The sequence below is a fragment of the Gordonia otitidis genome, assembly GCF_020735545.1.
Lineage (GTDB): Bacteria > Actinomycetota > Actinomycetes > Mycobacteriales > Mycobacteriaceae > Gordonia > Gordonia otitidis.
Genome location: NZ_CP085974.1, coordinates 288,357 through 403,699, shown reverse-complemented (window position 1 = coordinate 403,699; position 115,343 = coordinate 288,357). Strand labels below are relative to the sequence as shown.

102 protein-coding genes, 1 pseudogene and 2 riboswitches (1 of these 105 only partly in view) are annotated in these 115,343 nt (G+C 66.4%); of the genes and pseudogenes, 50 read left to right on the top strand and 53 right to left on the bottom strand.

What is annotated here, in order from left to right; genetic code table 11:
• Nucleotides 1-37 precede the first annotated feature (37 nt).
• A complete protein-coding gene (upp, locus tag LK459_RS01765; RefSeq protein ID WP_227921413.1) occupies nucleotides 38-661 on the top strand; it encodes a uracil phosphoribosyltransferase in 624 nt (207 codons plus the stop codon).
• A gap of 72 nt (nucleotides 662-733) precedes the next feature.
• Here the strand turns inward: upp and LK459_RS01760 are convergent, their stop codons facing one another.
• The 4 genes from LK459_RS01760 to LK459_RS01745 form a co-directional block, all read right to left on the bottom strand.
• Complete coding sequence (locus LK459_RS01760) at nucleotides 734-1,513, bottom strand: ABC transporter ATP-binding protein (protein WP_039994555.1); 780 nt, start codon at nucleotides 1,511-1,513, stop codon at nucleotides 734-736.
• Nucleotides 1,514-1,607: 94 nt separating this feature from the next.
• A complete protein-coding gene (locus tag LK459_RS01755; protein ID WP_227921412.1) occupies nucleotides 1,608-2,255 on the bottom strand; it encodes a hypothetical protein in 648 nt (215 codons plus the stop codon).
• A gap of 35 nt (nucleotides 2,256-2,290) precedes the next feature.
• The gene (locus LK459_RS01750) at nucleotides 2,291-4,036 is read right to left on the bottom strand and encodes a phospho-sugar mutase (RefSeq protein WP_227921411.1); all 1,746 of its coding nucleotides are present in this window, start codon (nucleotides 4,034-4,036) and stop codon (nucleotides 2,291-2,293) included.
• Nucleotides 4,033-4,857, bottom strand: coding sequence for a purine-nucleoside phosphorylase (locus LK459_RS01745; protein WP_227921410.1), 825 nt, complete (start codon nucleotides 4,855-4,857; stop codon nucleotides 4,033-4,035). The genes LK459_RS01750 and LK459_RS01745 overlap by 4 nt, the downstream gene beginning before the upstream one ends.
• Before the next feature lie 58 nt (nucleotides 4,858-4,915).
• Here LK459_RS01745 and LK459_RS01740 point away from each other — a divergent pair, with 58 nt between their 5' ends.
• Nucleotides 4,916-5,629, top strand: a complete 714-nt coding sequence (locus LK459_RS01740; protein WP_227921409.1) for an enoyl-CoA hydratase/isomerase family protein — start codon at nucleotides 4,916-4,918, stop codon at nucleotides 5,627-5,629.
• Nucleotides 5,630-5,642: 13 nt separating this feature from the next.
• Nucleotides 5,643-6,812: an amidohydrolase gene (locus tag LK459_RS01735; protein ID WP_227921408.1), complete on the top strand. Its 1,170-nt coding sequence runs from the start codon at nucleotides 5,643-5,645 to the stop codon at nucleotides 6,810-6,812.
• An 11-nt stretch (nucleotides 6,813-6,823) separates the two neighbouring features.
• Here the strand turns inward: LK459_RS01735 and LK459_RS01730 are convergent, their stop codons facing one another.
• On the bottom strand, nucleotides 6,824-7,306 hold the full coding sequence (locus tag LK459_RS01730) for a gamma-glutamylcyclotransferase (RefSeq protein ID WP_007240768.1): 483 nt from the start codon (nucleotides 7,304-7,306) through the stop codon (nucleotides 6,824-6,826).
• A 166-nt stretch (nucleotides 7,307-7,472) separates the two neighbouring features.
• On the opposite strand from LK459_RS01730, the gene LK459_RS01725 reads away from it, so the two are divergent.
• The 5 genes from LK459_RS01725 to LK459_RS01705 all read left to right on the top strand — a co-directional run bounded on the left by LK459_RS01725 (nucleotide 7,473) and on the right by LK459_RS01705 (nucleotide 13,199).
• Complete coding sequence (locus tag LK459_RS01725; protein WP_227921402.1) at nucleotides 7,473-8,876, top strand: NAD(P)H-quinone dehydrogenase; 1,404 nt, start codon at nucleotides 7,473-7,475, stop codon at nucleotides 8,874-8,876.
• Between the two features lie 126 nt (nucleotides 8,877-9,002).
• A complete protein-coding gene (locus LK459_RS01720) occupies nucleotides 9,003-10,442 on the top strand; it encodes a hypothetical protein (RefSeq protein WP_227921400.1) in 1,440 nt (479 codons plus the stop codon).
• A complete protein-coding gene (locus LK459_RS01715; protein ID WP_227921398.1) occupies nucleotides 10,439-10,879 on the top strand; it encodes a hypothetical protein in 441 nt (146 codons plus the stop codon). The genes LK459_RS01720 and LK459_RS01715 overlap by 4 nt, the downstream gene beginning before the upstream one ends.
• 73 nt (nucleotides 10,880-10,952) lie before the next feature.
• Nucleotides 10,953-12,695, top strand: coding sequence for a glycerol-3-phosphate dehydrogenase (glpD, locus tag LK459_RS01710; protein ID WP_227921396.1), 1,743 nt, complete (start codon nucleotides 10,953-10,955; stop codon nucleotides 12,693-12,695).
• An 81-nt stretch (nucleotides 12,696-12,776) separates the two neighbouring features.
• The gene (locus tag LK459_RS01705; protein WP_007240773.1) at nucleotides 12,777-13,199 is read left to right on the top strand and encodes a pyridoxamine 5'-phosphate oxidase family protein; all 423 of its coding nucleotides are present in this window, start codon (nucleotides 12,777-12,779) and stop codon (nucleotides 13,197-13,199) included.
• Between the two features lie 88 nt (nucleotides 13,200-13,287).
• Here the strand turns inward: LK459_RS01705 and LK459_RS01700 are convergent, their stop codons facing one another.
• Together LK459_RS01700 and LK459_RS01695 are read right to left on the bottom strand one after the other, a co-directional pair.
• Entirely contained in the window at nucleotides 13,288-14,100 is an 813-nt protein-coding gene (locus tag LK459_RS01700) for a DNA-formamidopyrimidine glycosylase family protein (RefSeq protein ID WP_227921394.1), read from the bottom strand.
• A complete protein-coding gene (locus LK459_RS01695; protein WP_227921392.1) occupies nucleotides 14,093-18,745 on the bottom strand; it encodes an ATP-dependent helicase in 4,653 nt (1,550 codons plus the stop codon). The genes LK459_RS01700 and LK459_RS01695 overlap by 8 nt, the downstream gene beginning before the upstream one ends.
• An 81-nt stretch (nucleotides 18,746-18,826) precedes the next feature.
• Nucleotides 18,827-18,902: riboswitch (cobalamin riboswitch) on the top strand.
• A 62-nt stretch (nucleotides 18,903-18,964) separates the two neighbouring features.
• On the opposite strand from LK459_RS01695, the gene LK459_RS01690 reads away from it, so the two are divergent.
• Both LK459_RS01690 and LK459_RS01685 read left to right on the top strand, forming a co-directional pair.
• Nucleotides 18,965-19,189, top strand: coding sequence for a CbtB domain-containing protein (locus LK459_RS01690; RefSeq protein ID WP_005174000.1), 225 nt, complete (start codon nucleotides 18,965-18,967; stop codon nucleotides 19,187-19,189).
• A gap of 24 nt (nucleotides 19,190-19,213) precedes the next feature.
• Nucleotides 19,214-20,029, top strand: a complete 816-nt coding sequence (locus tag LK459_RS01685) for a CbtA family protein (RefSeq protein WP_227921390.1) — start codon at nucleotides 19,214-19,216, stop codon at nucleotides 20,027-20,029.
• Nucleotides 20,030-20,116: 87 nt separating this feature from the next.
• On the opposite strand, the gene LK459_RS01680 is transcribed toward LK459_RS01685, so the two are convergent.
• Entirely contained in the window at nucleotides 20,117-20,794 is a 678-nt protein-coding gene (locus LK459_RS01680; protein WP_227921388.1) for a (2Fe-2S)-binding protein, read from the bottom strand.
• 212 nt (nucleotides 20,795-21,006) lie between these two features.
• Here LK459_RS01680 and LK459_RS01675 point away from each other — a divergent pair, with 212 nt between their 5' ends.
• Nucleotides 21,007-22,227, top strand: coding sequence for an acyl-CoA dehydrogenase family protein (locus LK459_RS01675; protein WP_227921387.1), 1,221 nt, complete (start codon nucleotides 21,007-21,009; stop codon nucleotides 22,225-22,227).
• Nucleotides 22,228-22,233: 6 nt separating this feature from the next.
• Here LK459_RS01675 and madC read toward each other — a convergent pair whose 3' ends face one another.
• The 9 genes from madC to LK459_RS01630 all read right to left on the bottom strand — a co-directional run bounded on the left by madC (nucleotide 22,234) and on the right by LK459_RS01630 (nucleotide 35,260).
• On the bottom strand, nucleotides 22,234-23,769 hold the full coding sequence (gene madC, locus LK459_RS01670; protein ID WP_227921385.1) for a MadC family VWA domain-containing protein: 1,536 nt from the start codon (nucleotides 23,767-23,769) through the stop codon (nucleotides 22,234-22,236).
• Between the two features lie 4 nt (nucleotides 23,770-23,773).
• On the bottom strand, nucleotides 23,774-24,901 hold the full coding sequence (locus LK459_RS01665) for a MadB family AAA-type ATPase (RefSeq protein ID WP_227921383.1): 1,128 nt from the start codon (nucleotides 24,899-24,901) through the stop codon (nucleotides 23,774-23,776).
• A 162-nt stretch (nucleotides 24,902-25,063) separates the two neighbouring features.
• The gene (mdo, locus tag LK459_RS01660) at nucleotides 25,064-26,335 is read right to left on the bottom strand and encodes an NDMA-dependent methanol dehydrogenase (protein WP_005173993.1); all 1,272 of its coding nucleotides are present in this window, start codon (nucleotides 26,333-26,335) and stop codon (nucleotides 25,064-25,066) included.
• 215 nt (nucleotides 26,336-26,550) lie between these two features.
• Complete coding sequence (locus tag LK459_RS01655; RefSeq protein WP_227921381.1) at nucleotides 26,551-27,828, bottom strand: Nramp family divalent metal transporter; 1,278 nt, start codon at nucleotides 27,826-27,828, stop codon at nucleotides 26,551-26,553.
• Nucleotides 27,829-27,995: 167 nt separating this feature from the next.
• Nucleotides 27,996-30,779, bottom strand: a complete 2,784-nt coding sequence (locus tag LK459_RS01650) for a molybdopterin-dependent oxidoreductase (RefSeq protein ID WP_227921379.1) — start codon at nucleotides 30,777-30,779, stop codon at nucleotides 27,996-27,998.
• Nucleotides 30,776-31,606: an FAD binding domain-containing protein gene (locus tag LK459_RS01645; protein WP_039994557.1), complete on the bottom strand. Its 831-nt coding sequence runs from the start codon at nucleotides 31,604-31,606 to the stop codon at nucleotides 30,776-30,778. The genes LK459_RS01650 and LK459_RS01645 overlap by 4 nt, the downstream gene beginning before the upstream one ends.
• Nucleotides 31,607-31,637: 31 nt before the next feature.
• Nucleotides 31,638-33,017: an 8-oxoguanine deaminase gene (locus LK459_RS01640; protein WP_227921377.1), complete on the bottom strand. Its 1,380-nt coding sequence runs from the start codon at nucleotides 33,015-33,017 to the stop codon at nucleotides 31,638-31,640.
• Nucleotides 33,018-33,114: 97 nt separating this feature from the next.
• Nucleotides 33,115-33,720, bottom strand: coding sequence for a L,D-transpeptidase (locus LK459_RS01635; protein WP_227921375.1), 606 nt, complete (start codon nucleotides 33,718-33,720; stop codon nucleotides 33,115-33,117).
• Nucleotides 33,721-33,814: 94 nt separating this feature from the next.
• Complete coding sequence (locus LK459_RS01630; RefSeq protein ID WP_227921374.1) at nucleotides 33,815-35,260, bottom strand: short-chain fatty acyl-CoA regulator family protein; 1,446 nt, start codon at nucleotides 35,258-35,260, stop codon at nucleotides 33,815-33,817.
• Between the two features lie 118 nt (nucleotides 35,261-35,378).
• Between LK459_RS01630 and prpD the strand changes: the two genes are divergently transcribed.
• The 4 genes from prpD to LK459_RS01610 all read left to right on the top strand — a co-directional run bounded on the left by prpD (nucleotide 35,379) and on the right by LK459_RS01610 (nucleotide 42,484).
• Nucleotides 35,379-36,890 carry a 2-methylcitrate dehydratase PrpD gene (gene prpD, locus LK459_RS01625; RefSeq protein WP_227921372.1) on the top strand — a complete coding sequence of 504 codons (1,512 nt, stop codon included), beginning with the start codon at nucleotides 35,379-35,381 and terminating at the stop codon, nucleotides 36,888-36,890.
• On the top strand, nucleotides 36,890-37,840 hold the full coding sequence (gene prpB / locus LK459_RS01620) for a methylisocitrate lyase (RefSeq protein ID WP_227921370.1): 951 nt from the start codon (nucleotides 36,890-36,892) through the stop codon (nucleotides 37,838-37,840). Before prpD ends, prpB begins: the two co-directional genes overlap by 1 nt.
• Nucleotides 37,837-38,964 (top strand): bifunctional 2-methylcitrate synthase/citrate synthase, encoded by a 1,128-nt coding sequence (locus LK459_RS01615; RefSeq protein WP_227921368.1) that lies wholly within the window; start codon nucleotides 37,837-37,839, stop codon nucleotides 38,962-38,964. Before prpB ends, LK459_RS01615 begins: the two co-directional genes overlap by 4 nt.
• 130 nt (nucleotides 38,965-39,094) lie before the next feature.
• The gene (locus LK459_RS01610; protein ID WP_227921366.1) at nucleotides 39,095-42,484 is read left to right on the top strand and encodes a pyruvate carboxylase; all 3,390 of its coding nucleotides are present in this window, start codon (nucleotides 39,095-39,097) and stop codon (nucleotides 42,482-42,484) included.
• 105 nt (nucleotides 42,485-42,589) lie between these two features.
• Here the strand turns inward: LK459_RS01610 and LK459_RS01605 are convergent, their stop codons facing one another.
• On the bottom strand, nucleotides 42,590-43,222 hold the full coding sequence (locus LK459_RS01605) for a nucleoside/nucleotide kinase family protein (RefSeq protein ID WP_227921365.1): 633 nt from the start codon (nucleotides 43,220-43,222) through the stop codon (nucleotides 42,590-42,592).
• A 173-nt stretch (nucleotides 43,223-43,395) separates the two neighbouring features.
• The gene (metE, locus tag LK459_RS01600; protein ID WP_227921363.1) at nucleotides 43,396-45,720 is read right to left on the bottom strand and encodes a 5-methyltetrahydropteroyltriglutamate--homocysteine S-methyltransferase; all 2,325 of its coding nucleotides are present in this window, start codon (nucleotides 45,718-45,720) and stop codon (nucleotides 43,396-43,398) included.
• Between the two features lie 139 nt (nucleotides 45,721-45,859).
• Nucleotides 45,860-46,058: riboswitch (cobalamin riboswitch) on the bottom strand.
• A 222-nt stretch (nucleotides 46,059-46,280) separates the two neighbouring features.
• Between metE and LK459_RS01595 the strand changes: the two genes are divergently transcribed.
• From LK459_RS01595 to LK459_RS01580, 4 genes are all read left to right on the top strand, one after another.
• A complete protein-coding gene (locus tag LK459_RS01595; protein ID WP_082933520.1) occupies nucleotides 46,281-46,691 on the top strand; it encodes a GlcG/HbpS family heme-binding protein in 411 nt (136 codons plus the stop codon).
• Nucleotides 46,692-46,758: 67 nt separating this feature from the next.
• Complete coding sequence (locus LK459_RS01590; RefSeq protein ID WP_227921361.1) at nucleotides 46,759-47,610, top strand: SDR family oxidoreductase; 852 nt, start codon at nucleotides 46,759-46,761, stop codon at nucleotides 47,608-47,610.
• Nucleotides 47,611-47,622: 12 nt separating this feature from the next.
• Complete coding sequence (locus tag LK459_RS01585; protein WP_227921357.1) at nucleotides 47,623-48,171, top strand: DJ-1/PfpI/YhbO family deglycase/protease; 549 nt, start codon at nucleotides 47,623-47,625, stop codon at nucleotides 48,169-48,171.
• A complete protein-coding gene (locus LK459_RS01580; RefSeq protein WP_227921356.1) occupies nucleotides 48,168-49,037 on the top strand; it encodes a helix-turn-helix transcriptional regulator in 870 nt (289 codons plus the stop codon). Before LK459_RS01585 ends, LK459_RS01580 begins: the two co-directional genes overlap by 4 nt.
• Nucleotides 49,038-49,041: 4 nt before the next feature.
• On the opposite strand, the gene uraH is transcribed toward LK459_RS01580, so the two are convergent.
• The 3 genes from uraH to LK459_RS01565 form a co-directional block, all read right to left on the bottom strand.
• On the bottom strand, nucleotides 49,042-49,368 hold the full coding sequence (gene uraH / locus LK459_RS01575) for a hydroxyisourate hydrolase (protein WP_005173961.1): 327 nt from the start codon (nucleotides 49,366-49,368) through the stop codon (nucleotides 49,042-49,044).
• Between the two features lie 132 nt (nucleotides 49,369-49,500).
• Complete coding sequence (uraD, locus tag LK459_RS01570) at nucleotides 49,501-50,022, bottom strand: 2-oxo-4-hydroxy-4-carboxy-5-ureidoimidazoline decarboxylase (RefSeq protein WP_227921354.1); 522 nt, start codon at nucleotides 50,020-50,022, stop codon at nucleotides 49,501-49,503.
• Between the two features lie 9 nt (nucleotides 50,023-50,031).
• Entirely contained in the window at nucleotides 50,032-52,017 is a 1,986-nt protein-coding gene (locus LK459_RS01565) for a solute carrier family 23 protein (RefSeq protein ID WP_227923530.1), read from the bottom strand.
• Nucleotides 52,018-52,256: 239 nt separating this feature from the next.
• On the opposite strand from LK459_RS01565, the gene LK459_RS01560 reads away from it, so the two are divergent.
• Nucleotides 52,257-52,784, top strand: a complete 528-nt coding sequence (locus LK459_RS01560; protein WP_227923528.1) for a nucleotidyltransferase family protein — start codon at nucleotides 52,257-52,259, stop codon at nucleotides 52,782-52,784.
• Nucleotides 52,785-52,791: 7 nt separating this feature from the next.
• On the opposite strand, the gene LK459_RS01555 is transcribed toward LK459_RS01560, so the two are convergent.
• The 9 genes from LK459_RS01555 to LK459_RS01515 all read right to left on the bottom strand — a co-directional run bounded on the left by LK459_RS01555 (nucleotide 52,792) and on the right by LK459_RS01515 (nucleotide 61,787).
• The gene (locus LK459_RS01555) at nucleotides 52,792-53,661 is read right to left on the bottom strand and encodes a 3-hydroxyacyl-CoA dehydrogenase (RefSeq protein WP_227921353.1); all 870 of its coding nucleotides are present in this window, start codon (nucleotides 53,659-53,661) and stop codon (nucleotides 52,792-52,794) included.
• 77 nt (nucleotides 53,662-53,738) lie between these two features.
• The gene (locus LK459_RS01550; protein WP_227921351.1) at nucleotides 53,739-54,107 is read right to left on the bottom strand and encodes a GNAT family N-acetyltransferase; all 369 of its coding nucleotides are present in this window, start codon (nucleotides 54,105-54,107) and stop codon (nucleotides 53,739-53,741) included.
• A gap of 72 nt (nucleotides 54,108-54,179) precedes the next feature.
• Nucleotides 54,180-55,991 carry an acetyl/propionyl/methylcrotonyl-CoA carboxylase subunit alpha gene (locus tag LK459_RS01545; RefSeq protein ID WP_227921349.1) on the bottom strand — a complete coding sequence of 604 codons (1,812 nt, stop codon included), beginning with the start codon at nucleotides 55,989-55,991 and terminating at the stop codon, nucleotides 54,180-54,182.
• Between the two features lie 233 nt (nucleotides 55,992-56,224).
• Complete coding sequence (locus LK459_RS01540; RefSeq protein WP_227923526.1) at nucleotides 56,225-57,730, bottom strand: condensation domain-containing protein; 1,506 nt, start codon at nucleotides 57,728-57,730, stop codon at nucleotides 56,225-56,227.
• 37 nt (nucleotides 57,731-57,767) lie between these two features.
• Nucleotides 57,768-58,199: a SufE family protein gene (locus tag LK459_RS01535; protein WP_007240871.1), complete on the bottom strand. Its 432-nt coding sequence runs from the start codon at nucleotides 58,197-58,199 to the stop codon at nucleotides 57,768-57,770.
• A gap of 9 nt (nucleotides 58,200-58,208) precedes the next feature.
• Complete coding sequence (locus tag LK459_RS01530; RefSeq protein ID WP_227921348.1) at nucleotides 58,209-59,099, bottom strand: sulfurtransferase; 891 nt, start codon at nucleotides 59,097-59,099, stop codon at nucleotides 58,209-58,211.
• Between the two features lie 103 nt (nucleotides 59,100-59,202).
• A complete protein-coding gene (locus tag LK459_RS01525; RefSeq protein WP_227921346.1) occupies nucleotides 59,203-59,916 on the bottom strand; it encodes a Maf family protein in 714 nt (237 codons plus the stop codon).
• Between the two features lie 12 nt (nucleotides 59,917-59,928).
• Nucleotides 59,929-60,162 carry an acyl-CoA carboxylase subunit epsilon gene (locus tag LK459_RS01520; protein ID WP_227921345.1) on the bottom strand — a complete coding sequence of 78 codons (234 nt, stop codon included), beginning with the start codon at nucleotides 60,160-60,162 and terminating at the stop codon, nucleotides 59,929-59,931.
• Nucleotides 60,159-61,787 (bottom strand): acyl-CoA carboxylase subunit beta, encoded by a 1,629-nt coding sequence (locus tag LK459_RS01515; protein ID WP_007240875.1) that lies wholly within the window; start codon nucleotides 61,785-61,787, stop codon nucleotides 60,159-60,161. The genes LK459_RS01520 and LK459_RS01515 overlap by 4 nt, the downstream gene beginning before the upstream one ends.
• 285 nt (nucleotides 61,788-62,072) lie before the next feature.
• On the opposite strand from LK459_RS01515, the gene LK459_RS01510 reads away from it, so the two are divergent.
• Nucleotides 62,073-62,840 (top strand): biotin--[acetyl-CoA-carboxylase] ligase, encoded by a 768-nt coding sequence (locus LK459_RS01510; RefSeq protein WP_227923525.1) that lies wholly within the window; start codon nucleotides 62,073-62,075, stop codon nucleotides 62,838-62,840.
• A gap of 22 nt (nucleotides 62,841-62,862) precedes the next feature.
• Here the strand turns inward: LK459_RS01510 and LK459_RS01505 are convergent, their stop codons facing one another.
• Nucleotides 62,863-63,486 carry a DUF6069 family protein gene (locus LK459_RS01505; protein ID WP_007240877.1) on the bottom strand — a complete coding sequence of 208 codons (624 nt, stop codon included), beginning with the start codon at nucleotides 63,484-63,486 and terminating at the stop codon, nucleotides 62,863-62,865.
• Between the two features lie 107 nt (nucleotides 63,487-63,593).
• Here LK459_RS01505 and LK459_RS01500 point away from each other — a divergent pair, with 107 nt between their 5' ends.
• The 5 genes from LK459_RS01500 (at nucleotide 63,594) to purE (ending at nucleotide 68,424) form a co-directional block, all read left to right on the top strand.
• On the top strand, nucleotides 63,594-64,229 hold the full coding sequence (locus tag LK459_RS01500) for a PH domain-containing protein (RefSeq protein ID WP_227921344.1): 636 nt from the start codon (nucleotides 63,594-63,596) through the stop codon (nucleotides 64,227-64,229).
• Nucleotides 64,226-64,900, top strand: coding sequence for a response regulator transcription factor (locus tag LK459_RS01495; protein WP_007240879.1), 675 nt, complete (start codon nucleotides 64,226-64,228; stop codon nucleotides 64,898-64,900). The genes LK459_RS01500 and LK459_RS01495 overlap by 4 nt, the downstream gene beginning before the upstream one ends.
• A gap of 47 nt (nucleotides 64,901-64,947) precedes the next feature.
• Complete coding sequence (locus LK459_RS01490; RefSeq protein WP_227921343.1) at nucleotides 64,948-66,306, top strand: sensor histidine kinase; 1,359 nt, start codon at nucleotides 64,948-64,950, stop codon at nucleotides 66,304-66,306.
• Nucleotides 66,307-66,397: 91 nt separating this feature from the next.
• Nucleotides 66,398-67,717 (top strand): 5-(carboxyamino)imidazole ribonucleotide synthase, encoded by a 1,320-nt coding sequence (locus LK459_RS01485; protein ID WP_227921342.1) that lies wholly within the window; start codon nucleotides 66,398-66,400, stop codon nucleotides 67,715-67,717.
• 227 nt (nucleotides 67,718-67,944) lie between these two features.
• Nucleotides 67,945-68,424 (top strand): 5-(carboxyamino)imidazole ribonucleotide mutase, encoded by a 480-nt coding sequence (gene purE, locus LK459_RS01480; protein WP_227923524.1) that lies wholly within the window; start codon nucleotides 67,945-67,947, stop codon nucleotides 68,422-68,424.
• Nucleotides 68,425-68,431: 7 nt separating this feature from the next.
• Here the strand turns inward: purE and LK459_RS01475 are convergent, their stop codons facing one another.
• From LK459_RS01475 to LK459_RS01460, 4 genes are all read right to left on the bottom strand, one after another.
• Nucleotides 68,432-69,277 carry a dienelactone hydrolase family protein gene (locus LK459_RS01475; protein WP_227921341.1) on the bottom strand — a complete coding sequence of 282 codons (846 nt, stop codon included), beginning with the start codon at nucleotides 69,275-69,277 and terminating at the stop codon, nucleotides 68,432-68,434.
• Nucleotides 69,274-69,699: a nitroreductase family deazaflavin-dependent oxidoreductase gene (locus tag LK459_RS01470; RefSeq protein ID WP_227921339.1), complete on the bottom strand. Its 426-nt coding sequence runs from the start codon at nucleotides 69,697-69,699 to the stop codon at nucleotides 69,274-69,276. Before LK459_RS01470 ends, LK459_RS01475 begins: the two co-directional genes overlap by 4 nt.
• An 81-nt stretch (nucleotides 69,700-69,780) precedes the next feature.
• Complete coding sequence (locus tag LK459_RS01465) at nucleotides 69,781-70,491, bottom strand: TIGR03089 family protein (RefSeq protein WP_227921338.1); 711 nt, start codon at nucleotides 70,489-70,491, stop codon at nucleotides 69,781-69,783.
• Nucleotides 70,491-72,068, bottom strand: a complete 1,578-nt coding sequence (locus LK459_RS01460; protein ID WP_227923522.1) for an LCP family protein — start codon at nucleotides 72,066-72,068, stop codon at nucleotides 70,491-70,493. The genes LK459_RS01465 and LK459_RS01460 overlap by 1 nt, the downstream gene beginning before the upstream one ends.
• On the opposite strand from LK459_RS01460, the gene LK459_RS01455 reads away from it, so the two are divergent.
• The 4 genes from LK459_RS01455 (at nucleotide 72,009) to manB (ending at nucleotide 75,808) form a co-directional block, all read left to right on the top strand.
• Nucleotides 72,009-72,404: a hypothetical protein gene (locus LK459_RS01455; RefSeq protein WP_227924030.1), complete on the top strand. Its 396-nt coding sequence runs from the start codon at nucleotides 72,009-72,011 to the stop codon at nucleotides 72,402-72,404. The two genes, LK459_RS01460 and LK459_RS01455, sit on opposite strands and share 60 nt — an antisense overlap.
• A 287-nt stretch (nucleotides 72,405-72,691) precedes the next feature.
• Nucleotides 72,692-73,756, top strand: a complete 1,065-nt coding sequence (rfbD, locus tag LK459_RS01450) for a dTDP-4-dehydrorhamnose reductase (protein ID WP_227923520.1) — start codon at nucleotides 72,692-72,694, stop codon at nucleotides 73,754-73,756.
• Complete coding sequence (locus LK459_RS01445; protein ID WP_407648694.1) at nucleotides 73,734-74,678, top strand: glycosyltransferase family 2 protein; 945 nt, start codon at nucleotides 73,734-73,736, stop codon at nucleotides 74,676-74,678. Before rfbD ends, LK459_RS01445 begins: the two co-directional genes overlap by 23 nt.
• Nucleotides 74,675-75,808 carry a mannose-1-phosphate guanylyltransferase gene (manB, locus tag LK459_RS01440; RefSeq protein ID WP_007238098.1) on the top strand — a complete coding sequence of 378 codons (1,134 nt, stop codon included), beginning with the start codon at nucleotides 74,675-74,677 and terminating at the stop codon, nucleotides 75,806-75,808. Before LK459_RS01445 ends, manB begins: the two co-directional genes overlap by 4 nt.
• Nucleotides 75,809-75,845: 37 nt before the next feature.
• Here manB and LK459_RS01435 read toward each other — a convergent pair whose 3' ends face one another.
• Nucleotides 75,846-76,496: an O-methyltransferase gene (locus LK459_RS01435; RefSeq protein ID WP_227921336.1), complete on the bottom strand. Its 651-nt coding sequence runs from the start codon at nucleotides 76,494-76,496 to the stop codon at nucleotides 75,846-75,848.
• 526 nt (nucleotides 76,497-77,022) lie between these two features.
• Here LK459_RS01435 and sigE point away from each other — a divergent pair.
• The 4 genes from sigE (at nucleotide 77,023) to tatB (ending at nucleotide 80,609) form a co-directional block, all read left to right on the top strand.
• Nucleotides 77,023-77,607, top strand: a complete 585-nt coding sequence (gene sigE / locus LK459_RS01430; RefSeq protein WP_039993767.1) for an RNA polymerase sigma factor SigE — start codon at nucleotides 77,023-77,025, stop codon at nucleotides 77,605-77,607.
• Between the two features lie 157 nt (nucleotides 77,608-77,764).
• On the top strand, nucleotides 77,765-78,484 hold the full coding sequence (locus tag LK459_RS01425) for a hypothetical protein (protein ID WP_407648693.1): 720 nt from the start codon (nucleotides 77,765-77,767) through the stop codon (nucleotides 78,482-78,484).
• Between the two features lie 17 nt (nucleotides 78,485-78,501).
• Complete coding sequence (locus LK459_RS01420) at nucleotides 78,502-80,079, top strand: S1C family serine protease (protein ID WP_227921334.1); 1,578 nt, start codon at nucleotides 78,502-78,504, stop codon at nucleotides 80,077-80,079.
• 89 nt (nucleotides 80,080-80,168) lie between these two features.
• Complete coding sequence (gene tatB / locus LK459_RS01415; RefSeq protein WP_007238103.1) at nucleotides 80,169-80,609, top strand: Sec-independent protein translocase protein TatB; 441 nt, start codon at nucleotides 80,169-80,171, stop codon at nucleotides 80,607-80,609.
• A gap of 35 nt (nucleotides 80,610-80,644) precedes the next feature.
• On the opposite strand, the gene LK459_RS01410 is transcribed toward tatB, so the two are convergent.
• The 4 genes and pseudogenes from LK459_RS01410 to LK459_RS01395 form a co-directional block, all read right to left on the bottom strand.
• Nucleotides 80,645-81,790 (bottom strand): Mrp/NBP35 family ATP-binding protein, encoded by a 1,146-nt coding sequence (locus LK459_RS01410; protein ID WP_007238104.1) that lies wholly within the window; start codon nucleotides 81,788-81,790, stop codon nucleotides 80,645-80,647.
• A gap of 78 nt (nucleotides 81,791-81,868) precedes the next feature.
• The gene (locus tag LK459_RS01405; protein WP_227921333.1) at nucleotides 81,869-82,969 is read right to left on the bottom strand and encodes a lytic transglycosylase domain-containing protein; all 1,101 of its coding nucleotides are present in this window, start codon (nucleotides 82,967-82,969) and stop codon (nucleotides 81,869-81,871) included.
• A gap of 329 nt (nucleotides 82,970-83,298) precedes the next feature.
• Entirely contained in the window at nucleotides 83,299-83,859 is a 561-nt protein-coding gene (locus LK459_RS01400) for a DUF1003 domain-containing protein (protein WP_227921331.1), read from the bottom strand.
• Nucleotides 83,856-85,197, bottom strand: a pseudogene (locus tag LK459_RS01395) (magnesium transporter MgtE N-terminal domain-containing protein). Before LK459_RS01395 ends, LK459_RS01400 begins: the two are co-directional and overlap by 4 nt.
• A gap of 35 nt (nucleotides 85,198-85,232) precedes the next feature.
• Here LK459_RS01395 and LK459_RS01390 point away from each other — a divergent pair.
• From LK459_RS01390 to LK459_RS01370, 5 genes are all read left to right on the top strand, one after another.
• Complete coding sequence (locus LK459_RS01390) at nucleotides 85,233-85,721, top strand: general stress protein (protein ID WP_007238314.1); 489 nt, start codon at nucleotides 85,233-85,235, stop codon at nucleotides 85,719-85,721.
• Nucleotides 85,722-86,000: 279 nt separating this feature from the next.
• Nucleotides 86,001-87,413: an extracellular solute-binding protein gene (locus tag LK459_RS01385; protein ID WP_039993829.1), complete on the top strand. Its 1,413-nt coding sequence runs from the start codon at nucleotides 86,001-86,003 to the stop codon at nucleotides 87,411-87,413.
• A complete protein-coding gene (locus LK459_RS01380) occupies nucleotides 87,410-88,675 on the top strand; it encodes a carbohydrate ABC transporter permease (protein WP_322590804.1) in 1,266 nt (421 codons plus the stop codon). The genes LK459_RS01385 and LK459_RS01380 overlap by 4 nt, the downstream gene beginning before the upstream one ends.
• A 6-nt stretch (nucleotides 88,676-88,681) precedes the next feature.
• A complete protein-coding gene (locus LK459_RS01375; protein ID WP_007238317.1) occupies nucleotides 88,682-89,512 on the top strand; it encodes a carbohydrate ABC transporter permease in 831 nt (276 codons plus the stop codon).
• Nucleotides 89,513-89,517: 5 nt separating this feature from the next.
• A complete protein-coding gene (locus LK459_RS01370; protein WP_007238318.1) occupies nucleotides 89,518-90,693 on the top strand; it encodes an ABC transporter ATP-binding protein in 1,176 nt (391 codons plus the stop codon).
• A gap of 32 nt (nucleotides 90,694-90,725) precedes the next feature.
• On the opposite strand, the gene LK459_RS01365 is transcribed toward LK459_RS01370, so the two are convergent.
• The 3 genes from LK459_RS01365 to fmdA are packed head-to-tail and all read right to left on the bottom strand — an operon-like array spanning nucleotide 90,726 to nucleotide 93,543.
• The gene (locus LK459_RS01365; RefSeq protein WP_227921329.1) at nucleotides 90,726-91,583 is read right to left on the bottom strand and encodes a ParB N-terminal domain-containing protein; all 858 of its coding nucleotides are present in this window, start codon (nucleotides 91,581-91,583) and stop codon (nucleotides 90,726-90,728) included.
• Nucleotides 91,573-92,259: a metallophosphoesterase family protein gene (locus LK459_RS01360; RefSeq protein ID WP_007238320.1), complete on the bottom strand. Its 687-nt coding sequence runs from the start codon at nucleotides 92,257-92,259 to the stop codon at nucleotides 91,573-91,575. The genes LK459_RS01365 and LK459_RS01360 overlap by 11 nt, the downstream gene beginning before the upstream one ends.
• 30 nt (nucleotides 92,260-92,289) lie before the next feature.
• Entirely contained in the window at nucleotides 92,290-93,543 is a 1,254-nt protein-coding gene (gene fmdA / locus LK459_RS01355) for a formamidase (protein ID WP_227921327.1), read from the bottom strand.
• Between the two features lie 242 nt (nucleotides 93,544-93,785).
• Here fmdA and LK459_RS01350 point away from each other — a divergent pair, with 242 nt between their 5' ends.
• Entirely contained in the window at nucleotides 93,786-94,073 is a 288-nt protein-coding gene (locus tag LK459_RS01350; RefSeq protein ID WP_227921326.1) for an FmdB family zinc ribbon protein, read from the top strand.
• A 78-nt stretch (nucleotides 94,074-94,151) separates the two neighbouring features.
• Nucleotides 94,152-94,727, top strand: coding sequence for a suppressor of fused domain protein (locus LK459_RS01345; protein WP_227921324.1), 576 nt, complete (start codon nucleotides 94,152-94,154; stop codon nucleotides 94,725-94,727).
• A gap of 54 nt (nucleotides 94,728-94,781) precedes the next feature.
• Here LK459_RS01345 and LK459_RS01340 read toward each other — a convergent pair whose 3' ends face one another.
• Nucleotides 94,782-95,852, bottom strand: coding sequence for a magnesium and cobalt transport protein CorA (locus LK459_RS01340; protein ID WP_039993839.1), 1,071 nt, complete (start codon nucleotides 95,850-95,852; stop codon nucleotides 94,782-94,784).
• 22 nt (nucleotides 95,853-95,874) lie between these two features.
• On the opposite strand from LK459_RS01340, the gene LK459_RS01335 reads away from it, so the two are divergent.
• A complete protein-coding gene (locus LK459_RS01335) occupies nucleotides 95,875-97,023 on the top strand; it encodes a glycine betaine ABC transporter substrate-binding protein (protein WP_227921323.1) in 1,149 nt (382 codons plus the stop codon).
• Nucleotides 97,024-97,034: 11 nt separating this feature from the next.
• Here the strand turns inward: LK459_RS01335 and LK459_RS01330 are convergent, their stop codons facing one another.
• Together LK459_RS01330 and LK459_RS01325 are read right to left on the bottom strand one after the other, a co-directional pair.
• Nucleotides 97,035-97,865 (bottom strand): SDR family NAD(P)-dependent oxidoreductase, encoded by an 831-nt coding sequence (locus tag LK459_RS01330; protein WP_007238326.1) that lies wholly within the window; start codon nucleotides 97,863-97,865, stop codon nucleotides 97,035-97,037.
• Nucleotides 97,866-97,950: 85 nt separating this feature from the next.
• The gene (locus LK459_RS01325) at nucleotides 97,951-99,492 is read right to left on the bottom strand and encodes a flavin-containing monooxygenase (RefSeq protein ID WP_227921321.1); all 1,542 of its coding nucleotides are present in this window, start codon (nucleotides 99,490-99,492) and stop codon (nucleotides 97,951-97,953) included.
• A 103-nt stretch (nucleotides 99,493-99,595) separates the two neighbouring features.
• Here LK459_RS01325 and LK459_RS01320 point away from each other — a divergent pair, with 103 nt between their 5' ends.
• The gene (locus tag LK459_RS01320; RefSeq protein WP_007238328.1) at nucleotides 99,596-100,165 is read left to right on the top strand and encodes a TetR/AcrR family transcriptional regulator; all 570 of its coding nucleotides are present in this window, start codon (nucleotides 99,596-99,598) and stop codon (nucleotides 100,163-100,165) included.
• Here the strand turns inward: LK459_RS01320 and LK459_RS01315 are convergent.
• On the bottom strand, nucleotides 100,109-101,104 hold the full coding sequence (locus tag LK459_RS01315; RefSeq protein WP_227921319.1) for a LysR family transcriptional regulator: 996 nt from the start codon (nucleotides 101,102-101,104) through the stop codon (nucleotides 100,109-100,111). The two genes, LK459_RS01320 and LK459_RS01315, sit on opposite strands and share 57 nt — an antisense overlap.
• Nucleotides 101,105-101,208: 104 nt before the next feature.
• Between LK459_RS01315 and LK459_RS01310 the strand changes: the two genes are divergently transcribed.
• A complete protein-coding gene (locus tag LK459_RS01310) occupies nucleotides 101,209-101,583 on the top strand; it encodes a nuclear transport factor 2 family protein (RefSeq protein ID WP_227921318.1) in 375 nt (124 codons plus the stop codon).
• On the opposite strand, the gene LK459_RS01305 is transcribed toward LK459_RS01310, so the two are convergent.
• Genes LK459_RS01305 through LK459_RS01295 form a run of 3 tightly spaced genes read right to left on the bottom strand, consistent with a single transcriptional unit; the run spans nucleotide 101,534 to nucleotide 105,911 of the window.
• Nucleotides 101,534-102,946: a condensation domain-containing protein gene (locus tag LK459_RS01305; RefSeq protein ID WP_227921315.1), complete on the bottom strand. Its 1,413-nt coding sequence runs from the start codon at nucleotides 102,944-102,946 to the stop codon at nucleotides 101,534-101,536. The two genes, LK459_RS01310 and LK459_RS01305, sit on opposite strands and share 50 nt — an antisense overlap.
• A 1-nt stretch (nucleotide 102,947) precedes the next feature.
• Entirely contained in the window at nucleotides 102,948-104,414 is a 1,467-nt protein-coding gene (locus LK459_RS01300) for a peptide synthase (protein ID WP_227921314.1), read from the bottom strand.
• A gap of 33 nt (nucleotides 104,415-104,447) precedes the next feature.
• Complete coding sequence (locus LK459_RS01295) at nucleotides 104,448-105,911, bottom strand: condensation domain-containing protein (RefSeq protein ID WP_227921313.1); 1,464 nt, start codon at nucleotides 105,909-105,911, stop codon at nucleotides 104,448-104,450.
• Between the two features lie 706 nt (nucleotides 105,912-106,617).
• Between LK459_RS01295 and LK459_RS01290 the strand changes: the two genes are divergently transcribed.
• Genes LK459_RS01290 through LK459_RS01280 form a run of 3 tightly spaced genes read left to right on the top strand, consistent with a single transcriptional unit; the run spans nucleotide 106,618 to nucleotide 109,356 of the window.
• Nucleotides 106,618-107,607, top strand: coding sequence for an ATP-binding cassette domain-containing protein (locus LK459_RS01290; protein ID WP_227921312.1), 990 nt, complete (start codon nucleotides 106,618-106,620; stop codon nucleotides 107,605-107,607).
• Nucleotides 107,604-108,434, top strand: coding sequence for an ABC transporter permease (locus tag LK459_RS01285; protein ID WP_227921310.1), 831 nt, complete (start codon nucleotides 107,604-107,606; stop codon nucleotides 108,432-108,434). Before LK459_RS01290 ends, LK459_RS01285 begins: the two co-directional genes overlap by 4 nt.
• A 1-nt stretch (nucleotide 108,435) precedes the next feature.
• Nucleotides 108,436-109,356 (top strand): glycosyltransferase family 2 protein, encoded by a 921-nt coding sequence (locus LK459_RS01280; RefSeq protein WP_007238335.1) that lies wholly within the window; start codon nucleotides 108,436-108,438, stop codon nucleotides 109,354-109,356.
• Here LK459_RS01280 and LK459_RS01275 read toward each other — a convergent pair.
• Entirely contained in the window at nucleotides 109,345-110,622 is a 1,278-nt protein-coding gene (locus LK459_RS01275; protein ID WP_227921309.1) for a glycosyltransferase, read from the bottom strand. The genes LK459_RS01280 and LK459_RS01275 overlap by 12 nt on opposite strands.
• Before the next feature lie 110 nt (nucleotides 110,623-110,732).
• Between LK459_RS01275 and LK459_RS01270 the strand changes: the two genes are divergently transcribed.
• The 3 genes from LK459_RS01270 to LK459_RS01260 are packed head-to-tail and all read left to right on the top strand — an operon-like array spanning nucleotide 110,733 to nucleotide 114,924.
• Nucleotides 110,733-112,151 (top strand): non-ribosomal peptide synthetase family protein, encoded by a 1,419-nt coding sequence (locus LK459_RS01270; protein WP_227921308.1) that lies wholly within the window; start codon nucleotides 110,733-110,735, stop codon nucleotides 112,149-112,151.
• Between the two features lie 8 nt (nucleotides 112,152-112,159).
• A complete protein-coding gene (locus LK459_RS01265) occupies nucleotides 112,160-113,614 on the top strand; it encodes a hypothetical protein (protein ID WP_227921307.1) in 1,455 nt (484 codons plus the stop codon).
• Nucleotides 113,587-114,924 (top strand): glycosyltransferase, encoded by a 1,338-nt coding sequence (locus tag LK459_RS01260; protein WP_227921305.1) that lies wholly within the window; start codon nucleotides 113,587-113,589, stop codon nucleotides 114,922-114,924. Before LK459_RS01265 ends, LK459_RS01260 begins: the two co-directional genes overlap by 28 nt.
• A 107-nt stretch (nucleotides 114,925-115,031) precedes the next feature.
• Here the strand turns inward: LK459_RS01260 and LK459_RS01255 are convergent, their stop codons facing one another.
• A protein-coding gene (locus LK459_RS01255; RefSeq protein ID WP_265416853.1) for a multifunctional oxoglutarate decarboxylase/oxoglutarate dehydrogenase thiamine pyrophosphate-binding subunit/dihydrolipoyllysine-residue succinyltransferase subunit crosses the window boundary here: on the bottom strand, nucleotides 115,032-115,343 show its 3' end. 3,549 nt of this gene lie beyond the right edge of the window; only the last 312 of its 3,861 coding nucleotides appear in the window; its start codon lies beyond the right edge, outside the window — the gene reads right to left on this strand; its stop codon occupies nucleotides 115,032-115,034.

Below are 115,343 nucleotides of genomic sequence, written 5' to 3'. Positions count from 1 at the left end.
CGCGCGGCGCTGTCGGAGGCACCATACAGTTGTCCGCATGCAGGTACAGATCGTCGACCATCCGCTCGCCGCGGCCCGCCTGACCACGTTGCGCGACAAGACGACCGGCAACGCGGGATTCCGTGCAGCACTCTCGAGTCTCACTCAGATGCTGGTGTACGAGGCCCTCGGCTCCGCGAAGTCTGCGGCGGTCGAGATCGAGACCCCGTTGAAGCCCTACACGGGGTCGAGGCTGGAGTGCGCACCGCTGCTCGTCCCGGTCCTGCGCGCGGGGCTCGGCATGATCGAGCAGGCGCTCGAGATGGTGCCGGAAGCACATGTCGGCTTCGTGGGGATCGCGCGTGACGAGGAGACCGCGCAACCGGTGCCGTACCTCGAATCGTTACCGGACGATCTCTCCGGCTTTCCGGTGTTCGTGCTCGATCCCATGCTCGCCACCGGCGGGTCGATGCTCCACACCATCGAGCTGCTCGTCGCGCGCAACGCCACCGACATCACTGCCGTCTGTGTCGTAGCGGCCCCGGAAGGTGTTACAGCGCTGGAGAATTCAGGCCATCCGGTGCGGCTGGTCGTTGCGTCGGTCGATGAGGGGCTCGATGACGCCGCCTACATCGTGCCGGGACTCGGTGATGCGGGTGACCGGCAGTTCGGTCCGCGCTGACGACGCCTCCCGAAGGTCTCGCGGCCGAAGGTGAGCGGATGTCTACCGACGGCGCGCGGGCGTCGAGCGTGCTCAGGCGGCTGTGGCCGACCAGCGTCCCTCGTGACGCCGCACCGCCACGGGATGGTCGAAGCAGTCGCTGATCTCCTGTGACGTCAGTGTCTGTTCGACCGGGCCCGATGCGGTCACCTCGCCGTCACGAAGCAACATCGCGTGCGTCGTGGAACTGGGAAGGTCTTCGAGGTGGTGGGTGACCAGCACGCTGGCGAGGTCGTCGACTTCTGAGCGCAGGCGGTCGATCGCGGACAACAACCTCTCACGCGCGGCGAGGTCGAGGCCTGTTGCGGGCTCGTCGAGGAGTAGGAGAGCCGGCCGCGGCATGAGCGCACGCGCGATGAGCGTCCGACCTCGCTCACCCTGACTCATGAACGGCCACGCGGAGTCGCGGCGCGCACTCATCCCCAGCATCTCGAGGAGTTCGTCGGCATGGCGGTGCTCGTCCTCGGTGTAGACGTGGCGACGATCGAGTTCCGGGGTGTTGGTCAGGCCCGTCAACACCACGTCGTGCGCGGTGATCGGGACGTCGATGCGCCAGCGCGGGTCGACGTGCCCGATATGGGTTCGCAGTTCGCGCATGTCGACCCGACCGAGGCGTCGGCCGAGCACATCGACGGTCCCGGTGGTGGGGTGACTGCGTGCGCCCAGAATGGCCATCAGCGTCGACTTGCCGGCGCCGTTGGGTCCGAGCAGCGCCCAGTGCTCACCCGGCGACACCGTCAGGTTCACGTCGTGTAGGAGCTTACGTCCGCTGCGCACGACGTCGACGGAGGAAGCGTTCAGAACCGGGGTCACCACTCAGTTCTAAACCAGTGACGCCGCCGGTCGGTCACCCGGGGTAGGCGCCAGTGATACTCAGGACACGGTGATACTCAGGACCTGGTGATACTCAGGACCTGGTCCAGTACGCCGACATCGGCTCGGTGCTGATGGTCTCGCCGTTCTTCTCGATCTCCAGTTGACCCGGACCGACGACGTAGGTCACGTTCCCGTTGGTGGCGCTGTAGGTGTTGCCGCTGCGGGTGGGATAGCCGACCTCGACAGAGCTTCCGTCAGCGAACCCCTTGTAATACCAGCGCCCTGTCTGCGACCCCACCTGACAGATGACGACCTGTGAGCGATTGGTTTGCGCGATCACCACGGCGGGGTCGTCGGAGGCGTTACATCGGGGACCTGCGGTGAATCCCTGCCAGTCGGTCCCCACAATGTCCGGCGTGGTATGGGGGGTGTCCGCGGCGTCTGTTTGATCGGCTCCGGTGTCCCGGGGCGCGGAATTGCCGTTGCCGCCCTGAGCTCCTGCGGAGCCGCCGGGAGTGGTCGTCACCACGACGGTGCTCGGTGCAGGCGGACCGGCGCTGCTCGCCGGAGCGCTCGAATCGGCTGCCGCGGAGTCGGAGTCGCTGCCGTCGAGACGCGGCAGCAGCAGTAGCGCCGCCAGCACGCCGAGGACGACGAGCAGCACGCCCGTCGCGATTGCGACAAGCACTGCGGGTGACGACCACGGCGAACGCTGCGGGGGCGGCGGGGGATAGGTCATGCGGCGTGTCCTTGTCCTTTGCGTATGCGCTCCGCTCAGTCGGCCTGCGGTGCCACGGTCTCACCGAACGTGGCGAGTTCGGTGACGACGCGCATCGTCAGGTCGTCGAGCATGCCAACCAATTCACGTGTGTCTGCACGGTATGTCGTCATCGGCGACGAATGTGTTGCCGACGATCCGAAATCGGGCGGTGTCGTCATTTCGATGTAGTACTTGAGCTTGGGTTCGGTGCCCGAGGGACGCGCCATGACCCGCACCGACATCCCGAGGTCATCGACACCCCGCAGTGCGACTGCATCGGTACTCAGACGGTCTGCGCGTCGGGCATAGTCTTCTGCAGTCACCGCGATACCCGCAAGTGTCGTCGGAGGTGACGTGCGCAGTCGGTGCATCAGTGTGGCGATGCGTCCGAGATCGTCGACGCGCACCGAGTGCTGGCGGGTCACATGCACGCCATACCTCTCGTACAGCGAGAGCAGCACGTCATCGAGACCGATGTTGTCGCGATGACGCCGTTCGGCCAACACCGCGAGCGCCACCGCAGCGCTGATCCCGTCCTTGTCGCGTACCGCGTCGGGATCCACGCAGTGCCCGATGGCCTCCTCGTAGGCGTAGCGAAGCGGTTCGCCCGCGCGCACAAGCCATTTGAAACCGGTGAGGGTTGTGACGTGTCGGGCGCCGCGATCTCGCGCGATCTTCTCCAGCAGACTGCCCGACACGAGGGTGCTCGCCACGACCGGCGGCCGGGCGTCGGATATGGCGGACGCCGCGACGGTCACGGGTGTGCCGGGGGCGCCGTCGATCTCCGCGAGCACGAACGAGCCGAGCAATGCGCCGGTCTCGTCACCCGTGAGCATCCGCCAGGTGCCGTCGACCCGTGTGCCGACCGCGCATCGGTCGGCGTCGGGGTCGAGAGCGATCGCGATGTCGGCGCCGACGGCGGACGCGCGCGCGAGGAGCAGGTCACTCGCCGCGGGCTCCTCGGGGTTCGGAAAGGCGACCGTGGGGAACTCGGGGTCTGGTGCGAACTGTTCGTCGACGACGTGGACATCGGTGAACCCGGCCTGTGCGAGCGCGTCGAGCGCGAGCGCGCCGCCCACACCGTGCATCGGGGTGAGCGCGATCCGCAGTGTGGTGTCGGCGACCCTGCCGAATCGTATGCGGAGCCGATCGAGATAGCGGGGAAGGATTTCGTCCGCTCGCGGATCGTGCTCGACGGGTGCTCGGGCAATGTCGGCCGCCCGGCCGGACGCGGCGATGAACTCCTCGATCTCCCCGTCGGCCGGTGGCACGATCTGTGCGCCCCCTGCCAGATAGACCTTGTAGCCGTTGTCGCGGGGCGGATTGTGGGACGCCGTGATCTGCACACCCGCGACGGCGTCGAGGTCGCGGCACGCGAACGCCACCAGCGGCGTCGGACCCGCGGACCCCATCGCGATCACGTGGAAGCCCGCCGCGGTGAGGACCTCGGCCGCTGCGATCGCGAACTTCTCGGAGCCGTGGCGTGCGTCGCGCCCCACGACGACCGTCCCGCCGCCGTGTCCGTGCGCACGCAGCCACGCGGCCAGCCCGGCGGTTGCGCGGGTCACCACGGCGACGTTCATCCCGTTGGGGCCCGCGCGCACGGGGCCGCGCAATCCGGCGGTGCCGAAACGCAGCTCCGCTGCGAACCGTTCGGCGAGTTCGACGTCGGATGCCGCGGCGAGTTCGGCGCGCGTTGCCGGGTCGGGGTCGGCGGCGATCCACTCGGCCACGCGCTCGGCGTCGACCTCAGCACTCACGCCGGACCGTTCGACGTGCCGAGCTCTTCGATGATGGCCGCCAGCAGGGTGCCCATCCGACGAGCCGACGAACGTCCCACTTCGAGCACCTCTGCGTGGCTCAGGGGCTCTCCGGTGATTCCCGCTGCCAGATTGGTGACCAGCGACACGCCCAGTACGTCCATGGCTGCCGCGCGGGCGGCGATCGTCTCGTGCACTGTCGACATGCCGACCAGATCGGCGCCGACGGTGCGCAGCATGCGGATCTCGGCGGGCGTCTCGTAGTGCGGCCCCGGCAAACCCGCGTACACACCGTCGGCCAGCGACGGCTCGATCCCGCGCGCGACGTCGCGCAACCGTGGCGAGTACGCGTCGACGAGATCGACGAACTGTGCGCCGACCAGCGGCGACCGGCCGGTCAGATTGAGATGATCGGAGATGAGTACCGGTTGACCCACCGACATGTCCTCACGCAGGCCGCCCGCGGCGTTGGTCAAGACGATTGTGCGTGCTCCCGCCGCCGCGGCGGTACGAACCGGATGTACCACGCGCGCCAGATCATGGCCTTCATATGCGTGAATCCTGCCCAGCATCAACAGGACCCGGTGATCTCCGATGCGGATCGAATGCACGACGCCGCCGTGCCCAGCCGCTGTCGGCGGCGAGAAGCCCGGGATCTCCGACATCGGTACCGAGGCGATCGGAGCGCCGAAGGCGTCCGCGGCCGGTGCCCAACCGGAGCCGAGGACGACCGCGACGTCATGCGTGGAGGCGTCGGTCTCTGCAGCGATTGTCGCGGCAGCGGCGGTGGCAGCGGCGTCGGCGTCGACAGTGGGATCCATGGGCATCACCCTAAGGGCATCGTGCGAGGTCGGTGCGCCCAGGCGATAAGGTCGATCCATGCCCTATCTTTCTGACACGGCCGACGCCGACGCCGCCGAGATCGCGCACCTCTATCTCGGCTCGCCGGGCGTCGAACTCGACGAAGCCAACCCCGAGAACCGCTTCGGTCCGGCATGGCTGGACGCGACGGAGAAGCTGCTCGACGACGTTGCCGCGAGCTCCGCGAAAGCGCTGGTGATCACCGCCACCGGTAAGTTCTTCACCAACGGCCTCGACACCGACTTCGTGTTCGCCAACGCGTCCGAACTGCCTGCGTATCTCGATCGTGTGCATGCCCTGTATGCCAAGGTGTTGACGCTTCCGGTGCCCACCGTCGCCGCGATCAACGGACACGCCTTCGGTGCCGGCGCGATGCTGGCATTGTGTGCCGACTACCGGTTGATGCGCACCGAGCGCGGCTTCTGGTCGCTGCCGGAGGCCGCCCTGAACATGCCGTTCCCGCGTGGGATGGCCGGGTTGCTCACCACGCGGCTGCCCGACCACACCGCAACGGAGGCCATGCTGACCAGCCGCCGCTACGGTGCCGACGACGCGGTATCGGCCGGAATCGTCGACGAGGCAGTGCCCGTCGACGACCTCCTCGCGCGTGCACGGGCGGTCGCCACCGAACGCTCGGGACTCGCCGGGGCGAACCTCGCCACCATCAAGCGGGCGCTGCGCTTTCACCTCCTCGACGACCTGGCCGCGCAAACCCCGGCATCGTTGTTGTGATGACGGAGTCGGCGTGAGTCAGGACGGTTCGTCGGTGATCGGCGAGTGGTGGGCCGACAACGGCGCCGACGTCGTCGGGTGGCGGCGCGCCATCCACCAGCTGCCGGAACTGTCCCGGCAGGAGGTCAAGACCACCGAGATGGTGATGGCGTTACTGATCGAGGCGGGGTTGACCCCGAAACGGCTGCCCCTGGGAACGGGCGTCGTGTGCGATCTCGGGCCGGATACGGGCCAGCGGATCGCACTGCGTGCCGACATGGACGCCCTACCCATCACCGAGCACACCGGACTGCCGTTCTCGTCGACCGTCGAGGGCGTCTCGCACTCGTGTGGCCACGACGCGCACACCGCGATCCTGCTCGGGGTCGCCCGCTTGCTCGCCTCGGTGCCCGTGCTGCCGGTCGGCGTCAGATTGGTCTTCCAACCGGCGGAGGAGGTCATGCCGGGCGGAGCGCTCGACGCCGTCGCCGCCGGTGTGACGGAGGGGGTGAGTCGGATATTCGCGCTGCACTGTGATCCGCGGCTGCCGGTCGGCTCGGTCGGCCTGCGTGCGGGTGCTCTCACCTCTGCCGCCGATCACATTGAGCTGCAACTGCATTCGCCCGGAGGGCACACATCGCGGCCCCATCTCACCGGCGACATCGTGTACGCGATGGGCACGGTGATCACCGGACTGCCCGGCGTGTTGTCTCGTCGCGTCGATCCACGCTCCGGCACTGTGATGGCGTGGGGTGCGGCTCATGCGGGCAACGCTCCCAACGCGATTCCGCAGGAGGGCATGCTCCGCGGCACCGTCCGCACAGGCGACCACGCCACATGGGGCGAGCTCGAACCGCTCGTGCGCAGCGTCGTCGGCCAGCTACTCGGGCCGCTCGGCGTCTCCTACGACCTGTCCTATTTCCGCGGTGTGCCGCCGGTCGTCAACGACGAGACCGCGATCGCCATGTTGGCGCAATCGGTCGAAGCGCTCGGCCCGCAGGCCATCGCAGATACTCCGCAATCGCCTGGTGGAGAAGACTTCTCGTGGTACCTCGAGCACGTTCCGGGTGCGATGGGCAGGCTCGGCGTGTGGGATGGCATCGGTCCGCAGATGGATCTGCACCAGCCCAATTTCGACCTCGACGAACGCGCTCTCGAGGTCGGGGTGCGCACGCTCGCGGGCGTCGTACTCGGCGTGGCCTGACCGTCGACGGGTCAGGAATCGACCGGTCCGGGACCCGGCCCGACGTTGCGCGCCTCGCGCAGCCTGATGTCCTGAACGTATTCGGCTGGGGCGCCTGCGCTTTCGGCCGCGTCGGCCATCACGCCGAGATAGCGCGCCGACGGCAGACCGCCTTCGTAGGCGTCCATCACGTACAGCCATGCCAGGACCGGGCCGTCGGTGGTGTCGACGCGGGCACGGATCTTGCGGTGGATTCCTAGTTCCGACCCCTCCCAGCGGTCGAGGGTCGCCTCGTCCTCGTCGGGGACGTCGTAGAGCACGACGAAGACCTTGGCCTCGGGATCGTCGCGGTCTTCGGTGACAGTCGCAAGGGAGCCCTCCCAGCCGATGTCGGCGCCGGCGAACGTGAGTCGCCACCCGCGCAGCCAGCCGGTTCCCGACATCGGGGAGTGGGGCGCGCGCTCGGTCATCTGATCCGGACTCATGTTGGACCCGTACGCGGCATATATCGGCACGTCGGAAAACTCTAGATGGTCGCGGCTCGTCACGAAAGCGGACGGTGAGGTACGTGACGTGCCCGGTCGCGGCGCAGGCACCGCGGTGGGACTACGTTGGAGGTGTTGATCGGCACCCTGATGTGTCGTGCCCGATGGCCCCGCTCGTCGAACAGGAGTGTGCTCTGTGACCAGGATCGTGATCATCGGCGGTGGCCCCGCCGGATACGAGGCTGCGCTGGTCGCGGCAGCCTACGGAGCCGACGTCACGTTGATCGACTCCGATGGGGTCGGCGGTGCATGTGTCCTGTGGGACTGCGTCCCGTCGAAGACCTTCATCGCGTCGACCGGTATCCGCACCGAGGTTCGACGCGCCGTCGACCTCGGCATCAACCTGCGTACCGACGACGCCCTGGTGACCCTGCCGCAGATCCACCAGCGCGTGCGCGATCTCGCGTTCGCGCAGTCGGCCGACATCCGCGACCGGCTACTCAGCGAGGGCGTGACCCTGGTGTCGGGCTACGCCTCGCTGGAGGAGACCCATCCCGGGATCGCGTCGCATCGGGTCGTGGCCACGCTCGCCGACGGCAGCACCGAGCACTATGACGGCGATGTCGTCCTCATCGCCACCGGCGCGTCGCCGCGCATCCTGCCCGACGCGGTTCCCGACGGCGAGCGCATCCTGACCTGGCGGCAGCTCTACGACCTCGAGAAGCTTCCCGAACATCTCGTCGTCGTCGGTTCGGGTGTGACGGGCGCCGAATTCGTGCACGCATACACCGAGCTCGGTGTGAAGGTGACGCTCGTGTCGAGCCGTGATCGGGTGTTGCCCGGCGAGGACGAGGACGCCGCCCTCGTGCTCGAGGACGCCCTCGCCGAACGCGGCGTCGAATTGGTCAAGCATGCGCGCGCCGACAAGGTCGAACGCACCGGGGACTCTGTCACCGTCCACCTCGCCGACGGCCGCACGGTCACCGGATCGCACGTCCTGATGACCGTCGGTTCGGTGCCCAACACCTCGAAGATCGGTCTCGATCGTGCAGGCGTCGCAACCGACAAGGGGGGCTACATCACGGTCGATCGTGTATCGCGAACGTCGGTACCGGGCATCTACGCCGCGGGCGACTGCACGGGTCTGTTCCCGCTGGCCTCCGTCGCTGCGATGCAGGGCCGTATCGCGATGTACCACTCCCTCGGTGAGGGTGTGAGTCCGATCAAGCTGAAAACCGTTGCGTCTGCGATCTTCACGCGTCCCGAGATCGCCACCGTCGGTGTCTCCCAGCAGGCGATCGACGCCGGTGAGTATCCGGCGCGCACGGTGATGCTGCCGCTGTCGACCAACCCGCGCGCGAAGATGAGCGGTCTGCGGCGCGGGTTCGTCAAGATCTTTTGTCGTCCCGCGACCGGCGTGGTGATCGGCGGTGTGGTCGTCGCGCCGACGGCGTCGGAGCTGATCCTGCCCATCGCGCTGGCCGTCCAGAACAAGCTCACCGTGAGTGATCTCGCGCAGACTCTGTCCGTGTATCCCTCCCTGTCGGGGTCGATCACCGAGGCCGCGCGCCAGCTGGTCCGCCACGACGACCTGGACTGATCAGCCCCGGCGGCGGCGCGCTCACTTCGAGTTAGTGCACAGCCGCGTTCGACGGACGCCGATCGTCGTGACGCCACGGTAGGGTTTCGGCCAGATCGAGGCGATGGGTGAACGGGGAGGGGCCGCGTGAGCAGTCCACTGTACGAGGGACCCCACGTGCGTCCCGAAGCGGAGGACACCACGTGGAAAGCCCAAGCGCTCATGCCCTCGGGTGCCAACGCGACGAGCGGCGGACGAACCGATTGGTCGTCGATGAGCATCGCCGACATCCTCGCGAAGATCTCGGGCATGACCGACAGTTCGGCCAGTGGTGACGCGAACGCCATCAAGGCTGCGCTCGCCGCCGTCGAGAAAGTCGTGCAGAGCCTGACCGCGACCTTTGGTGACGACCCGATGCGCGGGCTCGCTGCTGACGGCAGTCGTACCGCAGGCGCCGGCGTCGGGCGAGACATCGCAGCTGCAGCCGAATCCGTACGGCCGGCGATCGACGCACTCGAACAGGCCCAGGCCGTGCTCACCAACACCTCGCAGCAGCGGGGTGTCGTCAGCGGGATCGCGGTGCAGATGCGTGCGCGACCGGAGGACGCCGCACAGCTACGCTCACGGGTCGCTTCGTTGATGGAGAGCGTGTACACGACCCCGATGGTCGACGTCCAGACGTGGCTTCCCGAACTGCCGGGTGCTGCCTCGGATTCGCCCGGTGCCGGTGATGCAGGTCAGAGTGTGATCCCGAGCATGGGTGGTCGGTCGGGTCGCACCCAGGCGGGAGGGATCAGCGAATCCGACCAGGGTGGATGGCCATCGGGTCCGAGTTCCGCCGAGAGCGCGACCCCGGTGTCGACGCCTACGACTTCCACTCGCGGCACCGCCGGTCAGGCACCGGTCGGCTCGCGCGGCGGTTCAGCGCCGACGAGCGGTGATGCCGCGGGTTCCGGCGCAGAGGGGCTGACCCGGGGTGGGCTCGGCACGGCCGACGCCACCGGGCTGCGGCGCACCGCGGGCTCCGACCGCGACGGGACGAGCAGCCGTCACGCCGCCGACGGCACGGAGTCGGGGAGGTCGGGTTCGGTGGTCGCGGGCGAGGCCGTCGATTACGGAAGTTCGGCAGGAGCCGAGGACGGCAGCGGTGGCGGCGGGAATCCGGTGAACTCGGCGACGCCACCCTGGGGTGCGACTGTGCTCCCTGGAGCGGGTACTGGCCCGTCGGCACCGGGAACGTCGGCGACTCCGGCGTCCGCTCCTGCCGTGAGACCGGGTCCGCACACGGGGATTCCGCCGACGACCGGTGCCGGCGCGCGCGACCGGGGCGACAACAAGCATCAGTCGGCTCGTTATCTGAACACCCGCGAGCACGGCGAGGAGATCGTCGGCGACCTGCCGCTCGTCGGCCCACCGGTGATCGGCGACTGGAGTCCGCAATCGATGCCCCCGCGCGACCCCGGGTCCGACACCAGCGCTGCAGAGCCGAACGTCGGCGCGGTACGTGCCGACGGACGCTCCGATGCGGACCGGTCACACGCCGAGAGATCAGATCCGAAAGACAAGACCAGGGGCGACGGGCGATGACCACCGCATCGGGTCGGATCGGCCGGTTGTCGGCGGACGTCCGAAGTCTCACCGACCGCATCCCCGACGACGATGTCGGCGAGTGTCTGGGACGTCTCGCCCTCGTCGTCATCGACGTCAGCGACATCGGTGCGTGCGACCCGGTGCGCGACGCGCTGGCGCAATGGCAGACCTCACGGCGGGTGTCGGTGGACACGCGCAGACGGCTCGAGGCACTGATGGTGCAGCGCGATGTCGACGGATTCGCCGCTCACCGGTCCTCCGATGTGACCACACAGCGTGCGCACTTTCGTGCTGCACGCGGATTGACTTGTCTGGCAATCATATTCGATTCCGACGCCGCAGCCCGCTATCGCCTGAGAGAAGCGGTGTACGAGGCGTCGGCCGCTCTGGGTGGCGGCGCGGGTGTCGTCGCGGTACTGACCGAGTTCGCGTGACCTGACACCCCTGACCGCTCGCACCGCAGGAATGCCCGGTGCGTGTCGGATGTCTCGATTACGCTCGGCTGTCATGGAGACGGAGTTCGATCCGGACCGACCCGCCGACCTGGGGCCGCTCTACCGCGAGCAGGCGTGGCGTCGGATGGGTGCCGAACAGTTCGACATCGTGGTGATCGGCGGTGGTGTCGTGGGCGTCGGTGCTGCGCTCGACGCCGCCACGCGGGGTCTGCGGGTGGCTCTCGTCGAGGCGCGCGACATCGCGTCCGGCACGTCGAGCAGATCGTCGAAGATGTTCCACGGCGGACTGCGCTACCTCGAACAGCTTGAATTCGGCCTGGTCAGAGAGGCACTCCACGAGCGGGAACTCTCGCTGAGTCTGCTCGCACCTCATCTGGTCAAACCACTACCGTTTCTCTATCCGCTGACACACCGTGTGTGGGAGCGCCCATACGTCGCCGCTGGAATCTTCCTCTACGACACGATGGGCGGCGCCAAGTCGGTGCCCGGACAGCAGCACGTGACCCGCTCCGGTGCACTCCGCGTCGCCCCCGCACTCAAGCGTGACTCGCTCATCGGGGGTATCCGCTACTACGACACCGTCGTCGACGATGCGCGGCACAGTTTGACCGTCGCACGGACCGCAGCCAATTACGGGGCCGTCGTCCGCACGTCGACGCAGGTCGTCGGTCTTCTCCGCGACGCCGACCGCATCATGGGTGTGCGTGTGCGCGACACCGAGAACGGCGAGACCACCGAGATCAGAGCGCATTGCGTCATCAACGCGGCAGGCGTGTGGACCGACGAGGTCCGGGCACTGTCCAAGCAGCGGGGACGCTTCTCGGTGCGTGCGTCGAAGGGTGTCCACATCGTGGTGCCCCGCGACCGCATAGTCAGCGAGACCGCCATCATCCTGCGCACCGCCACATCGGTCCTGTTCGTGATCCCGTGGGAGACGCATTGGATCATCGGGACCACCGACACCGACTGGCACCTCGACCTCGCGCACCCGGCCGCCACCCGTAAGGACATCGACTATCTCCTCGAGCGGGTCAACGAGGTGCTCGTGACGCCGCTGAGTCACGACGACATCGAGGGTGTGTATGCGGGGCTGCGTCCGCTGCTGGCGGGCGAGGACGAGGCGACGTCGAAACTCTCCCGGGAACATGCCGTGGCCGTGGTCGCGCCGGGACTCGTGTCGATCGCAGGCGGCAAGTACACGACGTACCGGGTGATGGCTGCCGACGCGGTCGACGCCTGTGTCGACTTCATCCCGACCAGGGTCGCGCCATCGATCACCGAGCGGGTCCCGCTGATCGGTGCGGACGGCTACTTCGCGCTGATCAACCAGTGTGAGTCGCTCGGCGAGAAGTACGGGTTACACCCCTACCGCGTCCGCCGACTGCTCAACCGGTACGGCTCGCTGATCGACGAGGTCTTGTCCTACGCCGCCGACGATCCTTCGCTGTTGCGGCCGCTGGCCGCCGCTCCGCAGTATCTGCGGGTCGAGGTCGTCTATGCGGCCATCGACGAGGCCGCGCTGCATCTCGAGGACGTCCTGGCCCGCCGAACGCGGATCTCGATCGAATACGCGCACCGCGGCGTCGACTGCGCACAGGAGGTCGCCGACCTGATCGCGCCGATACTCGGGTGGGACCGCGACAAGGTCGACTTCGAGGTCAGCACCTACCGGGCGCGCGTCGAGGCCGAGGTCGCCTCGCAACAGCAGCCAGACGACGAATCGGCCGACGCCCTGCGCGCGGCGGCCCCGGAGTCGCGCGTCGACATCCTGGAACCCGTCCCGGTGCCAGAGTGATTGCGCCTTCGACAGGACCAAATGCTCCTAGCGGCGTAACGTCGGCGGCGCGACAATGGACTCATGAGCAGAGGAGAAGTCATGGTGGACAATCCCATTCAGGAGCTTTCCGCGGACGAGGCATGGGCACTGCTCGCAACCTCCGATGTCGGTCGGATCGCATTGAGCGTCGGCGGACAGCCCGACATCTTCCCCATCAACTACTACGCGGGTGACGGACGTGTGCTCATGCGCACCGCGGAGGGCACCAAGCTCGCCGAACTCGCCGTCAACGGCAAGGTTGCCTTCGAGGCCGATGCGTACGACGCCGACGGCGGCTGGAGCGTCGTGGTGAAGGGGAGCGCCCGTGTGTTGAGCACGGGTGCCGAGATCGCGAAGGCCGACGAAGCCCCGCTGCGACCGCTGATTCCGACGCTGAAGTACAACTACATCGAGATCGTGCCGGACGAGATCAGCGCGCGTCGCTTCGAGTTCGGTCCTGAGCCGGAGCGCTACCCGGTCTGAGCGGCTCCGGAGAGTCGGCTCCGGCAACGCTGCTGACTCAGCGCTGGTTAGTCACCGCGCAGACTCCTCGCTGCGGGTCGCCCATCCCTCAACGCTGGCAGTTGGGGCAGTAGTAGACGACGCGATCCTCACTCGTCGATTCGCGGCGGTCGGACCAGAATTCGCGGGCGATCAGTGTCCCGCATCGGCGACAGGGCGCTCCGATCCTGCCGTACACCCAGGTGCGGGCGTTGTGCGCGGTCCGTCCGGTTGTTGTTCTGGCTGTTCGTAACCGATTGGCCCACAACATCTTCCGACAGAGTTCGACGAGTGGCGGCACGTCCACGTCTGCGACGGTCCGGTCCGGTCGGACGCCCCGCAGAAAGCACGCTTCGCAGCGGTAGACGTTGCCGACCCCCGCCAGGAGGCGTTGATCGAGGAGCGCTTCTCCGATCGCGGTCGTCGGCTGTGCTTCGATGTTCGCCACGGCCAGCGAGGCGTCGAAGTCGTCGGCGAGCAGATCGGGGCCGAGGTAGTCGAGGTCGGCGCGGGCGCGGGGAAGCAGTTCGAGCACCCCGAGGTCGAATCCGACAGCTTCGTAACCGTTCGCCCGCAGAATGATTCGCGCCTGATGTGCCGGCCGTCGCCACCTGGTGCCGATGCGGTGTACATGCCACGCGCCCTCCATTTTGAGATGGCTGTGGATACTCACCCCCTCAGATGTCGGCGTCGCGCTTCCGGCGACAGGAGCCACATCGATCAGCAGGTGCTTGCCGCGTGAACGGACGCCGGTCACGACTCCGCCGGTGAGATCGGTGGTGGCCAGCGACGGGATGCGGAAGTCTGTGCGCTCGAGCGTGTTGCCTTCGAGTGCACGGCGCAATCGGTCAGCGGCCTGATAGACCGTGTCGCCTTCAGGCATGGTGTCCGTAGCGGATTCGTAGTCCGCGCGGTGTGGTCGCGAAGCCCGCACCGACGAGAACCGGCTGCAGTTCGGAGCGCAGCGCGTTGACGCCGTCGATCGAATCGATGGTCAGCCGTGCGACGCGTCCGGCCCGCACCACCCCGGTGAGGGAGGCTGCCATGGCCTCGAGCGATGCGGTGTCGTCACTGAAGGTCAGGACCGTCTTCCCGCCGCGCTCGACGAAAGCCACGAGTGCCCCCTCGACCAGGCACACCAGGGCTCCCGGCTTGCGGCCCGGTCGGTGGCCTCCGGCACCTGCTGCGGTATCCGGCCAGGGCAGCGCTGCTCCGTAGGGATTGGCCGGGTCGGTCGCCGCCAGCACGACAGCGGTGTCGGGCGCACGGTGACTGCCCGGAACGTCGTCGGTGAGAGCGTGTCGCCGCAGTTGGTCGATCGTGGAGGTTCCGGCGAACTGCGCCCCGCCGAGGCCGTCGACGAAGTAGCCGCGGCGCACCTGGCCGGTGTCTTCGAAGACGTTGAGCGCCTTGTAGATCCGGGCGAACCCGCCCACGACGTCCTCGGCCATCACGCTGCCGCGGGTGACCACTCCGTACCGTGCCAGCAGCAATTCGCACAACGCCTGCGTGGCGACGGTCGTTTCGAGCAGCGAACCCGGCGTCGCGAACCAACGACCCGTCGCCGTCGACGGGGTCGTCGACGCACCGGTCTGCGACAACAGATGCCGGGTACTGAGTCGTCCGGGGCGGAGCCGGGGTGCTTGCCCGCGGGAACGGTGCGCGGGTGTCGCCCGGCTCGACGACGAGGTCCGACGCGGGGCGAGAACCGCCCGAACGGGCGCGAACGAATCGTTGCTGACGTGCCCGGCCCAGACGAGATCCCACAGCGCATCCTCGATCTGCTGCCGCGTGACGGTCGCGGATTCCGTCGACGTCGCGTCGAGCAACTGCGCGAACCGTAGGCCACCTCCCGATGAGAATGCCTCGAGCAGGCCGGTGTGCACAGCGGTGGTATCGATCTCGACGTCGGCGGGTAGGAACAGGGGAGCGAGGTCGGCGGGAAAGAAACTGATCCAGCCGTCCGACGATCCGATGCGGCCGTGTCCGGTCCACATGAAGTCGCCGCTGGAGAGCAATTCGTCGAGCATCGCCGGCTGATAGTCGCTGATCCGGGCAGGCAGGATCAACGACTCTGCCGCCGACGCGGGGATGAGGTGGCCCGCCAACTGATCGAGGACGATTGCCAGGCCGTCGACTCCCGTGAGTCGCTCTCCATCGGTCACGTGTTGCCACGCGCCGAGGAATCGGGAGAGGGTGGGGCCGTCGACAGGCGCGATCTCGGCGCGGCTGGCCGCCAGTGACCCGCGTCGGATCGCGGAGAGGACCTCGCTGTGGCACCACTGCGTCGTCCACCCCGGTGAGCCGTCGGGGTTGTCGGCTGTCGCGGGCAGGAAGTCACCCTCCACGACCTTGCGGTCGGCGGCGAGCCGGATCAGAGTGTCGCGCACCACCGCCGGGGCCATGCCGATCGACTCGGCGGCCTCGTCGACGGTGAACGGGCCGTGTGTGCGGGCGTAGCGGTGGACGAGGTCGCCGACCGGATCGGCGACCGACTCGGTGAAAGCGGCCGGAACCCCGAGCGGCGCGGGGACGCCCAGTCCGTCGCGCAGGCGCGCGGTGTCTTCGATGGCGGCCCAGAGAGGCACCCCGCGGATGGCGACCGAGATGATCGAGCCCTGGCGGTGCAGCGAGTTGAGCACATCGAGCGCGGGCGGGCCGTCGTCGCCGCGCCGATAGCGCAGCGCCACCTCGTCGGTGGTGAGCGGGCCGAGCCAGCGCAGCAGGTCGACGACATCGTCGGCATCGCGTGCCTTGCGGTGGTCGTCGAGTCGTTGGAGACGCGCGGTGACCTCGGCGATGACTCCGGGGTCGAGCAGTTCGCGGAGGTCCACTCTGCCCAGAAGCTGGGCGAGAAGCGCGGTGTCGAGTGAGAGCGCCGCGGCACGGCGTTCGGCGAGCGGGGCGTCGTCGTTGTACATGAACGCGCCGACGTAGCCGAACAGCAGCGACGCCGCGAACGGCGACGGGCTCGGCGTCTCCACCTCTGTCAGTCGCACCCGACGCGAGCGTATGCGCGTGAGGAGATCGGTGAGCGAGGGGAGGTCGTAGACGTCCTGCAGGCATTCGCGGACGGTCTCGAGAATGATCGGGAAATCGGGAAACTGCGACGCGACGGAGAGTAGTTGGGCGCTGCGCTGACGTTGCTGCCACAGCGGGGCACGTCTGCCGGGATCACGTCGGGGCAGAAGCAGCGCCCGTGCCGCGCATTCGCGAAAACGTGACGCGAACATCGAGGAATCGGCGAGGGCATCGGTGACCATCTGCTCGATCTCGTCGGGATCGATGACGAACACGTCGGCGCCGGGCGGGTTGTCGTCGGTGTCGGGAAGGCGCACGATGATGCCGTCGTCGGACGCGGTGACCGCTCCGTCGAGTCCGAGCGTTGCCTGCAGGCGCGCCGAGATAGCCGACGCCCAGGGTGCGTGCACACGTAAGCCGTACGGGGAGTGCAGGATCAGCCGCCAGTCGCCGAGTTCGTCGCGGAACCGCTCGACGACGAGCGTTCGATCGGTGGGCACGTGGCCGGTGGCCTCGCGCTGCTCGGAGATGATCGATGCCAGGTTGTCGCGGGCGTAACCGCTGAGGCCGAGTTCGGTCGCCCGGCGGTCGAGTTCGGCTTCGTCGGTGAGAGAGCCGACGAATTTGCCGATGGCGGCACCGAGTTCGGCAGGACGTCCCTGGGCGTCGCCGATCCAGAACGGGAGTCTGCCCGGCTGGCCGAAGGCGGGCGACACGAGGACGCGGTCGTGCGTGATGTCCTCGATCCGCCAGCTCGTCGCGCCGAGCGCGAAGACGTCGCCGACGCGGGATTCGTACACCATCTCCTCGTCGAGTTCGCCGACCCGGGTGGACTTCTCGCCCACCATGAAGACACCGAACAGCCCGCGGTCGGGAATGGTGCCGCCGGAGGTGACCGCCAGGCGCTGTGCGCCGCGGCGACCGGTGAGTGTTCCCGCCTCACGGTCCCAGGTGACCCGTGGGCGCAGTTCTGCGAACTCATCCGACGGGAACCGGCCGGAGATCAGATCCAACGTCGCCTCGTAGACCGACCGCCCGAGTTCGCGGTACGGCGCGGCGCGACGGATGACGTCGTACCACTCGTCGACATCGAGGACGTCGACGGCGGCGGCCGCAATCGTCTGCTGCGCAAGCACATCCAGCGGATTGCGCGGCACCTGTAGTTCCTCGATCGCGCCCTCGCGCATCCGCGAGACCGCGACCGTGCAGCCGATCAGGTCGGTGCGATGCTTGGGGAACAGCACGCCCTGGCTGATCTCGCCCACCTGGTGTCCGGCGCGGCCGATCCGCTGTAGTCCGCTGGCCACCGACGGCGGCGTCTCCACCTGGATCACCAGATCCACCGCCCCCATGTCGATACCGAGTTCGAGGGAGCTGGTCGCGACCACGCAGCGCAGCCGGCCGCTCTTGAGATCGTCCTCGATCTCGGCGCGTTGTTCCTTGCTCACCGATCCGTGGTGGGCGCGGGCCAGCACGGTTGCGGCGCCGGTGCTCGCTCCCGACGCCATCACCAGTGCCGGTGCACCGCCGCCCACCCGCTCATTGCGGGGAGGTTCGCGGCCGGGTGCCGTGCGCTGTTCGTGAATCTCGTTGAGCCGTGCGGTGAGACGCTCGGCGAGGCGTCGGGAGTTGGCGAAGACGATCGTCGTGCGGTTGGTCTCGATGAGGTCGACGATCGAGGCCTCGACATAGGGCCACAGCGAACCCGCGGTGGGCGAGAACGCGTCGTCGAGGTCGTCGCCGTCGGGAGCATCCGGCGGGGGTGGGATGTTCGCCATGTCGGGGACCGGGACGTCGACGCGCAGATCGAATGTCTTCGCCGCCTTCGGTCGTACGACGGTGCACGGGCGCGATCCGGAGAGGAACTGCGCGACGAGTTCGGGCGGACGGACCGTCGCGGACAGTCCGATGCGCTGCGCGGGGGAGTCGAGCAGTTCGTCGAGTCGCTCGAGCGAGAGCGCCAGATGGGTGCCGCGTTTGGTGCCTGCGACGGCGTGTACCTCGTCGACGATGACGGTCTCGACCGTGGTCAACGATTCCCGCACCGACGACGTCAGCATCAGGTACAGCGATTCGGGTGTGGTGATCAGGATGTCGGGTGGCGTCTTGGCGAGAAGTCGACGCTGCGCCGCCGGGGTGTCGCCTGAGCGGACGCCCACGGTGATCGCGGGCTCGGGCACGCCGAGTTCCTGCGACGCCCGTGTGATTCCCGCCAGAGGTGCGCGGAGGTTGCGTTCGACGTCGACCGCGAGCGCCTTGAGCGGCGAGATGTAGAGGACCCGGGTGCCGTTGGACCTCTCGGGACGAGCGGCGAGCGTATCGAGTGCCCACAGAAACGCCGACAACGTTTTCCCCGAGCCGGTAGGAGCGATGACCAGCGTGTTCTCGCCGTCGGCGATCGCCTTCCATGCGCCCTCCTGGGCGGGAGTCGGCGCGGGGAAGGCGCCGCTGAACCACCGACGTGTCGGGTCGGTGAAGCGGTTCAGGATGGGAGTCGAACGAGCCACCCCTCCATTGTTCCGTACGGGTCCGACACGCTGGTTCGTCGACGACGATCTGGTATAGGGTCAGATCCACGCTGATTGTCAGGAATCCGGTGAGAGTCCGGAACGGTCGCGCCACTGTGAGTCCGACGGACATGTGCCCGTCGTGACGAGTCAGGACGTGACGGTCAGCCTGCTTCCGGAACACGTCAGGGACGCGTCATCCCCGAAAGGAATTGCCCCATGGTTGCCTCGACACGAGCAGCACGAAAGCCTGCGGCCCTCGCCGTACCGAACCTCTCCGCGGCGTCGGCCGCGCTGTGGCTCACCGCGACGGTGCTCGTCGCCGCTCTCGCCTACTACTTCATCGGATACGACCAGGGCGCCTGGTCGGTGTTCGGCAGCGACACGCACATCCACGAGTTCGTCCACGACTCCCGTCACTTCCTCGGCTTCCCCTGCCACTGATCTGACCCGGGAGACAACAGAACAATGGAAAAGAAGTTCATCGGCGCAGGCCTGCTCTCCGGCCTGATCGCTGGTATTTTCGCGTACGTTTTCGCCAGGATCTTCATCGAGCCGGAGGTCGCCAAGGCGATCGACTACGAAGAAGGCCGTGGCCACGCCGAGGAGATGTTGACCGGCGAGCACGGACACGAGCACGAGGTGTTCACGCGCTCGGTGCAGGAGAACATCGGAGCGGGCGTCGGCACCGTGGTCTTCGCGGTGGCGATGGGTGCGTTCTTCGCCGTCGCGTTCACCATCCTCTGGACCTACCTCGGTCGTCGCTATCCCGCTACCGATCCCCGCTGGGCAGCGGCAGGCGTCGGCGCGCTGGGATTCGTCACCTTCTTCGGCGTGCCCTTCTTCGCGTACCCGGCAAACCCGCCCGCTGTCGGCAACGACGACACGATCGCCGACCGGTCGAGCGCGTATCTGACGATGACGGTGCTGTCGCTGGTGTTCATGATCGCTGCCGTGGTGTTCGCGCTCTGGCTGCGGCCGCGCATCGGCGGACTGCTCGGTGCCATCGCCGGCGCGGTGGGGTATCTCGTCGCGGTCACTGTCGCGATCGCCCTGCTGCCGAGCTTCGACGAGGTGCCGACCCCGGTCACCAACGACGCGGGCCAGATCGTCTACCCGGGCTTCCCGGCCGACGTCATCGGCGACTTCCGGGTCTACGCGATCGCGAACCAGGTGATCTTGTGGACGGTGCTGACCGTCGTCTTCGCGCTCGTGCTGGGCTTGCTGTCACGCTCGCGAGCGAACCAGGGCGTCGACGAAACGGAGACGCAGACCGTCGCCTGACCTTCCTCCGTTCCCACACGCGGCTCGAGTTGGCAGACGCGGCTGGTGTACCAGCCGCGTTCACCAGCTCGGGCCGCGTTTGGATTATTAGGCCAGCACGCAGTCGCCGCACACGGCAGTGCGATCGCCCGACACCCGGTAGATCAGGCAGCAGCTTCGACGCTTGAAAGTCGGACCGGACCGCAACAGTCCGTCCTCGATGTCGGGGTGTGCGAGAAACCGATCCGCGTGCAGTAGTGCGGCGTCCGCGAGGTCCGGGACCGCCATCCCGATCATCCGTGCCGCGGAGTTGATCGCCGAGGCGACGTTTCCTCCGAGCACTCGCGTGCTGAGCGGATACCGCCGGGCGAACCATTCGCTCAGTTCGCCGACGGCACCAGGTTTCGCGTCGGCGGCACCGGGATTGGCGTCGACGGCACCGAGCAACACGACGGAGAGTGGAAACGGTCCGCCGAGTTCGTCGCGCCACCAGACGTGCTCGGGCTGCAGCGAGATGCTTGCTCCGGTGACCGCGGCGCCCAGCGCGGGCGCCACCAGTCGCGCGGTGAGGCCGAGGTGCGTCACCGATGCCGCGACGCGTGCTTCGACCTCCGCGGGAGCGCTGGCGGTGAGTGCTCGACGTACTCGTCGTACCCGGTCGACGAGGACGTCGTCGTCGACCAGCGCGGCTGCCATGGTCAACCAGCTCGCGCCGACCGGCGCGTCCGCCTCGTGGACCTCGACCTCGAAGAAGGGGCCGAAAGCGGCGTGAACTGACTCGGTCATGCACTCTGCGTAGCGCACGACGGTGAACGGTGTCCACACACGCGGCGGGTCGGCGGCCGGCACGGGTGCCCGAAGCCGCCCGCGGTCGATTGCGTGAGTGCAGTTCACGCGGGTACCGGTGGGCAGTATCCGGGTACATGTGGATCGAGGGAAGCCGACGTGCAAAGCTGTATTGAAACGTGTTCTAGTTATCGCTGATGGGTAGGGTGGCTATGTTCGAGTGGTCCGAAGAAGACCTCATGGTGCGTGACGCGGTGCGGTCGTTCGTCGACAAGGAGATCCGGCCGCACTCCGACGAACTCGAGAGCGGGCAGTTGCCGCCATACGACATCCTGCGGAAGCTGATGACCTCCTTCGGCGTCGACGCAATGGCGCGCGAGGGCCTCGAGAAGGAACTCGATGCCGAGGCCGCGGGTGAGTCCAAGCCCAAGGGGTCCGGCGGCGGAATGATGAACTCGATGGCGCTGATCCTCAACATGGAGCTGGCCGCGGCGAGTCTCGGCATGGTGGTCTCGATGGGGGTCAGCGTCGGACTCACGGTGTCGACGATCCGCTCGAAAGGCACGCTCGCGCAGAAGAAGCGGTGGCTGCCGGAGCTGGTGACCCTGGAGAAGGTCGGTGCCTGGGCGATCACCGAGCCGGACTCGGGCTCGGACGCGCTCGGCGGTATGAAGACGACGGTCCGTCGCGACGGCGACGGCTACGTGCTCAACGGGCAGAAGACGTTCATCACCAACGGTCCGTATGCCGACACCATTGTCGTGTTCGCGAAACTCGACGAGGGCGACGGCACACCGATGCGCGACCGCAAGGTGCTGACCTTCGTGCTCGACAAGGGCATGGAGGGGCTCACGCAGGGCAAGCCGTTCAAGAAGATGGGCATCATGAGCAGCCCGACCGGTGAACTCTTCTTCGACAACGTGCGTCTCGGGCGCGACAGGCTGCTGGGTGAGACCGAGGACACCGGGTCGAGCAGCCGGGGCGACGACGGAGTGAAGGCGGGGTTCACCGCCGAACGCATCGGGATCGCGGCGCTGTCGATGGGCATCATCAACGAGGCTCAGCGGCTGTCGATCGAATATGCCAAGTCACGGACACTCTGGGGCCAGGAGATCGGTCGTTTCCAGCTCATCCAGCTCAAGCTCGCCGAGATGGAGATCGCGCGGATCAACGTGCAGAACATGCTGTTCAACGCGCTCGAACGCGCGAAGGCGGGCAAGCCGTTGTCGCTGGCCGAGGCGTCGGCGATGAAGCTCTACTCGTCGCGGGCGGCGACCGAGGTCGCGATGGAGGCGGTGCAGTTGTTCGGCGGAAACGGCTATATGGCCGAGTACCGCGTGGAACAGCTTGCGCGCGATGCCAAGTCGCTGATGATCTACGCGGGTAGCAACGAGATCCAGGTGACACATGTGGCAAAGGGGCTGCTTGCCTGAGGGTTGTCAGGCCAGCGCACTTCCGAGTTCGTCGGCCTTCTCGATGAGTTCTGTTCCGTCGCGGGCGCTCACCGCGCCGGTGCAGTGCTGCGCGTAATCACTGAGAGCGCAGCCCGTTTGGGACCAGTATCGGCGCGGCTCCGGGGTGACCCATGCCATCCGGTGGACCCGCCGAGCCAATTCGGCGAACAGGTCGACGCGGGGATCGAAGCCGTTGCTGCGCGCGTCGCCGACGACGAGGACCGACGTGCGCGCGGTGATGAGACCGCTATGGCTCTCGAGCAACTCGGCGAGCATGCGGCCGTAATCACTCGTCGCCGACAGGTCGAGGTCGTCGGTGGCCAGGACGGCCGCGAGTGCGTCGTCGGCGGCGGCTGTTCTCAGCGCGGACGTGACGAGCACCGGTCTGTCCACGAAAGCCACGACCTCACACCGGTCACCGAACGCGTACAGCGTCTGTGCGAGTCGCAGTATGAAACCCGCGACAGGTCGCACCGACAACGAGACGTCGACGAGGATGAGCAGTCGCACCGGGCCCGGCGAGCGAACACTGCGCCACAGCGTGAGGGGGACCCCGTCCGTGCGGACGGCGGAACGCATCGTTCGACGCATGTTGAGCGCCCCACGATCAGCTGTGCGCGCCACCGTGCGTGGCGCACCCCGAATACGTTGGATGAGTCGGTGACACGCTCGGTCGATCTGTGCCTGATCGCTCCCGTGTAGGGGTGCGGAATCGAGTACGGCGTCTGCAGCTACGCCGACGAGGCGTTCGGAGAGTGCTGAGATGAACTTAGACAGTGCATGTTCGAGTTCCGCACGCTGTTCGTCGCTGAGGTCCTTCGCGCCGTCGTCGCCGTAGACGCTGCGTGCGTCGGCGGAGTCGAGAGCGGCGAGAATCGCAGCCGCGTCGGCCATCGTGATCGACGTTCCGCTCACGCGCGCCGTCGACCCCACCAGTTCACCGGCTTGGGCAGCTGCCGCTCCGTCGATCTCGACCGTGTAGGTGATTCCGCCTGCGACGCTGTTGCTTTCGGAGTCGACGGCCAACTGTTCTGTCCCCGCCGACACCGAGAAATCGTTCTCTTCGCGATGTGCGCTCTCCCCGTGGCGTTCACGCGCATCGGGGTCGTCGGCCATCAGATCGCCGATCTCGTCGGTGTGCTCGTCGGCGCCGATGCGCCGTGCCGCGCCGTCGAAGTCATCGTCCCAGGCCACGTCCTCGGGTAGCTCTGCCGCCGCGCCGCGGGGACGCGGGAGGTCGGCGGCGCAATCTGCTTTCTGTGCGCCGACGAACACGAGGTCGAAGGCGGTGTCGAAGCCGTCGACCTCGTGCGCATACTTCACGCTCACCGCGCGGAGTGCTGCCCGCAGCCGGTCGAGGTGGCCGGCCCCCACAAGCGCCAGCGTGCGTCTGATCTCGATGACCTCGGCGGGGGAGACGGTGACGTGGTGGCGGCGGAGCGCGTGTCCGAACACCACCGCGATCGCGTCCAGTACGTGATCGCGGGTCGCAGTGGCACTTCGCGCTCGAGAGGTCGCCATGCGCTCAGCGTCGACCGGCGCTACGTGCGCGACCTGATCCGAACGCGGTCGCGGTCACAGATCCTCGCGGACTCGAGCCGTCGGCTGCGATCGGGGTCGGTGCATCGAGGGCGGATGCGGACGACCCCGGGGTGCCCATCGCGGCTCGCGCGGTGTCGAGATCACTACCGAACTTCACCAGCAGCGAGAGCAGGGCGCGATCGGTGGACGCCTGATCGTGTGCCGTGTCCGCAGCGTGCGTGGCAGTCGTCGCGCGTAGATACGACGCCGCCCGTGCGGCGTCGATGACCTCGGCGATGGAGGGACTCTTGCGCAGCGGCAACTCTCGCAGGCGACGCGCGAGGTCGACGACGTCGGCGATCACCGCGGGCTCGACCTCCGGTGCGCGGACCGCGACGATGCGTCGTTCGCGCTCGACATCGGGATAATCGACCTGGAAGTGCAGACAGCGACGCTTGAGTGCGGGGGAGAGCTCGCGAGTGTCGTTGGAGGTGAGGATCACCCACGGCGACGACCGCGCGGTGAAGGTTCCCAGTTCCGGCACGGTCACCTGACGCTCTGCGAGCACCTCGAGCATGACCGCTTCCATCGCCTCGTCGGTGCGGTCGACCTCGTCGACCAGCAACACCGTCGGTGAGGCCGCGGTGATCGCGGCGAGCAGCGGCCTGGCGACGAGGAAGTCCTCGGTGTATACGCCGACGTCGGCGCGGGTCAGCGCCGCTGATGCGGCAGACAGTGTCGGCTGGGCGGCGAGTTCGGTGCCGATCCGGTCGCGCAACATCTGCACGTGCAGGAGTTGGCGGGCGTAATCCCATTCGTAGAGTGCGCGTGACTCGTCGAGTCCTTCGTAGCACTGCAGGCGGATCAATTCCCGACCCGACGCCGCAGCAAGGGATTTGGCCAACTCGGTCTTTCCGACGCCTGCGGGTCCCTCCAGTAGAAGTGGTCGGTCGAGCAGTGTGGCGAGGTGGACGACCACCGCGAGGTCGTCATCCATGACATAGCCCTGGGCGTCGAGACTCTCGATCAGCTCCTCCACGGTGTCGAATCCGTGTGAGAAGGGCGATGATTCGGCTTCCGACAGTCGGGTGTTCGACAGTGGGGCGTTGGACAGTTCGGACACGTCCGGCATGGCTCCTCGTGACATCAGTGCTCGCGGGTGTGGTGTGAACTCGGGGGTGCGGATCGGTCCAGGTGAAGGGTCAGGTCGCGACCTCACCCGGACCGATCCGCGTGCTCGGGAGGTGCTCAGTCTCCCGAGGGTCTCCTGGCAGCGCCCATCAGTACGTGCCCATCAGTACGTGCCGGTCATGGCGTGGCTCACCATCGGGATGAGTGATTCGACGGAGCATTCGCGCGGATTCGCCGGTGTGCACCAGTCATCCATCATGTGCTCGGCGATCGCCCGGATCTGCTTGTCCGAGGTGTCCATGGTCTCTCCGCGACCCTCGTACTTACCCGTGTTCATCCGGTTCTTCTCGTAACTGTTGACGGTGACCTGGCCGAAGTTGTCCGGGATGCCGAGATCCTTGGAAAGTCGGATGGCTTCTTCGACAGCGGCATCGGCGGCCTGGACGGTCGACATGTTGGTGGTGTCGATACCCAACAGGGCGGCCATGTCGGCATAGCGCTCGTACCGGCTGGGCAGGTTGTACTCCCAGACGCGCGGTAGGGCGATCGCGTTGTTCAGGCCGTGGTGGCTGTCGTAGAACGCGCTGACGGCGTGCGACAACGAGTGGATGAGACCGAGGCCGCCGGAGTTGAATGCTTGTGCCGCAATGTATTGCGCGTTCATCATGCCGGTGCGGGCTTCGAGATTGCGCGGCTCGTACACGGCGGTGCGCAGGTGATCGCGGATCAGTTCGATCGCGTACTTGGCATTGCCCAATGACGGCGCGAAGTCCAGCCGCGACACGTACGGCTCGGATGCGTGCGCGAGCACATCGAAGCCGCAGAACGCGGTGAAGTGCTCGGGGCAGCTGTAGTAGAGCAGCGGATCGTCCATGGCGAGGTCGACGAGGCAGGTGTCGTCGAAGGCCACCCACTTGTGCGGCTTGTTCATGTCCGACGTGTCGGTGATGACGTAGGCCCACGACGTCTCCGAACCGGTTCCCGCGGTGGTGGATACGGCGATGTGCTTGGGATTCTCCTTGTTGGTCGCCTTGGAGAAGCCCTCGAACTCGTTGATGTTGCGGCCGTCGTGCGCGATCACCATGCGGGCGCCCTTGGCCGCGTCGTGGCTCGAGCCGCCGCCGACCGAGATGATGCCGTCGCACTTCTCCGACTGATAGAGCGCGGCCGCGTCCATACAGTTGTAATCCTTGGGGTTCGACTCGACCTTGTCGTAGAGCACGACGTCGACACCCTGGTACTCGATCTTTCCCTTGAGTTCCTCGATGATGCCCGACCCGCGCAGGCCCGTCGTCATGAGCAGCACGCGTGTCATGCCGAGGTCCTTGGCTTCGACGCCGAGCATGTCGTGCGCGCCGACGCCCAGCTTGGCGTTCGGGAACGGGTGGAAGTCCTTGATCGGGAAGTCCCAGATCTGGTTCAGCTCGATGGCCATGTGGCGATCTCCTAATGACGTGACGGTGTGTCCTGTTCCACTGTGTGGTCGACGTCACGCACATACAAGATCACCTGCTCAGATGAAAAGATGATCAGACTGTCGGTCGAGGGGTGACCCTGTCCATCCGGACAGGGACGAGGTGGCGTCGGGATCGTGGAAAATGAACGCCCCTCGCCATGAACAGTGGTGCACCCAACGCGGGTTCCGAGATGTCAGGCCCCGGTGAATATCAGCACGATCAGAGCCAGATTGAGCACGACGATGAGGATCGACGAAGCCGTTGCGGCAATGCGGAGCGGCCACCCGTCGGCGTAGTCGCCCATGAGTCGACGGTCGGCGGTGAGGCGGCCCAACGGGATGATCGCGAACGGGATTCCGAAGCTCAACACCACCTGACTGATGACCAGTGCCCAGGTCGGATCGACCCCGACTCCGAGGACCACCAGCGCCGGGACGAGTGTGACGAGTCTGCGGAGCACGAGAGGTATCCGGATGTGCAGCAGCCCATCCATGATCGCCGAACCCGCCGACGACCCGACCGACGTCGCGGCGAGGCCGCTCGCCAACAGCCCGATGGCGAATATCGTTGCGACCGAGGGGCCGAGCGAGTCGCGCACCGCATCGTAGGCCCCTTCGATGGTGTCGGTGCCCTCTTTGCCGCGAAGGTTGGTGGCCGCGAGCAGCAGTAGCGCGATGTTGACCGCTCCCGCGACGATCAGGGCGATCACGACATCCCACCGTGTCACCCTGATGAGGCGTCGGGTCCGCGAGGGGCTGGTACTGATTCCGTGTCGATCGACGACCAGCGAGGAGTGCACGTAGATCGCGTGTGGCATGACGGTGGCGCCGAGCATGGACGCGGCGAGCAGGACCGTCTCGGGCCCCTGTAACCGTGGCACGAGTCCGCCGAGAACCTCTCCCGGAGGCGGGGGTTCCACAACGAGCCCGGCCAGGAACCCGACCACGATGATCGCGAGCATCCCCAGGATGACCCGCTCGAAGACATGCTGCTGACGCGGGTTCTGCAGCAGCAGTATCAGCAGCGATACCACGCCGACGATCACTCCGCCGAGAACGAGTGGGAGTCCGAACAGGAGGTTCAACGCGATCGCCCCGCCGAGAACCTCCGCGAGATCTGTGGCGACCGCGACGGCCTCGGCCTGTATCCAGAAGGCCAACCGGGATCGGCGGCCCATGCGCTCACCGATGAGCGCGGGGAGTCCCTTGCCGGTGACGATTCCGAGTTTCGCTGACTGGTATTGGATCAGCATTGCGATCACGTTGGCCAGGACCAGGACCCAGACCAGCAGGAACCCGTAGCGGGAACCCGCTGTGATGTTGGCGGCGACATTGCCGGGATCGACGTAGGCGATGGCGGCCACGAATGCGGGGCCCAGTAGAGCGACGTTCCGCAGCAGTGTGCGCGGACGACGTACGCGGCCACGGGTTGTCGGCGACCCGGGTTGCTCACGTTCTTCGACCGTGCTCACCTGACCAATCTCGCACAGCTCGGCGTCGAGTTCAACCGACGCGAATCAAAAAGTTCGGGTCACCGAAACCCGGTACCAGTGCCATCCCAGACGCGGCTTGAGTTGGCAGACGCGGCTGGTGCACCAGCCGCGTTCACATGCTCGGGCCGCGTGTGGGGCGCCGATGGTCACTGGAGGAGGCGCCACACCCGATCCCTCGACATCGGCAGCTCGTAGGGCCGACAGCCGACGGCCCGTCTGATCGCGTTGGCCAGAGCCGGTGCCACTGGGTTGTAGGGCGACTCACTCATCGACTTCGCGCCGTAGGGACCGAGGTCGTCGGACGTATCGGCGAAGTAGACCTCGGTCTCGGGGACATCGGCCATCTGCGGCACCCGGTAGGTGCGGAACACCGGGATGAGCGGCACGCCCTTGCCGTCGAGCATGATCTCTTCGTACAGCGACGATCCGATCGCCTGGGCCACACCGCCCTCCACCTGTCCGCGGCACTGTTGCGGATTCATGACCGTGCCGGCGTCGGCGGCCTGGACCGACTGCAGTATGCGGACTGTGCCGGTGGCGGTGTCCACTGCAACGCGAAATGCGTGCACGTTGAACGCGATCGACCGCAGTGCACCGCTCTCCGACCCGCTGGCGGCGATACGGTCCCCGACACGATGAGCGGGATCGACGGCTGCGATGAGTTCGCCGAAACCGACGAGTCTTTCGCCGACCAGTGCACCGTCGGGTACCAGCCGGACGGCGTCGGGAGAGGTTGCGGTGATCGAGGACGCGGCGTCGAGCAGCAGAGTGCGTAGCGCAAGAGCGGCACCGTGGGTCGCCTTGCCCGCCACTGTGATTCCTGCAGAAGCGAACGCGCCGGTGTCGTACACCGCCGCGTCGGTGTCGCCGTGGTGCAACACGATGCGCGACGGATCGGTGCCCACCGCCTCTGCGACGATCTGCGTGAGGACCGTCGTCGTGCCGTTGCCGAACTCCGCCGTGCCGACCCCGACGTGATATCGGCCGTCGACGCCGACACTCACCTCGACCGTGGAGAAATGTCCACGCGGTGCCATGGTCGCGATGGCGGCGATGGCCATGCCCTCGCCCACACGCCACGAATCCCCTTGCGGCACAGCCGCTCCGTTCCCCTTCGCCAGCGCATTCTGGGCGAGGTCGAGACACTGGTCGAGGCCGTAACTGCCGTAGACGAGGTCGTCCTCCGGTTCCGGGTGTGCGATCAGGAGCGGGTCGCCGTCGCGGACCGCGTTGATCCGGCGTAGTTCGAAGGGGTCGATGTCGAGCGCGAGGGCCAGTTCGTCCATCGCGGACTCGACCGCCAGGATCACCTGCCCGAGCCCGTAACCGCGGAACGCGCCGGACGGCGGGTTGTTGGTGTAGACGACCTCGGCGTCGATGCGCTTGACCGGGCAGTTGTACACCGACACCGATTCGGCGCAGGCGTGGAACATCACCCCCATCGAGTGATTGCCGTAGGCGCCGGTGTCGGAGAGGACGTCGACCTTCATCGCACGGAGCCGGCCGTCGTCATCGGCGCCGAGGTCGACCGCGACGCGGAAGGGATGACGGTACGTGGTGCGGGTCATCTCGTCGGTGCGGGTCATCTCGTAACCGACCGGCGCGCCGGTGCGTAGAACCGCGATCGCGACGAGGTCTTCGGTGAGCAGTTCCTGCTTGCCGCCGAAGCCGCCGCCGACGCGCGCACTGAACACCCGGATCTGTTCCGGCGGTAGTTCGAGCAGCAACGCCAGTTCGTCGCGAACAAGGAACGGAACCTGGGTGCTGGTGCGGATCACCAGGCGACCGTCGTCGTCGAGCCAGCCGATGGAGCCATGTGTTTCCAACTGCGCATGCGATATCCGCGCGGTGCGCCACGTTCCGCCGACGGTCACCGGGGAGTCGGCGAGTGCGGAATCCACATCACCGCCGAAGCCCTCGTGGAACGAGGAGATGACGTTGCGGCCGGCCTCGAACACCCGGTCCTCGGGAGTGCGGTCTGGATGGACGAGCGGCGCGCCGGAACTCCTGGCCTCCTCCGGATCGAAGACGCCCGGCATGATCTCGTACTCGACGTCGATGAGTCGGCACGCCTCCTCGGCGATTCCGGCGGTGTCGGCGACGACCGCGGCAACCCGCTGACCGACGAACCGCACCACGGAGTCGAGGACCAGCGTGTCGTCGGGGTCGTCGGCGCGGGATTCGTGTCGCGCGGTGGAGAACCGTCGCGTGCTGACGTTCTCATGGGTGAGGACCAGCGCGACGCCGGGCAGGGCCTCGGCCGCCGAGGTGTCGATCGAGAGGATCTTGGCATGCGGGTGCGGAGAGGTCAGGACGCGCAGGTAACGCATGCCGGGGACCGCGACGTCGAAGGTGTACGGCTCGTTGCCGGTGACCACACGACGTGCCGCCGGCGGGGCGAGTGAGCTGCCGACCGCGGGGATGGTCTGGCCACCGCACCCGTCAGCGGTGTCCGCTCGACCAGCAGGCGTCGAGGACGGCGAGATCGCAGGGGAGGCTCCCTGCCGAATGGCCTGGCGTATCGCGCGATATCCGGTGCAGCGGCAGAGGTTTCCCTTCATGGTGCGCTGCAGTTCGTCGGTGTCGGCGACTGTCTGCGGGTCGAGGGTCGACGCGGTGACGATCATCCCCGCGGTGCAGAAACCACACTGGAACCCGAAGTTGTCGACGAACGCCTGTTGCATGGGATGGAGGTCGTCGACGGTTCCGAGACCGGATACCGTCGTGACGGAGCGACCGTCGACACGCTGTGCCGGGAAGATGCACGAGTGCACCGGCTTACCGTCGACCAAGACCGAACACGCACCGCAGTCACCCGCGTCGCACCCCTTCTTGACCTCGAAATGTGCCTGCTCGCGCAGGAACGTCCGCAGGCACTGTCCCGCGGCGGGCTGGGCTTCCACGGCATCGCCGTTGATCTCGAATTTCACCGCGCACCATTGTCTTTCGTCGAGCGTGAGAGCTCGACACGGATCTGTTCTGCCAGAGTTGCCGACACGCTGCGTCGCCAGTCGGCGGCACCGAGCGGGTCGGTGTAGTAGCCGTCGGCCGCCCAGATGTCGGCCCGCAGGCGGTCGGCGTCGGGTAATCCCTCGTAGCGCAGTACCGTCGGCCAGAGGGTTGCGGCGGTGATACCGAAGACAGCTGTGTCGTCCTCGTCGTGCCGGCCGGTGATCACCGCTCCGGACCGGCCGAGCTCCGCGAGTGCGATCTTGCGGAAACCCGTTCGGGCGCGCAGTGCGTAGCCGGGGATGTCGATCGCGCGTAACACGTCTCCGTCGCCCAATGTGTTGGTGCCGTTGCCGGTCACCAGTTCGGCGACGGGGACGGTGTAGTCGGTGCCGTCGGCACGCCAGACGAGTGCCCGTCCGTCGAGGCCCGACGCGAGTGACACCATCGAGGCGGCCGCGAACGATCGGCAGATGTTACCGCCGACTGTTGCCACGTTCCAGATCTTGAAGGAAGCGAGAAGCGCTGTGGCGCATTGGAACAGCAGCGGGTGGGCATGCCAGCCACGTTGTGCGGGCAATTCGGCGAGCTGGGCCACCGTCGCCGTCGCCGCAATCCGCAGACCGCCGTCGGGAAGGTCCTCGAACGGTTTCCAACCGATCCTGCTGATGTCCACGACGCCGGTCGAGGCCACCTGGGGCTCGGAGAAGAACCAGGTGCCACCCGCGACGATGCGTTCGCCGTCGGCGAGTCGGAGGTCGTCGCGATCGTGTGCGTAACGGTAGGTCGAGATGGTGTGTAGATCCATCAGATCCACCAAGCTGTACTGCTCGCAGTGATCATGAGTGCACTCCGGTCGCCTTGTCGAGGAGCCGACGGTGCTCATGAGCGCAGTCGGCGGCGACTGCGTCTGTGTCGACGGTCAGCATCTCGGCATCGGCGACGACTTGGGCCCCGTTGACCCAGGATGCCCTGATCGGTGGAATGGCGCCGAGTACCAGGGCCGCGATCGGGTCATCGATGTCGGCGTGTGCGAGCCTGCTCAGATCCCAGAGGACCAGATCGGCGAGTTTGCCGACCTCGATCGAGCCGATCTCCTTGTCGCGTCCCAATATTCGTGCCCCGCCGATGGTGGCCAGCTCGATCGCCGTACGCGTGGTCAATGCGGTGGGGCCACCCCTGGCGCGGGCCATCAGCACAGCCTGGTGTGCTTCCTCGAGCAGTCGAGCGGATTCGTTCGACGCCGCGCCGTCGACGCCGAGACCGACGGGTACCCCGGCGTCGACAAGATCACGGGTGCGGCAGATGCGATTGCCCAGTCGGGCGTTGGAGGTGGGGCAGTGGGCCACACCGGTTGACGTCGCGGCGAGTCGGACGATCTCGTCGTCGGCGAACTCGATGCCGTGGGCGAACCATACGTCGTCGCCGATCCAGCCGACCGATTCCATGTATTGCAGTGGGGTGCAGCCGAAATGCTCGTCACAGTAGATGTTCTCGTCGACTGACTCGGCGAGGTGTGTGTGCAGGCGCACGCCGAGTTCCCGCGCGAGAGCCGCGGATTCGCGCAGCAGGTCGGTGGTGACCGAGAAGGGTGAGCACGGTGCGAGTGCGATGCGCAGCATCGACTCCGGTGCCGGATCGTGCCAGCGGGTAACGGCATCGGAACTCGCGGCGAGGATCTCGTCGATACCCTGCACCACCGTGTCCGGGGGGAGTCCGCCGTCCTTCTCGGACAGATCCATCGAGCCGCGTGTGGGGTGGAAGCGCAGACCGGTGGTGCGGGCCGCCTCGATCTCCGCGCCGAGGAGGTCGCCTCCTTCGCGGGGGAACACATAGTGGTGGTCGGTTGTCGTCGTGCATCCCGACAGTGCCAGCTGCGAGAGGCCACCGAGAGCTGCGGTGTGCACGGCGTTCTCGTCGATACCCGCCCAGATCGGGTACAGCGTGGTGAGCCATTCGAACAGTGTGTGATCGGCGGCGAGCCCGCGGGTGATCCACTGATAGAGGTGGTGGTGGGTGTTGATCAGGCCGGGTGTCAGGACGCAGCCCGAGCCGTCGATTCGGGCGACGTCGGCCGGAAGTGGTGGTGCAGCGACCTCGTCGTCGATGATCGCGGTGATCGTAGTGCCCTCGAACAGTACCGATGCCCGCAACAGTTCCCGCCGCCGCGGGTCGACGGTCACGACGGCGGCGTTCTCGATGAGTGTTGCTGAGGGCACAGCGACACGCTACGACGAATGGGCCTGCGCGGCATGTCGGGGTGCCCGGCCGCGCACCCCTGTGGTGTCGGTTACGTGCGCCGGGTGGCCGCCGGGATCAGGCGGTGATGGTGACCGGTGTGCCGTCGCCCGCCCAGTCGTAGAGGTGCTTGATCTGGTCGCCGGGCACATGGATGCAGCCCTCGGAACCCTGCGTCCTGTACTTCGTGGTGTCGCCGTAGGGGAACTTCTGCCAGGGCGAGTCGTGGAAGCCGATGTCGCCGAAGAGATGCAGCCAGTAGTGCACGAAGACCGTGTATCCCGGTCCACTCAGCGTGCGGTCGACGTCGTGACTCTCGATCTGCCAGGTTCCGAGCGGGGTACCTGCACCGCGGTCGACGCTTCCGGTGGTGACGGGCACGTCGGAAATCTGACGTCCGTCCTCGCAGAGGGCCATGTGTTGCGACGCGAGGCCGACGACGATCGCCTTACCCGTCGCGTTCGCGGGACATGACGGCAGGGGAGGAGCAGGTGCGGCGACGACCGGCAAGGGTTTCGGATGCTGTGCCGACTCGGCCGACGCGGACGAACGCTGCGTGAGGCCGGTGATCGTGGCGATCGTGACGGCCAGCACCGCTACCGCCGCGAGAGCGGGCCACGCGTATCCGAGCACGAGCGACCTCGTCGTGTGACCACGACCCTGCTTCTTGGCAACCGATATCATTTCGTCCGACGTTACCGCAGACCGGACGAGAGGCAGTTCCTACCCGTGTCGGTGCAGACACCGGGTGCGTGGGTAGCGGGCGTGCTCGGGGAGGTCACCGGCCGCGCGCAGGACGGTACGGAATGGAATCGCTCACGGTCACATCGACGTCGATCGGTCGGCCGATCTGGGGAAACGCCCGCTGTGGACACGCGGATCTCGGGCACACCTTGCATCCGGCGCCGATCGGCACGGTTCGACGGTCGTCGGCGAGGTCGACACCTGTGGAGTAGATCAGGCGGTCGGCGTGTGCGAGGTCACAGCCGAGTCCGATCGCGAAGGACTTGTGCTGCGTGAGATAACCCTGTCCCTCGTCGGTGCTGCGTGCCAGCCAGAAGTACGACCTGCCGTCGGGCATCTGCGAGACCTGGGTGACTATGCGGCCGGGAGACGCGAAGGCGTCGTGAACGACCCACAGCGGGCAACTCCCGCCAGCCCTCGAGAAGTGAAACGCTGTGGCGGACTGCCGTTTCGAGATGTTCCCGGCTCGGTCGGTCCGCACGAAGATGAACGGTATGCCCCGGTGTCCCTGGCGCTGCAGCGTCGACAACCGATGGCACACGGTCTCGAAACCGACGTCGAACCCGACACAGAGCAATTCGATGTCGTACCGCGCATCCTCCGCAGCTGCGCGGAAACGCCCGTACGGCAGCAACAATGCGCCGGCGAAGTAGTTGGCCAGGCCGATCCGGGCGACAGACTGCGACTCCTTGCTGAGTTCCGTCGCCTCGGCGATGACCGCGTCGACCACGTCGCCTTGCGTGATCAGTGCCAGTTGCGTCGCGAGCTGGAAGGCACGCTGCCCCGACGTGAGTCGACCGGCGAGATGGACGACACGCTGCGCGGGGTCGTAGACGCGTTTGGGTTGACGCGCGGCCCCGGCGGGATCGTCGTCGTGCGCGATCGACACCGAGATGCCGTGTTCGCGCGATAGGAGTGTCGCCAATTGGAGGTCGAGGCCCCCGATGTGTAGGTGGTGCCGATCGAACATGTCCTCGGCGGCACGGTCGAGGACGTCGATGTAGTTCTTGCGGTCATAGAAGAAGTCGCGAACCTCCTCGAACGGCATCGGGATCGACGACGCGCCGTCGGAGTGCGAGGCGCTGCCCCGGTAGGTCTCGAGCTCGGATTCGGCCGCGGCGAGGCGGCGGTGCAGCGTCGAGATCGTGCGGCCGACCGCGGGCATCCTGGAGACGAGCTCGGTGATCTCCGCGCGCGTGACGTCGCCGGCATCAGGATGCGTGTACAGCGCTTCGGCGAGGTCGGCGACGAGTCGCGCGTCGGTGTCCGCGGCGAAGTAGTCGGCGTCGAGATCGAACTCGTGGGTGAGCGCGAGCAGGACCGAGACCGTGATGGGGCGTTGGTCGTTCTCGAGTTGGTTGACGTAGCTGGTGGACTTGTCGATCCGGCGTGCCAGCGCTGCCTGCGACAGCCCGTGCTCGTCGCGGAGACGTCGCAGGCGAGCGCCGACCAGCAGTCGTCTCGATGTCGAAGCAGCCATCTCGGGAGTGTAGCGCCATCGCCATCCGCAACCTTTGCAAAATTCGGACCAAGAGTCCGCAAAAATACGCACTGTCCAGCACTTTCGAGGGTGAACCCCTTCTGCGTACGGTGCGAACATGATCATTCACAACGTGCGTACCCATCGCAGCGCGGAGACTTTTCCGCAGTCTGAGCACCTCGCTCAGAAGATCGCCGAGGTCGCCGCCGACCCGGTCGAGGTACCGGTCGACACGACGGACATGGTGATCAACCGCATCATCGACAACGCTGCGGTCAGCGCGGCGTCGGTGATCCGACGGCCTGTGACAACCGCGCGTGCGCAAGCACTCGCTCACCCACAGGCAGCCCGAAAGAACGGTGCCGGGGTGTTCGGGGTCGGGGGTTCGTACTCGCCCGAGTGGGCCGCGTGGGCCAATGGAGTCGCCGTTCGTGAGCTCGACTTCCACGACACGTTCCTGGCAGCGGAGTACTCACATCCCGGCGACAACATCCCACCGCTGGTCGCTGTCGCCCAGCATGTGGGCGCGACCGGCGCCGATCTGATCCGCGGCCTGGCCACCGCATACGAGATCCAGATCGACCTCGTCCGCGGAATGTCGTTGCACGAGCACAAGATCGACCACGTCGCCCATCTCGGACCTTCGGTCGCCGCGGGACTGGGTACCATGCTGCACCTCGACGCCGAGACCATCTACCAGGCGGTCGGTCAGGCGCTGCACCTCACCACCGCCACCCGACAGTCCCGAAAGGGACTGATCTCGAGTTGGAAGGCGTACGCGCCGGCCCACGCGGGGAAGATCGCCATCGAGGCCGTGGACCGGGCGATGCGCGGGGAGGGCTCGCCCGCACCGATATGGGAGGGCGAGGACGGTGTGATCGCGTGGATGCTCGGTGGAGCCGACAAGGTCTACGAGATCCCGCTACCCGGTCCCGGCGAGGCCAAGCGCGCGATCCTCGACAGCTACACCAAGGAGCACTCGGCCGAATACCAGAGTCAGGCGCCGATCGACCTCGCGCGCCGAATGCGCGAGCGGATCGCGAATATCGACGACATCGAATCGATCGTGTTGCACACCAGTCACCACACCCACGTGGTGATCGGCACCGGCTCGAACGACCCGCAGAAATTCGATCCCTCCGCGAGCCGGGAAACGCTCGACCACTCGGTCATGTACATCTTCGCCGTGGCGCTGCAGGACGGCACCTGGCACCACGAGTCCTCGTATGCGCCGGAGCGCGCCAACCGTCCCGACACCATCGAACTGTGGCGCAAGATCTCCACCGTCGAAGACCCGGAGTGGACGCGGCGCTACCACTCGACCGACCCTGCCGAGAAGGCGTTCGGCGCCAAGGCGGTCGTCACGCTGCGCAGCGGCGAGGTGATCACCGACGAACTCGCCGTCGCCGACGCCCATCCGCTCGGTGCGCGTCCCTTCGCGCGTGCGCAGTACGAAGCGAAGTTCGCCACCATGGCCGACGGCGTCATCGACGTAGCCGACCAGCAGCGCTTCCTGACCGCAGCCCGGGGGCTCGCCGAGCTCGGCTCGGATGGCCTCGACGCCCTGGTTCCCAGAGTGCTGCCCGTGGTTCTCGACAAGGCGCCCACCATCGGGTCGGGGATCTTCTGATGTCCGCGACCAACACGACAGCAGGATTGTTCTCCTCGGCGGTGTCGGCATCCGACAAACGTCGCGCACTGCGAACCGGTCTCGCCTGCGGCGAACTGCAGCGGTGGCCGGGCGCGTTCTCACCGCTGGCGGCCAAGCTCATTGCCGATGTGGGTTTCGAGGGTGTCTACGTCTCGGGTGCCGTCCTGTCGGCAGATATCGGACTGCCCGACATCGGACTGACCACCCTCAGCGAGGTGGCTGGCCGGGGCGGGCAGATCGCACGTGCGACGGATCTGCCCACTCTCGTCGACGCCGACACCGGCTTCGGTGAACCGATGAGCGCGGCGCGGACGGTCGCAGCGCTCGAGGACGCGGGGTTGTCCGGATGCCACCTCGAGGATCAGGTCAACCCGAAGCGGTGCGGCCACCTCGACGGCAAGGACGTTGTGCCCACGGCGGATATGCTCAAGCGCCTCGCCGCGGCCGTGTCTGCGCGCCGTGACGAGAACTTCGTGATCTGTGCGCGCACCGACGCACGGGCGATCGAGGGACTCGACGCCGCGATCGACCGCGCCAGGGCCTACGCCGACGCGGGTGCCGATCTCATCTTCACCGAGGCGCTGCGTGATCTGTCGGAGTTCGAGGCGTTTCGCGCCGCGGTGGACGTTCCGTTGCTCGCCAACATGACCGAGTTCGGCAAGTCCGAACTCCTCACCGCCCGACAGCTCTCCGACGTCGGATACAACGCCGTCATCTATCCCGTCACCACGTTGCGAATCGCGATGGGCGCGGTGGAAGTGGGATTGCGCGAATTGGCAACGGCGGGAACGCAAGTCGGTCTTCTCGACGGCATGCAGCATCGCAGCCGCCTGTATGAGCTGCTCCGCTACGCCGACTACAACGACTTCGATTCCGAACTCTTCACCTTCCGACTGCCCGGCGAGACAATTACGGAGACAATGTCATGAGCGCACCATCGGTTGACCAGACCATTCACAAAGGGCTCGCAGGCGTCGTCGTCGACACCACCGCGATCTCCAAGGTGGTCCCCGAGACCAACTCGTTGACCTACCGTGGATACGCGGTGCAGGATTTGGCTGCGCACTGCAGTTTCGAACAGGTCGCCTACCTCCTGTGGCACGGTGAGCTGCCGACCGACAACGAGTTGGCGGCGTTCACCCAGCGGGAGCGCGCGAGCCGTCGGCTCGACCGTTCGGCCCAGGCCGTTCTCGCCCGAATCCCGGAGAACTGCCACCCGATGGACGTCGTACGGACGGCGATCAGCTACCTCGGCACCGAAGACCCGGACGAGGACGACGCCAATCCGACTGCAAACTTCGACAAATCGCTGCGGATGTTCGCCGTACTGCCGACGATCGTCGCCGCGGACATGCGTCGACGACGTGGCCTCGACCCGATCGGACCACATCACGCGCTCGGCTACGCCGAGAACTTTCTGACGATGTGCTTCGGCGAGCTTCCCGATCCGGTCATCGTTCGGGCATTCGAGAAGTCGATGGTGCTCTACGCCGAGCACAGCTTCAATGCCTCGACCTTCGCGGCCCGCGTGGTGACCTCGACGCAGTCGGACATCTACAGCGCGGTCACCGCGGCCATCGGCGCACTGAAGGGGTCACTGCACGGCGGCGCCAATGAGGCCGTCATGTACGACATGATCGAGATCGATCGCCCTGAGCGTGCACGAGGCTGGCTCGAGGGCAAGCTCGCGAACAAGGACAAGGTGATGGGGTTCGGTCACCGCGTGTACAAGAATGGGGACTCGCGGGTCCCGACGATGCGCGACGCGCTCGTGGAGGTGTCCGAGCATCTCGGCGATGACCGGTGGGTGCGGATCTACGGCGAACTCGAGCACCTCATGGCCGACCGAACCGGAATCCTGCCCAACCTCGACTTTCCGACCGGACCCGCCTACCACCTGATGGGATTCGACATCGGGTCGTTCACCCCGATATTCGTGATGAGCCGCATCACGGGGTGGACTGCGCACATCATGGAACAAGCTGCGTCGAACGCGTTGATTCGCCCGCTGAGCGGATACACCGGTCCAGAGCAGCGCGAGCTCACATCGTGAGACAAAAGTGATACAACGACCTCACTTTAGGATATGTTGGACCGCGACGATTGTTACCGGACCCGTTGCGGGTCACGGCCACACACGGCCTTGACGGTGTGACCTCGACGAATGGAAGTTGTGACCCGAGATGTTTGAGAAAGTCCTGGTTGCCAATCGCGGTGAGATCGCGATCCGAGCGTTTCGCGCTGCATACGAACTCGGTGCGGGCACCGTCGCGGTCTTCCCGTATGAGGATCGCAATTCACTGCACCGCTTGAAGGCCGACGAGTCGTATCAGATCGGGGTACCCGGGCATCCGGTACGGGCGTACCTATCGGTCGACGAGATCATCGGAGCCGCGCTGCATTCGGGCGCCGACGCTGTCTATCCGGGTTACGGGTTCCTGTCCGAGAATGCCGAGTTGGCCGCGGCGTGTGCCGAACACGACATCACATTCGTCGGACCACCTGCTCATGTTCTGGAGCTGACGGGCAACAAGGCGCAAGCCGTCGCGGCGGCGAAGGCTGCGGGCCTGCCGGTGTTGGCATCGTCGGAGCCCTCGGCCGATGTCGACGAGTTGGTCGCGGCCAGCGCGGACATGACGTTCCCGCTGTTCGTCAAGGCGGTCGCCGGTGGTGGCGGCCGCGGCATGCGCCGCGTGGCCAGGCGTGAGGATCTAGCCGAAGCGATCTCAGCGGCATCGCGGGAGGCCGTCACGGCGTTCGGTGATCCGACGGTCTTCCTCGAACAGGCGGTGATCAATCCGCGGCACATCGAGGTGCAGATCCTCGCCGACACCCGGGGCAACGTCATCCATCTGTTCGAGCGTGACTGCAGTGTGCAGCGACGGCATCAGAAGGTCGTCGAGTTGGCGCCGGCGCCGAATCTGGATCCGCAACTGCGCGAACGTATCTGCGCAGATGCCGTGGCGTTCGCCCGGCAGATCGGCTACTCCTGTGCGGGAACCGTCGAGTTCCTTGTCGATGAGCAGGGCAACCACGTCTTTATCGAGATGAATCCGCGCATCCAGGTGGAGCACACGGTGACCGAGGAGATCACCGACGTCGATCTCGTCGGCGCCCAGATGCGGGTCGCGTCGGGACAGTCACTGCAGGAGTTGGGCCTCGACCAGGAATCGATCTCGATTCGGGGCGCTGCCCTGCAGTGTCGCATCACGACCGAGGACCCCGCCGACGGATTCCGGCCCGACGTAGGACGGATCACGGCGTATCGCACACCGGGCGGTGCCGGTATCCGTCTGGACGGCAGCGCGGTGCTCGGCGGCGAGATCAGCGGGCATTTCGATTCCATGTTGGTCAAGCTCAGTTGTCGGGGGCGTGACTTCGACACCGCGGTACGACGCGCTCGTCGTGCGTTGGCGGAGTTCCGCATCCGCGGGGTCGCCACCAACATCCCGTTCCTGCAGGCGGTTCTCGACGATCCGGACTTCGCCGCAGGACACGTGACGACGTCGTTCATCGAGGATCGTCCGTGGCTGTTGACCTCGCGTGGATCAGCCGACCGGGGTACGCGAATCCTGTCGTATCTCGCCGACGTCACGGTGAACAAGCCGCATGGAGAGCGTCCGAGTACCGTGTATCCGCGCGACAAGCTCCCCGTCGTCGACCGCTCCCGCCTGCTTTCCCCGCCGGACGGGTCTCGTCAACGTCTGCTGACATTGGGCCCCACCGGTTTCGCTCGTGATCTGCGTCAGCGGTCGGCCGTCGGGGTCACCGACACCACGTTCCGTGACGCTCACCAGTCGCTGTTGGCGACACGGGTACGGACCAGCGGAATGCTCGCGGTCGCACCGTACGTGGCGGCCATGACGCCGGAGCTGTTGTCGGTCGAGTGCTGGGGTGGTGCCACCTACGACGTCGCACTGCGGTTCCTCAAGGAAGATCCGTGGGATCGGTTGGCGCAGTTGCGTGAGGCGATGCCCAACATCTGCCTGCAGATGTTGCTACGTGGCGCCAACACCGTCGGTTACACACCGTATCCGCAGAAGGTCACGACGGCATTCGTGGCCGAGGCCACCGACGTCGGCATCGACATCTTCCGTATCTTCGACGCGCTCAACAACATTGACGCGATGCGGCCTGCGATCGACGCCGTGCTGGAGACCGATCGCGCCGTCGCGGAGGTGGCGATGAGCTACACCGGCGATCTCGCGAACCCCGACGAGAAGCTCTACACCCTCGACTACTACCTGCGGCTGGCGGCGCAGATCGTCGACGCGGGCGCACATGTGTTGGCCATCAAGGACATGGCAGGCCTGCTGCGCGCACCGGCGGCGGAACTGCTGGTGTCGGCGTTGCGGCGTGAGTTCGACCTACCGATCCACGTCCACACCCACGACACGGCGGGCGGCCAGTTGGCCACCTACCTCGCTGCGGTCGACGCCGGTGCCGACGCCGTGGACGGCGCGTCGGCGCCGCTGGCAGGTACCACCAGCCAGCCGCCGCTGTCGGCGATCGTCGCCGCTTTCGCACACACCGAGCGCGACACCGGCCTCGACCTCGGCGCGGTCTGCGATCTGGAACCGTACTGGGAGGCCGTGCGAAAGGTTTACGCCCCCTTCGAATCCGGTGTTCCCGCACCGACCGGCCGGGTGTACTCGCACGAGATCCCGGGCGGGCAGCTGTCGAATCTGCGTCAGCAGGCCATCGCGCTCGGGCTCGGTAACCGCTTCGAAGCCGTCGAGGAGGCGTACGCCGCCGCAGACGCGATGCTCGGACGGCTCATCAAGGTGACGCCGTCGTCGAAGGTCGTCGGTGACCTGGCACTCGCGTTGGTCGGTCAGGGCATCGCACCTGCAGACTTCGCGGCCAACCCCGGTTCCTACGACATCCCCGACTCGGTGATCGGTTTCCTCCGCGGCGAATTGGGCGAACCCGCCGGTGGCTGGCCCGAACCGCTGCGAACACGAGCGCTCGCCGGTCGCACGGCACCGCGACCGGTCGAAGAGTTGTCCAGCGCCGACTCCGCGGCTCTCGACATTGCGGGGCGCGGCCGCCAGGAAACGCTCAACAGGCTGTTGTTCCCCGGCCCGACAAGAGAATTCGAGGAGCATCAGGAGACCTACGGCGACACCTCGCGGTTGTCGGCGAACCAGTTCTTCTACGGGCTGCGCTACGGCGACGAGCACCGCGTCGAACTCGAACCGGGCGTCGAGCTGCTCATCGGACTCGAGGCGATCAGCGAAGCCGACGAGAAGGGCATGCGTACGGTGATGTGCGTGCTCAACGGGCAGTTGCGTCCGGTTGCGGTGCGTGATCGCTCCGTCGACTCCAAGGTCGCTGCCGCTGAGCGGGCCGATCGGGCCAACCCGAATCACGTGGGCGCACCCTTCGCGGGCGTGGTCTCGCTGTCGGTGGGTGTCGGCGACGAGGTCGCGGCGGGCGCGGCGATCGGCACGATCGAGGCGATGAAGATGGAAGCGACCATCACCGCGCCGGTCGGCGGCAAGGTCGCGCGCGTCGCGGTCTCGCAGGTGCAGCAGGTCGCGCCGGGGGATCTGCTCATCGAGATCGGTTGACGCGCAACGGCCTGTCGATCCGGACGAGATGTCGGCCGGGCGTAGATCCGTATGACGCTGAGCCCGGTTGTGCGGGCGAGTGGTCATACGGATCGCACCGGCAGGTCACTCGATCACTGTGGAGTCCAGTGTGCCGTCGCAGCGGTCACGGGTCGTTCGGATCAGGGCGGCGTTCGGGTCGTCGACTGTTCTGATCCATTCGAGTGCATCGTCGACGCTCCGTCCCGTCGCCACATGCCGGGCGAGGAGTCGTTGCTGTCTGATCGCATCGGGAAGGTCTACGAACCAGAGCTGGTCGAGCATGCCGCGAACAGGCGCCCACGCGCCACCGAACCCGAGGTAGTTGCCCTCGACCACAACGATTGTCGCTGTGGTGGCGATGAGCGACGACGCTGCGATCGGTTCGCCGAGAATGTGGTCGAAATCGGGTGTGTACACCTCGGCTCCAGGCGTGGCTGCTCGACGAAGCGTCGCGACGAAGCCGTCGACGTCGAAGGTGTCCGGAGCGCCGCGACGCTCGACGCGGTGCAGGAGACGCAGCATCGGAGTCGCGAGGTGGAAGCCGTCCATCGGTAGATAACCCACGTGAGCATCGCCGACCCGCTCCGCGAGTTCGCGCGTAGCTCGTCGGGCAACGGTGGTCTTACCCGCTCCCGGTGGGCCGGTGAAGCCGACGACCACTCGAGAGCGGCTGGTCGCGAGGTCGAGGATCTCGCGGACCAGCGCGTCGATGACCATGGGTTCGACGATACGGGTGGCGTCGTCGGGAAGTGGGCGGTTTTGCCGCCAGTACGAATCGACGATGTGGACGTTGCAGTTCGACGTCCGGGGTGACCGGCGAATCGTGGTGACGTTCCGTATCGGCGCGCAGAATCCGCCCCCGACGGATCGGGGGCGGATTCAGCGCATTATCAGTCCTCGACGTCGCCGCGCACCGTCGCGGCGGCGGTGACCAGGTTGGTCAGCGACGCGATGACCTCGGGCGTTGCTCGCGTCTTGAGTCCACAGTCGGGGTTCACCCAGAGACGTTGTGGCCCAACGGCAGTGAGTGCTGCGCGGAGCGACTTCTCGATCTCCGCCGTACCCGGGACGCGCGGTGAATGGATGTCGTAGACACCCGGGCCGACCCCGTTCGAGAAGCCGACTTCGTTGAGGTCATCGAGCACTTCCATCGCCGAGCGGGCGGCTTCGATGGATGTGACGTCGGCGTCGAGGTCTGCGATCGCACCGATGACCTCGCCGAACTCCGAGTAGCAGAGGTGCGTGTGGATCTGCGACGTGTCGGACACGCCCGACGTGGCCAACCGGAACGCCCGCACGGCCCAGTCGAGGTATGCCCTCTTGTCGGCGTCACGCAGTGGCAGCAGTTCCCGCAGTGCAGGCTCATCGACCTGGATGATGTGGATCCCGGCATTCTCCAGATCTACCGTTTCGTCACGGATGGCGAGTGCGATCTGGTCGGCGGACACCGACAACGGCTGGTCGTCGCGAACGAACGACCACGCCAGAATCGTCACCGGTCCCGTCAGCATGCCCTTGACCGGCTTGTTCGTCAGCGACTGTGCATAGGTGATCCAGTCGACGGTCATCGGGTGTGTGCGCACCACGTCGCCGTACAGGATCGGCGGGCGAACGCAGCGGGTGCCGTAGGACTGCACCCAGCCGTTCGCGGTGGCGACGAAGCCGTCGAGTTGTTCGGCGAAGTACTGCACCATGTCGTTGCGCTCGGGTTCGCCGTGCACGAGCACGTCCAGCCCGATCTTCTCCTGCAACGCGATGACGTCGTCGATCTCGGCGCGCATCCGCCGCTCGTACTCGGCGGTGTCGATCTCGCCGGACCGCAGTGCTGCCCGCGCGAGACGGATCGCCGAGGTCTGCGGATAGGAGCCGATAGTGGTCGTCGGTAACGTCGGGAGGCCCAGGCGCGCATTCTGTGTGGCGATCCGCTCGGTCGCGTCACCGCGTGTCACGTCGTCGTCGGTGATGGCTGCCAAACGTTCCTGCACGGCGGCGACGTGGACGCGGGGATCCGACTCGCGTGTCGCCAGTGCTGCCGACGACGCGTCGAAGGCGGCGGCCTCGGACTCACGGCCGCTGCGTAGCGCGCGGGAGAGCACCCCGACCTCGTCGTACTTCTGTGCCGCGAACGCCAACCAGCCGCGCAGATCGTCGTCGATTCCGGTCTCGGCGTCGAGGGTGTAGGGGACGTGCAGAGTGGAGCATGACGTCGAGACCGCAAGCGCCCGTGCCGATCCCAGCAATGTCCCGAGTGTGGCGAGCGCCTTGTCGAGATCTGTCCGCCAGATGTTGCGTCCGTTCACCACACCGGCGACGAGTAGTTTGTCGGCGAGTTCGGGTACCGAGACGACGGTGTCGACAGAACCCTCCACCAGGTCGACACCGATCGCCTCGACCGGTGTACGTGCCAGTGCCGCAAGAGAATCCCCGGGATCGCCGAAGTAGGTGTTGACGAAGATCGCGGGACGGCTCGTGGCGTCGGCGAGCGTCGAGTACACAGCGCCGGCGAGGGCGGGGAGGTCGTCGGCGTAATCGGTGACGAGGACAGGCTCGTCGATCTGGACCCAGCCCACACCGGCCTGCGCGAGCCTGCGGAGCAACTCGACATACACGGCGACAGCGTCGTCGATCCGCGACAGCGGTGCCGCAGCGCCGTCGACGGGCTTCGACAGGGCGAGGAAGGTGATCGGTCCGATGACGACGGGACGGGCGTCGACCCCTTGCGCGTGCGCCTCGGAGACCTCGGCGAGCACCTTGTCGGGGTGGCACGTGAACGTCGTGTCGGGTCCGATCTCGGGGACGAGGTAGTGGTAATTGGTGTCGAACCACTTCGTCATCTCCAGCGGTGCGATCTCGCCGGTGCCCCGAGCCGCGGCGAAGTAGCGGTCGAGCGGATCGGCGATGCCGTCGTACCGGGCGGGTAGGGCACCCACGAGCACAGCGGTGTCGAGGATCTGGTCGTAGTAGGAGAAGGTGTTGATCGGGATCGAGTCGAAACCGGCGGCGACCAACTGTGCTGAGGTATCCCGTCGCAGGTCGGCGGCCGTCTGCTCCAGATCGGTGGCGCTGACGCGCCCGGCCCAGTAGCCCTCGATCGCCCGCTTGAGCTCGCGTCGCGGGCCGATACGGGGTGTACCGGGAACGGTGGTGGTGAACGGGGCGGCCACGGGCCCCGAGGTGTGGCCGGCGGGTGAGGTGCCGGGAGTGCTGATGGACATGAGTTCGTGAACTCCTGCATTCGATACGGACGGTTCACCGCCATGCAGGGAGAGTCGACAAGCCCCGAGTGATGCGTGGGCATCACAAAACGCTGATCGACCTGCGCCCGGTCCACGAGGCGGTGAGCCACCGGTCGCGGCGCGACCGGTACAGGAGGCAGGTCTTCGGGCTTGTCGGCACTCTCGCCATCGGCGATGTTCCTACTGGCCGTCGCTTCCCGGGCATGCGCCCAGTGCGTGTGACGGCGGTCGTTCCGACATACCGCTGCGGGACAGCTCCGGATTCTCACCGGATTCCCTCTCACCCGAGGTCGCGCAGCTGCGCGACGAACGGATTCGACGCCGCGCGCGGGACGGAGGGGCTCCATCGCGACTCCCGGCGGGCGAACCAGCTGCGGGTGCAGCATAGCGCAGGGCGACGTCGAGGCGATTCCCCGTCGCCGACGCCGTGCCTGGTTCCGACAGAACCAGGCACGGCGTCAAGGGTCTGCCTAGCGTGGGTGATACGCGCTCGAACAGTGACAGCGGCGCACTCCGATCAATCAGTTGAGGAGGCAGCAGTGCGAAGTATGACAACGGTCGGACTTTCCGACGCACGACGCATGATCGACGCGGGGATCGCCGCGGCCGAACGGATCGGCTCGCCGAGCAACATCGCCGTCGTCGACAACGGCGGGAACCTGGTCGCTCACGTTCGGATGGACGACGCCCAGCTCGGAAGTATCGAGCACTCGATCGACAAGGCGCACACCGCAGTGTTCTTCCAGTCGCCAACAGGCGATCTCGCCGCCGATTCGCTTCCAGGAGAACAGTTCTGGGGCATGGCGTTGAGTGGTCACGGCCGCGTCCTGGTTTTTGCGGGCGGCATCCCACTGATCGTCGACGGCATGGTGGTGGGAGCTGTCGGTGTCAGCGGCGGCTCCCGTGAACAGGACACGACGGTCGCCCGTGAGGCGTCGGCCGCACTGTGAGCCGCAATCCAGCGGCGTGTGACATGACGACCGGTCCGCCGGTCATCGACGATGAAGGAGAGAAGTGATGAGTACGACGTATCTGATCACCGGTGCCGGAAGCGGCTTCGGAAAAGAGGTCGCGCTACGCATGGCGGAGCAGGGACACGACGTGATCGCCGGTGTCGAGATCATCGCGCAGGTGAACGTGCTGCGCGCCGAGGCGAAGAAGCGCGGCGTCGAACTGCGTGTCGAGAAGCTCGACGTCACCGATGAGGGCGATCGCCGGAAGGCTGCACAGTGGGACGTCGACGTGCTGTTGAACAACGCGGGCATCTCCGAGGGCGGTTCGTCGGTCGACATTCCCGCCGAGAATCTCCGCAGGCAGTTCGAGGTGAACGTCTTCGGCCCGATCCTGCTGACGCAGCCGATCGCCAAGCGGATGGTGGCCAAGGGTGGCGGCAAGATCGTATTCATGTCGTCGGTCGCAGGACTCACCGTCGACCCGTTCACCGGTGCGTACGCGGGCTCGAAGCACGCCGTCGAAGCGTTTGCCGATGCGTTGGATCAGGAACTCGCCGAGTACGGAGTCACGGTTGCCACCATCAATCCCGGACCGTTCCTCACCGGATTCAACGACACGATGTTCGAGGAGTGGAAGTCGTGGGTCGACGACCCGTCGACGCGACTCTACGACTACAGCAAGCTGGCCTTCCCGCACGAGCAGTTCGACCCGGAGGAGGTCATCACCGTGACGATCGACGTCCTCACCGGTACCGACACCAACTACCGACACGTGTTGCCCGCGCACACGGTCGACGACATCAAGGCACAGACACAGGCGCAGTGGGATCGCACGCTCAACGACGGCAAACGTCCCGAACTGGTCCAGACCGCCTACGACATCTCCCCGTACACGCCGGTCGACGGCAATTCCTGAAAGGATCGAATCATGGCTCTCTCCGACAAGAAGGCACTGATCATCGCGACGTCGTATGGCGTCGAACGCGACGAACTCCTCGTCCCGCGTGATCATCTGCGGGACGAAGGTGTCGCCGTCACAGTCGCGACCGTCGACGGCGACGACGTACAGACCCTGGTAGGCGACAAGGATCCGGGCTCGACCGTTGCCGCCGATGCGGCGATCGCCGACGTCGATCCCGCTGACTTCGATGTGCTCGTCGTACCCGGTGGCACACTCAACGCCGACACACTGCGCACCGATGCGACGGCGCAGAGCGTGGTGCGCGGATTTGCCGAGGCGGGTAAGCCCGTAGCGGCGATCTGTCACGGACCGTGGCTGATCGTCGAGACCGGATTGCTCGTCGGCAAAACCCTGACGTCGTACCCGTCGTTGCGGACCGATGTGAACAACGCAGGTGGCAACTGGGTGGACGAGGCGGTGGTGAGTGACGACACCAACGGATTCACGCTGATCACCTCGCGGACGCCGGACGACCTGCCGGACTTCACCGGCGCGATCGACGCGCAACTGGCATGAGCGGGGGCCGGGGGACCGACGACGCGCAGGGTGCGTCGTCGCCCTCTGTCACCGCCGACTACCGTGCGACCGCGACGTCCGGGTTCCTTCGGAATCGACGTGCACAGTTGGCGCCCGATCCCTCCTGGCCTGTCTACAACGCCACCACCGACCGCCGGGTTGCGGGGCTGCGACGCGAGGAGATCGCCTGGGCCGCAGGCGTGAGCATGGACTACTACACCAAGTTCGAGCAGGGCAAGGTGGCACACCCCTCCCGCGCGGTCGTCGGTTCCATCGCCGACGCTCTGCGTCTGAGCGACCTCGACCGCAGGTATCTGTTGGCACTCACCGCGGAACCATCGGGTGAGCCGATGGCGACGAGCGAGGCGCTCGCCGATGCCGAGGCGGATCTGCTGGCCATCGGCACCCGACTCTTCGACACCGTGATGCTGCACCTTCTCACCGACGAGTTGATGCTCACCGCCGTCGACAAGGCGACCGCGGCCGTCCTGTTCCCCGACCGGGACTCGTCCGAGTGGCCGCTTCAACCGGTCTCGTTGCTGGAGTACATCTTCGACGACCCGATCAGCAGATCGGTGTATGTGGACTGGACGGCCAAGGCCTACGAGGTGGTCGGCTTGGCTCATCTGAATCTCGCGACGCGACCTGCGTCGGCGGAACATCGAGCGTTGATCGACCAGTTGTGGCGGTCCAGCAAGGCATTTCGCTACATCTGGAACCGCTATGAGCCGCACGACAAGAGGTCGGGGCGGTGGCGACTGCGCGTGCCGGGAGAAGGCGTCGTGGGCTGCCACTTCACGACGCTGCAGGTACGCGGTTGTGACGAACTGTCGCTCGTGGTCTACCGGCGCGACGACGAGCGGTGAGTACTCAGCTACCGCGGTATGTGGAGTACGAGTACGGACTCAACAGCACCGGTACGTGATAGTGCCGATTCGGATCGTCGATGGTGAAACAGATGTCGATCTGCGGGAAGAAGCCGACGATCCCGTTCGCGCCGAACCAGTCTGCGGTCGCGAAGACCAGATGGTAGGTGCCCGGCGCGAGTGGGTCGGTGTTGACCTGCGGGATGCGGCCGTCGCTGTTGGTGGTGCCCGAGGCGAGTTGTTCGCCGTCGACGTCGCGCAGGATCACCGACATCCCGACTGCGGGAGCACCGCTGACGGCGTCGAGGACGTGTGTGGACAGTCCGGTCATGGATTCAGCCTAGTGGGTATGTGGTGAGTTCTTTGCCGTGAACGCAGCTCGAGTCGGCGGACGCGGTTGGTGCACCGACGGCGTCTGCCGAATCGGGCGGCGTTTGAGGGCTCCGGGCAGCGCGATGTGCGATCAGTCGTCGACGAATTCGACGGCGGGTGTCAGCATCCGTTGCAGCCGACTGCGATTGATCTTCGCCAGCTCCATGCGCAGGACCCGACGCTCGGTCGGGGCGTCGTTGCGCATGCGCTCCTTGAGGATTGCGAGCAGTTCCTCGGCGGGCCGTCCATTGGCGAACACCAGGTAGACGTGTCCGAACTTCTCCTCGTACTCCTTGTTGAGCTGCTTGAGCTCGGCGAGTACCGCGGGGTCGGCGCCCGCGACTCCCGATTGTTCCCGACTCGACGAGGCGTTGTCGGGGCGGTCCCCGATGCGGGGGTGCCCCGCCAGTGCCTCGTCGAGGTCGGTGTCGGTCAGTTCGGCGAGTATCAGGTCGGCGTATTCGAGAAGTGCCTCGTCGTCGACGAACGGGCGCGCCTTGGCGACGCGCAACGCCCAGATCGATGAACTGCAGCACTCGTAGAGCGTGCTGATCGCCTGTCGCTCCGACAGCTCGTTGAAACTGGGCAGACCACGCCAATCCACTCGTCGCACGCGGTCAGCCTACGAGAGCTCTGGCTGGCGGCTGAAGCGAGCCGAGGTCAGCGGGTTGGCGTCGGCCACGAGATCGTCGAACCGGTGGTTGGCGATCTTCGCGATCTCGATGAGCGCGAAGGACTTCTCCGAGGTCTCGGAGTTGTCCATGCGAGCCCAACCGTTGCGCAACACGCGGTCGTAGCGTTCGGCCTCCTGCGCGTCGATGACCAACGGGAAGCCGAAGTGGTCCTTGTACGCCTTGGCGAGGTCGACGACGTTCTCGTGCTCGGTCTCCTCGAGGTGGGACAGGCCCTTGTGGTCGACGGCTGTCAGCTCGCCGGTCTCGTCTTCCGCGCCGAGGTCGGGGAATGCGCGGATGAGCTGCAACTGTTCCTCGTCGCTGCCGGTCAGCATGGCCTCCTGGAAGGCGCTGCGCAGATCGTGGACGTCCTCGAAGGGGCGCTGCTCGTAGGCGCGTTCGACCACCCAGTCGACGTTCTGCACCAGGCCACCGAAGGTCTGACTGAATTCGACGTAGGTCATCTTGTTGACGGCGTCGAGGGTGATGGCGCCGCGTCCCGCGACGGCCGGGCCGCGACGTCCGACGTGGAAGAACAACAGGTTCAGCAGGATCGCGGTGATCGCACCCATCGTGATGCCTGTCGAGAACGGTATCTGCAGGATCATGTTGGGCATCGCCTGATCGACACCGGGCAACGCGGGGACGTCGACGTGCGCACCGCCCTTTTCGATGACGGTGGTCGGGGTCGCCGACTGCGAGAACTGCACGTAGAGCGCGACGGCCAGCGACGTGGCCGCGATGATCAGGTTGCGATGGTCGGTGAAGTCGACCGATGTGAGGGTCTGGATTCCGACGATGGCCACGGTCGCGAACATGATGAGAGCTGCGCCACCGAGGATCGGTGCGGGGATGGACTCGACCACCTTCGCGAGTTTGGGCAGGCAGCCGAGAATGATCATGATGACGCCTGCGCAGGCAACCACCCAGCGGCTCTTGACCCCGGTCAGGCGCACCAGGCCCACGTTCTCGGAGAACGCGGTGTAGGGGAACGAATTGAAGATTCCGCCGAAGATGGTGGCCACGCCGTCGGCGCGTACGGCTGCGGCGACGTCTTCCTTCTTGATGCGCTTGCCGACGATCTCACCGGTGGCGAAGATCGAACCCGTCGATTCCACCGCTACGACCAACAGCACGACGATCATCGACACGATCGCCACGAGATCCCACCTGGGAGCGCCGAAGGCGAACGGCGGTGTGAAGCCGAACCAGCCGGCTTCGCCGACGATGCCGAACGATGCGTCGCCGCACAGCCAGGCGATGAACGTGGCGACCACGAGGCCCATCAGCACCGCGATCGTTGCCATGAAGCCACGGAAGAATCGCTGCATCAACACGATCAGCAGGATGGTACCGAGCGCGTAGCAGACCCATTTCCAGTTCGCGTTGTCGTGGAGGTGCTCGTGCGGGTTGGTGACCGCGTCGCCCGCGCCGACCGGGATGAGGCAGACGCCGATGATGGTGATCAGCGTGCCCGTCACCACCGGCGGCAGGAAGCGGATGAGTTTGGCGAAGAACGGAGCGATGAGAAAGGTCGCGATGCCGGCTGCGATCACCGCGCCGTAGACCGTCTGCAGGCCGACGCGTCCGCCGCCGTTCTGGTTGGCGATCTGGATGACAGGTGCGAGCGTGGCGAAGGTGATGCCCTGCAGCAACGGCAGACGTACACCGATCTTCCAGATGCCGACGGACTGCAGCAATGAGGCGATGCCACAGGTGAAGAGGTCTGCGGTGATGAGCATCGTCAGCGCGTCGGAGTCGAGCCCGATGGCGCGCGCGATCAGCAACGGGACCAGAACGGCACCGGCGTAGAACGCGACGACGTGCTGTGCGCCGAGGGCGACGAGTTTGCCGGGTGGCGGAACCTGGTCGACGGGGTGTACGCGCTTTCGCTTCTTCGCCGGCGTGGACGCCGGTGTCGCCTCGGTTGTCATGTTCGCCTCCAACGAGATGGTGCTCCGCGCACAGATGTGGGCCGACCGCAGACGAGCACGCGACCGGCAGATAGATAGTGGACCCCCGCGGGCGATCTCGCGCAGCGGCGCGATCATGTTTCAGCGGGGTTAACACGGATGGATTCGACGCAGCGCTACCATCGGCTCCCGTGGACATCGCGGAGTCGGCTGACGCCGGACGTAGTGGCCGTTCTACACCGGGGAAGGTCGTCGGAGCGGTGCTCGCCGCAGGTGCGGGCAGTCGCTACGGAATGCCGAAAATCCTTGCCGCTCAGGGGGAGTGGGTGAGAACCTCCGTCTCGGCGTTGCGTGCCGGCGGGTGCGACGAGGTGCTCGTGGCGATGGGTGCCGCGGTGGTGGAAGCGCCCGACGGCGCGACGTCGATCATCGTGGCCGACTGGGAGTCAGGACTGTCGGCAAGCGTGCGGAGAGTCCTCGGTGAGGCGCTCAAGCGAGACGATTTGGCCGGTGTGGTTTTACATGTTGTTGACATGCCCGACGTGTCGGCCGCTGTCGTGCGACGTGTGTTGGCGCGCGCGGCGCGTCGACGAGGCGCCCTCGTGCGTGCCACATACGGGGGAGCCCCCCGACACCCGGTCTATCTCGGCGCCGAACATCTGCGCGACGTGATGGTGTCGCTGCACGGAGATGTCGGCGCGGCGGCATATCTGCGCGCGCACGCCGACATCGTCGAGATGGTCGAGTGTGGCGACCTGGCCTCGGGACTCGACCGAGACGAGCCGTGACCCGGCGTCAGGCCGGCTGATCGGACTTCGGGTAGGTGTAGAACCCCTCGCCGCTGGCCATACCGAGTTTGCCCTTGTCGATGTAGTTCTGCTTGAGCCAGGCGCCGAGATGACGATTGCCCTGGTCGCCGTTCATCAGGATGTTGTACGGGGTCATCAGCCCGACGACGTCGTAGATCTGGAAGGGGCCGAGTGGAGCGCCGGTCGCGATGCGCCACGTCTTGTCCACGTCCTCGGGCTCGGCGTAACCGCCTGCTGCCAGTTCGAGTGCCGCATTGAGGAACGGGATCAACAGCGAGTTGAGGACGTACCCGGCCTTCTCCTTGTGGATCTGGATGGGTTCCATACCGATGTCGGAGGCGAACTGCACCACCTTGTCGTAGACCGCGGGATCGGTGTCCTTGGTGCCCATGATCTCCGCGGTGTTGAATTGCCAGACCCGGTTGGCGAAGTGCAGCGCCAGAAAGCGATCCGGGCGCCCCGTGGAGGATTCGAGGTCGCTGGGGAGCAACGACGACGAGTTGGTCGCGAAGATCGTGTCCTTCGGGGCGAGTTCGTTGAGTTTGCGGTAGGTGTCCTGTTTGAGTTCGAGGACTTCGGGAACCGCTTCGATGATGAGGTCGGCGTCGGCCGCCTTGGCGAGATCGTCGGTCAGCGTGATGCGCTTGCGTGCCTCGTCGGCGGCACCGTCCGCGGCACCTGGCACCTCGTTCTTGTACGTCTCGACGAGGTCGTCGTACCGTTTCGCCGCGGCATCGAGTGCCTTCTGGTTGATGTCGTAGGACGTGACATCAAAACCCTTGTAAGCGGTCTGGAATGCGATCTGGGAGCCGAGTACACCGGCTCCGAGGACTGTGACCTTCTGGAAATCTGCCATCGTGCGCCTCCATCGTCGTCGAATGCCCGACCACAACGTGTCCGCCCCCGACGGGCGAAGATCCTCCCACAGCCAACCTACTCCGGTGCGGAGCTGTCGCCGAGAAGTGTGGGCATCGGCAGTCCGAGCGCTCCGACCACGAAGCGGCACACCGGACCGCGCGCGGTGACGACGGCGTCGTCGAAGCCGCGGCGTGCGCTGTCCCACAGTTGCGCGGTGCCGTCCGTGGCCGTGACCCCGATCAGCGCCACGAGCTCGCCGGTTGTCGGCTCACAGATGGCCCAGGTGAACGACGTCTCGTCAGCCCACGCCGAATCCGACTGTCTGACATAGTCTTCGGGCTCGGTGATGCCTAGTTCGCGAAGTGCCGGTGCGTCCGATATCCGGTCATCGGCACGCAGTCCGCGCAGATACCAGGTGCCGGCATTGATCTCGACGGGTTCCATCGGGGCTCCTCGACAACGCGTCGGGCCCGACCGTGTGGTCGGGCCCGACGACGACTGCCAATTATCTGAGGGTCACTTGATTTCGAGCAGCACTGTTCCCTGGGTCACGGCCGCGCCGGCCTCGATCGCGAGGCCGGTCACGACGCCGTCCTTGTGCGCGGTGACCGGGTTCTCCATCTTCATCGCCTCGAGCACCACGACGAGGTCTCCCGCGGAAACCTCCTGGCCTTCCTCGACGGCGATCTTGACCACGGTGCCCTGCATCGGTGCGGCAACCGAGTCGCCGGAAGCGGCAGCGCCTGCGCCCTTGGTGCGTGTGCGCGGCTTGGGCTTCTTGCGGACGACGCCGCCCGCCGACGCCGCTCCGCCGATCGCGAGATCGCCGGGCAGCGAGACCTCGACTCGACGACCACCGACCTCGACGACGACGTTCTGGCGCGGGGCCGAGTCGTCGTCCTCGATGGCCTCACCGCCGGTGTACGGCTCGATCGGATTGTCCCAATCGGTCTCGATCCACTTGGTGTAGACGTCGAACGTCTCGACGCCGTTCTCGTCGGTGTGACCGATGAACGCCGGGTTCGACACGATGTGCCGATCGAAGGGGAGAACCGTCGCGAGACCCTCGACCTCGAACTCGTCGAGTGCGCGGCGGGCACGCTCGAGTGCCTGCTCGCGGTTCTCACCGGTGACGATCAGTTTGGCGAGCATCGAATCGAACTGCCCGCCGATGACGTCGCCCTGCTCCACGCCGGAGTCGACGCGCACGCCGGGGCCCGACGGCTCCTTGTAGACGGTGATCGGGCCGGGGGCGGGGAGGAAGTTGCGGCCGGGGTCCTCGCCGTTGATACGGAACTCGATGGAGTGGCCGCGCGGCGCGGGGTCTTCGTCGAACTCGAGCTTCTCTCCGTTGGCGATGCGGAACTGCTGGCGGACGAGGTCGATTCCCGAGGTCTCCTCGGTGACCGGATGTTCGACCTGCAGGCGGGTGTTGACCTCGAGGAAGGAGACGAGTCCGTCGTTGCCGACGAGGAACTCGACGGTGCCCGCGCCGTAATAACCGGCTTCGCGGCAGATGGCTTTGGCGGACGCGTGAATGCGCTGTCGTTGCTCGTCGGTGAGGAACGGCGCGGGTGCCTCCTCCACGAGCTTCTGAAAGCGCCGCTGCAGCGAGCAGTCACGTGTGCCCGCGACGATCACGTTGCCGTGCTGGTCGGCGATGACCTGCGCCTCGACGTGGCGCGCCTTGTCGAGGTATCGCTCCACGAAGCACTCGCCGCGACCGAATGCGGACACGGCCTCGCGGGTCGCCGACTCGAACAGTTCCGGGATCTCCTCGATGGTGTAGGCCACCTTCATGCCGCGACCGCCACCACCGAATGCCGCCTTGATGGCGACCGGTACGCCGTACTCCTTCGCGAACGCGACGACCTCGTCGGCGTTCTTGACGGGATCCTTCGTACCCGGCGCCATCGGGGCGTCGGCGCGCAGCGCGATGTGGCGGGCGGTGACCTTGTCGCCGAGGTCGCGGATCGACTGCGGAGACGGACCGATCCAGATCAGACCGGCATCGAGCACCGCCTGTGCGAAGTCGGCGTTCTCGGAGAGGAAGCCGTACCCGGGATGAACGGCGTTGGCGCCCGACTTGGCGGCGGCGTCGAGGATCTTGTCGAAGACGAGGTAGGACTCCGCCGACGTCTGCCCGCCCAGTGCGAACGCCTCGTCGGCGAGTTTCACGAACTTGGCGCTGGCGTCGGGCTCTGCGTAGACGGCGACGCTGGGGATTCCTGCGTCGCGCGCGGCGCGGATGACGCGAACGGCGATCTCACCGCGGTTGGCGATGAGGACCTTGTTGATCGTGGAACTGGAGGCTTGTTCACTGGGCACTTGCTGATCTCCTGGGCCTGGCTCTGTGCTGAGCTGTCTTCACGGGTATAGCCGCTGGTTGCAGCCTTCCCCTCGTCGTCACCGTCCGAGTACTCATGCGGTGTTGTCGGTCGCCCGTGCACTGCGTCGAGGGTGTCGACGGTTCGGGTGACGACATGAACCCCACGAGTCTATCGACGTGTGTTCCGCGGTTTACCCTAGCCCACCGAGCAATCGTTCGGTCGAGGTGCCGGTCACACCGTGGAACCGAAGGTGCTTGCGTCACCGACGGAACGCACGAACTCGGCGAAATCGTGCAGGTAGGCGTGCACGGGACCGACTTCGGCGTCCACCTCCCCGGGCGGTGTCGCGACCCTGTTGTCAGGATCAGCGACGGTCGCGGGCCCGACGACCGGCGCCACGGGCGTCTCGGCAGGGAACCTGGCCGAGAATCGCATCCCCGACGGGGTCCGGTTGATCCAGATGAACACCTCGTCGCGTGCGTAGCTGTGACTTCGGATCACCGTCGCACGCCCGGCGTCGGCCTCCGCGGCCCCAGGCGCGTACCTGGTGTCGATGAACGAGATGACGAACTGCGGTTCGCCGCGGTAGTCGATCAGGTCGGCAACCCGCAGGAAGGGCAGAGAAGCGCCCTGACGCGCGCGTTTGAGTTCAACGGTGGCGCGGGCCACCGCCTGGTCGAACGTCGGCGAATCGGACATGTCGAGGCAGAAGGGCGCGACGGCGACGAACCACCCGAGGGAGGTGAGCCAGCGGTGGTCGTTGCGGGTGTGGCGGGGCAGGACGCACCGGAACTCGTCGTCTCCGGTCCTGCGATGGTGGACGATCGCGAATGCGGCGAGGATCCCCGCGGTGAGCGTGCCTCCTGCCTCCGAGCACACCGCCGTGAAGCGGTTGGCGGCGTCATCGTCGGCGATCACGCCCGACAGCGACTCCTGTGCCGGATCGACAGCGGGGTCGGGAGGTTCGGTGTCGGCGTCACCGATACGGTGTCGACCGTTCACCTGGAACGGCGGCATGTCGCCGGCGCCTGCGCTCAGAAACGACGTCCATGTCGAGACACTGGGGTGATCGGCCCCGGCCTGGTCGGCCAGGCGTCGCTCGTGCGCGCTGAAGTCGACGTAACTGCCGACCTCAGGCAGGTCGACATCGGTGCGGTCGCGCGCGGCGCGATAGAGCGTGATGAGTTCGTGCTGCGCCATGATCAACGAGTACCCGTCGACCAGGGAGTGGTCCGCGGCGAAGAGCAGTGTGAACGACGACTCGCGGCCGACGGTGGCGAACATGTAGGCGGGCCACTGCAGGGGCGCGGTAGCCCTGTCGAATGCACCTGCGATCTGGTCGAGCAGCGGGCCGGATTCCGAGTACCAGCCGATGCGGCCCATCTTCAGGCGCACGGTGCCCGGTGCGGTGGTGAGACGGTGGAGCCCGTCGGCCTTGATCACGACGTGGCTGCGGAGTACCTCGTGACGGTCGATCCACCGTGACAGGGCGGTGCGGATCGCGGGGATCGACAGCGGCTCGTCGAACTCGATGGACAGCCCCAGCCACGACTCGCGGCCACCCTCACGACGGGTGCGTGCACGATACTCGAACGCCCCACGCAGGTGCTGCTCGTGATTGTGTGAGGTGAGCCGCGAATCGGGATCCCAGGTGCCGAGCCCTCCCGGAACCATGGGGATCCACTCGACGAGACCACCGGGTTCGATGGGCTCCTCCAGGATCTGGATGAACTTCACCGTCGTCACCCGACCCGTCGTCGCCGTGCCGGCGTGGTCACCGACGCCCGGTTTGCGCGCGCACCTGGTTCTTGACGCGGCCGAGCATCCCGGCCATGCCGCGCAGGCGAAGTGGACTCACCGCGGCGTCGAGTCCGAGATCGTGGTAGAAGTCGGCAGGCACGTCGAGGATCGCGTCGGCAGCTTCGCCGTCGAGCCCCTGGGCGAGTATCGAGGCGAATCCGCGCGTCGTCGGCGCCTCGGGAGGTGCGCTGAAGTACAAGCGCACCGCGTCAGGGTCGGCGGCGTCAACGGACAGGAAGACCGGCGATTGGCACTCTGGTACCGGTTCCATCGCCTCGGTCGCGAGGTCGTCCGGCAGCGCGGGTAGTTCGCCCGCGAACTCCAGCAGCAATGTGACCTTGTCCGAATCGCCAAGTGCGGCAAAGTCGTCGACGATCTCGGCGAGGCCGGCCGGTAGTGTGCCCATCGGGATGTCCTACGCGGGTGCTTCGCCGGGTTCGTCGCCGACGGCGATGGGGACACGCACCGCGTTACCCCATTCGGTCCACGACCCGTCGTAGTTGCGGACATGTGTGAATCCGAGCAGATGGGTCAACACGAACCAGGTGTGACTCGACCGCTCGCCGATGCGACAGTAGGCGATGGTCGGGGTGTCTGCGTCGAGATCGCCATAGATCTCGTCGAGTTCGTCGCGCGAACGGAACCGACTGTCCGAGCGCGCGGCCTTGGCCCATGGAATGGAGATGGCGGTCGGGATGTGGCCGCCGCGCAGCGCGCCCTCTTCGGGATAGTCGGGCATGTGCGTGCGCTCGCCCGTGTACTCCTGCGGTGAACGCACGTCGACCAGCGGTTCTTCTCCGAGCGCCGCACGCACATCCGGCTCGAATGCGCGGATCAGCGAATCGTCACGTTCGACGACGGGGTAGTCCGAACGCGGGTACTCCGGAACGTCGAACGAGGTGTCGCGATCCTCGGACATCCACGCGTCGCGACCGCCGTCGAGGAGGCGGACGTCCTCGTGACCGAAGAGCGTGAACACCCACAGCGCGTAGGCAGCCCACCAATTGCTCTTGTCGCCGTAGATGACGATCGTGTCGTCGCGTTCGATTCCCTTGCTGCGCATCAACTCTGCGAACTGCTCGCCGTCGATGTAGTCGCGTACCACGGGATCGTTCAGGTGGAGGTGCCAATCGACCTTCTGCGCGGTCGGGATGTGCCCGATGTCGTAGAGCAGGACGTCTTCATCGGACTCGATGATCTTGAGACCCTTGGCCCCCAGATGCGCCGACAACCACTGCGTGGTGACCAGACGCTCGGGGTGCGCGTAACCGGCGAATGCCGGGTTCGGATCGGTTTCGACAGTCACGGTGAGATTCTCCAGCTCGGATCGGGCCACTGCACGGTGGCGCGGGACGGCGGAATTCAGCCTAGTCGACAACGCGTCGACAGCACGCCCGGGCGTGCTCGAGTCACCTGCTGTTCTGCGACCACAGTGTGGCGACAGGGATGTCGAGCCGACGCAGGAGGTGCCGCACGGTGGGCAGTCCGATACCGATCACCGACGACGGGTCTCCCTCGATGCCCTCGATGAACCATCCGCCTCGTCCGTCGAGGGTGAACGCACCGGCGACTTCGAGCGGCTCACCCGTCGACACGTATGCGTCGATCTCCTCGTCGTCGACGTCGGCGAACCGGACCACCGTCGACGCGGACTCCGCCGTGCGCCCTGCCACATCGAGCCCACTCACGTGCGCGACGCAGTGACCGGTGACCAACTGGGCTTCGCTGCCGCGCATGCGCTTCCACTGCTCGATCGCGACGTCGGCGGAGTGGGGTTTTCCGCTGAGTGTGCCCTGATACAGGAGCATCGAATCGCAGGTGAGCACGACGAGGTCGGGTAGCGTCTGTCCGTCGACCGAATCGGCGTGGTCGACGCGCTCGCCGAGCAGCGTCCTGATCACCGAGTCGGCCTTGGCCTGCGCGAGCCGTGTGACCGCGTCGCTGGGCGCCTCGGCCGCCAGGGTGGCGAGTAGGGCGTCCTCGTCGACATCGGGGACGACGACACGGGGATCGAGGCCTCCCTGACGCAACACCGCGAGCCGGGCCGGCGACGCCGAGCCGAGGATCACCTCGAAACGGGTGTCCGCGGACCTCCTCGCACCGTCGTCCTCGCCGCTCGTCACGTCAGGTCCCCATCAGAAACGCAGGAACGACGACGGCGAGCCCCAGGCCGGACGAAGGCGATCGATCGGGCGACCCCAGTCGTTGCGCGGCTCGTCGGCCGGCGGTTCCGGTGCGCTGCGACCGGAGGCGAGAACCGTCACCAGCACCGCGATGTCCTCGTCGGTCGGATTGCCCTTCACCACGCGCAGCACGGGACGGGCCGACTGCGATTCCGTGGAGTCGCCTGTGGTCTCTGGTGTGTTCACAGCGGGATGTTCCCATGCTTCTTCGGCGGCACGTTGACCACCTTGCGTTCGAGGAGCTTGAGCGCCGTGGCGATCTGGCCGCGGGTGTGGCTCGGCGGGATCACCGCGTCCACGTAGCCGCGTTCGGCGGCGACGTAGGGGTTCACCAGGGTGTCCTCGTACTCTTCCTGCAGCTTCAGGCGCAGAGCGTCGACGTCCTCGCCCTTGGCCGCGGCTTCCTTCAACTGTGTGCGGTACACGAAACCCACGGCTCCCGACGCACCCATCACGGCGATCTGGGCGGTCGGCCACGCCAGATTCACGTCGGCGCCCATGTGCTTGGAACCCATGACGTCGTACGCGCCGCCGTACGCCTTGCGGGTGATGACGGTGATCTTTCCGACCGTCGCCTCGCCGTAGGCGTAGAGCAGCTTGGCACCGCGCCGGATGATGCCGTTGTATTCCTGGTCGGTGCCGGGAAGGAATCCGGGAACGTCGACGAGGGTGACGATCGGGACGTTGAACGCGTCGCAGGTCCGCACGAAGCGGGCGGCCTTCTCCGATGCGTTGATGTCGAGGCAGCCTGCGAACTGCGTCGGCTGGTTGGCGACGATACCGACGCTGCGTCCGTCGACTCGACCGAAACCGACGACGATGTTGGTCGCGTAGTCTTCTTGCACCTCGAGGAACTCGTCGTCGTCGAGGATCCGCCTGATGACCTCGTGCATGTCGTAGGGCTGGTTGGGCGAGTCGGGGATGAGGGTGTCGAGTTCGAGATCCTCGTCGGTGAGGGTGTCCTCGATCGAACCGGCGGCCGGTTCGTCGACCGGCAGACGAGGCGGCTCGGCGCGGTTGTTGCTCGGCAGGTAGCTCAGCAGTTCCTTGACGTACTCGAGTGCGTCTTCCTCATCGGAGCCGACGTAGTGCGCGACACCTGATCTGGTCATGTGGGTGTTGGCACCACCGAGTGCCTCCATCGTGACGTCCTCGCCGGTGACGGTCTTGATGACGTCGGGCCCGGTGATGAACATCTGACTGGTCTGGTCGACCATCACCACGAAGTCGGTCAGTGCGGGCGAGTACACATGGCCACCGGCAGCCGCGCCCATGATCAGCGAGATCTGCGGGATCACGCCGGAAGCCCGCACGTTGCGGTAGAAGATGTCGGCGTAGAGGCCGAGCGAGACCACGCCCTCCTGGATGCGCGCGCCTGCGCCGTCGTTGATGCCGATGAGTGGTCGGCCCGTCTTGATCGCGAGATCCATGACCTTGACGATCTTCTCGCCGTAGACCTCGCCGAGGCTGCCGCCGAACACGGTCGAGTCCTGGCTGAAGACGCAGACCTCGCGCCCGTCGATCGTTCCGTAGCCGGTCACCACACCGTCACCGAGCGGTCGCCGCTCGGCGAGCCCGAAATTGGTGCTGCGATGGCGTGCGAGTGCGTCGAGTTCGACGAACGAATCGTCGTCGAGCAGGTGGGTGATGCGCTCGCGCGCGGTCAGCTTGCCCTTCGCGTGAACCTTCTCGATGGCGGCTTCGCCGACCGGATGACGCGCTTCGTCGAGACGCTGCCGCAGGTCGGCGAGTTTTCCTGCGGTGGTGTGGATGTCGGGAGCCGAATCGGGCTGCTGCGGCGCGGAGGTCATAACAGCCGATGCTATCGAGCGCTCGGTAGCCCACGTCAAGCACCCCAACATGAGAACCCCTCATCTTTGGGGTGGTCGTCACCACGCGCTGGCCGCGGAAAGATGCTCCCTCTCGTTGACCTAGACCCCCTTATTCAAACTCCCGTACTCGGACCCCCTGTGTCGGCGAGCAGATTAACCTCGGAACCTGTGAGTGACGAGCAGACATCGCAGGACACGGGATCGACTACGAACGTGGCATCGGACGCGGCTTCACCGACCAACGCCGACGACCTCCGCGAGGCGATCCTGGCACGTCACCGACCGTCCGCGAGCGGTGTCGGATCGACGATCGAGGTCGTCGACTCGACCGGTTCGACCAACGCCGACCTGGCGGCACGCGCAGCAGAACCCGGGATCGTCGGGACAGTGCGGGTCACGACCGACCAGACGGCGGGGCGTGGCAGGCATGCGCGGGTGTGGTCGGCGCCCCGGGGCGGGCAGGTGGCGGTGTCGGTCGTGCTCGATGCGGGCGAACGAGCAGAACGTCTCGGCTGGCTGTCGTTGGCGACCGGGGTGGCCGCGGCGTCGGCCATCGAGTCGGCGACCGGTGTGCGCCCGACACTCAAATGGCCCAATGACGTACTCGTCGACGGAAAAAAGGTCGCCGGCATCCTCGCCGAGTACATACCCGCCCCGACGGGCAGCGTCGTCGTGGTCGGTATCGGGATCAACACCGACATGACGGCCGACGACCTTCCCGTACCCACGGCGACGAGTCTGCTGGTCGAGAGCGGTGACCCGGTCGACGTCGCAGCCCTGGTGGCCGAGTATCTGAGCGCCTTGGCCGACACGCCGTGGCCGACCGATGTCGATGAGGTAGCCAGGCGATACCGGGATCGGTGCGACACGCTCGGTCGTCGCATCAAGCTCTCGCTGCCGGACGAGCGCAGCGTCGAGGGAGTCGCCGAGGACGTCGACGGCGAGGGCCGCATCGTGGTGCGCACCGACGACGGTCAGCGATTCACCGCTGCGGCAGGCGACGTGCTCCACCTGCGGCCGACGCAGAACTGAGCTCGACGCGCTCGGTCGCGGCTCAGCGCTGGATACTCTTCTCGCCCATCGCAGGAATCAGCGACAGGACCGGCAATCCGATGACGAGATGGACCACGGCCGTGCTGATGCCCGTCGATATCTGCGCCGACAATACGAGCGGGATGATGACGGCCGCCGCGATCAGCAGGCCGACGATCCATCGATAGAACTGGTTGGGCGACGGGGTCGTGAGGTAGAGGACGTACCAGAGGGCGCCGCCCGCCAGTGCGCACAGGAAACCGGTGATGGCGAACCAATACTCGTCCTGCGACAGCGGATTCCAGACGCCGAGGTTGCCCGCCTCGTTCACGCGCTGGGCGATGGCTCGGATGATCCACGCCACCAGCCACGCGGCGAGGCCGGTGACGACACCGGTCATGACGACGCCACCCGCAAACAGACCGGCGTTGATGCCCGGCCGTTGGCGTTGCCGGGAGCGATTGTCGTTCGCATCGGACACGTAGCGCGGATCGTATTGCTGGTCCTCGTAGCCCTGGGGCTGCTGGTAGCGGTCGGTCGGCTGGCTGTAGGCACGGGACTGCGGCGAGTAGCCGGACTCGTAGCGCGCCGTCCCCTGATTGCGGGGGCCCTGGTCTCTGGGATCGCGGGGGTCGCGGTAGCTCATGGTTCTCCTGACCTGTTGCGCGTCTTTCGGCAGAGTCTACCGAGCGGGCTCCCGCTCTCGGGCAGGGTTGACCTACAGCTCGTTCATCTGCGGATATTCTGAGTTCCATGTCGTTCCCCCGGGACAACCTCGCCGCCGGAGAGCGGGTCGTGGTGCACCACCACCCGCACTGGAAGTGTCTGATCGGGCCCTTCTCGATCTTCGTCCTGGGCACGGGACTCGCAGGTCTGGCGGCAGGTGCGATCGGGGCGTCGACGATCGACCCGACCCTCTCGATGGTGCTGAACATCCTCGTCGCGGTGTGTTGGGCCGCCCTGGCGGTGTGGTTTTTCCTCCGGCCACTGATCGGCTGGAAATCGACTCACTTCATCCTCACCGACCGGCGTGTGATCTTCCGCCGAGGCGTTCTCACCCGGTCCGGGATAGACATCCCCGTCAGGCGCATCAACACCGTCGAGTTCCGACACGGGCTGCTCGACCGGATGCTGCGCACCGGCACCCTGATCATCGAATCGGCCTCCGACGAACCGCTGCTCTTCGACGATGTTCCGCAGGTCGAGCGCGTTCACACCCTGCTGTATCACGAGGTCTTCGACCAGCCCCGTCACGAGGTCTTCGATCACCGTGACGAATTCGACGAGCGCCACGAGTTCCCCCACACAGGACACGGACGCGAGGCGGATGGTCGGGGACGTGGTGGCGATTCCGCGTACTCTCGCCGGGTGGAGGTCGACAGGCGATGACTGATGTATTGCTCGCAGAGGACGATGCTGCGATCGCGGAACCACTGGCGCGCGCGCTGGCGCGCGAGGGTTATGGATGTGACGTGGTCGGGACGGGTTCGGAGGCTCTCGAGCAGGCGCGCGATCATCGTTACGAATTACTCATCCTCGACCTCGGGCTTCCCGAGATGGACGGACTGGAGGTGTGTCGTCGGGTCCGCGTCGAGCGTCCCGAGCTCGCGGTGCTGATGTTGACCGCACGCACCGACGAGGTCGACTTCGTCGTGGGTCTGGACGCGGGGGCCGACGACTACGTGGGAAAGCCGTTCCGCCTGGCCGAACTGTTGGCACGCGTTCGGGCGCTGCTGCGGCGCAGGCAGACCGTCGACGTCGTCCTCAACGGTGGCGACATCCAACTGGACGCCCGCGGGCGTCGGGTCCTGGTCAACGGCGAAGACCTGGTGCTGGCCAACCGCGAGTTCGACCTGCTGCGCTTCCTCATGGAGCGAGCGGGCCAGGTGGTGTCGCGCGACGAGATCCTCACGGAGGTGTGGGGATCGGCGGACCTGCGCTCGTCGAAGACCCTCGACATGCACATCTCCTGGCTGCGTCGCAAGATCGGCGACGACCGCCGCGATCGACCCCGACACATCGTCACCGTGCGCGGCGTCGGTTTCCGCTTCGACGCCTAGCGCAGCATGGTTGGCAGACAGCACGGCATGCCCGGAACAGTGACCTGATGCGCCGCCGGATTCTCTACACGATGATCGCCATGTTGGTGGCGGTCGGCGCGCTGCTGGGAATCCCACTCAGCGTCGTCGCGTGGTGGTGGGTGGCCGACAGTGCACATCAGTCGATGGATTCACGTCTGAAGACGATCTCGGATCAGATCATCCGACAGGCCGAGATGGGTGAGCACCTCGACGGCTCCGTCATCGACTCCGAGTCGATCCGGCTCGTGCTTCCCGAGGACGGCAGACTCACACTCCGATATCACGGACGTGACGGGAAAATGAGCAGCACGTCGATCGGCTCCGACATCAACGGGAAGACGATGTCCGACTCGATCGGCCTCGGTGCTGCGGGCTCACTGATCCTCGAGATCCCGATGGACGCTGTGCGCAGCGATCAGCTCGCGGCGGTCGGCATCGTCTGCATCGTGGTCGCAGGGTCAATGGCAGCGGGGACCGTGGCCGCAGCGGTGACCGCCGGTCGGATCGCGGACCCTCTCATCGATCTGGCCGACCGCTCGGAGAAGATGGCCCGTGGCGACTTCCGGTCGCGGTGGAAGACCTACGGCATCGACGAACTCGACCGCGTGTCGCGCGCGCTGGGTGACGCGAACGCCGAGATCGCACTCAGGCTCGAGCGCGAGGGCGAGATCGTCGGCGACGTCTCGCACCAGATCCGCTCGCGCCTCACCGCCATCCAACTGCGACTCGACGAGCTGTCGCTGCACGAGGATCCTGCGGTCGTGACCGAGGCCGAGGCGGCGCTCGGACAGGTGGATCGTCTCGCGGCCGAACTCGACGAACTCGTCGCCGCCTCACGCGACGATCCGGCGCAGCCGGACACCGTCGACGTATCTTCGCTGGTCACGACACTGGTGGGTGACTTCGACCAGGCCTTCACGGCTGCTGGTCGCAACCTCGTCGCCTCGTTCCAGGGGGATGCGGTGGCGCGCAGTGCTCGTCCCGGTCGACTGCGCGAGGCGGTGAGTGTGCTCGTCGACAACGCGCTGCAACACGGTAGCGGCGAATGTCGGATCTCGGTCAGCGACCTCAAGGGCGACATGTTGCGCATCACCGTCGCCGACGAGGGCAGCGGTGTCGCCGATGACGTGGCGACCGACATCTTCCGACGCGGTTTCTCCGGCGGAGCGGGTAACGGTGTGGGATTGTCGCTGGCGCGGGCACTCGTCGAGGCCGACGGGGGACGACTCGAACTCACCTCGCGGCGGCCACCGGTGTTCGCGATCGTCGTGCCGGCTGCGGCCGGAGCCGACAGCGCGGGAAGCGAAGCTGCGGACGGGTCGCCGACGCCGGGCGACGCCGCGACGCGCGTGGGTATCCGGCGCGACCGGGTGCCGCATCGGTGAGGACGGCGCAGACCCGACCCGTGCACGCACGACATCGTCGGACGTCGGAAACCCAGGTCGGGCACGCGGCCCACGGACGGGTCATGCCACGATGGAGCGCGTGACTGCGCGAGATCCCGACGCCGGCCCGAGCGTCGACGGGGGCACCGACACCGATCCGACCGATGCGCCGCCGCCGGACGCTGCTGCCCGGACGATCCCGGCGCGTGATGTCTTGCCCACCGTGACCATGATCGGCGGCGGTCAGCTCGCCAGGATGACCCACCAGGCGTCGATCGCGCTGGGCGAGTGCCTGCGCGTGCTGGCCGCGAGCCCTACCGACCCCGCCGCCCAGGTCAGCGCCGACGTGGTGATCGGATCGCACGACGACGTCGGCGATCTGCGTCGCGCTGTCGCCGGCGCAGTGGCTCTCACCTTCGACCACGAGGGCGTGCCGCTCGAGCATCTGCGCGTGCTCGAGTCCGAGGGTGTCGCGGTCCGACCGCCGTCGGCCGCGCTGCTCTACGCCCAGGACAAACGGGCCATGCGGGTCAAGCTCGGTGAACTCGGCCTCCCCGTGCCCGACTTCGCCGACCTCGCCGGAGACCTCGGTATGGCCCGCGCGCGACTGGTCGAGTTCGGTGAACGGCACGGGTGGCACATCGTGCTCAAGGCAGTGCGTGGCGGATACGACGGGCGCGGCGTGTGGATCGTCGACACCGGCCCCGATGCGCTTGCCGTGTTCGACGAGCAGTTCGCCGCAGGGGTCGACCTGATCGCCGAGGAGAAGGTGGCGATGCGACGCGAACTCTCGGCCATGGTCGCACGTTCACCGTTCGGGCAGGGCGGTGCATGGCCGGTGGTCGAGACCGTGCAACGCAACGGCCAGTGCGCGGTGGTGACGGCCCCCGCGCCGGACCTGGGTGTCGAGACCGCGGAGCGCGCTCAGGAGATGGCTTTGCGGCTGGCGTCCGAACTCGGCGTCATCGGCGTGATGGCCATGGAACTCTTCGAGACCACGGACGGCGACCTGTTGGTCAACGAGCTCGCGATGCGCCCGCACAACAGCGGTCACTGGACCATGGACGGTGCGGTGACGTCGCAATTCGAACAGCATCTGCGGGCCGTCCTCGACTATCCGCTCGGCGACACGGCGCCGCGTGCGGAGGTCACCGTGATGGCCAACATCCTCGGGGCCCCGCAGGCGCCAAAGATGTCGATGGACGAGCGGACGCACCATCTCATGGCACGCATGCCCGACGCGAGGATCCACCTCTACGGGAAGGGTGAACGTCCCGATCGGAAGATCGGACATGTCAACATCGTGGGTAGGCCCGGCGACGACGCGGCGTCGGTCCGCGAACGCGCCGAGCGCGCGGCGCATTGGATGTCACACGCGGAATGGACGGACGGTTGGGACCCACATTCATGAACGACGAGACGACAGGCGACCCGGTGGATCACGAGACAGACGCAACCGATGACGAGACGATCGCCGGAAGCGGTGTCGGGGCAGACGGTGCCGACACACACGACGGCGAGACAATCGACGAAGCACCTGACGGCGACGCACGCGACGGCGATGCGGATGGCGCCGGAACGGTGGACGGGGCGACGGAAGAGACCGTGCTCCGCCACCGCGCCCGCGTCGGACTGATCATGGGCAGCGACTCGGACTGGCCGACCATGGAAGCGGCAGCCGAGGCGCTCGCCGAGTTCGACGTCCCGTTCGAGGTCGGGGTCGTCTCGGCACACCGCACACCACAACGCATGCTCGATTACGCCAAGTCGGCTGCGGGAGAAGGTATCGAGGTCATCATCGCCGGAGCGGGAGGAGCCGCGCACCTTCCGGGTATGGTCGCCGCGGCGACACCGCTCCCGGTGATCGGAGTACCGGTCCCGCTGCGCTACCTCGACGGCATGGACTCCCTGCTCTCCATCGTGCAGATGCCCGCGGGCGTTCCGGTGGCCACCGTGTCCGTCGGCGGCGCGCGCAACGCCGGGCTGCTCGCCGTGCGGATTCTCGGATCGTCGGATCCCGTTCTCCGGTCGAGGATGGAAGCGTTCCAGAGCAGCCTCGAACAACTCGTGCTCGACAAGGACGCGGCGTTGCGCGACAAGTTGCTCGGCGGAGACTGAGTAGACCTCAGCGATCGCCGGGCACAAGTCCGAGGCGTGTCGCGAGGAACTCGAGTACTTCGGTCAGCGCATCATGGGTCGGCTCGCCCGGCGCGTCGATGAGATCGACGGTCAACGGCGAATGTGGTGTGGGAAGCGGTGATTCGGGATTGGCGGCAGAGTCGGGTATCTCGATGGCGAGGAACGAGTCCCCGAGGAGCTCACGCAGGAACCGGAAACGCGATGCCGGTGACATCCGGTCACCGCAGAAACGCACGCCCATCACGTCGAGCCCGCGTTCGCAGCGTGCGACCACCGTGCGCAGGTCCTCGGGACTCACGTCGATCGAGTGAGCCAGTCGCGGAGTCAGGGCACCCGGCAACGACGGTTGCGCGACCACGGGTGCCAGCATTCGTTCGTCGGTTGCTATCGCGAGGGCGAACCCACCTGTGAAGCACATGCCCACCGCCCCCACACCGGGGCCGCCGCACCGCTCGTGCTCCTCGGCGGCGAGCGCACGCATCCAGTCGGCCGCCGGTGAGGTCTTACCCGATGCCAGGATGGTGAACTCTCGACTGATGCATGCCCGCGCAAGGGTTCCGAGCATTGTGGTCGCGGCACCCACGACACCGAGATTCGACGGCCTCGGGTCGCGCCCGTCGACGCCGAAGAGCGATGGCATCACCGCGGTCGCCCCCAGCGCTGCGACCTTGCGTGCGAAATCGGCGACATCAGGACTGATGCCGGGCATCTCGGCTATCACGATGACCGCCGGACCGTCGCCGAGGCTGTAGACCCGACGGCTGACGCCGTTGTGAGTCGCGATCCGGACGTCGAAGTCGGTGAGCTGGTCGTCGGAGGAGCCGCGGGTCACCGCGCCGCCTTCGTCCCGCCGGTGTCCTGTGCGCGTTCTGTCGGAACAAGGCTGCCCTGCAGTGCCCAGTCGAATTGTCGACCGGCCAGTCGGGCTACCGGCGGCAGGTCGGGTGAGTCGGACGGGATGATGGTGGGACGGATCAATGTGTACTGCTTGCCTTTTCTCGTGATCCCCGCGGAGCCGGCGGCCAGTGTGTTGCGTACCCAGTCGGTGTCCCGGCCATAGGCGAGGATGATGAAGAGCTTCGGCTCGTCGCGCGTGCCGCCGACCCACGCGAGGACAGGAGTCGAGTAGGTGCGTCCGCTACGACGACCGACGTGGTGCACCATGGCCCACGGTGGCAGATACGGCGCCCAGCGGCGTTGGATCGGATTGGTGATCTTCTTGTTGGCGCGTGCCAGCCAGTCGGGCAACTGCATGATCACCACTCTGCCGTATGGGGCGCACTCCGTGAAGAGGCAGCGTTAATCGGAGTGCGCCCGGCAGGCAGTGCGTCGGTGTCACTCGAGTACGAGGTCGGCGCGTTCGGATGCCGCCCGCGAAGCGAGATCGGTGTCGGGCGTTGGTGAGACCCACACCAGGCTTGCTCCGATGCTCAAAGGTGTGACGAGATTGGTGAGAATTCCTGTGCCGGTGTGCCATTCGCGTGTGGAGAGTACGCGGTTGGTGGACCCGATGCCGGCGGAGGAGGCGAGCGTCGACGCGGAGTCGAGCACCTCTGTCGTCGTCCGACCGTCGAGTGCCGCACCGGAGTAGCGGGGCGGGGAGTACTGATCGCCATGCACGCGGACGGCCGATGCGTAGTCGCTGACCCCGGGCGGGAGGTCGGCGACGCCGAGCCCGAACGGGTCGAGAGAGGCGACGACCAACTCTTCGGCATCGGCGTGGGTGTCGATACCGGCCGCGCTCGTGAACACGACACGAGCGGTGTCGCTCTCGGTGTCGACATGCACATGGGCGCCCACCCACCACGAGCCCAGCAGGATCGCAGCGCTCTGCCAATGCTCTGGCAGATCGACCACGACGTCGTCGCCGGGTACCAGTCCCACCTCGACGAGCAGGTAGTTGGCGGTCTTCGCCGCCCAATTGCCCAGCGTCGCCGCAGACAACTCGGTGCGCTCGCCGGTGTGGTCGTCGTAGTAGGTCAGAAGGGGCCGGGCCCAATCGTCGACGCGTCCGAGGAGTGTGGTCGTCACTGTGTCGCCGCTCATCAGTTCACACACACCGGTCCGTCTGTTCCCGCTGTGATCGGCGGGGCGTTGTTGCCGACTCGCGCACTCGCGGGTGCGTTGTCCGTCTGCGGTCCGGTGTCAGCGATGGAACCCGGTCCGGCGAAGGTGTTGGTGAGGACCAACTTGAGGTGATGCTCGTCGAGGTCGGGTTGTGCCTCGATCCGCACCGCCTGCAGGTCCTTGGCGAGCAACTGCGCACCCGCGTTGTCCGCACTGTGCGCGTAGATCACCGAATCCTTGATGTCCGCCGGCGTGCTGCTGGTCTTGCCCGCATGGAATCCCTTGTTGGTCAGGATGTTCGAGACGTTACCCGCGAGGCCGTCGATGGTGCCCGCGTTGTCGACGTCGACCGTGTAGTCGCCTCGCTGCGATTGGGGCTTCGACGCTCCGCTGTCGAGCAGATTGCTGGTGAAGACGTGCACGGCATTCGGGTCGACGGACACGACGCTCTGCTGCCCGTCTTCGCTCCACCCGTGCTCGTCGAGCACTGGGATCGTCGCGAACTTCACCCGGCCTCCGCTGAGATCCTTGAGCTGCTCGGCGAACTGCACCACGTTCCAGTCGTCGTCGATGACCACCGATCGCGAGACGGCGTCCTCGAGTTCGTTGAGCTTGGACGGATCGGTCAGGGTGTGTGCCGACAGGATCTTCTGCGTCAGCGAGGCCATGTAGACCTGCTGGCGTGTGATGCGGTCGAGGTCGCCGCGCGGTAGTCCGTGTCGTTGGCGAACGAAGCTCAGAGCCTGTGGGCCGTTGAGCGTCTGCCTGCCCGCGTGAAAGCGTGCGCCCGAGAACGGTTCGTTCACAGCGTCTTTGAGGCACACGTCGACGCCGCCGACAGCCTTGGTCAGCAACGCGAAGCCGAGTAGACCGACCTCGGCGTAGTGGTCGACCTTGACTCCGGTGAGATCGGCAACGGTGTCGATCAGGGCTTTGCGGCCGGCGAGGGTGCCCTCGCGTTCGGCCTCGTTCTCGGGCTTGCCCGCTTCGACGGCTGTCCTGCGTGTGCCCTCGCGGGTCGTGCCGTAGGCCGCGTTGATCTTGGACATCCCGATGCCGGGCACGGACACGTACGAGTCGCGGGGGATCGAGATCGCCGTCGCCGACGATCCGTCGTTGGGGATGCGGATGAGCAGGATGGTGTCGGTGTTCGTGGAGACGTCGTCGCCCGCTCGCAGCCATTTGAGCTCTTCGGGAGAGAGTGGCTTGCCCTTGGCATCCGTGCGCGAGTCCGTGCCCACCAGCAGGATGTCGGTGGCGCCGTCGTCTGCCCCGCCGAGACCGAGGCCGCCGAGTTGCGTGATCTTCGACGTGAGGCCGTTGACACTGCTCCACGCGTATCCGGTGCAGACAAGGACGGCGACCGACACGAGCGCGACCAGGCCACGTCCCCATGCCTTACGGCCGAATGCGCCTGCTGTCGCGAGTGCCCCGCGAGCGGGTGGCGGAGGTGGCGGCGGCGCGGTCGAGTTCGTCTCCGACGACGATTTCGTCGTGTGAATCTCTCCGGAGCGACGTTGGCGAGGTCGGCGTCGGCCGACCGGCTCGCCTGGGATCTCGTTTTCCGACGCCCGCCCGGGCGCGTGGGTGCCCGCGTCGGGTCGGGTCCGTCGCGGCGGTTGCTGGGCGCGCGTCCGCTGCGCATCCGGCCGTCCTCGACGCCGTGCGTCTGGGTCGGGCCGACGCCGTGCGTCTGCATCGGGTCGACGCCGTGCGTCTGTGCTGCCGTGGCGACGTGCGCCGGGCGCGGCGGCCTCGGGGTGTTGGCGGCTCCGGCGGGGGCCGCGGGGCTGGTCGCGCGCGTCCTGGCCGGCGCGTCGAGGATGGGCCGCCTGGGACTCGTCGGCGCGTTGTGGGCCGGTGGGCCGCCGTCGCGCGCCTTCGGGTCGTGACTCCACGAGTGGTCAGATCCTTTGCAATCGTCGAATCCGGCGTTCGAACTCCGGTAGGGGAGTCACGTCCCGTTCCCCGCGGGACGCATGTGAGAGCCGTTATTCAAGAGGTTGACGTTACTGAAGTTGTTGCACTGACGTCAGGCTACTGAAGTGGCGCCGGATATCGCGGTTGCAACGCCGACGGATGTCGGCGACGCGAAACGTCCGGCGTGATGATCGACACCTCGGACGCCGAGCAGCCGGGTCGCAACGCATCCGAGCGTGGTGTGCGGCACGATGAGGCCATGTACGGAGACGGTGGATCAAACGCGGCCGCGGGCGGACCGGACGCCGCGCCGTCTGGCGGCAACCCGGTGTCGGTTCCGCACCCGGGTGCCGTGGCAGGCGAGGTTCCTGCGACGGGTACGGAAGCGGTGGCCGGCACTGTGTGGATCGTCGGAGCGGGAGGTCAACTCGGCACGGCGCTGCTCGAGTCTCCGCGCAGATCTCCTCGTGTGCGTGCACTGACGTCGCGTGAGGTCGACATCACCGATGCTGCGTCGGTAGCCGACGCCTTCGTCGATCTCGCCGCGGGAGACGTCGTCGTCAATTGTGCGGCGTACACGAACGTCGACGCTGCTGAGTCGGAACCGCAGCGGGCCGCCGCGGTCAACGCTCTGGGGCCCGCGCATCTCGCGGCACAGACATCGCAGGCCGGGGCATGGCTGATCCACATCTCCACCGACTACGTCTTCGGAGGTGCCGCCGCCGGCACCCCGCGCGCCGACGCGCCGCGCCGCGAACCGCGGACGACGCCGTACGAAGCGGTCGAGGTCGACAGTGCTGATGCACCCGAGACCGTCTATGGCGCAACCAAACTCGAGGGCGAGCACGCTGCGCGGGCTGCCGACCCGTCTGTCACCGTCGTGCGCACGGCATGGGTGTACACCGGCGGTGCCGATAGTCCAGACTTCGTCGGCACGATGCGCCGTCTCGAGGCGACGCGTGACGCGATCACCGTCGTCGACGATCAGACCGGGTCGCCGACCTATGCCCGCGACCTGGCAGACGGATTATGGGAACTGGCCGCCCGTTCCGGCGACGATGCGGTGGGCGGAACGGTGCTGCACGCCACCAATGCCGGCGAGGCCACCTGGTTCGACGTCGCGCAAGCGGTGTTCGCCGAGGTCGGAGCAGATCCCGAGCGTGTCTCGCCGGTCACGACCGACGAATTCCCCAGGCCGGCGCCGCGCCCGGCCTACTCGGTCCTCGACGCTGCCTCGTGGGCTCGTGCCGGACTGACCCCACTCCGCGAATGGCGTGCGGCTCTGCACGCGGCGATCACCGATGCCGTCGTCGGCGTCGGCTGAGGCCGTTCGTTACCCTGACCGGGTGACTTCAGCCCTCGGTGTCGTGACGGTGACCTATTGGTCCGGCGGCCACGTGGAGACCTTCTTGAAAAGTCTCGACCATGCGACCTCCTCGGTTCCCCGTGTCATCATCGCCGACAACGGCTCGGGCGACGGCGCGCCCGAAGCGGCTGCCCGCGACCACGACAACGTGACGTTGGTGCACACCGGCGGCAACATCGGGTACGGCGGGGGTATCAATCGGGCCGTCGCCGAACTCGGGCCGGACGTCGAGTTCATCGTGATCGCCAATCCGGACGTCGAGTGGTCGCCCGGTGCCATCGACGAGCTCGTCGCGGCGGCGGCGCGGTGGCCGCGCGCGGGATCGCTCGGCCCTTTGATCTACGAGCCCGACGGTTCGATCTATCCGTCCGCGCGTCGCGTGCCGAGCCTCGTGTCGGGAACCGGGCACGCGCTGCTCGGCACGATCTGGAAGTCGAATCCGTGGACTGCCGCCTACCGCGCCGACGACGTCGAGCCGAGCGAGCGACCCGTCGGCTGGCTGTCGGGTTCGTGTCTGCTGGTGCGGCGCGAGGCATTCGAGGCGATCGGTGGATTCGACGAGCGGTACTTCATGTACATGGAGGACGTCGACCTCGGTGACCGCCTCGGCAGGGCGGGCTGGCTGAACCTCTACGTGCCCGGAGCCGAGGTCACCCACACGAAGGGACACAGCGCCGGTCGTGACCCCGGTGCCATGCTTCCCGCACACCACCGCAGTGCCTACCAGTTCCAGGCCGACCGCAATCCGGGGCCGCTTCGTGCGCCGATCCGTCTCGCTTTGCGCATAGGTCTCGCACTCCGCTCCCGCCTCGCCGTACGTGCGGCGGGGCGAGACACGATCGATGATGATTCGACCACCTCGAGAGGACACGACAAGTGACCGGATTCAGCGTCCCCAGCACGGCAACGGCGGCTCCGACGCCCAGTGCAGACGTCGACATGTCGAAGACGCAGGCGGTGATTCTCGTCGGTGGAAAGGGAACGCGCCTACGCCCGCTCACGCTGTCGGCGCCCAAGCCGATGCTCCCGGTGGCAGGCCTGCCGTTCCTGACGCATCTCCTGTCGCGTATCCGCGCGGCCGGAATCACCGACGTCGTGCTGAGCACCTCGTTCAAGGCGTCGGTGTTCTCCGAGTACTACGGTGACGGGTCGAAACTCGACCTGCGCATGCGGTACGTCACTGAGGACGAGCCGCTCGGCACCGGTGGCGGCATCCGTAACGTGCTCGATCTCCTCACTGCCGAAGACGTCGTGGTGTTCAACGGCGACGTGCTCAGCGGTACCGACATCGGTCAGGTGGTCGCGACGCATCAGCGCAGCGACGCCGACGTCACGCTGCATCTCGTCCGTGTCGGTGACCCGCGCGCCTACGGATCGGTGCCGACAGACGACAACGGCAGGGTGACCGCATTCCTGGAGAAGACCCAGGACCCGCCGACCGATCAGATCAACGCGGGCACCTACGTGTTCCGCCGCGAGATCATCGAGCAGATCCCCGCGGGTCGCGAGGTGTCGGTGGAGCGCGAGGTGTTTCCGAGCCTGCTCGCCGACGGCAAGCACGTCCAGGGCTATGTCGACCACACCTACTGGCGGGACATGGGGACGCCCGAGGACTTCGTGCGCGGCTCCGCCGACCTCGTGCGGGGCATCGCCCCCTCGCCGGCCCTCGGCGATCGACACGGTGAGTCGCTGGTCCACGAGGGTGCGGGCATCGCGCCGGGCGCCGTCCTCATCGGCGGGACAGTGGTCGGCCGCGGGTGCGAGGTCGGACCGCGTGCACGGCTCGACGGTGCCGTGCTGTTCGACGGGTCGGTGGTCGAAGCGGGTGCCGTGGTCGAGCGCAGCATCGTCGGCAAGGGCGCACGGATCGGTCCTCGGGCGTTGATCCGTGACACCGTCATCGGTGACGGCGCTGACGTGGGAGCGCGCTGCGAGTTGTTGCGTGGAGCGCGGGTGTGGCCGGGCGTTGCGCTACCCGACGGGGGTGTGCGCTTCTCGACCGACGTGTGACGCCTCGGGGCGGCGCGAGCGCGTGGCGCCTGACGTGTCAGCGTGCCTTGGCGGCAGCGAGCACCCCGCCACCGAGTGGCACCACCACCGGCAGGAGCTGGTCGTCGTCGGCGATCCGCAGCGCCGCGGTCCGCGCGGCGCTGGTCACCGGGTCGGTGCGCGTGGGATCTCCGACAGCGCCCGATGCGGTCGCGTTGTGCACGACGACCACACCACCGGGCCGTAGCATCCGGACCGCCTCGTCGACGAATGTCGGGAGGTCGATCAACGGGCCGTCGATGAAGACGAGATCGTACGAACCGTCGGACAGACGCGGCAGCACCTCGCGCGGCGTCCCGTTGATCAGTCGGGTTCTGCCGGGCGGGATGTCGGCGCCGGAGAAGGACGCTCGGGCCGCGCGATGGTGTTCGGGTTCCGGATCGATCGTCGTCAGCACTCCCTCGGCGGACATGCCGCTCAGCAGCCACAGGCCGCTGACGCCGGTTCCGGTGCCGATCTCGGCGACCGCACGGGCGTCACAGGTGCGGGCGAGCATCGCCAGCAGTGCACCCACCGCTGGGCTGACGGGTTCGGTACCGAGTTCTTCTGCGCGCGTTCGCGCGGCGGCCAACGCGTCGTCTTCGACGATCGCCGACTCGGCATAGTCGATCAGGGCGGCGGCATCGGCACCGGTGCGTGCATCGGTCATGCCATGACATTAGGCCGCCCACGCCCTCGCATGACAGTGGGACGCCGATTCGGGTGTCGAGGCTCGTGGACATGCGGACCGAAAACCGACCCATCCGAATCGGCCAGGGCTCCGACGTACTCAGTGGAGAACGTGTTCAGCGGAGAACGTACTCAGCGAAGACTTACTCAGTGAAAGCTCAGGCGTCTCACACTGCGACCACACCGCCGTGGGAGAAGGTGAGACAACAGCACGGACACGGCGATCGGAATAGGCATCGTCCGGTGCGTGTTCAAGATAGTGAATTCGTGTCGAAACACACTCGTGTCGCCGCAGGATATCCGGCGCGTGAGTGGTCGGGCGGGACACCGGTTCGACACTGATTCCACACTCGCATACAGCAGAAGGGAACCGGCCACCAGCGATGACTGATCCCCAGACGTCCACCACCGCAGAACTGAACACAGGAGTACAGAGCACGGCATCGATGGAGGGTGGGCACGTGGAGCGCGGATCGTCGGATACTGGAGCGCAGTCGGTCGAGACGATGGACGTGATCCCTGCCGGAACCGCGGGTTTCGATGCGACCGGTGACGAGTTCCTGATGCCGACGTGGGATGAGCTGGTCCGTGAGCACGCCGACCGCGTGTACCGACTGGCCTACCGACTGTCCGGCAACCAGCACGACGCCGAGGACCTGACGCAGGAAACCTTCATCAGGGTCTTTCGCTCACTGTCGAACTATCGTCCAGGCACCTTCGAGGGCTGGCTGCACCGCATCACCACCAACCTGTTCCTGGACATGGTTCGCCGTCGCAACAAGATCCGCATGGAGGCGCTGCCCGAGGAGTACGACCGCGTTCCCGGCGACACCCCCGACCCTGAGCAGATCTACGCTGACGCCAATCTCGACCCCGACCTTCAGGCGGCGCTCGACTCACTGACCCCGGACTTCCGTGCGGCTGTGGTGCTGTGCGACATCGAGGGATTGTCCTACGAGGAGATCGCCACCACCCTGGGGGTCAAGCTGGGAACGGTGCGTAGTCGTATTCACCGCGGGCGGCAGACCATCCGCGATCACCTCGCGGCCCGTGGCCACCAGAACCGACGCTCGGTCGCCGTCGGAAACTGATCATCTCACCCCCTCCGGGAACCCCGGGCACCGTCGTGCCGTTGGTGATTCGGATAGGCTGTGGTGCCGGCACGGGCAAGCAGCCGACCTTCGCCGAGCGGAGCCGACTCCGCTTCCACTCGCGGAGAGCAGACCTGTGAAGAGGGGTGAACCACACATGATGGACGGCCGACGGGATCCACGAGAACCCGCAACGGACGCCGACAGCAGCGCGAACGTCGAGGCACCAGGCCCCGACCGCCCACTGCACGTCGACGATGCGGCTCATCCCGGCGGTGTGGCCCATCCCGGCGGTGTGGCCCAGTCTCCGGATCTGCGTGGACGACGCCGGTCGCCATGGAACCCGGCCACGTGGTCGCCGGCCACGTCCTCGTTCGCACCCAACCCCGCTTTTCGACGCCCCCGTCCCCGCCGATTCGCTTCGACGGAGCACCTCGCGCCTGAGGCCGTCGCGGCCTTTGTCGACGGCGAACTCGGAATGACAGCGCACGTCAGGGCCACGCATCACCTCGCGCTGTGTCGCGAGTGCATGGATGCCGTCGACGCGCAGCTCGATGCCCGTACGCGCCTGCGTGACTCCGGCACGGTGGCGATGCCTGCCGATCTGCTCGGTCAGTTGAGTCAGATCCCCACCCGCGAAATCGATATGACCGGCACGCACGACCGGCGCGAGGCCGGTCGTCGTCCGAGCCCGTTCCCCGGTGGCCGGTCGCACGGCCCCCTCGCGGCCCCCGGTGCGCTCAGCGCGTCAGCCATACCTCCTGCCCCGAGCCCCGTGAGGGCACCGCGCCCGGCACCGAACTCCGTGAATGGGTCGGGTGACCCGGTCGACGGTGAGGCTGTTCGCGGGCGCCGTAACCGCTGGCGCGGGCGCTGAGAACCGGAAACGAACGCGTGGGAGCAGACGACATCGACGACACCGCTACCGGCGGATCGGACGGCGATCAGCGCCGTCGGCAGCCGGACGATTCCGCCTTCAGCCGCGAGAACGCCTCCACGACGGGTGGACTGGCACCACGAGACGATGCCGACGGCGAAACCCGGCGCAACCAGCCACGGCACGTCCCCGTGTCCCCGGCGACCGCGCAGGTGTTCGGTCGGCCCGATGGTGTCCGCGGCTCTTTCGCGAGTACCCCGTCGTCGACGAAGCCCTCGCCACAGATAGCGCCCCCTGACCCGGTGCTCGCCGAGGCGTTCGGCAGGCCGGAGGGGTCCGACGAGACACTTCAGCGCGATCCGCTCGCCGCGTACGGCGTCACGACCGATGAACCCGCGCCTGCCGATCCGTGGCGGGATCCGGAGAGCATCGCCTCCCTCGACGCACCCGCTCTCGTGGACGCGTCGGCGGTACCGCCGACTGTCGCCGGACCCAAACTGGGCGTCAAGGATGTGCTGTTCGGCAAGCGGGTGACGTGGTACGCCCTGGCCGCGCTCGGTGTGCTCGCTCTTCTCATCGGCGTCCTGGGTGGGTTGGTCGGCAGGTGGACAGCGGAGGTCGCGTCACCGCTGAACAGCGATACCGTCAAACTCTCGACCGGCGACGCCGGAGACGGTGGCGGAGAACCGAAGTCGGCGGTCGCACGAGTCGCCAAGGCCGTCGAGAAATCGGTGGTCTCGGTGGATGTGCGAACAGCGAGCGCCTACGGGACCGGATCGGGGTTCGTGATCGACTCCGCCGGCTACATCCTCACCAACAATCACGTCATCTCGATGGCCGCCAATGATCGCAGCGCAAAGCTCGAGGTCGTGTTCTCCGATCGAAACCGTGTGCCCGCTCGCATCGTCGGCCGCGACATTCGCACCGATCTCGCGGTGCTCAAGGTCGACAACGTCGCGAACCTGACGGTGGCGAAGATCGGGAACTCCGACGATCTGCAGATCGGTGAGGAGGTCGTGGCGTTCGGTTCACCGCTCGGGCTCGACCGCACTGTCACCAGCGGGATCGTCAGCGCGACGCACCGTGCAGTGCCGTTGCCCCCCGACGCCGAATCCGACACCGACGCGGTGATCGACGCCATCCAGACCGACGCGGCGATCAACCCCGGCAACTCCGGCGGCCCGCTCGTTGACGAGTCGGCGGCCGTGGTCGGGATCAACACGGCCATCGCATCGGGAGCCGGCGGCTCGATCGGTCCGGGCTTCGCCATTCCCATCAGCCAGGCCATCCCGATCGCGCAGTCACTCATCCGCGACGGCAAGGTCAACCATCCGCAGATCGGCGTCAGCGCCAGCTCGGTCCGCAACGACAGAGTGCTCGGTGCGGGAATCCGGAATGTCGTCGCCGACGGGCCTGCCGCGCAGGCGGGCGTCAAGGAAAGCGACGTCATCACCTCCTTCAACGGCCGCAACATCGAGAGTGCCGACGAATTGACGGTTGCGGTCCGGACGACGAAGATCGGTGAGCGGGTGCCGTTCACGTACTGGCGTGACGGACGAACGTTCAACGGGTCGATCACCACGGCCAGCGACTAGCGGCACCGGGTAGGGGTCCGAACGCAGGGCCCGAACACCGGGTCGCCGGACTCCGATCGTCGGATCCGTTCACGAAGTAGGGAAGTGCGATGTTCAGCAGCGTCGGTTGGGGTGAGGTCCTCATCCTGCTCGTCGCGGCGTTGGTCATCCTCGGTCCCGAGCGTCTGCCCGGCGCCGTGTCGTGGACGATGCAGTCGCTTCGTAAAGCACGCGAGTACGCGACGGGCGCGACCGATCAGTTGAAGAACGACTTCGGTCCGGAGTTCGACGAGCTGCGCAAGCCGCTGTCGCAGCTCAACGAGCTCCGCGGCATGACACCGCAATCGATCGTCACCAAGCACCTCTTCGACGGTGACTCGTCCATCTTCACCAGCGGGCCGTCGTCGAACACCGTCGAGCGCGATGGGCAGACGCCGCCGATCAAGCCCGTCTCGGCGCCGATGCCCGTGCCCACGGACGATCCCGTCTCGGGAACGACGACGCAGTCCACCGGGCGCAAGCACGACGTGAGCGACTGGGACGCGACCTGACGGTCACACGGGGTGCCCGGTGGGCGTCGGCTCCCTCAGCCGTGCCGGGTGGTGTCGATGCCCAGGCTCATGCCCGCCAGGCCGCGACGACGCACCGCGAGCTTGTCGGCGATCGCGCGCAGTGCCCGACCCGACGCCGACTCGGGTGACGAAAGCACAACGGGCTCACCGGAATCGCCGCCCTCACGCAGGGCGGTCTCCAACGGCACCTGACCGAGCAACTCGACAGGTGAGCCGACAGCGCGGGTGAGCCGCTCGGCTACCTTCTCGCCGCCCCCGGAACCGAACGGCTCCATGCGTGTGCCGTCGGGCAACTCGAGCCAGGACATGTTCTCCACGACACCGAGGATCTTCTGCCTGGTCTGGAGAGCAATCGCTCCTGCTCGTTCGGCGACCTCGGCGGCCGCCTGCTGCGGTGTGGTGACCACGAGGATCTCGGCTCCCGGGATCAGCTGTGCGATCGAGATGGCGACGTCGCCGGTACCCGGCGGCAGGTCGAGGAGCAGCACGTCGAGGTCACCCCAATAGACGTCGGCGAGGAACTGCTGCAGCGCCCGGTGCAGCATCGGGCCGCGCCAGGTGACCGGGGTGTTCCCGTCTGTGAACTGGCCTATCGAGATGAACCGCACGTCGTGGCTGATCGGCGGCATGATCATCTTCTCGACCTGCGTCGGTTTGGCGTCGCTGCCCAGCATGCGCGGGACGGAATGACCGTAGATGTCAGCGTCGAGCACCCCCACCGACAGTCCGCGTTGCGCGAGGGCGGTCGCCAGGTTCACGGTCACCGACGACTTGCCCACGCCGCCCTTGCCGGACGCGACGGCGTACACCCGCGTCAGCGAGCCGGGCTGCGCGAACGGGATCACGGGCTCCGCCTTGTCCCCGCGAAGCTTCTTGCGGAGTTCCGTGCGTTGCTCGTCGTCCATCACATCGAGGTCGACACGGATCGTGCCGACCCCGGGGACATCGGCCACGGCCTTTTCGACGCGGCCGGAGATCTCGCTGCGCATCGGACACCCGGACGTCGTGAGGTACACGGTGACGTCGACACTCGCATCGTCGTTGACCTGCACCGACTTGAGCATCCCCAGCTCGGTGATCGGTTTGCCGATCTCGGGATCGTTGACCCTGCTCAGTGCAGATCGGATCGCGGACTCGGTTGGTTGGACTCCGGTAGTCATCTCCGCCAGCTTAGCGCCGCGATCAGTGCAGATAGAGAACGGGTGCGGACCGCATCGTCACCAGCGCAGCGTAGGCAGCTACCGCGGCGCCACCCTGAGTGCTGGAGTGCTCGTGGTGGCCGGTCCCGGCTTCTTGGGTGCCACCTGCGGCTTGGGCGCGGGCTGTCCGGGAATCGTGATGCCCGGAGGCAGGCAGAGCGCACCGAAACACTGTTGGGTCGGCGTCGTCGAACTCGGCGGTGACGACGAATCCGACGGCGAGCCCGGTGCCGAGGGCGCGGGGCTCGACGGCTGACCCGGCTTCGACGGCTTGGAGCTCGACGGCGACGACGGTCGTTTGGGCTCGGGGATCGGGTTGGTCGGCATCACCCCGGTCGCATACGCGGCCGCCCAGGCGAGGACGTTGTTCACGTAATCCATCGAGTGGTTGTAGCGGTAGACAGCTGCGACCTTGTTCTTGTCGGTCATGATGTCGGTGAAACCCGAGCACAGGTACCGGCCGGCCGAGTAGGTGGCGTCGAAGATGTTGTTCGGGTCGGCTTTGCCGTCGCCGTTCGCGTCGGCGCCCCACGCCGCCCAGGTACTCGGAATGAACTGCATGGGGCCCATCGCTCGCGCGAAGCCGCCCTGGTGTCGGATCACCTCGTTGCCCGCGAGGGAACCGTCGAGAACGGGCCCCTCGATGGGATTGATGGTGTTGCCGTACTGGTCGACCGAACCGTTGCTCGCGTGATTGGACTCGATCCGCCCGATACCGGCGAGCAGGAACCACGGCAGCTTGCATTGGGCTTCTTCCGACCCGATGCGGTTGGCGGCCAACTTGTAGGCCTGCAGCACGACGCCGGGGATGCCCAGCGGGCCCGAGGGTAGATCAGCTGCGAGTCGGTACTGGGGTGCGGCGGTAGCCGCTGCCTCGGCAGCGGCCGCCGAGACGGTGGGCGGTGGTGCGAATCCCAGCAAGGCCACAGGCTCAGCCGGCGCGACGGCGGCCAGTACTGTCGGCTGCTTCTCGGGTTCTACCTGCGCCGCGGTCGGCACGCCTCCCTGGGCGCTGGATGTGGCTGCCCCGAGGACCATGGCTCCCACGAGGGCTCCGCCGGCACCGACAGCGAGTGCCCGAGCGGGCAGTCGGGTGCGCTTGGGGCCACGACGACGTCGAAACGGGCGCGGTGCCTTCAACTCCAGACCTCCACGCGACCACCGATGTCCATCCGTCGATCCTGACCCGTCACCGACACTCCATTGCCTCCACAGTCCGCCTGCGCCCAGCCGCCGTGTTGTGCACGAGCAGGAAGGGCCCACCCCGGAAAGAAACGCCGGGTGCTGTCGCCGAGCCGGTGTCGGTCGACTTCGTTCGACAGACACCGGTCCGACGGCGCTCCGGCTGTGACCCACCATACATATGGGTCACGCGTCCGATTGCGGAACCTCCACAAAAGTTCACCATGTGAAAGTCATCGCGTGATCTGCCCGCGAAGTTACGCCCGCCCGACCTCGGCGGGTCGCGGTCACCGATCCGGGTGGCGCCGCGCTTTCGTCGACGCCTGTGAGGCTTCGCGGTGGTCGAGGGGGCCTTCGATGCCGTCGAGCCGCGCCGCGAGCCGGTCGGTGAGGTCGTCGAGCAGGTCGTCGAGTTCTTTACGCAGGTAGTCGCGTGTGACGGTGTCTCCGACCGCGAGGCGTACCGCTGCGAGTTCGCGGGCCAGGAACTCCGTGTCGGCCTTGGTCTGCGCGGCGCGGGCACGATCCTCGTCGAGCGCGACCCGGTCACGGTTCTCCTGGCGATTCTGTGCGAGCAGGATCAGCGGTGCTGCGTACGCCGCCTGCGTGGAGAAGGCCAGGTTGAGCAGGATGAACGGATAGGGGTCGAACCGCAGGGCCACCCAACTCAGGTTGATGATGATCCACACGACGACGATCACGGTCTGGATCGCCAGGTAGCGACCCGTGCCGAGAAAGCGCGCGATCCGCTCTGCGTACATGCCGATCAAGTCGCTGTCGACGTGGATCGACGGTCGCCGATTGACTCGCGGCGTATCGAGGCGGCGGGTGCTCTGCTCGCTCGTCATTGACTCGCTCCTGGTGGTGTGCCGTTGCCGCTCGCGGCGCCTGTGGTGCTCGACTCGAGGGAGTCGTCGTCCTCCTCCGGTTCCTTCTCGCGCCAATCACGCGGAAGCATCTCGTCGAGGAGGTCGTCGACGCTCACCGCGCCGAGGAGGTGGTTCTCGTCGTCGACCACGGGACCGCAGACCAGGTTGTACGTCGCGAAGTACCGCGTGACGGTCTCGAGTGAGTCGTCGGGGTGCAACGACTGGAGGTCCATGTCGAGAATGCCGCCGACGATGTTCGCGGGCGGCTCGCGCAACAGGGCCTGCAGGTGCACGCACCCCAGATATCGGCCGGTCGGTGTGGCAGTCGGTGGTCGCACGACGAAGATCATGCTCGCGGCCGCCGGGGTGACGTCGGGATCGCGTACGCGGGCGAGGGCCTCGGCGATCGTGGTCGAGGCCGTCACGATCAGTGGTTCCGATGTCATGAGTCCGCCCGCGGTGTCGGGGGAGTGTGTCAGCAGTCGCCTGACCGGTTCGGACTCCTGCGGATCCATGCGTTCGAGCAGCGACTCCGCCTCGGTGTCCGACAGTTCGCCGAGGAGGTCTGCGGCGTCGTCGGGGTCCATGGCCTCGAGCACGTCGGCTGCCCGGTCGACGTCGAGGTGTGCGAGCACGTCGGTCTGGTCGTCGGGTGGCAACTCCTGCAGGACGTCGGCGAGGCGCTCGTCGTCGAGCGCCTCCGCGATCTCGTCCCGACGCTTGGGGGGGCAACTCGCGCAGCGCGTTCGCGACGTCGGCCGCGCGCATGCCCTCGAACTGCGAGAGCGCCTGCGCCACGCCCTGTCCGGGGAGTTCGAGCGCGCTCTGCGTCAGTCCCTGTACCCGATTCCACTCCACCACAACGGTTTCGCCACGTCGAAGCCCCCGCCGCGCGGGACGTGCCGCGACCCGCGAGACCACCCAGTCGCGCGTACGCGTGCGTTCTATCCCCAGGTCGACGACGATCATGTCGATACCTCTGAGGTCCTCGTGGTCGGGGTCGTCGACGCGCACCCGGGTGTCGAGAATCTGCCCGATCGCGAGCGCCTCTCCCGGGCGTAGATGTAATCGTCGTAGGCTCACGGTGCCCGTGTTCAGGGTGACCGCGGTGGGATCGACGGACGTGACCCGTAGCATCGGTACGAAGATCCGTCGGCGCGTGGCCAATTCGACCGCGAGGCCGAGCACACGCGGCTGCTGTCCGGGCAGGCGAACAGCGATCACCGCATCTCGGACACGACCGATTGACTCACCGTCAGGACCAAGGACCGCCAACCCGACTAATCTGGCCACGAAGACCTTGCTCACCGACGCCATGGGGGTAAGGGTAGTGGCCTAGTGGAGGACATGACATGACCAACCCGCTGAGTTCCGGCCGGCAGACCCCGGGTCTCCCGACTCCGCCCAAAGGGTGGCCGATCGGCTCCTACTCGACGTACGCGGAGGCGCAGCGTGCTGTCGATTACCTCTCCGACGAGAACTTCACCGTGCAGGACGTGACCATCGTCGGCGTCGACCTGATGCAGGTCGAGCGTGTCATCGGTCGGCTCACGTGGGGCAAGGTGATCGGTGGAGGCGTGGTCTCGGGCGCGTGGCTCGGCCTGTTCTTCGGCCTCCTGGTCTCTCTGGTCGTGACCGGTAACCCGATGGTGCCGATCCTGTTCGGTCTCGTCGGCGGTGTCGTCTTCGGTGTGATCTCCACGACCATCCCGTACGCCGCCACGCGCGGCCAGCGCGACTTCGCGTCGACGATGCAGCTCGTCGCCGGTCGGTACGACGTACTCTGCGATCCGAAGAGCGCAGAGAAGGCACGCGACATGCTGGCGCGGCTGAACCCCTGAGTCAGCCGAATTGGTGATCCCGGCCGAATTGCGGCCTCTCCCTTGATGTGGCGGGACCCTCGCGCATCGAACACATTTGGCACGACCGCGCCGAATGTGTTGCTTGTCACTGCCGCGCCGGGCTAGCGTAGCCACCAACGCCATGGCGCGCGACGACGCTCGCTGTGCTGCGTGCGACATCAAGGAGGCTGCGTGCGGAGCAACGGTTACAGGGGCGGCACAGGTAGGGGAGGTGGCAGCGACCGGCCCGTCAAGGCGGGCGGATCGCGGCGCACGTCCATGAGAGCGGCCATTGCCGCCGCAGCTCTCGTGACCGTGTTGCCGATCGTCGCGGCGTGCGGTTCCGGGCACGAGCCGGGCGTCCTGAATCTGTACCCGCCCGCCGACGGCGCTGATTCGATCAGGGCCATGGGCGACAAGTGTTCTCAGGAGTCGGGCGGCAGATATCGCATCGTGACCACCTCGTTGCCGAAGGCAGCCGATGACCAGCGCCTGCAGTTGGCGCGCCGTCTGTCGGGCAACGACAAGAGCCTCGACCTCATGGGCATGGATGTCGTGTGGACTGCGGAGTTCGCCGACGCCGGTTGGCTCACCCCGGTGCCCGACAACCTCACCGGTGAGGTGGAGTCACGGACGCTCGGCGGTCCGTTGGAGACCGCGAAGTGGAAAACCAAGCACGACGACTCCGAGCGGCTGTACGCGATCCCGATCTGGACCAACACCCAATTGCTCTGGTATCGCAAGGATGTTCTCCGCGACACCCTCGACAAGAGTCAACCCGCGAAAACGTGGGACGGCATGGTCGCCGACTCGACGAGCAGCCTCGCCAAGGGTGGGCCCAGTTACATCATGGTGCAGGGCAAGCAGTATGAGGGCTTGATGGTGTGGTTCAACTCGGTGCTCGCGAGTGCGGGTGGCGAGGTGGTCGACCCCAACGATCCGAACAAGGTGACACTCAACGACACTCCCGAGCATCGTGCGGCCACGGTGAAGGCCCTGCAGGTGCTCAAGTCGGTCGCCACCGCTCCCGGCCATGACCCCTCGCTGACCAACGGCGACGAGACCAGTTCGCGCCTCGGGATGGAGACCGGCAAGGCCATCTATCAGGTCAACTGGCCGTTCGTGTTGTCCTCCATGCGGGAGAACGCCGCGGCGGGCAGTGTGCCGTTCTTGACCGATGTGCAACAGTACGCGGGCCTGTTCGCCGACAAGGACAAGTCACCGACCGATGAGCAGTTGGCGCCGGTGACACGCGCGGTACGACAGAAGTTCGACTTCGCACCGTATCCCGGAGTGACCGATGCGATTCCGGCCAAGAGTACGGTCGGCGGCCTCAACATCGCGGTGGCCGACACATCACAGCAGAAGGACCTCGCCTTCGAGGCGGCGATGTGTCTGACCAACGCCCGCGCACAGAAGTTCTACTCCATCGACGCGGGAACCCCGCCGGTCATTTCGTCGCTCTACAGCGATCCCGACTTCCGTGCGGCATATCCGATGGCCGACGACATCAAGCTCCAGCTCGAACCAGAGCACGCCGCCCTGAGGCCGAAATCTCCTGATTATCAGGCGATCTCGACGCTCCTGCAGGCAAAGCTCTCTCCGGTCGGTTCCTGGGATCCCGAGACGCTCGTGGATCAACTGGCCGAGCAGGTGCAACGGGCGATCAACGGGGAGGGGCTCATCCCATGACATCCGGCAACGACGACACGGGTCACGACCAGGAGTCCGAGCACAGGGCAAAGCACGCACTGCCTGGCGACGGCGAGGATTCGGGTGGATCGAGCAGCGCCGACATCTCCACCGGGCACGGGCCCGGATCATACGGGCGCACAGTGCATTCGGACGCGTGGACTCCTCCCGAACGTCTCGGACGGCCCAGCGGTGGAGAACCCGAGCACGCGGCATCGACGTCAAACGCGTCAGCGCCCAACGAGTCGACGCCGCCGCCGACGCCCACTGCTGCAGAGGCCGGCGTGGTCGGGGCGGCCGCGCGCCGGGGTGCTCCCGCGTCGACGGCGACCCTGGTACGTGAGGAATCGGCGTCCAAGCCCGTGAAGCGATCGCGGGAGGTCAGCGAGGGCAAGAAGCAGGAACGTCGACTGGCGTACTGGTTGATCGCGCCCGCCGTGATCCTCATGCTCGCGGTCACCGCGTACCCGATCATCTACGCCTTCTGGTTGTCGCTCAACAAGTCGAGTCTCTCGGCTCCGGGGGAGCGGGAATTCACCTGGTTCAGCAATTACGGCACCGTGCTCAGCTCCAACTACTGGTGGACGGCGTTCTTCGTGACGGTAGGGATCACAGTGGTGTCCGTGGTCATCGAGTTCGTGCTCGGTATGGCCGTCGCACTCGTGATGCACCGCACCATCTTCGGCCGGGGCGTGATCCGAACCGTCGTGCTGATCCCCTACGGCATCGTGACGGTTGCGGCCGCGTTCTCGTGGTACTACGCATGGACCCCCGGAACCGGGTACCTCGCGAATCTGCTGCCCGACGGTAGTGCACCGCTCACCCAGCAGTGGCCGTCACTGGCGATCATCGTGCTCGCCGAGGTCTGGAAAACGACACCGTTCATGGCACTGCTGCTGCTCGCCGGACTCGCGTTGGTTCCCGACGAACTGCTCAAGGCCGCTGAGGTCGACGGCGCGGGCGCATGGACCCGCCTGCGTCGCATCATCATTCCGATGATGAAACCCGCGATCCTGGTCGCGCTGCTGTTCCGAACGCTTGACGCGTTCCGCATCTTCGACAACATCTACGTCTTGACGGCAGGCAACAACAACACCTACTCGGTCTCGATGCTCGGTTACGACAACCTGTTCAAGGCCTTCAATCTGGGTGTGGGATCGGCGATCTCGATACTCATCTTCGTGTGTGTCGCGATCATCGCGTTCATCTTCATCAAGGGCTTCGGTACCGCCGCGCCCGGCTCCGACAACGAGGGGAGGTAGGCCGCCGTGAACCGCACCGCCAAATCCCGTGTCGGGTGGCTGATCGCCGACATACTGGTCGTGCTCTACGCGATCATTCCGCTGCTGTGGATCATCAGCTTGTCGTTCAAACCGGCGAGCAGCGTGACAGACGGTAGATTCATCCCGGCGCAGTGGACGTGGGAGAACTACTCAGGGATCTTCCAGACGAGCGCCTTCACCTCCGCCTTGCGTAACTCGCTGGGCATCGGTCTGATCACCACGCTGATCGCGGTCGCGATCGGCACGATGGCCGCCTACGCCGTTGCGCGCCTCGACTTTCCCGGGAAGAAGCTACTCGTCGGTGCAGCGCTGCTGATCGCCATGTTCCCCCAGATCTCGTTGGTCACACCGTTGTTCAACATCGAACGCAGCATCGGGCTCTTCGACACCTGGCTCGGGCTGATCCTCCCGTACATCACCTTCGCGTTGCCGCTGGCGATCTACACGCTCTCGGCGTTCTTCCGGGAGATCCCATGGGAGTTGGAGAAAGCGGCGAAGATGGACGGTGCGACCCCGTTTCAGGCGTTCCGGAAGGTCATTGCCCCCCTCGCCGCCCCCGGTGTGGTGACCGCGGCGATCCTGGTGTTCATCTTCGCGTGGAATGACCTGCTACTGGCCTTGTCGTTGACCTCGACCGAGCGCGCCATCACCGCCCCGGTGGCGATCGCGAACTTCACCGGCAGTTCGCAGTTCGAGGAGCCCACCGGCTCCATCGCCGCAGCCGCGGTGGTCATCACCATCCCCATCATCATCTTTGTGCTCTTCTTCCAACGTCGAATCGTCGCCGGCTTGACCTCCGGCGCGGTGAAGGGATAGTCCCCATGGCAGAGATCGTGCTCGACAACGTCAGCAAGAAGTACGCGGACGGCACCGTCGCCGTTCACGACTTCACCCTCACGATCGCCGACGGCGAGTTCATCATCCTGGTCGGCCCGTCGGGCTGTGGAAAGTCGACGACCCTCAACATGATCGCGGGTCTCGAGGACATCAGCAGCGGCGACCTGTACATCGGCGGCGAACGGGTCAACGACAAGTCGCCCAGAGACCGTGACATCGCCATGGTCTTCCAGAGCTATGCGCTCTACCCGCACATGACGGTACGGCAGAACATAGCGTTCCCGCTCACTCTGGCCAAGCTCCCCAAGGACGAGATCACCAAGAAGGTCGACGAGGCCGCAAAGATCCTCGACCTCACCCAGTACCTCGATCGGAAGCCGTCGAACCTGTCGGGCGGTCAGCGCCAGCGCGTCGCGATGGGGCGCGCGATCGTGCGCTCGCCCAAGGCGTTCCTCATGGACGAACCGCTGTCGAATCTCGACGCGAAACTCCGCGTGCAGATGCGCACGGAGATCGCGCGGCTTCAGACGCGGCTCCGCACCACGACCGTGTACGTGACGCACGACCAGACCGAGGCGATGACCCTCGGTGACCGCGTCGTGGTGATGCGCAACGGTTACGTACAGCAGGTCGGGACACCCAACGAGCTCTACAACGACCCGGTCAACGTGTTCGTCGCCGGATTCATCGGGTCGCCGTCGATGAACTTCCTGCCCGGGGCGTTGACCGCCGAGGGTGTCGACACCCCATTCGGGGCGCTCGTTCTCGACGATCACGAGGCCATCGCGGCCGAGGCGAAGAAGGAAGGCAGCAACGGCGAGGTGCTCATCGGTATCCGACCCGAACAGATCGAGGACGCCACACTCATCGATCCGTCGGTGAAAGCGCGTGGCACGACGTTCACCGCCGACATCGACGTGCTCGAGTCGATGGGGTCGGACAAGTACGCCTACTTCACGATCGACTCGAACCGTGCCGCCAACGACGCACTGGCCGAGTTGGCCGCCGAATCGGGTTCCGAACTCGGTACAGGGGAGATGGTTGCCAGGCTCTCCCCGGAGTCTGCGGTCACCAAGAACTCGCGCGCCGAGCTGGTATTCGACACCGACAGGATCGCTGTCTTCGACCAACAGTCGGGAGTGAGTCTGCGGCACAGGTGACTCGACAGGCTCGTGCAGCGACGTGAAGACGCCTACCGACGCCTGCGCCGCGACTGCTCCCGGAGTTCATCGATGATCTCGTCGTCCCAGACGTGCCTGCGTACCAGGCGATAACGTTCACCTGCGACCCACATGTACAGCTCGGCGTCGTCGGTGAGGTCCGGTCGTAGCTCGGCGCGGCGGGCCATCCTGACCACGGGGAGGAATTCCTCACCGAACCAGCGACGCGCGACGTCTCGTCGACTCACGAATTCGCCGAGCTCCTGGCTGAGTCGAAAACCCCACGCCTCCACTGCTTCTGCGAGTTCGGCGTAGGCGAACGGATCGCGCAGGCGGACGGCGTCGGCTTGGGTACCGGCGAGTGGGACCCGTGCGAGGAACAGTCGTCGGTGATCCTTGAGTACGAGGTCGGACGGCGCGTTGATGCCCTCGGGCGGTATGCGTGTGTGGATCTCGGTGACGTAGGCGTCGATCGTCTCGAGATGACGTGCGATGGCGATCGAGACGCGGTGATGGCCGTCGATGACGAAGTACATCGACCCGATCTTGTACAACAGCACCGGCGGTACCGACTCGCCGCGGCGCTGGGCCGCCGCCAGCCGTTGCCAGCGTTCGCGGATACGCGACGAGGTCGGCCGGAAGTACTTGTCGAAATCCTTGGTGCGGTCGACGCTTCCGACGATGTCGCGTACGCGGACCTGCTGCAGTCCCAGATTGGTCTCGCCGGTTCGGCCCAGTGCGCGTACTACTTCGTCGAACGGCAGGATCGTGTTGACGTCCGCGGGCTGACGGGTGAACCAGTGCGTGAGGCGGGCGAGTTCGGCCTGTCGGCGCATACGCGCGAAGTCGTTTTCGGCGTCGGCGTCGGGAAATCCGGTGTCACGCGCCATATCGTCGCCTCACGATCGTGAAGTCCCGGCCCCCGGGTTCGATATCGAATTGACAATAGCCGACGACGTTCATCGATACGGTGTCCTTGCCGATGAGCTTGTCTGTCGGGTGTGCGCCGAAGGGGTGCACATGACCGTGGACCAGCAGTGCCGGGTGTAGATCGTCGACGAGACCGTGAAAACACTCGAATCCGCGGTGCGGTCCGTCATCTCCGTCTCCGACGCCCCGAGCAGGACTGTGTGTGAGAAAGATGTCGGGCCGCCGGCGGGTGAGATGGCAGCCGAGCCGTACACGCCAACTCCGCTGGCGTTGCTGGCGCTCGGAGAATTGGTTGGGCCCGCTACTGTAACGGATCGAGCCGCCGAGACCGCTGATGCACAATCCGGCTGCCTCGACCGTACGACCGTCGGCGTTGAGAGCCCCAAGCGGGCCGGGATCGCGCGCGGGCAGTCCCGCGCGCGTCCATCCGCTCCTGGAGTGACGGTATCCACTCAGATCGGGGTCGTGGTTGCCCGGCACGTAGACGCACGGCGCGTCACAGAGCGAGATCAGCGCATCGAGGTAGTCGAACGGTAGATCGCCTGCGCCGAGGATCAGGTCCGGCTTGCCGTCGATGCCCACGCCCAGCGTCAGTGAGTCGACCACTTCGTCGGCCACCGCGAGAACACGCACCATGGGGTAAGCGTAGGCGCATCCTCCCGATGGTCAGAAACTCGCGTGCGGCGCACCCATGCCCGGATCGATCTGCACCGGCCCGCTCTTCGACGGCGAGACGTTGAAGTCGAAGATGGCGGTCGGGATATACACCGTGGCACAGGAATTCGGGATGTCGACCACCCCGGACAACCGGCCTTCGATCGGTGCGGAGCCGAGCAATAGATACGCCTGCTCCGGGCTGTAGCCGAACTTGGTCAGATAATTGATCGCATGAAGGCATGCCCGCTGGTAGGAGAGATCGGAGTCGAGGTAGCGCTGCTCGCCGTCGAGCGTGACGGAGGTTCCCGAGAACGCGATCCACTCCGAGTACTGCGGATCGGTGTTGCCAGGCATGAAGATCGCATTCTCGCTGACGCCGTAGGTCTCCATGCCGCCCTTGATGAGGTCGACGTGCAGATCCATGAAACCGCCCATCTCGATGGCTCCGCAGAAGGTGATCTCACCGTCACCCTGGGAGAAGTGCAGATCACCGAACGACAGGTTCGCCCCCGGCACGAACACCGGGTAGAACACGCGGGTGCCCTTGGTGAGGTTCTTGATGTCCTGGTTGCCGCCGTTCTCACGTGGTGGTGCCGTCCGCGCGCCTTCTGCGGCCACACGGTCGAACTCGGCTCCGCTCAGTGACCCCAGGATCGCTCCGTCGGGTTCAGGGGGCAGTGCCAACGGCGGCACGCGGCCGGGATCGGTTGCGATGAGCGCGGCTTCGCGTGCATTCCATTTTCCCAGCAGATCCGGGCTCGGTGCGGTGCCCATGAGGCCCGGATGCACGATTCCGGTGTACTTCACATGCGGCACATGGCGACTCGTGGCGCTCTGGCCGGAGAAGTCCCAGACCGCCTTGTATGCGTCGGGAAACTGGTCCGTCAGGAATCCGCCGCCGTTGAGCTTGGCGAAGATGCCTGTGTAACCCCAGCCCTGACCCGCCAGCGGTCCGGAATCCTCCTGCGGTATCGGTCCGACATCGAGGATGTCGACGATCAGCAGATCACCCGGCTCGGCGCCTTCGATGGCGAACGGTCCGGAAAGGGTGTGCACGTTGTTGAGCGGGGCGTTGAGGATGTCCTCTGCGGAATCGTCGTTGTGGATGGCACCGTCGAACCACTCGCGGCAGTGTGCGCGGAAGGTGGCGCCGGGCTTCACCGTGACCGCGGGCGGGATGTCGGGGTGCCAACGATTGTGGCCGATGATCTGCTGGTCGGTGAACGGCTTGGACGAGTCCAACCCGAAGAGCAACTCTGGCACGGCGACCTCCTGGCGACGCTGGTGTGCGGCCGGGCCACACACCAGTGCTCGGCACGATGATTCCGGATGGAATCATTCGTGAGTCACGATATCGCGAAATCTGCCGCGATGCGCTCGATGAGGAAAGACGCTGCAGCACAACAGTATCGAGTACTCGTCGACGAGCCGGGTCCGTATGCCGGGCGTGTATACCGCACGCGGGTACGCCAACGCCGAGCAGTTGTCGGCGCTAAGGTCGATGCATGCCGACCTATGTGTTCCGCTGTGCTCAGAGGTGCGTCGACGTCGAGGAGATCCACGCGATGGCCACGGTGCCGACCGAAGTGGTCTGCCCGGCGTGCGGTGCGAGTGCGATGCGGATCGTGGGTTCACCGGCACTTGGGACGGGAAACAGTCCGGCGATGCGCGCGCAGGATGCCACCCGTGCGACGGGAGAAGCACCCGCCGTGGTCTCGTCGGTGCCCGGTGTTCGCCGTCGCGCCACACCCGTGACCACGAACCCCCTGCATCGGAAACTCCCGCGTCCCTGACGGCTTCATGTCGGCCGACACCCAGGCGCCCGAACGCGGCGAGGTCCGGATAGGGCGCAGACGCTACGGTGGAAGACCGTGAGCACCTCAGTGACCGATGCGGTCCATGACTTCCTCGTCGTCCGACTCGGTGTCGAACCGCAGCGTGCGTCGGTGACTTTCCTGGGAGTCGAAGCGATCGACGTCGAGCGTTATGTCGTCGACGACGATGTGGTGTTCGCGACTGTTGGTTGCTCCCGTCACCCGATGACCGATCCCGGCGATCTCCATCCCGATCCGGTCCGCGGGCCCCGCGCCGAACTGGTCGTGCGGATGCACGCGGGTGTCGCGATGCCCGGTGTGCACCGTCGACTCGCCACCGTGGCGGCGGCGCCCGCGGTCGAAGGTCTTGTCCTCGATGCGGATGCGCTCGTCGATCTCGGAGAACCCCTGTGGGACGGTGCGCCGTTCACGGCCCTGCTGACCGGCGCGGACGAACTGGGTGAGATCGCCTTACCCGAACCGATGGCTCCGGTGCGCCTGCTTCGGGCTGTTCCGATCACGGCGAACGAGGCCGCATGGGTGCGACTCAAAGGTGCCGACGAACTGCGTGAGGCGTGGGCGGAGGCCAACATCGACGTCGCAGATCCGCGACGTTCGCCCGCCAGCATGTGAGCGGTGGTCTGCCCGGGCTTACACGAGGGTGTACGCCCGCAGGTCGGCGCGGGTCTAGAGCCAGTGGCTTCGTCGGAAGGTCGCCCAGAGGGCTCCGCATACGATGAGCATGGCGAGGCACAGCAGTCCGAATCCCTGCCGGTCGTGCATACCGGGCAGGATGTCGAAGTTCATCCCGTAGAGCCCAGCGACCATGGTGGGCACCGCGGCGATCGCCACCCACGCCGAGATCTTCCGCATGTCGCTGTTCTGTTGAATGCTCACTTTCGTGGCGGCGGCGTCGAGAAGTGAGCTCAACACCTCGTCGTACTCCACCACGCGTTCGATGACCGTGCTCAGGTGATCGGACACGTCGCGGAACTGGCGGCGGATCTCCTTGGGCACGAGCGTGTTGTCCGACGCCAGTCGCGACATCGGGCCTGCCAACGGCGTCACCGCGCGCCGCAACTCGAGGACTTCGCGCCGGAGTAGGTAGACGGGCTCGATGTTCAACCAGCGCTGTTGTCGGGAGAACACCGTGCTCTCGATGGAGACGACATCGTCCTCCATACGCTCCGACACCGCCAGGTAGGAGTCGACGACCTTGTCTGCGACCGCATGGAGTACCGCCGTCGGGCCCAGAGCGAGGCGCTCGGGTCTCGCTTCCATGCGACGTCGCAGGTTGTGCAGATGTGTGTGGTCGCCGTGGCGCACGGTGATCACGAAATCCCGCCCCGCGAACACCATGATCTCGCCCGTCTCGACGACCTCGCTGGCCTTCTCCATCGACTCGTGCTCGACGTAGGAAACGGTGCGAAGAACGAGGAACTGCATGTCGTCGTAGACTTCGAGCTTCGGGCGCTGGTGCGCGTGGACGGCGTCCTCCACGACCAACTCGTGCAGACCGAACACCTCACCGACGCCGGTCATCTGTTCGTCATCGGGGTGTGCCAGTCCGAGCCAGACGAAGCCCTCACCACTCTCACGGACCTTCGTGAACGCGTCGGAGTACGTGATCCGACCGGGCTGGCGGATTCCGTCGACATAGACCGCGCAGTCGACCACCGCACGCGCGACGGGAACAGGAATCCGGGGGAGCGTCCGCGACTGACGGGCGTTGCGTCCGCCTGGGCGCAGATTGGACATTCCGCCGGGACGGAGGTTGGGCATGGGCACGGTGTGGATGCTACTCGCGCAACCGGTCTCGGAAACGTCGCCAAGCCACGTCAGCAGGCATGCCCGTGACCGGGCGGGACTTCCCTCGATGTCGCCGTCGACATCAGACGGGTGCGCTCAGCCACCGCTGACGCGTTATACCGTGAACCCCGTGCTCACTCGTGTCTGGTCCACAGCCGTGCTCGCGGTCGTCGCGTTCCTCACAGCCGGGGTGCTTGCCGGCTGTTCGAGCCCGTCGAGTGAGGCCGACTCGACCGGCCGACTGCTGAGGGTGGGCGCAGGCGACACCTCTGCGCTGAAGGTGATGGCCGAGATCTACGCGGGCGCCTTGCGCGACGTCGGGGCTCCGGTCGCACACCAGGTACGCATCGGTGACGACACCAGCCTGCTGGCCGACATGGACAAGGCCGCCCTCGACCTCTTTCCGGCCTTCGGCGGCGATCTGCTCTCGGCACTTGCGCCGTCATCGACCACGACGACGGCCGAGGATGTCTACGACGAGCTGAATCGCTCTCTGCCCCAAGGTGTCTCGGTGGGGGATGCGACGCCGGTGAGCGCGACTCCGCAGGTGTTCGTCGCGACGTCGCTTGCGCAGTCGAGTAACGCCACCGACTTGTCGGAATGCGGGAGGCTTCCGGCAGGAATGCCCGTCGTGGTCGTCGACCGCGCGGAGCCCGGTGTCATGTCGGCGCTCGCCGCACAGGGATGTCGGTTCGGTCCGGTCGAGACGGTCGGATCGGTGCGTGAGGTGATCGCACGCGTCGGAACCGGAGACTCGGCCGGGGTGCTGTCGGCCCTCGACGCCGCAGTGGCGCTCGATGCCGCCGCCCCTCAAATCCAGGCGCTCCGGGTGTCCACCCCCACGCAGAGCGGGGCTCAGGGCTCAACCGCACCGGATTCAGCCGCACCGGATTCAGCCGCGCCGGGGACCCCAGCCCGCGGAGAGACCGCCGGTCCGCGAGCACAGAACCTCGTTCCGGTCTTCCGCACAGCGGCGCTGACGCGTAGCGAGGTCAAGCAGATCAATCGCGTCGCGGGCGAGATCACGACTGCCGACCTCGCCGAACTGGCTCGTCGCGCGGACGAGGGCGCCGAGCCACGCGACCTCGCGGTCGCGTGGCTCGGCGAGCACAGCCTGTAGATCCCGGGAGGTCAGCGGAACGACGATGTGACGCGCTTGGTCACGCTCGCGACGAGACCCTGGTACTTCGATGCCACCAGACGTACCCAGATGTCGAGCACGATGGCGTCGGCGCCGATCAGCACGCGCGCCTTGTTCTTCTTCACGCCCTTGATGATGGTGTCCGCCGCCGACGACGCAGAGGTGCGCGCGAGGTACTTGTCGAAGAACTGCGCGAAGTTCGCCTGGTCGTAGTCGTCGGCGACGGTCGCGTTGCGTGCGATCGCGGTCTTGATGCCGCCGGGATGCACGCACGTGACGCGCACGGGGTGCTTGGCGATGAGCATCTCCTGGTTGAGTGCTTCGGTGAACCCGCGGACAGCGAACTTTGCCGAGTTGTACGCCGCCTGGCCCGGCTCCGACAGCAGACCGAACAGCGACGACGTGTTGACGATGTGACCGTCACCAGAGGCGATGATGTGCGGTAGGAACGCCTTCGTGCCGTTGACCACACCCCAGAAGTCGACGTCCATCACGCGCTCGATGTCCTTGAACTCGGTGCGCTCCACTTCGCCGTGGTGAGCGATACCCGCATTGTTGAAGACCACGTTGACCTTGCCGTAGTGGCCCATGACGGTCTCGGCGTAGTCGAGAACCGCTTCGCGCTCGGCGACGTTGAGGATCTGCGCATGCACCGGTGCACCGGCCTCGGCGACGAGCTTCTCCGTCGTAGCGAGACCGTCGGGGTCGACGTCGGAGATCGCGAGCTTGGCACCCTGCTGGGCCAATTTCACGGCGAGCTCGCGGCCCATGCCCGAGCCGGCGCCGGTGACGACGACGACCTTGTCGCGAAAGTCCTTCATGATGTCCTCCTGTTGTTGACGTGATTGGCGGGCGTCACCGCGGTGATGGTGCACCACGGTGGGTGAGTCGTGCGCTAGAGAGTGGTCAGGTGCGGATCTCGGCCGGAGCCGAGTCGTTCTCGATGCGCGACTGCTCGTGCGCGACATCGTAGGCAGCGACGTCGAATTTCCGGGTCTGCCTACGGAAGTTGAAGGTGAATCCGGGCCACAGTGTGGTGATGTTGCCGTTCTCGTCGGCGTACCAGGATGCGCATCCGCCGTTCACCCAGACGCTGTTTCGGAGCGCGTGCTGGATGTCCCGGTTGTACCGGCGTTGCGACGTCGCGGTGACATCGCAACGCGTGAGTTCTTGTGTACGAACGGTTTTCAGGTAGTCGATCAGGTAGTTGAGCTGCGACTCGATCATGTAGACCATCGAGGTGTGTCCGAGGCCGGTCGACGGTCCGATCATCAGCATCATGTTCGGGAAGCCGTGGACGAACGACCCCTTGTATCCCTGCATCCCGATCGTGTCCCAGGCCTGCGCCAGCGAGCGTCCATCGGCGCCGACGATGCAGTCGAACACAGGTGAGTCGGTGACGTGGAAGCCGGTTGCGACGATCAGCACGTCGATCTCCCGCTCGGTGCCGTCGGCTGTCACGATGCTCGACGGTGTCACGCGTGCGATGGGGTCGGTGACGAGGTCGACGTTGGGTCGATCGAGCGCCGGGTACCAGGCGTTGGATCGCAGTATTCGTTTACAGCCGACCTGGAAGCGTGGGGTGACCTTTTCGCGCAGTTGGGGGTCGCGAATCCCACGCAGGATGTTGGCGCGGGCGACCATCTCGACCGGTTTGAGTGCTGTGCGCGAGTGCGTGAGACCGAAGGCGATGAACTCGTTGAAGGCGTACACGCCCGCGCGGCTGGCGCGCTGAACGATCGGTGCGTTCTTGAACAACCAGTGTTCGACCGCCGTGTACGGCCGTTCGGTGCGGGGAACTATCCAGGGTGCCGTGCGCTGATAGACATCGAGGTGGTCGACCTTCTTGGCCACCTCGGGCACGATCTGGATGGCCGACGCCCCCGTGCCGATCACGGCAACGCGTTTGCCGGTGAGGTCGACGTCGTGGTCCCAGCGTGCCGAGTGCATGATCGTGCCGCCGAATGACTCGATACCGTCGATGTCGGGAAGATTGGGCTCGCACAACGGTCCGACAGCGCCGATCAGATGCTGCGCGCGGTAGGTCGTCACACTCTCGGCATCGGGGTCGGACTGTGTCGACACGGTGTCGATGAACCAGCGACGTTCGTCCTCGTTCCACGCTGCGCGGATGACCTCGGTGCCGAACCTGGCCTTGTCACGCACACCGTAGTGGTCGGCCACGTCGTTGATGTACCGGTAGATCTCGGGCTGATGCGAATAGGACCGCGACCATTGCGGGTTGGGGGCGAACGAATACGAGTACAGGTTCGATGCGACGTCGCACGCGGCGCCCGGGTAGGTGTTGTCGCGCCAGGTGCCACCGAAGTCGGCGCCTCGATCGAGGATGACGTAGTCGGTGAAGCCGTTCTGACTCATCGTGATCGCCGCGCCGAGCCCGGAGAATCCGGCTCCGACGATCGCGACCTCAACATTGTGCGTTGTCATGGTCATCACACTAGGAGCCTATTGAACCGTAGTCAATAGGCTATTGAATGATGGTCAATAAGACGCCTAGAGTGGGGGTGTGACCCAGGCGAAGCGCACCAGGATGAGTCCCGAGGCCAGACGCGACCAACTGATCGCGCTCGGACTCCAGATGATGTCCGAGCGTCCGCTCGACGAGGTGTCCATCGACGCGATCGCGGAGGTCGCGGGCGTATCCCGTGCGCTGTTGTTCCACTACTTCGATTCCAAGCAGGACTTCCACGTCGCCATCGCGAGGGCGCAGGGGGAGGAGATGCTGCGGCTGACGGCGCCCGACGAGTCCCTCGACGACCCGCTCGCCATTCTGTCGAGCTCGTTGTCGGCCTTCGTCGACTACGTCAGTGAGCACCGCAGCGCGTACACGGCGTTTCTGCGCGGAGCGTCGAGCACCGACCCGGCGATGCGCGCAGTGATCGACGGCACCCGAGAGGCCATGGCCGAGCGAGTCCTCGACCACGCGCCGGCGCTCGGGGTGGAGGTCACGCCTGCGGTACGACTGGCGACGTTCGGGTGGATCGCCTTTGTCGAGGAGGTCACCATCGGTTGGCTCACGGACGAGCAGATCAGCCGCGAACAGTTACTGGCGTTGATCGGATCGTCGCTGCCGGCGATCGCCGTGGTGGCCTCCGCGTAATCCGTCGGCGGCCGCCGACTTCCCGGTCTTCAGCGGCGTGAGTTCACGCGACGGAGACGGCGCAGCGCTTCGGAAGTGGGGGCCGATCTCGCTGAGCAGCGCAGCGGCCGCAGGGGATTCGGGATCACGCCACACCACCCCGAGACGGGACCGTGCGTCGGGATCGGAGATCGGCAGGCTGACAATGTCGTTCCATGACGCTGCCGTACTCGCGCTGAGGGCGGCGACGCCGAGTCCGCGCGTGGCGAGCATGCGTGCCAGCGACGGTGACGCAACCTCCCAACGCGGACGTCGCATCTGCCCCTGGCGCGCGAGCAGTGCGTCGAGCGCCGCGCGGGCGCCTGTGCCGCGGGTGAGTGAGATCAGGTCGATGTCGGCGATCTCGTCGGGTGAGACGGTGGATCTGGTCGCCCACGGGTGATTACGCGCGATGACCGCATGCAGAGCGTCGTCGACGATGACCCCCGATGGTAGGTGCTGCGGTGCATCCCCCGACCAGGCTGCGATCGCGACATCGAGCTCCCCCGACTCGACCTCCTCGATGAGCGCTGTCGAGATGCCTTCGCGGACGGAGATCTCGACGCCGGGATGGTCGTGATGCAGTCGAGCGATCGCGTCGAAGACCGGTCGCCAGGTCAGGCCGCTCACGGTGCCGACCCGCAGGGTCCCGGTGATGAGGCCGCGGAGATCGTCGGCTGCTGCCGCGACGGCGTCGACTCCCTCGACTGCGGCGCGCAGGACGGGCAGTACCAGCTCTCCCTCGCTGGTCAACATCACCCGACGGGTGGTGCGTTGGAGGATAGCGATGCCCAGCTCGCTCTCGAGCTTGCGGACCTGGGTGCTCACACCTGACTGGCTGATGTGCAGAGCCGACGCTGCCGCGGTGAACGACCCGCTGTCGACGACAGCGAGGACGTACCGGAGCTGATGCAGTTCCATGACTCAAAATGATAAATGTTATGTGAAACAGATGTTGGACGGATGAATCGCTTCGGCACTGTGGACCGAGAACAGCAACGACACATGATCCGAAGGGGATGGCAATGGCAGTGAACACCACTTCCGTGGCTGACACCGCGACCACTCGTACCGCAGTGACAACCTACTTCGATGCTTGGCGTGCAGGCGATTTCGACCGTCTGCGTGCAGTCCTCGATCCCGACGTCGACTTCGTCGGTGTGATGGGCACGGCGCACGGCGCAGACGAGTGCATCGCTGGACTGCGCGGGATGTCCGAGCACCTCATGCGTGATCTCGTCCTGCACACGCGCGTCGTCGACGGTGCCGATGCGATCACGTGGTTCGACATGGTGACCCGGGAGGCCTCGCTGCCGACGGCCAACTGGAGTCGCGTCGAGAACGGACTGATCACGCGGATTCGCGTGACTTTCGACCCACGTCCGCTCGTGGCGAGCTGACCACCGTTGACAGTTGCTGACTCCTCGCCGCATCCGACAGTGAGCCACGAACGTCGTCGATGAATGCCCGCATCGTCCGACGCGCGCGGTCGGTGTCGGGGTAGCGGGTGCGCAGCGCTAGCCCGCGGTCGGTGCGCGAGATCCAGAATTGGGCGTCGTCGGCGGTCGAGACATTGGAGATGTGATGTGCGGCAATGGATTCGTGCAAGCGCGCACCCGGCAGTGTTCGATAGTCGATGTAGGAGACCATGAAGATGTCGGAGCGGGCCTGTCGAAAGCCGCCGACGTTGGCGATGACCTGCGGGACGGGTATCTCGCCGAGGTGGATGGCGCGCCGCAGTGCCGGCCCCGTGCGACGCGCCGTCGCGGACAGGTCGCCGGTGCTCACCACGCGCACCGGTGCATTCGTGGTGAACCAGCCGACCGCGTTGAGCCACCTGTCCTCACGTCGGGTGTGCATCGGGAAGATTGTCGCGAGTTCGGGCCCGCCGCCGAGTCTGCGCACGGCGTCGGCCATCGCCGAGAGCACACCTCCGAAGAGCGTGGTGCCATTGCGCCGGCAGAACTGCTGAAACAGCGTCGCCGACGAGTCGTCGAGCAAGGGTTCGACAGCGGTCCGCTGTGGCGCTCGCTCTCCCAGGCGAACCCCGAGATCGAGTGGGAAACCGGGCAACTCGCCGTCGACAGCGTCGAAGAAGCGCAGCCAGTCGCGCATACGGTAGTCCGATATCGACACCGCCGTGGCCGACTGTTCGTCGTGGCAGTAGTCGATGAAGTTGCCGCACATCGGCAGATCGGTCAGCGGTGCTCCGTACCGGTCACGGTGCGCGGTGTAGAGGCGATGGAGATCGTCGATCACGATCGAGATGGAGTAGGCGTCCACATGTGCATGATCGAAGCCACATACGACCGTCGAACGGTCATCGCGATCGATGGCGCCGAGCAGGTACGCGGGAAACCCGAATGGCTGGCAGCCGATATCCAGTCGTTCCCACAGGGCGTCGCGCATCTCCGCTGGGCTACCCGGCCGAGACACCGACCTGGGAACCACTCGAAGAGCGGAGGGGTCGAGGCAGTGACGTTCGATGCCGGCGGTCCCGCGCACAAAGGAGGAATGCAAGGTGCCGTGCCGCGCGATGAGGTCGTGGAATGCCAGCCCCAGCGCATCACGATCGATCCGTCCCGGAAGTTCGAAGGTTCCCGCGAGCCAGGTGTGCGAGGTCTCTGCGCTGCCGAGGTGGATCGCCTGGTTGAAGGACGGGGGTATCGGTGACGAGACGGATCGAGCCGAGGTCGGATCCACTTCCCATTCGATGAGTTCACCTGCGGCAGGTAGATAGTGGTCGATCGTTGTCACCTGCATGTCAGCGATTCCCCGACACCGCTGCTGTGGCAGCCGTCTGAACGTGATCGCCGTCGATGACGTGGTCGCCCTCTAGTGCTACCGACCGGATGATGTCACGCAGACGGGTGAAATAGCGGTGAACCCGTGCCTGCGCCAATGGGGTGTCCGGAGTCTGGCTGCCGATGTACAGTTCGTCGTTGTCGCAGTTGATCCACATCGACGCATTGGCGGTCCGTCCCTCCCCGGTGAACATCACGGCTCGTTCGTAGGTCGGCGTACGGTTGCCGGGGTACCATCGGAAGTCGATGTAGGACAGCAGGTTCGGTGCTGTCATCACCTCGTTGGCCGTCAGCCCGGCGGCCACGAGCGCGGCGAGTGCCGCGGCGGTGGGGACTGCCCCGAGGTCGCGCGCTCGGGTTCGTCCGGCCCGTGCCGCAACGATGAGTTCCCGCACCGATGATGTTCCGGAGACCGGGAATTCGACCGGCGCGAACGCACAGAACCAGCCCTGCGCAGTTGCGAACTCGGGTGAGGCGGCGCGGGTGTTGAGGACCGTCATGCCGAAATACCGTTCCACGCCTGCGAGTTCGTGGTCGGTGGCGGCCACTGCTGCGTAGATTCCGTCGATCATCTTGCCGCCGGCATCGAGGCACACCTTCGTGAAGGCCTCGATCTCGGAACCGTCGAGCACGTGGAGCCGAAAGGGACGAACCGGAGCGGTTTCGCCCGGGGCGAGTCCGAGATCGAGAGAGAATCGCGGCATCCGAAACCCGTGTCGGGAGAAGATGTCGACCCATGTTCCGGTCTGCGTCGAACCGCCGGCATGCACCGCTGTGGCTGCCGACTCGAGTTCTGCGTAGTCGAAATAGTCTGCGCCTGCGTCAGTCGCTTGCGCCGCGTCGCGTCGTTCGTCGGGCGGAACGGCGCACAAGCCGCCGTAGATGCCGAGGAGTTCGTCGAGTGCCAACGCCTGCGAGACGCCGTCGGTGAGACCGTGATCGCAGGCGAGGTAGATCGAGAAGCTCCCGCGTCGCATGATGGCGCCGAAGGCGAAACCCGGGAACGACGTGCTCGGAGTCTCTTGTTCGAAGCGTCGGAGCAGATAGGCGGTCGTCGGTGGTCCGGGGACGAGGTGCCCGTCGTCGGCGATCTCGAACTCGACCGCTGCGGCGTCGACAACATGGGTGTCGATGGCCTCTCCGCTCTTCCCGAACCACATCCTGAGTGCACCGTGGCGCCGGACGAAGACGGTCAGCGCCCAGGTCATCGCATCCGCATCGAGGTCGCCGTCGACGTCGGTGGCTGTCCCGATGAACGCGCGGTGCCGCACGCCGTCTGCTGCTGCCGCCATCGAGCCCCGCACGTGGTTCTCGGTGAGGAAGGTGATCGGGCCGTCGTGGGCGAGAGTCGACGCCGCTGCCGCCGCCGACTCCGCGGTCGGTTGCCACCGCAGCGCCGTACCGGCCTCGGGTCGCCATGTGTCCATCTGGATCATCCGCACGGTCGTCGTCTCCTGACGTCAGGCTGTTCTGGTGGTTTCGATCGGAACGCGGTCGCGCGCGATGCACTGGTCGAGCGACATCTCGAAGCCCTCGGCTGCGGCGACCCGCAACGTCTCACCGACGAGATCGATGAACTCACCGACGAGACCTGCCGAGTCGGTGGCCGGATACCGCGCAGACAGGGTGAGGCCATCGTCGACGCGTCCGATCCACAGGTAGACCTCTCGGTCGGAGTAGGCCTCGCTGCGTAGCGCCTGGGCTCGGCGAGCCGGCCACTCCGATGCCCCTGGCACACGACGCAAGTCGAGGTAGGACACGACGAATGCAGGTGGCGAGCACGCGCCCAGCAGTTCGGTCACTCGTCGGTAGGGCACACGGGAGTGGACTCTCGCGACGCCGAGTCCCGAGGCTGCGGCCGAGCATGCGTCTACGAACGTGGCTGCCGAACCGAGTTCGATGTGCAACGGCGCCAGTCCGACGTACCAGCCGACCGAGGTGAGGAATCTGCTCTCGTGACGGGTGTGCCACGGCATGACCAATCGGGTGTGGTGGTCGCCGGTCACACCCTGACACGCAAGCGCGATCGCAGCGAACACCGCGGCCTGCGTGCTCACCCCCACTGCGCGTGCGTGTGTGTTCAGTGCGCGGGCTTGGTCGCCGTCCGCGATGTACTCGGAGTACCCGATCTGGCGCCCACCGTCGTTCGTCTGGTGTGGACGACCGATCTCCGTCGGCAACCGGTCGTGCGGCAGGAGCGGCGGCAGGTCCGAGAACCCGTCCCATGCCGCGACTGTCGGATGATCGGGAGTGACAGCGCCACCGGTCTCCCGGTCGATGCTGCTGAACTCGATGTGACTACCGACGGGATTCACCTCGACCTCTTCGTCGAGCAGCATTCCACGATAGAACTGCTGTATCTCGTTGATCGACAACATGATCGAATACGCGTCCATCACCAGGTGGTCGGCGGCGAACACAACCGTGAACTGGTCGTCGGAGTCCACGGAGGAGAGAGGCGAGATGCTGACGACGCGGACGTGAGGCCAGGAGTGGGCCGAGAGCGAGGCGTCGAACATGTTCGTCAGTCGACGTGCGAGTTCGGTGCCGTCGGGCACGTGCCCCACCACGTGCCTGCGTAGCCCTAGTCGGGCCTCTCGGTAGGTGCGGCGTATGACGCCCCCGGCAGCCGGTTCGCCGTATGCTGTGCGGTCGCCGATCGTATGGAAGGCCTCATGCCGACACAGCCATGCGCGTATCGCGACATCGAACACCTCTGGGTCGTACCGGTGTGCGATGGTGAACACTGCGCCGAGCCAGGATGGACGGGCGGGGGAGCCAGGCTGGCGCAGTATGGCCTCGTGCTCGTACGACAGCGGTCGCGTGTCGACCTGCCACTGAGACGGTGAAACCACCGCCGTCGGGATCCACTCGGTTGCGATTCCGCCGTCGAGCGGATAATCCGAGATCTCGGTGAACTTCATTACTTCGAATGCGCCTTTCACGTGTTTGTCGCGATATCGCGGAGCAGCACGAGAACCCTTGGGGGACCGGGGGTGAAGAGCGTCGGTGCGCATCGTTGCGCTGAGCCGGACGACGCAGCCCTGAGTGCCACGAGCGTGTCGAGAGTGAACAACTCGCGGATTCGATACGACTTCCGGGTGGCCGAAACAGAGCCAGAACTCAGACAATTGCGTCGTCCGTCATCTAGACGATAGACCCCGAAATGGGGGACGCGCATCGCCGCGCCGCGGTGACGTCGATCACTGTACGACGGTCAGCCTGTGTTCCGGAAATATTCAGACGAATCGAAATACGTTGCGCCACAGATGCACACAGATGAATGTGTGCGTCGACACAGGAGTCAGCGGTTGCGGTCCCGCTGCTACCTCGCCTAGCGTGGACCGTGATCGTGAGCGGCTGGAACGGTTGCGAGGTCTGCCGATCCGTGATGGGAGTCGGCGATGCCGCCGTCGGGACCACACGTCGCATGTGTGGTGCCGCTGGTCCGTTCTCCGGCGTCGGTGACGAAGTCGTCGTCACGCGTGAATTGATGTCGGCAATGGCGCCGTCTTGTTTCTGAAGAACCCGAAAGACGTTGTGCATTCGTCTGTTTCGTTCTCCTTGCAGGAATTGTCGTGTTGGCATCCGGTGCCTCGACCGCCTGCCGGACACCGAGGAGTTGATTCCTTGTCGCCACTGCCAGCGATCGAGACCGAGGGGCTGACCAAGAAGTTCGGACGGTCCACCGCGGTCGACGACGTCGATCTGTATGTACCGCAAGGAACTGTGTATGCGCTCCTCGGCACGAACGGAGCGGGGAAGACGACGACCGTCCGCATGTTGGCGACACTGATGCGCCGTGACAGCGGTCGCGCGCGTGTATTCGGGTACGACGTCGAAGACGAGGCGACCGCGGTGCGTGGCCTCATCGGTGTGACCGGGCAGTATGCATCCGTCGACGAAGACCTCACGGCGCGTGAGAATCTCGTGATCTTCGGTCGGCTCGTCGGATCTTCCGGACGTGCTGCGCGCGCCCGAGCGGCAGACCTACTCGACGAGTTCGGCCTGGCCGCCGCGGCTGATCGCGCGGTTCGGCACTTCTCCGGCGGCATGCGTAGGCGACTCGACCTCGCTGCGTCGATGATCACCCGTCCGCGACTGCTCTTCCTCGACGAACCGACGACGGGACTCGATCCGCGCACCAGAAAACAGATGTGGGAGACGGTGCGGCGATTGGTGTCTGCAGGGTCGACCGTGCTGTTGACAACACAGTATCTCGACGAAGCAGATGAGCTCGCAGATCATATCGCTGTGATGGATCGAGGCCGTGTTGTTGCCGACGGCACCGCGGCCGAACTGAAAGCCAGAGTCGGGGACACATCGGTAACACTCACGCTGAGCGACCCCACCTGTGCCACCTCGGCAATGGCCATCTGCGCCCCGTTCGCCTGCGGCGACGTCGTGCTCGAGGGGGCTGAACCACGAGTGGTCGTGCCGATCGCCGGAACCGACGTCCTGCCAGAGCTGCATTACGAATTGCGCGCAGGCGGAATAGAACTCGATGCGGTGACTGTCGGTCGACCCAGCCTCGACGAGGTCTTCTTCGCGCTGACCGATGGCGACGTCAGCGCGCGGCCCGACACCGGGCCTTCCGACACGCAGCGGGGTGCGGCGTGACATCCTCTGTGGATTCCGTATCGGCGGACGACAAGGTGGGTCGGCGTCCGCCGTCTCCGAACAGAGTCCCCGTCCGCGCGGCGATCGGACAGTCGGCGACGATGGCACGTCGGGGGCTGCTGAAGATCAAGCACAACCCGCAGCAGTTGTTCGACGTGATCGTGCTTCCGATCGTTTTCACGATCATGTTCTCCACGATCTTCGGCGGCGCTATCGCCGGTAGCGTCGAAGCCTATCTGCCGCTCTTGATTCCCGGTGTTCTGGTGCAGGTGTCGGTTGCCGCATCCGTGGTCACCGGTGTGCAGTTGCGCGAGGACCTCGACAAAGGCGTCTTCGACCGATTCAAGTCCTTGCCGATCGCCCGCATCGCACCGCTCGCTGGAGCGCTCGTGGCCAACGGTGTGCGTTATGTCGTGGCGACGGTGATCACCGTCGCGGTCGGAATGCTCATGGGGTACCGCCCCCACAGCTTCGGCGGTCTGGTGCTCGCGTGCGTACTCGTCGTGCTCGTCGCCTTCACGCTCAGTTGGGTTTTCGCTCTGCTCGGTGTGTTGTTGGACAAGGCGTCGACCGTTCAGGGTGTGTCGATGTTGGTGCTGATGCCGATGACATTCGTGTCCAACGCCCTGGTCCCCATCGCCACCATGCCCGGTTGGATGCAAGCCATCGCTTCGGTCAACCCGGTCTCGCATCTGGTGTCTGCTGCGAGAGCGCTGGCAGACGGGCAGGCCGCCGGTCTGCAGATCGCTTACACCCTCGCCGGCGCAGCCGCTGTACTGACCATCTTCGTCCCGATCACGTTGCGTACCTACATGCGGAGAACATGACATGACACTGGCACCGCTCGCTGCGAGCGACTCGAATCGACTCGGGAAGACGCACACAATCACCCTGTCGGTTGTCGTTCCCGTCTACGACGAGGAGTCGACGATCGGTGAGTGTCTGGACCGACTATGTGCTCAGATCGCCCACATTCACGAGATCATCGTGGTGGACAACAACAGCACCGATCGCGGGCCGGACATCATCAGGGCTCTGGCGCAGAAGTTTTCACAAATTCGGCTCATCACTGAGCCGCAGCAGGGACTTGTGTTCGCGCGCAATGCCGGAATGAACTCTGCCACGGGTGATCTGGTGGCACGCATCGATGCGGATACGCGAGTCGGTCCCGACTGGGCGGAGACCATCGTCGATTTCTTCATGGCTGACGGCGCGCAGGCATGGTCGGCGTTGTGTGGTCGCGGCGAGGCGTATGGGGTGCCGTTCGACGGCCGTTTCGACAAGTGGAAGATCAGGCTCCATCCGCTCAATCGGGATCGGGAGGTTCGCGCACCGTCGGAGATTCCCGTGCTCTATGGCTCGAACATGGTTGTGCGACGCGAAGTGTGGTCTCGTATCCGCGATCGTGTGAGCATGCGTCGGGACATCTTCGAGGACGTCGATCTCGGACTGTGCGTCCAGGACGCGGGTGGACGCAACGCCTTCCTGCCTGCGTTGACGGTGGGAGTCTCGCCGCGACGGATGGAAACCGGTATGTCGTCGTTCGTGACATACATGAGTTTCCTGCCGCGAACATTTGCGCTTCACCGACGGTATGGACTCGCGCTCGGCGCAGCGGCTGTCTACCTACCGGCGTTGACGGCGCTCCACGGCGCGCGACTGTTGGTGTTGCGTTCCTACGATCCCGAGACGGGCGGTTTCGGGGTACGAAACATGCTGCGTCAACGGCACGATCGACTACTTCCGTGAGCCGGTGACGACGTGTGTGACTATGTCGGCCGCGGCCGTGACCGCCTCTGTCGGATCGATCATGCTACGTGCCACGTCGGCAGCTCGCTCCGCGACCTCCGGAGACAGCAGTGTGCCGAAGGCTGCCAGGAGGTTCTCTGTCGTCACCCGGGCGACAGGAAGGGTGGCGCCCAGGCCCGACGTCGTGATCGCGCGGCCCCAGATCGGTTGGTCTGCGCCGAACCAGGTGACGAGGGTCGGAAGGCCGGCCCGCAATCCCGCTGCCAGCGACCCGGCGCCGCCATGGTGTACGGCTGCGCGGCAGAGCGGAAGGATGCTGCGGTGATCGATATGGCCGACCACGCGGATGTCGTCGGTCGCGGTTACATCTGCACTCGACATGAATCCACTCCAGCCGCCCGAAACAAGAAGACGCACACGGTGTTGGGCCGCCGCCTCGCGGAAGGCGGTCGCCAGGCGGTCGGGATCGCGGGGCATCATGCTCCCGAAACCCACGTAGACCGGCGGGTCCCCCGCGTCGAGCCAGCCGCGCAGATCATCATCGAGCCCCGTGTCGCCGACACCTGCGCGCTGGCGTGGGGCGAGATCGAAGAACCCGACCAGTGGGCGGCGTCGATTCCATTCGGCCGCAAGGCCATCGAACAGCACCGGATCATACGCTTGGATCTCGGGAACGCCCGTCGTCTCTATCTGCGATGCATAGGCCGTGCGCGCGGGCGGAAGACCGATGTCGGCACGCAACGTGTTCTCGGCACGACGCGTCGCGAACCACAGGGTGTGCTCGACGAGGCGCCAGCTCCACAGGTTGAGCGCCCCGGGGCTGTCGATACCGAACTGGGCAAGCAGCGAGGTGCTGCGGTTGGGGCGGATCGGACAGTAGTGGAGCGGAATGTGCGGGATCGCACGAACCTGCGCCACGTTGTGAGCTCGTTCCTGCCCGGCACTCGTGGCGACGACGGCATCGGCGCGTTCGGTCAGGTCGAGCAGCTGCTGCTGCATCTCCCGGCCCCCACGCACGCTGATCTCGGAGATGGCACGCAGACGGCGCAGCGGATTGCGCGACTTGAGATCGGACCGGACGAGGTCGGAGTCGAGGAGTTCGCGCGTCTGGCCGCCGTAGGGTTCGGTAGCGATACCCGCCCCACGCCCGAACTCGACGAGGTCCGGTGGCGCCGCGAGGGTGACGTCGTGGCCTCGGGTGTGCAGTTCTGTCGCGAGCGCGACAGCAGGTTGCGCGTCGCCTCGACTTCCATTGACTGCCAACACAATACGCACTCCGCAGTTCTCCGTTCGTCGGCGCTCGTCGAACTGTTGACGACTCCGATCCTACGCATTCCGCGCAGTCCTGCAGTGCGGTCACACCGGAGGTCCACGACATGACGACTACACAGCACAAGACAACCGCGCGGCAACCGGTCGGCGCTCGCATGCGTCCTACGCGGCAAGCGAGCCGAGGAAAGGCCGAGGCCGTGTCGCGCCTCGCCGACGAGGATTCCACCTACTGGTTGTTGGACCGAGGCCTCGGGTGGTCGGTTGTGCTCCAACTGGTGTGGGAGATTCCCGGACCTCTCGATCCCGCTGTCGTCTCCGCGTTTGCCGACAGTCTCTCGCGTGGCGTCCTACACCGCAGGGTCGTTGCGCCGCGGGTACCGGGTGCGCGTCCGAGTTGGGTGAGCGCTGACGGTGTCCTCGCGCCCGTGCTCGACTCCGCGCGCGTTGCGTCGTCCGATACCCACCGCTGGGCTACGGATGTGCTCGCCGAGGTGCAGCTGGATGCGCAGGGCGGTCGGTGCTGGCAGGTTCGCGCAGCGGTGACCGAGTCGGGCGACACCTTGCTGTCGCTGTGCGCGCTCCACCTGGTGACCGACGGTCGCGGCCTGATCACAGCAGCCCGCCGGGCGCTGGCCTCCGACGGAGGCGAGACGGTGGCCGAACGGTCCGCAGCGCAACCTCCGACGCTCGTCGCTGACGGGCTCGATGTGGTGAGGCAGGTGCGGGCATCGACGGTCGGAGTCGCCCGCGCCCTGCGTCATCGTCGAGGAACCTCCGATCCGGTGGGCGATCCGCGCCCGCAACGCTCGACCTCGGCGAGCCGCGCACGGTCGGCCGAGCCGCGGTGGGCGACGGTGACGGTGTCGGCAAGCGAATGGGACGCGGTGGCCGCCCGCCACGGCGGCACTCCGAATGCGTTGTTCATCGCCGTCGTCACCGGCCTGCTCAGATCGGGAGGTTACGCGCCGATGGGCGTACCGCTGAAAGTCGGTGTCCCGGTTGACAGGCGGAATGGCATCGACGACGACCGTGCCAACGCGACCGCAGGCGTCTCGGTCCTGCTCACCGACGATCCGGCTCCGGGAGAGGATCTCTCGCGCATTCGACGCGCATGCAAAGAGGCCTACACCCGGTTAGCGAATGGCACTCGCGCACCTACCGCGCACCTCCATCCGCTCGTGTGGCTTCTCCCGACACGGTTGCTGGTGTCGGCAGCAAGCGCGGGTTCGGGGATGCCGGATGCGGTCGTGTCCAATCTCGGCGACGTCGATGACGCAGTGCTGCGAGTCGGTGGACATCGTGCTCGCCGCCTCGCATTCCGCGGGACAGCACAGGGTGTCGACCCTGCAGGCGATCACCGTTTCGGTGACGGCGTCCAATCGTGGTCACTGCGGACATCCGAACACGTGACCTTCAGCGTCCTCGCGTTCGACGAGTCGGTGTTCGCCGACGAACACTCCCTTCGCGCGCTACTCGCCGAGGAGTTGGCCGCGTGGGGTCTGACGACTTCCGACATCTGGTGAGGAGCCCTATGACCGCCACAACCGAGACGACGACCGAGCGCCGGGCGTCGACACCCGTCGAGCGTTCCATCGAGTCAAATACTCCGCCACTTCGCGTGACCGGACCGGACGAGGCCTATCTGCTCGCGCAGGATCTCTTCGGGATCGGTTCGCCGATTCAGTACCTGTGGGTGTTCGAGGACGATCCCGGGCCCGGGGCAATCGAGGACTTGCGCGACGGCCTCGCCCGCGGGTCCCTGCACCGCATGGTATCCCGGACGCGTGTCCCGGCCGCGCGGCACCGATGGGTGCGTTCGCTCATGCCTGCGGCTGGGCACGACGACGACACGATCGACGACGACGCGATCGCGTCGTGGGCCGACCGGCGCGTCCGGGACTCGGGAATCGAACCGATCTCGGGACGCGGATGGCGGCTGGACTCGGCGACGACGACAGCCGGACATCGGGTCGTATCGCTGGTCGTCTCGCACATGGTCACCGACGGACACGGGCTCTTCTCCGCTTTGGAAGCGGCACTGTCGAAAACGGCTGCTCTGCTTCCGGATCCCGCCGGAGTGCACGGTCGTCGCGTCCTCGGGGAGGATCTCGTCGACGCGGTCTCGCAGGTCCGCGCGGCCGGCAGGTCGGTGCGTGTGCTGGCGAGGGCGGGATGGCAGCAGTACCGGGACAGGCGAGCGGCGTCGGCCGCCGCCGACGGGGTAGTGCCCGCGACCACTGCTCGGACGCGGCCGTCGCGATTGGGAAGTCGATCACTCGCCGAGCCGGCTGATGGTTACGGCCCTGACACCACGCTCGCGATCGTCGACGTCGACAGTGACGCCTGGGCGGAATGCGCACGCGCGCACGGCGGCACATCCAACAGCCTGTTCACCGCACTGCTGGCGGGCATCGTCGACCGTTCGGGGCTGCCGGTCGACGACGAGCTGCGCGTGTGCATCGCCGTGAGTACGCGCGACGGTGACACCGATCAACGCGCCAATGCCTCTGGTGGCGTATGGATTCGATTGGCGGGACCAGTTGGTCCGGGCGAGGGTCTCGAGGATATTCGTACACTGAGCAAGAACGCATTCGGCGAGTATGCCGCCAAACGACACGACCAGGTGGCAGACAATCTGCAGCCACTGGTGCGACTGCTACCGTCTCGCGCTATCGCCTCCATGATGCGATCGGTCCCAGGACCCGACACCACGGTGTCCAACCTCGGGAGGGTGCCCGACGCGGTCTTGCGGATCGGTGACTCGACGGCCACGCGATTTGCTGTGCGCGCCTTGGCATCAGGACTTCCGATCCAGGATCGACGGACGCGTGGTCCCGCGGTCGCCGCGTGGGCTGCAGCGTACGGTTCACGAATCACGTTGACGTTCTTCGGTATCCATCCTGATCACTTCGGGGACTCCGACACGGTGCGCGCCATGATCGACGACGAGCTCACAGCGTGGAACCTGGAGCACTGGTTCTGGTGAGCGCACACGTCGCCGTCGTCCTGTACGGCAGCCGGGGCGACATCCAACCGGGTCTCGCGCTCGCTCTCGAACTCGAGGCACGTGGCCATCGTGTCAGCGTTGCGCTCCCGCCGAATCTGGCAGGCCTCGCCATCGAGGTCGGCCTGCACACGATCGAGATCGGTCTCGACACCCACACGGCGTGGTCGTCACCCGAGGCGGAGGCGGAGGCGGTGCGCGGTTCGCACGGACTGGCGCGCGCACGCTTCGCACTGGCAACGGTTCGTCGAGGGTTCACAGCGTTCGACGACTCGCTGGCGGCCGAGTTCGTCGACCCCGGCGCGCGCCTGTCCGACGTCGACCTCATCGTCGCCGCGCCGCTCTGCCAGGACCGGTGTCTTGCACTCTCCGAGCATCTCGGCACGTCGTTGGTGGTTCTGCGATTCGCGCCGATGTCGCACAACAGCGTGTTCGGTGCGATACCGGGTCTCACCGACTCCTGGTCGGCAGAGTGGAAGAGACGGTCGTGGCGTGTGACCGACCGCCTCACCTGGCTGGCAACCGGGTGGAACGAGAACCGATTTCGACGCAGACTCGGGCTCCCGCGCGCGCGGGGGCCGCTTCCCGAGCGGATGCAACAGGCGGGGATCGTCGCAATCCAGGCCTACGACCGGGAGATCGAGCCGCGGCTGGAATCCGAGTGGGGCGCAACCAAACCGATCGTGGGCTTCATGGATCTGCCGCGCCGATCCAGGGTGGGAATCAGCGAAACCAGTGGGGAAGGTACCGATCTCGCCGAGTGGTTGGACGCCGGGACGCCACCTGTATTCGTCACGGTCGGCAGCATGTCGATCGCCGAACCCGTTGCCACACTCGACATGATCGTTCGCGCCGTGCGGGGTACCGGGCAGCGATGTCTACTCTCGGCAACCGACTACGACGGTGTGGGTCGTTCGGATCCCGACGTGTTCGTTGTGGGAGCGCTCGACCACGCTGCCGTCTTACCGCGGTGCCGCGCGGCCATCCATCACGGTGGAGCGGGGACCACGGGCGCGACATTGCGTGCGGGACTGCCGACGATGGTGTGTGCGGTGACGGCTGAGCAGCCGTTCTGGGCTGCTCGCGTCACTGCACTCGGTGTCGGCGTCGGACGGAGGTTGGCCTCGCTGACCGGTGACGACTGTGCCACGGGAGTCGCGGTGCTCACGAGCCGTTCCACCCGCGAGACCGCGCGTGAGCTGGCGTCGCGGATGACCGACCCACGCGAAGCTGTCGACGCCGCGGCACAGATCTGCGAAGCCCACCTCAGCCGTAGCCTGGCCCCAGCCTGAGGGACGCTGTCCGCAGACAGGCTGCTCTCCGACAAGGACTTCCAGAGACAGTAGAAGGGCCGTACCCGCGCGGGTACGGCCCTTCTACCGTCAGTGTGACCAGTCCGTCAGGCGAAAGCCTCGTCGAGGATCTCCTGTTGCTCGACGGCGTGCACCTTCGACGAGCCGGAACTCGGTGCCGACATCGGTCGACGCGAGATGCGACGCAGGCCCTTGAGCAGGTCGGGCAGCATCTCGGGCAGCCAGAGACCGAGGAACGGCCACGGACCCTGGTTGGCGGGCTCATCCTGAACCCAGACGAAGTCGTCGGCGTTCGGGTACTGCTCCAGCGTCTCCTGCAGGCGACGATGCGGTACGGGGTAGAGCTGCTCGACGCGGACCACGGCGATGTCGTCGCGATCCTCCTTGTCCCGGCGGGC

Coding starts and splice junctions, on each gene's coding strand:
- upp (WP_227921413.1), top strand. CDS start 38: ATGCAGGTACAGATCGTCGACCATCCGCTCGCCGCGGCCCGCCTGACC.
- LK459_RS01755 (WP_227921412.1), bottom strand. CDS start 2,255: ATGACCTATCCCCCGCCGCCCCCGCAGCGTTCGCCGTGGTCGTCACCC.
- LK459_RS01745 (WP_227921410.1), bottom strand. CDS start 4,857: ATGGATCCCACTGTCGACGCCGACGCCGCTGCCACCGCCGCTGCCGCG.
- LK459_RS01740 (WP_227921409.1), top strand. CDS start 4,916: ATGCCCTATCTTTCTGACACGGCCGACGCCGACGCCGCCGAGATCGCG.
- LK459_RS01715 (WP_227921398.1), top strand. CDS start 10,439: ATGACCACCGCATCGGGTCGGATCGGCCGGTTGTCGGCGGACGTCCGA.
- glpD (WP_227921396.1), top strand. CDS start 10,953: ATGGAGACGGAGTTCGATCCGGACCGACCCGCCGACCTGGGGCCGCTC.
- LK459_RS01705 (WP_007240773.1), top strand. CDS start 12,777: ATGGTGGACAATCCCATTCAGGAGCTTTCCGCGGACGAGGCATGGGCA.
- LK459_RS01700 (WP_227921394.1), bottom strand. CDS start 14,100: ATGCCTGAAGGCGACACGGTCTATCAGGCCGCTGACCGATTGCGCCGT.
- LK459_RS01690 (WP_005174000.1), top strand. CDS start 18,965: ATGGTTGCCTCGACACGAGCAGCACGAAAGCCTGCGGCCCTCGCCGTA.
- LK459_RS01685 (WP_227921390.1), top strand. CDS start 19,214: ATGGAAAAGAAGTTCATCGGCGCAGGCCTGCTCTCCGGCCTGATCGCT.
- LK459_RS01680 (WP_227921388.1), bottom strand. CDS start 20,794: ATGACCGAGTCAGTTCACGCCGCTTTCGGCCCCTTCTTCGAGGTCGAG.
- LK459_RS01675 (WP_227921387.1), top strand. CDS start 21,007: ATGTTCGAGTGGTCCGAAGAAGACCTCATGGTGCGTGACGCGGTGCGG.
- madC (WP_227921385.1), bottom strand. CDS start 23,769: ATGGCGACCTCTCGAGCGCGAAGTGCCACTGCGACCCGCGATCACGTA.
- LK459_RS01665 (WP_227921383.1), bottom strand. CDS start 24,901: ATGCCGGACGTGTCCGAACTGTCCAACGCCCCACTGTCGAACACCCGA.
- mdo (WP_005173993.1), bottom strand. CDS start 26,335: ATGGCCATCGAGCTGAACCAGATCTGGGACTTCCCGATCAAGGACTTC.
- LK459_RS01645 (WP_039994557.1), bottom strand. CDS start 31,606: ATGGATCTACACACCATCTCGACCTACCGTTACGCACACGATCGCGAC.
- LK459_RS01635 (WP_227921375.1), bottom strand. CDS start 33,720: ATGATATCGGTTGCCAAGAAGCAGGGTCGTGGTCACACGACGAGGTCG.
- LK459_RS01630 (WP_227921374.1), bottom strand. CDS start 35,260: ATGGCTGCTTCGACATCGAGACGACTGCTGGTCGGCGCTCGCCTGCGA.
- prpD (WP_227921372.1), top strand. CDS start 35,379: ATGATCATTCACAACGTGCGTACCCATCGCAGCGCGGAGACTTTTCCG.
- prpB (WP_227921370.1), top strand. CDS start 36,890: ATGTCCGCGACCAACACGACAGCAGGATTGTTCTCCTCGGCGGTGTCG.
- LK459_RS01615 (WP_227921368.1), top strand. CDS start 37,837: ATGAGCGCACCATCGGTTGACCAGACCATTCACAAAGGGCTCGCAGGC.
- LK459_RS01610 (WP_227921366.1), top strand. CDS start 39,095: ATGTTTGAGAAAGTCCTGGTTGCCAATCGCGGTGAGATCGCGATCCGA.
- LK459_RS01605 (WP_227921365.1), bottom strand. CDS start 43,222: ATGGTCATCGACGCGCTGGTCCGCGAGATCCTCGACCTCGCGACCAGC.
- metE (WP_227921363.1), bottom strand. CDS start 45,720: ATGTCCATCAGCACTCCCGGCACCTCACCCGCCGGCCACACCTCGGGG.
- LK459_RS01590 (WP_227921361.1), top strand. CDS start 46,759: ATGAGTACGACGTATCTGATCACCGGTGCCGGAAGCGGCTTCGGAAAA.
- LK459_RS01585 (WP_227921357.1), top strand. CDS start 47,623: ATGGCTCTCTCCGACAAGAAGGCACTGATCATCGCGACGTCGTATGGC.
- LK459_RS01580 (WP_227921356.1), top strand. CDS start 48,168: ATGAGCGGGGGCCGGGGGACCGACGACGCGCAGGGTGCGTCGTCGCCC.
- uraH (WP_005173961.1), bottom strand. CDS start 49,368: ATGACCGGACTGTCCACACACGTCCTCGACGCCGTCAGCGGTGCTCCC.
- LK459_RS01565 (WP_227923530.1), bottom strand. CDS start 52,017: ATGACAACCGAGGCGACACCGGCGTCCACGCCGGCGAAGAAGCGAAAG.
- LK459_RS01555 (WP_227921353.1), bottom strand. CDS start 53,661: ATGGCAGATTTCCAGAAGGTCACAGTCCTCGGAGCCGGTGTACTCGGC.
- LK459_RS01550 (WP_227921351.1), bottom strand. CDS start 54,107: ATGGAACCCGTCGAGATCAATGCCGGCACCTGGTATCTGCGCGGACTG.
- LK459_RS01535 (WP_007240871.1), bottom strand. CDS start 58,199: ATGGGCACACTACCGGCCGGCCTCGCCGAGATCGTCGACGACTTTGCC.
- LK459_RS01515 (WP_007240875.1), bottom strand. CDS start 61,787: ATGACCTCCGCGCCGCAGCAGCCCGATTCGGCTCCCGACATCCACACC.
- LK459_RS01505 (WP_007240877.1), bottom strand. CDS start 63,486: ATGAGCTACCGCGACCCCCGCGATCCCAGAGACCAGGGCCCCCGCAAT.
- LK459_RS01500 (WP_227921344.1), top strand. CDS start 63,594: ATGTCGTTCCCCCGGGACAACCTCGCCGCCGGAGAGCGGGTCGTGGTG.
- LK459_RS01495 (WP_007240879.1), top strand. CDS start 64,226: ATGACTGATGTATTGCTCGCAGAGGACGATGCTGCGATCGCGGAACCA.
- LK459_RS01490 (WP_227921343.1), top strand. CDS start 64,948: ATGCGCCGCCGGATTCTCTACACGATGATCGCCATGTTGGTGGCGGTC.
- LK459_RS01485 (WP_227921342.1), top strand. CDS start 66,398: ATGGAGCGCGTGACTGCGCGAGATCCCGACGCCGGCCCGAGCGTCGAC.
- purE (WP_227923524.1), top strand. CDS start 67,945: ATGGGCAGCGACTCGGACTGGCCGACCATGGAAGCGGCAGCCGAGGCG.
- LK459_RS01470 (WP_227921339.1), bottom strand. CDS start 69,699: ATGCAGTTGCCCGACTGGCTGGCACGCGCCAACAAGAAGATCACCAAT.
- LK459_RS01465 (WP_227921338.1), bottom strand. CDS start 70,491: ATGAGCGGCGACACAGTGACGACCACACTCCTCGGACGCGTCGACGAT.
- rfbD (WP_227923520.1), top strand. CDS start 72,692: ATGTACGGAGACGGTGGATCAAACGCGGCCGCGGGCGGACCGGACGCC.
- LK459_RS01445 (WP_407648694.1), top strand. CDS start 73,734: ATGCCGTCGTCGGCGTCGGCTGAGGCCGTTCGTTACCCTGACCGGGTG.
- LK459_RS01435 (WP_227921336.1), bottom strand. CDS start 76,496: ATGACCGATGCACGCACCGGTGCCGATGCCGCCGCCCTGATCGACTAT.
- sigE (WP_039993767.1), top strand. CDS start 77,023: ATGGACGTGATCCCTGCCGGAACCGCGGGTTTCGATGCGACCGGTGAC.
- LK459_RS01425 (WP_407648693.1), top strand. CDS start 77,765: ATGATGGACGGCCGACGGGATCCACGAGAACCCGCAACGGACGCCGAC.
- tatB (WP_007238103.1), top strand. CDS start 80,169: ATGTTCAGCAGCGTCGGTTGGGGTGAGGTCCTCATCCTGCTCGTCGCG.
- LK459_RS01410 (WP_007238104.1), bottom strand. CDS start 81,790: ATGACTACCGGAGTCCAACCAACCGAGTCCGCGATCCGATCTGCACTG.
- LK459_RS01400 (WP_227921331.1), bottom strand. CDS start 83,859: ATGACGAGCGAGCAGAGCACCCGCCGCCTCGATACGCCGCGAGTCAAT.
- LK459_RS01390 (WP_007238314.1), top strand. CDS start 85,233: ATGACCAACCCGCTGAGTTCCGGCCGGCAGACCCCGGGTCTCCCGACT.
- LK459_RS01385 (WP_039993829.1), top strand. CDS start 86,001: ATGAGAGCGGCCATTGCCGCCGCAGCTCTCGTGACCGTGTTGCCGATC.
- LK459_RS01380 (WP_322590804.1), top strand. CDS start 87,410: ATGACATCCGGCAACGACGACACGGGTCACGACCAGGAGTCCGAGCAC.
- LK459_RS01370 (WP_007238318.1), top strand. CDS start 89,518: ATGGCAGAGATCGTGCTCGACAACGTCAGCAAGAAGTACGCGGACGGC.
- LK459_RS01365 (WP_227921329.1), bottom strand. CDS start 91,583: ATGGCGCGTGACACCGGATTTCCCGACGCCGACGCCGAAAACGACTTC.
- LK459_RS01360 (WP_007238320.1), bottom strand. CDS start 92,259: ATGGTGCGTGTTCTCGCGGTGGCCGACGAAGTGGTCGACTCACTGACG.
- LK459_RS01350 (WP_227921326.1), top strand. CDS start 93,786: ATGCCGACCTATGTGTTCCGCTGTGCTCAGAGGTGCGTCGACGTCGAG.
- LK459_RS01340 (WP_039993839.1), bottom strand. CDS start 95,852: ATGTCCAATCTGCGCCCAGGCGGACGCAACGCCCGTCAGTCGCGGACG.
- LK459_RS01335 (WP_227921323.1), top strand. CDS start 95,875: ATGGGCACGGTGTGGATGCTACTCGCGCAACCGGTCTCGGAAACGTCG.
- LK459_RS01330 (WP_007238326.1), bottom strand. CDS start 97,865: ATGAAGGACTTTCGCGACAAGGTCGTCGTCGTCACCGGCGCCGGCTCG.
- LK459_RS01325 (WP_227921321.1), bottom strand. CDS start 99,492: ATGACAACGCACAATGTTGAGGTCGCGATCGTCGGAGCCGGATTCTCC.
- LK459_RS01320 (WP_007238328.1), top strand. CDS start 99,596: ATGAGTCCCGAGGCCAGACGCGACCAACTGATCGCGCTCGGACTCCAG.
- LK459_RS01315 (WP_227921319.1), bottom strand. CDS start 101,104: ATGGAACTGCATCAGCTCCGGTACGTCCTCGCTGTCGTCGACAGCGGG.
- LK459_RS01310 (WP_227921318.1), top strand. CDS start 101,209: ATGGCAGTGAACACCACTTCCGTGGCTGACACCGCGACCACTCGTACC.
- LK459_RS01305 (WP_227921315.1), bottom strand. CDS start 102,946: ATGCAGGTGACAACGATCGACCACTATCTACCTGCCGCAGGTGAACTC.
- LK459_RS01300 (WP_227921314.1), bottom strand. CDS start 104,414: ATGGACACATGGCGACCCGAGGCCGGTACGGCGCTGCGGTGGCAACCG.
- LK459_RS01295 (WP_227921313.1), bottom strand. CDS start 105,911: ATGAAGTTCACCGAGATCTCGGATTATCCGCTCGACGGCGGAATCGCA.
- LK459_RS01280 (WP_007238335.1), top strand. CDS start 108,436: ATGACACTGGCACCGCTCGCTGCGAGCGACTCGAATCGACTCGGGAAG.
- LK459_RS01270 (WP_227921308.1), top strand. CDS start 110,733: ATGACGACTACACAGCACAAGACAACCGCGCGGCAACCGGTCGGCGCT.
- LK459_RS01265 (WP_227921307.1), top strand. CDS start 112,160: ATGACCGCCACAACCGAGACGACGACCGAGCGCCGGGCGTCGACACCC.